The organism is Pectobacterium sp. CHL-2024 (genome assembly GCF_044751765.1).
In the GTDB taxonomy this organism is placed as follows: domain Bacteria; phylum Pseudomonadota; class Gammaproteobacteria; order Enterobacterales; family Enterobacteriaceae; genus Pectobacterium; species Pectobacterium brasiliense.
Window position 1 is genome coordinate 749,730 of record NZ_JBIXKO010000001.1, and the last position, 115,343, is coordinate 865,072.

General features: G+C 52.0%; 95 protein-coding genes and 1 other annotated feature (2 of these 96 cut by a window edge). Of the genes, 40 read left to right on the forward strand and 55 right to left on the reverse strand.

The window, feature by feature from the left end; all coding sequences use genetic code 11:
- Positions 1–1,093: the 5' end (the start) of an aminopeptidase N gene (pepN, locus tag ACIPUG_RS03375; protein WP_400337293.1), read on the reverse strand. The gene continues 1,523 nt to the left of window position 1, outside the view; only the first 1,093 of its 2,616 coding nucleotides appear in the window; its start codon is at positions 1,091–1,093; the stop codon falls past the left edge of the window.
- Between the two features lie 223 nt (positions 1,094–1,316).
- Here pepN and pncB point away from each other — a divergent pair, with 223 nt between their 5' ends.
- The 4 genes from pncB (at position 1,317) to ACIPUG_RS03395 (ending at position 7,235) form a co-directional block, all read left to right on the forward strand.
- A complete protein-coding gene (pncB, locus tag ACIPUG_RS03380; protein ID WP_400337295.1) occupies positions 1,317–2,522 on the forward strand; it encodes a nicotinate phosphoribosyltransferase in 1,206 nt (401 codons plus the stop codon).
- A 386-nt stretch (positions 2,523–2,908) separates the two neighbouring features.
- The gene (gene asnS, locus ACIPUG_RS03385; RefSeq protein WP_039276421.1) at positions 2,909–4,309 is read left to right on the forward strand and encodes an asparagine--tRNA ligase; all 1,401 of its coding nucleotides are present in this window, start codon (positions 2,909–2,911) and stop codon (positions 4,307–4,309) included.
- A gap of 295 nt (positions 4,310–4,604) precedes the next feature.
- Positions 4,605–5,726, forward strand: a complete 1,122-nt coding sequence (locus ACIPUG_RS03390; RefSeq protein ID WP_039509165.1) for a porin — start codon at positions 4,605–4,607, stop codon at positions 5,724–5,726.
- A 318-nt stretch (positions 5,727–6,044) separates the two neighbouring features.
- Positions 6,045–7,235: an amino acid aminotransferase gene (locus ACIPUG_RS03395; RefSeq protein WP_400337297.1), complete on the forward strand. Its 1,191-nt coding sequence runs from the start codon at positions 6,045–6,047 to the stop codon at positions 7,233–7,235.
- Between the two features lie 71 nt (positions 7,236–7,306).
- Here the strand turns inward: ACIPUG_RS03395 and ACIPUG_RS03400 are convergent, their stop codons facing one another.
- From ACIPUG_RS03400 to cmoM, 7 genes are all read right to left on the reverse strand, one after another.
- Positions 7,307–7,954 carry an MBL fold metallo-hydrolase gene (locus tag ACIPUG_RS03400; protein ID WP_400337299.1) on the reverse strand — a complete coding sequence of 216 codons (648 nt, stop codon included), beginning with the start codon at positions 7,952–7,954 and terminating at the stop codon, positions 7,307–7,309.
- An 81-nt stretch (positions 7,955–8,035) separates the two neighbouring features.
- Positions 8,036–8,584 carry a YcbK family protein gene (locus ACIPUG_RS03405; protein WP_010277035.1) on the reverse strand — a complete coding sequence of 183 codons (549 nt, stop codon included), beginning with the start codon at positions 8,582–8,584 and terminating at the stop codon, positions 8,036–8,038.
- A 178-nt stretch (positions 8,585–8,762) separates the two neighbouring features.
- Entirely contained in the window at positions 8,763–10,499 is a 1,737-nt protein-coding gene (ldtD, locus tag ACIPUG_RS03410; RefSeq protein WP_039514647.1) for a L,D-transpeptidase, read from the reverse strand.
- A 400-nt stretch (positions 10,500–10,899) separates the two neighbouring features.
- The gene (gene mukB, locus ACIPUG_RS03415; protein ID WP_400337301.1) at positions 10,900–15,339 is read right to left on the reverse strand and encodes a chromosome partition protein MukB; all 4,440 of its coding nucleotides are present in this window, start codon (positions 15,337–15,339) and stop codon (positions 10,900–10,902) included.
- Positions 15,340–15,358: 19 nt separating this feature from the next.
- Positions 15,359–16,081, reverse strand: a complete 723-nt coding sequence (gene mukE / locus ACIPUG_RS03420) for a chromosome partition protein MukE (RefSeq protein WP_400337303.1) — start codon at positions 16,079–16,081, stop codon at positions 15,359–15,361.
- On the reverse strand, positions 16,062–17,387 hold the full coding sequence (gene mukF / locus ACIPUG_RS03425; RefSeq protein ID WP_040043140.1) for a chromosome partition protein MukF: 1,326 nt from the start codon (positions 17,385–17,387) through the stop codon (positions 16,062–16,064). Before mukF ends, mukE begins: the two co-directional genes overlap by 20 nt.
- Positions 17,384–18,169 (reverse strand): tRNA uridine 5-oxyacetic acid(34) methyltransferase CmoM, encoded by a 786-nt coding sequence (gene cmoM, locus ACIPUG_RS03430; RefSeq protein WP_039286888.1) that lies wholly within the window; start codon positions 18,167–18,169, stop codon positions 17,384–17,386. Before cmoM ends, mukF begins: the two co-directional genes overlap by 4 nt.
- Positions 18,170–18,336: 167 nt before the next feature.
- Between cmoM and elyC the strand changes: the two genes are divergently transcribed.
- Positions 18,337–19,185 (forward strand): envelope biogenesis factor ElyC, encoded by an 849-nt coding sequence (gene elyC, locus ACIPUG_RS03435; RefSeq protein ID WP_400337306.1) that lies wholly within the window; start codon positions 18,337–18,339, stop codon positions 19,183–19,185.
- On the opposite strand, the gene ACIPUG_RS03440 is transcribed toward elyC, so the two are convergent.
- The 12 genes from ACIPUG_RS03440 to ACIPUG_RS03495 all read right to left on the reverse strand — a co-directional run bounded on the left by ACIPUG_RS03440 (position 19,137) and on the right by ACIPUG_RS03495 (position 32,438).
- A complete protein-coding gene (locus tag ACIPUG_RS03440) occupies positions 19,137–20,030 on the reverse strand; it encodes a YcbJ family phosphotransferase (RefSeq protein ID WP_040043138.1) in 894 nt (297 codons plus the stop codon). The genes elyC and ACIPUG_RS03440 overlap by 49 nt on opposite strands.
- A gap of 198 nt (positions 20,031–20,228) precedes the next feature.
- Positions 20,229–21,542, reverse strand: coding sequence for a pectate lyase PelN (gene pelN, locus ACIPUG_RS03445; protein ID WP_039509155.1), 1,314 nt, complete (start codon positions 21,540–21,542; stop codon positions 20,229–20,231).
- A 304-nt stretch (positions 21,543–21,846) separates the two neighbouring features.
- Complete coding sequence (gene kdsB / locus ACIPUG_RS03450; protein WP_039509153.1) at positions 21,847–22,599, reverse strand: 3-deoxy-manno-octulosonate cytidylyltransferase; 753 nt, start codon at positions 22,597–22,599, stop codon at positions 21,847–21,849.
- A complete protein-coding gene (locus tag ACIPUG_RS03455; protein ID WP_005967647.1) occupies positions 22,596–22,778 on the reverse strand; it encodes a Trm112 family protein in 183 nt (60 codons plus the stop codon). The genes kdsB and ACIPUG_RS03455 overlap by 4 nt, the downstream gene beginning before the upstream one ends.
- A gap of 111 nt (positions 22,779–22,889) precedes the next feature.
- Positions 22,890–23,891: a tetraacyldisaccharide 4'-kinase gene (gene lpxK / locus ACIPUG_RS03460; protein WP_039554865.1), complete on the reverse strand. Its 1,002-nt coding sequence runs from the start codon at positions 23,889–23,891 to the stop codon at positions 22,890–22,892.
- Positions 23,888–25,636 (reverse strand): lipid A ABC transporter ATP-binding protein/permease MsbA, encoded by a 1,749-nt coding sequence (gene msbA, locus ACIPUG_RS03465; RefSeq protein WP_039555079.1) that lies wholly within the window; start codon positions 25,634–25,636, stop codon positions 23,888–23,890. Before msbA ends, lpxK begins: the two co-directional genes overlap by 4 nt.
- Before the next feature lie 37 nt (positions 25,637–25,673).
- Positions 25,674–27,947, reverse strand: a complete 2,274-nt coding sequence (locus tag ACIPUG_RS03470) for a ComEC family protein (RefSeq protein WP_400337584.1) — start codon at positions 27,945–27,947, stop codon at positions 25,674–25,676.
- A 341-nt stretch (positions 27,948–28,288) separates the two neighbouring features.
- Entirely contained in the window at positions 28,289–28,606 is a 318-nt protein-coding gene (tmaR, locus tag ACIPUG_RS03475) for a PTS system regulator TmaR (RefSeq protein ID WP_039276381.1), read from the reverse strand.
- Positions 28,607–28,739: 133 nt separating this feature from the next.
- On the reverse strand, positions 28,740–29,498 hold the full coding sequence (locus ACIPUG_RS03480; protein ID WP_010277081.1) for an ABC transporter ATP-binding protein: 759 nt from the start codon (positions 29,496–29,498) through the stop codon (positions 28,740–28,742).
- A complete protein-coding gene (locus ACIPUG_RS03485; protein WP_110163020.1) occupies positions 29,495–30,502 on the reverse strand; it encodes an iron chelate uptake ABC transporter family permease subunit in 1,008 nt (335 codons plus the stop codon). Before ACIPUG_RS03485 ends, ACIPUG_RS03480 begins: the two co-directional genes overlap by 4 nt.
- Entirely contained in the window at positions 30,489–31,451 is a 963-nt protein-coding gene (locus ACIPUG_RS03490) for an ABC transporter permease (protein WP_010277087.1), read from the reverse strand. The genes ACIPUG_RS03485 and ACIPUG_RS03490 overlap by 14 nt, the downstream gene beginning before the upstream one ends.
- A gap of 21 nt (positions 31,452–31,472) precedes the next feature.
- On the reverse strand, positions 31,473–32,438 hold the full coding sequence (locus ACIPUG_RS03495) for a siderophore ABC transporter substrate-binding protein (RefSeq protein ID WP_400337309.1): 966 nt from the start codon (positions 32,436–32,438) through the stop codon (positions 31,473–31,475).
- 282 nt (positions 32,439–32,720) lie between these two features.
- Between ACIPUG_RS03495 and sbcB the strand changes: the two genes are divergently transcribed.
- Positions 32,721–34,148, forward strand: a complete 1,428-nt coding sequence (gene sbcB / locus ACIPUG_RS03500; protein ID WP_400337311.1) for an exodeoxyribonuclease I — start codon at positions 32,721–32,723, stop codon at positions 34,146–34,148.
- A 75-nt stretch (positions 34,149–34,223) separates the two neighbouring features.
- Here the strand turns inward: sbcB and ACIPUG_RS03505 are convergent, their stop codons facing one another.
- The 11 genes from ACIPUG_RS03505 to ACIPUG_RS03555 all read right to left on the reverse strand — a co-directional run bounded on the left by ACIPUG_RS03505 (position 34,224) and on the right by ACIPUG_RS03555 (position 45,069).
- On the reverse strand, positions 34,224–35,594 hold the full coding sequence (locus ACIPUG_RS03505; protein ID WP_014915105.1) for an APC family permease: 1,371 nt from the start codon (positions 35,592–35,594) through the stop codon (positions 34,224–34,226).
- Positions 35,584–35,790, reverse strand: a complete 207-nt coding sequence (locus tag ACIPUG_RS03510; RefSeq protein WP_014915104.1) for a hypothetical protein — start codon at positions 35,788–35,790, stop codon at positions 35,584–35,586. The genes ACIPUG_RS03505 and ACIPUG_RS03510 overlap by 11 nt, the downstream gene beginning before the upstream one ends.
- 412 nt (positions 35,791–36,202) lie before the next feature.
- Positions 36,203–36,958, reverse strand: a complete 756-nt coding sequence (locus ACIPUG_RS03515; protein WP_014915103.1) for a flagellar brake protein — start codon at positions 36,956–36,958, stop codon at positions 36,203–36,205.
- Positions 36,959–37,337: 379 nt separating this feature from the next.
- Entirely contained in the window at positions 37,338–38,243 is a 906-nt protein-coding gene (gene citG, locus ACIPUG_RS03520) for a triphosphoribosyl-dephospho-CoA synthase CitG (RefSeq protein ID WP_400337313.1), read from the reverse strand.
- A complete protein-coding gene (gene citX, locus ACIPUG_RS03525; protein WP_400337315.1) occupies positions 38,221–38,748 on the reverse strand; it encodes a citrate lyase holo-[acyl-carrier protein] synthase in 528 nt (175 codons plus the stop codon). The genes citG and citX overlap by 23 nt, the downstream gene beginning before the upstream one ends.
- A gap of 26 nt (positions 38,749–38,774) precedes the next feature.
- The gene (gene citF, locus ACIPUG_RS03530; RefSeq protein ID WP_039469014.1) at positions 38,775–40,304 is read right to left on the reverse strand and encodes a citrate lyase subunit alpha; all 1,530 of its coding nucleotides are present in this window, start codon (positions 40,302–40,304) and stop codon (positions 38,775–38,777) included.
- 53 nt (positions 40,305–40,357) lie between these two features.
- Positions 40,358–41,233: a citrate (pro-3S)-lyase subunit beta gene (citE, locus tag ACIPUG_RS03535; protein ID WP_205533000.1), complete on the reverse strand. Its 876-nt coding sequence runs from the start codon at positions 41,231–41,233 to the stop codon at positions 40,358–40,360.
- Positions 41,233–41,523, reverse strand: coding sequence for a citrate lyase acyl carrier protein (gene citD / locus ACIPUG_RS03540; RefSeq protein ID WP_010277114.1), 291 nt, complete (start codon positions 41,521–41,523; stop codon positions 41,233–41,235). The genes citE and citD overlap by 1 nt, the downstream gene beginning before the upstream one ends.
- Before the next feature lie 23 nt (positions 41,524–41,546).
- Positions 41,547–42,611, reverse strand: a complete 1,065-nt coding sequence (citC, locus tag ACIPUG_RS03545) for a [citrate (pro-3S)-lyase] ligase (RefSeq protein WP_400337317.1) — start codon at positions 42,609–42,611, stop codon at positions 41,547–41,549.
- A gap of 87 nt (positions 42,612–42,698) precedes the next feature.
- The gene (locus ACIPUG_RS03550; protein ID WP_203450376.1) at positions 42,699–43,583 is read right to left on the reverse strand and encodes a fumarylacetoacetate hydrolase family protein; all 885 of its coding nucleotides are present in this window, start codon (positions 43,581–43,583) and stop codon (positions 42,699–42,701) included.
- Between the two features lie 115 nt (positions 43,584–43,698).
- The gene (locus ACIPUG_RS03555) at positions 43,699–45,069 is read right to left on the reverse strand and encodes a 2-hydroxycarboxylate transporter family protein (RefSeq protein ID WP_400337320.1); all 1,371 of its coding nucleotides are present in this window, start codon (positions 45,067–45,069) and stop codon (positions 43,699–43,701) included.
- Positions 45,070–45,488: 419 nt separating this feature from the next.
- Between ACIPUG_RS03555 and ACIPUG_RS03560 the strand changes: the two genes are divergently transcribed.
- The 4 genes from ACIPUG_RS03560 to ACIPUG_RS03575 all read left to right on the forward strand — a co-directional run bounded on the left by ACIPUG_RS03560 (position 45,489) and on the right by ACIPUG_RS03575 (position 52,560).
- Positions 45,489–47,093, forward strand: coding sequence for a sensor histidine kinase (locus tag ACIPUG_RS03560; protein WP_039286932.1), 1,605 nt, complete (start codon positions 45,489–45,491; stop codon positions 47,091–47,093).
- A gap of 91 nt (positions 47,094–47,184) precedes the next feature.
- Positions 47,185–47,886 carry a response regulator gene (locus ACIPUG_RS03565; RefSeq protein WP_014915093.1) on the forward strand — a complete coding sequence of 234 codons (702 nt, stop codon included), beginning with the start codon at positions 47,185–47,187 and terminating at the stop codon, positions 47,884–47,886.
- Between the two features lie 452 nt (positions 47,887–48,338).
- Entirely contained in the window at positions 48,339–50,273 is a 1,935-nt protein-coding gene (locus ACIPUG_RS03570; RefSeq protein WP_400337322.1) for a methyl-accepting chemotaxis protein, read from the forward strand.
- Between the two features lie 334 nt (positions 50,274–50,607).
- Positions 50,608–52,560 (forward strand): methyl-accepting chemotaxis protein, encoded by a 1,953-nt coding sequence (locus tag ACIPUG_RS03575; RefSeq protein WP_400337324.1) that lies wholly within the window; start codon positions 50,608–50,610, stop codon positions 52,558–52,560.
- 102 nt (positions 52,561–52,662) lie between these two features.
- On the opposite strand, the gene ACIPUG_RS03580 is transcribed toward ACIPUG_RS03575, so the two are convergent.
- Complete coding sequence (locus ACIPUG_RS03580) at positions 52,663–53,499, reverse strand: SDR family oxidoreductase (protein ID WP_400337326.1); 837 nt, start codon at positions 53,497–53,499, stop codon at positions 52,663–52,665.
- Between the two features lie 280 nt (positions 53,500–53,779).
- Between ACIPUG_RS03580 and hisL the strand changes: the two genes are divergently transcribed.
- The 9 genes from hisL (at position 53,780) to hisIE (ending at position 61,078) form a co-directional block, all read left to right on the forward strand.
- Positions 53,780–53,827: a his operon leader peptide gene (hisL, locus tag ACIPUG_RS03585; protein WP_106389040.1), complete on the forward strand. Its 48-nt coding sequence runs from the start codon at positions 53,780–53,782 to the stop codon at positions 53,825–53,827.
- Positions 53,803–53,924, forward strand: a sequence feature (His leader region). Its footprint overlaps the gene before it by 25 nt.
- Before the next feature lie 49 nt (positions 53,925–53,973).
- Positions 53,974–54,873 (forward strand): ATP phosphoribosyltransferase, encoded by a 900-nt coding sequence (hisG, locus tag ACIPUG_RS03590; RefSeq protein ID WP_010277135.1) that lies wholly within the window; start codon positions 53,974–53,976, stop codon positions 54,871–54,873.
- Between the two features lie 5 nt (positions 54,874–54,878).
- Complete coding sequence (gene hisD, locus ACIPUG_RS03595) at positions 54,879–56,207, forward strand: histidinol dehydrogenase (protein ID WP_400337328.1); 1,329 nt, start codon at positions 54,879–54,881, stop codon at positions 56,205–56,207.
- Positions 56,204–57,277, forward strand: coding sequence for a histidinol-phosphate transaminase (hisC, locus tag ACIPUG_RS03600; RefSeq protein ID WP_039519201.1), 1,074 nt, complete (start codon positions 56,204–56,206; stop codon positions 57,275–57,277). The genes hisD and hisC overlap by 4 nt, the downstream gene beginning before the upstream one ends.
- 15 nt (positions 57,278–57,292) lie before the next feature.
- Positions 57,293–58,360 (forward strand): bifunctional histidinol-phosphatase/imidazoleglycerol-phosphate dehydratase HisB, encoded by a 1,068-nt coding sequence (gene hisB / locus ACIPUG_RS03605; protein WP_039286954.1) that lies wholly within the window; start codon positions 57,293–57,295, stop codon positions 58,358–58,360.
- Positions 58,360–58,950 carry an imidazole glycerol phosphate synthase subunit HisH gene (gene hisH, locus ACIPUG_RS03610; protein WP_014915086.1) on the forward strand — a complete coding sequence of 197 codons (591 nt, stop codon included), beginning with the start codon at positions 58,360–58,362 and terminating at the stop codon, positions 58,948–58,950. Before hisB ends, hisH begins: the two co-directional genes overlap by 1 nt.
- Positions 58,951–58,956: 6 nt before the next feature.
- Positions 58,957–59,694: a 1-(5-phosphoribosyl)-5-[(5-phosphoribosylamino)methylideneamino]imidazole-4-carboxamide isomerase gene (gene hisA, locus ACIPUG_RS03615; protein ID WP_039276326.1), complete on the forward strand. Its 738-nt coding sequence runs from the start codon at positions 58,957–58,959 to the stop codon at positions 59,692–59,694.
- Complete coding sequence (gene hisF, locus ACIPUG_RS03620; protein WP_010277156.1) at positions 59,676–60,452, forward strand: imidazole glycerol phosphate synthase subunit HisF; 777 nt, start codon at positions 59,676–59,678, stop codon at positions 60,450–60,452. Before hisA ends, hisF begins: the two co-directional genes overlap by 19 nt.
- Positions 60,446–61,078 carry a bifunctional phosphoribosyl-AMP cyclohydrolase/phosphoribosyl-ATP diphosphatase HisIE gene (gene hisIE / locus ACIPUG_RS03625; protein WP_400337330.1) on the forward strand — a complete coding sequence of 211 codons (633 nt, stop codon included), beginning with the start codon at positions 60,446–60,448 and terminating at the stop codon, positions 61,076–61,078. Before hisF ends, hisIE begins: the two co-directional genes overlap by 7 nt.
- Before the next feature lie 148 nt (positions 61,079–61,226).
- Here hisIE and ihfB read toward each other — a convergent pair whose 3' ends face one another.
- The 5 genes from ihfB to serC all read right to left on the reverse strand — a co-directional run bounded on the left by ihfB (position 61,227) and on the right by serC (position 66,747).
- A complete protein-coding gene (ihfB, locus tag ACIPUG_RS03630) occupies positions 61,227–61,511 on the reverse strand; it encodes an integration host factor subunit beta (protein ID WP_005967571.1) in 285 nt (94 codons plus the stop codon).
- Positions 61,512–61,600: 89 nt separating this feature from the next.
- Entirely contained in the window at positions 61,601–63,274 is a 1,674-nt protein-coding gene (gene rpsA / locus ACIPUG_RS03635) for a 30S ribosomal protein S1 (protein ID WP_010277167.1), read from the reverse strand.
- Between the two features lie 116 nt (positions 63,275–63,390).
- The gene (gene cmk, locus ACIPUG_RS03640) at positions 63,391–64,068 is read right to left on the reverse strand and encodes a (d)CMP kinase (RefSeq protein WP_010277170.1); all 678 of its coding nucleotides are present in this window, start codon (positions 64,066–64,068) and stop codon (positions 63,391–63,393) included.
- Between the two features lie 222 nt (positions 64,069–64,290).
- Positions 64,291–65,580 (reverse strand): 3-phosphoshikimate 1-carboxyvinyltransferase, encoded by a 1,290-nt coding sequence (gene aroA, locus ACIPUG_RS03645; protein WP_040043135.1) that lies wholly within the window; start codon positions 65,578–65,580, stop codon positions 64,291–64,293.
- An 81-nt stretch (positions 65,581–65,661) separates the two neighbouring features.
- Entirely contained in the window at positions 65,662–66,747 is a 1,086-nt protein-coding gene (gene serC / locus ACIPUG_RS03650; protein WP_039286967.1) for a 3-phosphoserine/phosphohydroxythreonine transaminase, read from the reverse strand.
- 329 nt (positions 66,748–67,076) lie between these two features.
- Here serC and ycaO point away from each other — a divergent pair, with 329 nt between their 5' ends.
- The 4 genes from ycaO to pflA all read left to right on the forward strand — a co-directional run bounded on the left by ycaO (position 67,077) and on the right by pflA (position 73,486).
- On the forward strand, positions 67,077–68,840 hold the full coding sequence (ycaO, locus tag ACIPUG_RS03655) for a 30S ribosomal protein S12 methylthiotransferase accessory factor YcaO (protein ID WP_400337333.1): 1,764 nt from the start codon (positions 67,077–67,079) through the stop codon (positions 68,838–68,840).
- A 438-nt stretch (positions 68,841–69,278) separates the two neighbouring features.
- A complete protein-coding gene (gene focA, locus ACIPUG_RS03660; protein WP_014915080.1) occupies positions 69,279–70,136 on the forward strand; it encodes a formate transporter FocA in 858 nt (285 codons plus the stop codon).
- Between the two features lie 57 nt (positions 70,137–70,193).
- Positions 70,194–72,476, forward strand: coding sequence for a formate C-acetyltransferase (gene pflB, locus ACIPUG_RS03665; RefSeq protein ID WP_039286973.1), 2,283 nt, complete (start codon positions 70,194–70,196; stop codon positions 72,474–72,476).
- A 269-nt stretch (positions 72,477–72,745) separates the two neighbouring features.
- On the forward strand, positions 72,746–73,486 hold the full coding sequence (gene pflA, locus ACIPUG_RS03670) for a pyruvate formate lyase 1-activating protein (RefSeq protein WP_014915078.1): 741 nt from the start codon (positions 72,746–72,748) through the stop codon (positions 73,484–73,486).
- An 88-nt stretch (positions 73,487–73,574) separates the two neighbouring features.
- Here pflA and ACIPUG_RS03675 read toward each other — a convergent pair whose 3' ends face one another.
- Genes ACIPUG_RS03675 through ACIPUG_RS03685 form a run of 3 tightly spaced genes read right to left on the reverse strand, consistent with a single transcriptional unit; the run spans position 73,575 to position 77,605 of the window.
- Entirely contained in the window at positions 73,575–75,143 is a 1,569-nt protein-coding gene (locus ACIPUG_RS03675) for a hydantoinase/oxoprolinase N-terminal domain-containing protein (RefSeq protein ID WP_400337335.1), read from the reverse strand.
- Positions 75,144–75,153: 10 nt separating this feature from the next.
- Positions 75,154–76,263, reverse strand: coding sequence for a DUF917 domain-containing protein (locus tag ACIPUG_RS03680; protein ID WP_039500692.1), 1,110 nt, complete (start codon positions 76,261–76,263; stop codon positions 75,154–75,156).
- 37 nt (positions 76,264–76,300) lie between these two features.
- Positions 76,301–77,605 carry a cytosine permease gene (locus ACIPUG_RS03685; protein WP_400337337.1) on the reverse strand — a complete coding sequence of 435 codons (1,305 nt, stop codon included), beginning with the start codon at positions 77,603–77,605 and terminating at the stop codon, positions 76,301–76,303.
- A 275-nt stretch (positions 77,606–77,880) separates the two neighbouring features.
- Between ACIPUG_RS03685 and ACIPUG_RS03690 the strand changes: the two genes are divergently transcribed.
- Entirely contained in the window at positions 77,881–78,822 is a 942-nt protein-coding gene (locus ACIPUG_RS03690) for a LysR family transcriptional regulator (protein WP_400337339.1), read from the forward strand.
- Here ACIPUG_RS03690 and ACIPUG_RS03695 read toward each other — a convergent pair.
- The 6 genes from ACIPUG_RS03695 to lrp all read right to left on the reverse strand — a co-directional run bounded on the left by ACIPUG_RS03695 (position 78,808) and on the right by lrp (position 87,977).
- A complete protein-coding gene (locus ACIPUG_RS03695; RefSeq protein ID WP_039286987.1) occupies positions 78,808–79,962 on the reverse strand; it encodes an MFS transporter in 1,155 nt (384 codons plus the stop codon). The genes ACIPUG_RS03690 and ACIPUG_RS03695 overlap by 15 nt on opposite strands.
- Before the next feature lie 321 nt (positions 79,963–80,283).
- Positions 80,284–81,579, reverse strand: a complete 1,296-nt coding sequence (gene serS / locus ACIPUG_RS03700) for a serine--tRNA ligase (protein ID WP_400337341.1) — start codon at positions 81,577–81,579, stop codon at positions 80,284–80,286.
- Between the two features lie 103 nt (positions 81,580–81,682).
- Complete coding sequence (locus ACIPUG_RS03705) at positions 81,683–83,026, reverse strand: replication-associated recombination protein A (RefSeq protein ID WP_039288077.1); 1,344 nt, start codon at positions 83,024–83,026, stop codon at positions 81,683–81,685.
- Between the two features lie 7 nt (positions 83,027–83,033).
- A complete protein-coding gene (lolA, locus tag ACIPUG_RS03710; RefSeq protein WP_010277204.1) occupies positions 83,034–83,645 on the reverse strand; it encodes an outer membrane lipoprotein chaperone LolA in 612 nt (203 codons plus the stop codon).
- Between the two features lie 249 nt (positions 83,646–83,894).
- Complete coding sequence (locus ACIPUG_RS03715) at positions 83,895–87,368, reverse strand: DNA translocase FtsK 4TM domain-containing protein (RefSeq protein WP_400337343.1); 3,474 nt, start codon at positions 87,366–87,368, stop codon at positions 83,895–83,897.
- Positions 87,369–87,482: 114 nt separating this feature from the next.
- The gene (gene lrp, locus ACIPUG_RS03720; RefSeq protein WP_010277211.1) at positions 87,483–87,977 is read right to left on the reverse strand and encodes a leucine-responsive transcriptional regulator Lrp; all 495 of its coding nucleotides are present in this window, start codon (positions 87,975–87,977) and stop codon (positions 87,483–87,485) included.
- Positions 87,978–88,561: 584 nt separating this feature from the next.
- Here lrp and trxB point away from each other — a divergent pair.
- The 6 genes from trxB (at position 88,562) to ACIPUG_RS03750 (ending at position 95,933) form a co-directional block, all read left to right on the forward strand.
- Positions 88,562–89,524, forward strand: coding sequence for a thioredoxin-disulfide reductase (gene trxB, locus ACIPUG_RS03725; protein ID WP_400337345.1), 963 nt, complete (start codon positions 88,562–88,564; stop codon positions 89,522–89,524).
- A gap of 237 nt (positions 89,525–89,761) precedes the next feature.
- Positions 89,762–91,528, forward strand: a complete 1,767-nt coding sequence (gene cydD / locus ACIPUG_RS03730; protein ID WP_400337347.1) for a cysteine/glutathione ABC transporter permease/ATP-binding protein CydD — start codon at positions 89,762–89,764, stop codon at positions 91,526–91,528.
- On the forward strand, positions 91,528–93,267 hold the full coding sequence (gene cydC, locus ACIPUG_RS03735; protein ID WP_400337349.1) for a cysteine/glutathione ABC transporter ATP-binding protein/permease CydC: 1,740 nt from the start codon (positions 91,528–91,530) through the stop codon (positions 93,265–93,267). The genes cydD and cydC overlap by 1 nt, the downstream gene beginning before the upstream one ends.
- A gap of 34 nt (positions 93,268–93,301) precedes the next feature.
- Positions 93,302–94,006, forward strand: coding sequence for a leucyl/phenylalanyl-tRNA--protein transferase (aat, locus tag ACIPUG_RS03740; protein ID WP_349896365.1), 705 nt, complete (start codon positions 93,302–93,304; stop codon positions 94,004–94,006).
- A 112-nt stretch (positions 94,007–94,118) separates the two neighbouring features.
- Positions 94,119–94,337, forward strand: coding sequence for a translation initiation factor IF-1 (gene infA, locus ACIPUG_RS03745; RefSeq protein WP_002211347.1), 219 nt, complete (start codon positions 94,119–94,121; stop codon positions 94,335–94,337).
- Positions 94,338–94,487: 150 nt separating this feature from the next.
- On the forward strand, positions 94,488–95,933 hold the full coding sequence (locus tag ACIPUG_RS03750) for a PLP-dependent aminotransferase family protein (protein ID WP_400337351.1): 1,446 nt from the start codon (positions 94,488–94,490) through the stop codon (positions 95,931–95,933).
- Here the strand turns inward: ACIPUG_RS03750 and ACIPUG_RS03755 are convergent, their stop codons facing one another.
- The 3 genes from ACIPUG_RS03755 to clpS all read right to left on the reverse strand — a co-directional run bounded on the left by ACIPUG_RS03755 (position 95,934) and on the right by clpS (position 99,273).
- A complete protein-coding gene (locus ACIPUG_RS03755; RefSeq protein WP_010306367.1) occupies positions 95,934–96,413 on the reverse strand; it encodes a carboxymuconolactone decarboxylase family protein in 480 nt (159 codons plus the stop codon).
- A gap of 236 nt (positions 96,414–96,649) precedes the next feature.
- Positions 96,650–98,923, reverse strand: a complete 2,274-nt coding sequence (gene clpA, locus ACIPUG_RS03760) for an ATP-dependent Clp protease ATP-binding subunit ClpA (RefSeq protein WP_010277232.1) — start codon at positions 98,921–98,923, stop codon at positions 96,650–96,652.
- Positions 98,924–98,952: 29 nt separating this feature from the next.
- On the reverse strand, positions 98,953–99,273 hold the full coding sequence (gene clpS / locus ACIPUG_RS03765; protein ID WP_005967385.1) for an ATP-dependent Clp protease adapter ClpS: 321 nt from the start codon (positions 99,271–99,273) through the stop codon (positions 98,953–98,955).
- A gap of 422 nt (positions 99,274–99,695) precedes the next feature.
- On the opposite strand from clpS, the gene cspD reads away from it, so the two are divergent.
- Positions 99,696–99,917: a cold shock-like protein CspD gene (cspD, locus tag ACIPUG_RS03770; protein ID WP_010277240.1), complete on the forward strand. Its 222-nt coding sequence runs from the start codon at positions 99,696–99,698 to the stop codon at positions 99,915–99,917.
- A gap of 113 nt (positions 99,918–100,030) precedes the next feature.
- On the opposite strand, the gene ACIPUG_RS03775 is transcribed toward cspD, so the two are convergent.
- Positions 100,031–101,695, reverse strand: a complete 1,665-nt coding sequence (locus tag ACIPUG_RS03775; protein WP_014915064.1) for an ATP-dependent endonuclease — start codon at positions 101,693–101,695, stop codon at positions 100,031–100,033.
- A gap of 313 nt (positions 101,696–102,008) precedes the next feature.
- On the opposite strand from ACIPUG_RS03775, the gene ACIPUG_RS03780 reads away from it, so the two are divergent.
- The 4 genes from ACIPUG_RS03780 (at position 102,009) to ACIPUG_RS03795 (ending at position 107,602) form a co-directional block, all read left to right on the forward strand.
- Positions 102,009–102,908, forward strand: coding sequence for a lysine exporter LysO family protein (locus tag ACIPUG_RS03780; protein ID WP_400337586.1), 900 nt, complete (start codon positions 102,009–102,011; stop codon positions 102,906–102,908).
- A gap of 188 nt (positions 102,909–103,096) precedes the next feature.
- Positions 103,097–104,749 carry a hydroxylamine reductase gene (gene hcp / locus ACIPUG_RS03785; RefSeq protein WP_039287019.1) on the forward strand — a complete coding sequence of 551 codons (1,653 nt, stop codon included), beginning with the start codon at positions 103,097–103,099 and terminating at the stop codon, positions 104,747–104,749.
- Positions 104,750–104,888: 139 nt separating this feature from the next.
- Positions 104,889–105,914, forward strand: coding sequence for an NADH oxidoreductase (gene hcr, locus ACIPUG_RS03790; RefSeq protein WP_094371378.1), 1,026 nt, complete (start codon positions 104,889–104,891; stop codon positions 105,912–105,914).
- 251 nt (positions 105,915–106,165) lie between these two features.
- Entirely contained in the window at positions 106,166–107,602 is a 1,437-nt protein-coding gene (locus tag ACIPUG_RS03795; protein ID WP_400337353.1) for a DUF2867 domain-containing protein, read from the forward strand.
- Here ACIPUG_RS03795 and ACIPUG_RS03800 read toward each other — a convergent pair.
- Positions 107,599–108,426, reverse strand: coding sequence for an N-acetylmuramoyl-L-alanine amidase (locus tag ACIPUG_RS03800; protein WP_400337355.1), 828 nt, complete (start codon positions 108,424–108,426; stop codon positions 107,599–107,601). The genes ACIPUG_RS03795 and ACIPUG_RS03800 overlap by 4 nt on opposite strands.
- 61 nt (positions 108,427–108,487) lie before the next feature.
- Positions 108,488–108,811 carry a heavy metal-binding domain-containing protein gene (locus ACIPUG_RS03805; RefSeq protein WP_014915058.1) on the reverse strand — a complete coding sequence of 108 codons (324 nt, stop codon included), beginning with the start codon at positions 108,809–108,811 and terminating at the stop codon, positions 108,488–108,490.
- A 206-nt stretch (positions 108,812–109,017) separates the two neighbouring features.
- Between ACIPUG_RS03805 and artP the strand changes: the two genes are divergently transcribed.
- The 5 genes from artP to artJ (ACIPUG_RS03830) all read left to right on the forward strand — a co-directional run bounded on the left by artP (position 109,018) and on the right by artJ (ACIPUG_RS03830) (position 112,857).
- Entirely contained in the window at positions 109,018–109,746 is a 729-nt protein-coding gene (gene artP, locus ACIPUG_RS03810; RefSeq protein ID WP_280927623.1) for an arginine ABC transporter ATP-binding protein ArtP, read from the forward strand.
- Between the two features lie 20 nt (positions 109,747–109,766).
- A complete protein-coding gene (gene artJ, locus ACIPUG_RS03815) occupies positions 109,767–110,498 on the forward strand; it encodes an arginine ABC transporter substrate-binding protein (RefSeq protein WP_203450360.1) in 732 nt (243 codons plus the stop codon).
- An 11-nt stretch (positions 110,499–110,509) separates the two neighbouring features.
- Positions 110,510–111,226, forward strand: a complete 717-nt coding sequence (artQ, locus tag ACIPUG_RS03820) for an arginine ABC transporter permease ArtQ (protein ID WP_010277263.1) — start codon at positions 110,510–110,512, stop codon at positions 111,224–111,226.
- Entirely contained in the window at positions 111,226–111,894 is a 669-nt protein-coding gene (gene artM / locus ACIPUG_RS03825; RefSeq protein ID WP_010277266.1) for an arginine ABC transporter permease ArtM, read from the forward strand. Before artQ ends, artM begins: the two co-directional genes overlap by 1 nt.
- Before the next feature lie 231 nt (positions 111,895–112,125).
- Positions 112,126–112,857 carry an arginine ABC transporter substrate-binding protein gene (gene artJ / locus ACIPUG_RS03830; protein WP_010277268.1) on the forward strand — a complete coding sequence of 244 codons (732 nt, stop codon included), beginning with the start codon at positions 112,126–112,128 and terminating at the stop codon, positions 112,855–112,857.
- 365 nt (positions 112,858–113,222) lie between these two features.
- Here the strand turns inward: artJ (ACIPUG_RS03830) and rlmC are convergent, their stop codons facing one another.
- The 3 genes from rlmC to potI all read right to left on the reverse strand — a co-directional run.
- Positions 113,223–114,356: a 23S rRNA (uracil(747)-C(5))-methyltransferase RlmC gene (rlmC, locus tag ACIPUG_RS03835; RefSeq protein ID WP_400337357.1), complete on the reverse strand. Its 1,134-nt coding sequence runs from the start codon at positions 114,354–114,356 to the stop codon at positions 113,223–113,225.
- Positions 114,357–114,481: 125 nt separating this feature from the next.
- Entirely contained in the window at positions 114,482–114,934 is a 453-nt protein-coding gene (locus ACIPUG_RS03840) for a YbjO family protein (RefSeq protein WP_039509103.1), read from the reverse strand.
- Positions 114,935–115,141: 207 nt separating this feature from the next.
- Positions 115,142–115,343: the final stretch of a putrescine ABC transporter permease PotI gene (potI, locus tag ACIPUG_RS03845; protein ID WP_010277277.1), read on the reverse strand. It continues 644 nt past the right edge of the window; the window shows 202 of its 846 coding nt (coding positions 645–846); its start codon lies beyond the right edge, outside the window; it ends in the stop codon at positions 115,142–115,144.

Consider the following 115,343-nt stretch of genomic DNA (forward strand, 5'->3'; position numbering starts at 1 on the left):
GAATCGGATGCGACATCGGGCTGGCATCTTCAGCAAACTGTGCGCCGCGCATCACACGCACGTTATCAATGCGGTTCACCGGACGCGAACCCAGATCGGAGCTAAACTCCTGATCGCGGAACACCGTCAGCCCTTCTTTCAGGCTAAGCTGGAACCAGTCGCGGCAGGTGACGCGGTTACCCGTCCAGTTGTGGAAATATTCATGTCCGATCACCGCTTCAATATTCAGATAGTCTTTATCCGTCGCGGTTTCCGCCTTGGCCAGTACGTATTTAGAGTTGAATACGTTCAGCCCTTTGTTTTCCATCGCCCCCATGTTGAAGAAATCAACGGCGACGATCATATAGATGTCGAGATCGTATTCCAGACCGAAGCGCTCTTCGTCCCACTTCATCGAATTCTTCAGCGAGGTCATCGCCCAGCCAGCGCGATCGAGGTTGCCACGGTCAACAAACAACTCTAATGCAACATCGCGACCAGAACGTGTCGTGAAGCGATCCTGAAGGACATCAAAGTCGCCAGCAACCAGTGCGAACAGATAAGCGGGTTTCGGGAAGGGATCCTGCCATTCAATCCAGTGGCGGCCGCCTTCCAGCTCCCCTTGCGCGATACGATTGCCGTTAGAGAGTAAATAAGGATAGCGGGCTTTATCCGCTGTGATGCGCGTCGTGAATTTCGCCAGCACATCTGGACGGTCGAGATAGTAGGTAATATGGCGGAACCCTTCGGCCTCACACTGCGTACAGAGCGCATCGCCAGAAAGATACAGCCCTTCCAGCGCGCTGTTAGCGGCGGGATTGATTTCCGTTTCGATGCTGAGCGTAAAACGTGCGGGTAATTGTGTCAGAATCAGGCCATCGTCCTGCTGCTGGTAATGTGTCCACGGCTGACCATCAACGCTCAGGCTAATCAGTTTCAGCCCTTCGCCATCCAGCTTCAACGGCGCGCCAGCGTCCCCCTGCAACACCACCTGACTAACGGCTTTTACGTGAGTTTTTTCAGCATGGAGATCGAAATCCAGTGCAATGTCGGTAATGGTGTAATCCGGCGCACGGTAGTCATGGCGATATTTTATTTGCGGCTGTTGATTCATATAAAGTTTCCACCTCGTCATAAACATCAAAGATCAAGTCTAAGCCTGTTATCTTAATGTTACCACGACAAAATAATGAGGATAATCATCGTACCGTGGTTCATTCCCGCACGTCTCGCTATGTTGTCGTAATGTAATAAACGGATAATCAAGGTATACTGACCGAACATTGCTGATTGTCCCAATGGTGGATAAGCATCTTACAAGGATGCTGTAACGCATTATGACTTTGCACACTTCCCCGATTCTGCACTCATTGCTGGATACCGATGCCTACAAGCTGCACATGCAACAGGCGGTGTATCATCACTATTATGATGTCGACGTTGCGGCTGAATTTCGCTGTCGCGGTGATGAGTTATTAGGCGTTTACGCCGACGAAATAGCCCATCAGGTCGATCTGATGCGTTTCTTGTCATTGAGTGACGATGAGTTCACCTATCTTTCTTCTCTGCCGTTCTTTAAGCCTGATTATCTCCACTGGCTGCGGGACTTCCGTTTTAATCCGCAGCAGGTTTCGATCAAGAATCATGCGGGAAAGCTGGATATCCGCATTACCGGGCCATGGCGTGAAGTGATTTTATGGGAAGTTCCCTTGCTGGCCGTGATCAGTGAAGTCGTGCATCGCGATCGTTCACCTCACATTACGACTGAGCAGGCGCTTGCCCAACTGTCAGCCTCACTAGAGAGCTTCCGCCAGAACAGCGCGGATGTGGATCTCAGTCGGTTCAAGTTAATGGATTTCGGCACGCGTCGGCGTTTCTCTCGTGATGTCCAGCAGACGATTGTTACAACGCTGCGGGCCGACTTCCCTTATCTTATCGGCACCAGCAATTACGATCTGGCACGCCGTTTGGATATCACGCCTGTCGGTACGCAGGCACACGAGTGGTTTCAGGCGCATCAGCAGATTAGTCCGACGCTAGCAAACAGCCAGCGTGCAGCGCTACAAATGTGGCTACGTGAATATCCGACACATTTGGGCATTGCGTTGACCGACTGCATCACGATGGATGCCTTCCTGCGCGATTTCGATTTGCCGTTTGCCGAAGCCTATCAGGGGTTGCGTCACGATTCCGGCGATCCGGTCGATTGGGGCGAAAAAGCCATTGCGCATTATCAGCGCCTGAACATCGATCCGATGAGCAAAACGCTGGTCTTCTCCGACAATCTGAATCTGGATAAAGCGCTGACGCTGTACCGTCATTTCGGGCAGCGCGTGAATCTGGTATTTGGTATCGGCACGCGCCTGACGTGTGATATCCCCGGCGTGAAACCGCTGAACATCGTGATCAAGCTGGTGGAATGCAACGGCAAGCCGGTGGCAAAGCTCTCCGATAGTCCGGGTAAAACCATCTGTCAGGATCAGAACTTCGTGTGTGAGTTGCGCAAAGCGTTTGACCTGCCCCGCGTGAAAAAGGCCAGTTAAGGCTCTCCCATATACCCTAAATAATTCGAGTTTCAGGCAGGCGGCAAGAGAAGGCATCCCGATGAGCTTACTCAGGTAAGTGATTCGGGTAACTGACAAATCTGCCTTTGGCAGATGTGAACGCTGCTTGCAGCGGCCCCAACGGGGCGAGGCCCACGTCAGTGTGCCGAGTAGCGCAGCCAACGCACATGCAACTTGAAGTATGACGGGTATTGACCAACTTTGCAGCAGATTCACCGTCATGAGCGAAAACTTCGCGCCATTCCGGTGATTTCTGCTTGTGTCCTGTTGCATCGCAAGTAACATAGCAAATGGCTCGGATTGGGCCATTTAGCGTTTTAACCACGATATTTTTCTTAAACACGATTAATTAAAGAGAGAATTTTATGAGCGTAGTGCCTGTAGTCGATGTACTGCAAGGCCGTGTCGCCGTTGACAGCGAAGTCACCGTGCGCGGCTGGGTACGTACCCGGAGAGATTCTAAAGCCGGTATCTCCTTTATCGCCGTTTATGACGGCTCCTGCTTTAATCCATTACAGGCTGTCGTTAATAATAATCTCTCCAATTATCAGGATGACGTGCTGCACCTGACCACTGGTTGCTCCGTTGAAATCACCGGTAACGTCGTCGCGTCTCCGGGTGAAGGCCAGAGCTTCGAGCTGCAAGCCACCAACGTCAATGTTGTCGGCTGGGTTGACGATCCCGATACCTACCCGATGGCGGCAAAGCGCCACAGTATCGAATACCTGCGTGAAGTCGCGCACTTGCGTCCACGCACCAATTTGATCGGTGCCGTTGCCCGCGTTCGTCATACGCTGGCGCAAGCGATTCACCGCTTCTTCCACGAGAACGGTTACTTCTGGGTATCAACCCCGCTAATTACTGCATCCGATACCGAAGGTGCGGGTGAAATGTTCCGCGTTTCTACTCTCGATCTGGAAAACCTGCCGCGTACCGAACAAGGTAAAGTGGATTTCAGCGAAGATTTCTTCGGTAAAGAAGCGTTCCTGACCGTATCCGGCCAGCTGAATGGCGAAACCTACGCCTGTGCGCTGTCCAACGTCTATACCTTTGGCCCAACGTTCCGTGCAGAAAACTCTAACACCAGCCGCCATCTGGCTGAGTTTTGGATGATCGAACCAGAAGTCGCTTTCGCCTCTTTGGATGACATCGCGGGTCTGGCTGAGAACCTGCTGAAATATGTTTTCCAGGCCGTGCTGAACGAGCGTGCCGATGATATGGCGTTCTTTGCCGAGCGCGTAGATAAAGAAGCCATCACCCGACTGGAAAAATTCGTCAGCTCCGACTTCGCACAGGTAGATTACACCGATGCCGTCGAGATCCTGTTGAACTGCGGACAGCAATTCGAGAACCCAGTTTACTGGGGCGTCGACCTCTCCTCCGAGCACGAGCGTTATCTGGCAGAGCAACACTTCAAAGCACCGGTTGTCGTTAAAAACTACCCGAAAGACATCAAAGCTTTCTATATGCGTATGAATGACGACGGTAAAACCGTTGCCGCGATGGATGTTCTGGCACCGGGAATCGGTGAAATCATCGGTGGTTCTCAGCGTGAAGAGCGTCTGGCGCAGTTGGATAGCCGTCTGGAAGAGATGGGACTGAATAAAGAAGACTACTGGTGGTATCGTGATTTACGTCGTTACGGCACCATTCCACATTCCGGTTTCGGTTTAGGTTTTGAACGATTGATTGCCTATGTTACCGGTGTACAAAATGTGCGCGATGTTATTCCTTTCCCACGCACACCACGGAACGCCAGTTTCTAAATAAAAATTTAATATAAGCAAAACAAATATGTAGAAAAGAAGAGTCGGGTTTCCCGGCTCTTTTTTTTTAATTTTTGTTATGCCTCACAAAGTTCCCTGATTTTTACATTTAGACACACATTATTTCTATTTGTTACTCGATTACGAAGTTTGTAGCATCTTTAGGGTGGATTAACTGGCGAGTGAATGGAAAACTGCGTTCAGACACAGGAAGACACCAAACTTTCAGGAATAGTTCCGTAAAGAATTATTTATGGCAGTGGCAGGTGTCTAAATAACACCAATGAGGGTAATAATGATGAAACGCAACATTCTTGCAGTAGTAATCCCAGCTCTGTTAGTCGCAGGCGCAGCAAACGCCGCTGAAGTTTATAACAAAGATGGCAACAAGCTGGATCTGACTGGTAAAATCACTGGTCTGCACTACTTCTCTGATAACAACGGTAATGATGGCGATAAAACCTATGCTCGTCTGGGCTTCAAAGGTGAAACTCAGATCGCTGATCAATTGACTGGTTTTGGCCGTTTTGAATATCAGTTCCAAGGCAACAGAGCTGAAAGCTCTGGCTCTTCTAACGCTGATAAAACTCGTTATGCTTTTGCTGGTCTGAAATTTGCTGATGCTGGTTCTTTCGACTATGGTCGTAACCTGGGTATTGCATATGACGGTATTGCTTATACCGACGTACTGCCAGAGTTTGGTGGCGATCAATCCAACTCCGATAACTTCCTGACCGGTCGTTCTACTGGCGTTGCAACTTACCGTAACAGCAACTTCTTCGGCCTGGTTGACGGCTGGAACTTTGCTGTTCAATACCAAGGTAAAAACAACAGCGACAGCACAAACCGTCGCGGCAACATTAATGAGCAGAATGGTGATGGTTGGGGCGTATCCTCTTCTTACGACTCAGATATCGGTCTGGGTGTTGTAGCATCTTATGCTGCAATTAACCGTACTGATAACCAAAACAACAATGCGACCACTGGTCGTGGCAAGAAAGCAGAAGCTTGGGCAACGGGCCTGAAATATGATGCCAACGCTGTCTATTTAGCTGCTACCTACGGTGAATATCGTAACCTGTCATATATCGGCCAAGCATCTGGCCCTAACAGCACTGTCGTAGCTGGTGACACTGATGGTTTTGCTGACAAAACTAAAATCTTTGAAGCTGTTGCACAATACAACTTCGATTTCGGTCTGACTCCATCTCTGGCATATGTTTCAGCTAAAGCTAAAGACGATGTAAACAATAAAAATGATTACATCACTAAATATGTTAGCGTTGGCGCTACTTATGCATTCAACAAAAACATGTCTACCTATGTTGACTACCAGATCAACCTGATCAAAGACACCAACGTATATGGCATCAACGATGACGATACCGTTGCTGTTGGCCTGACTTACCAGTTCTAAGTTGTCTCAGCATAACGTAACGAGCTAATCGTTCGTATTGCATGAAAAGACAGAGCCTCGGCTCTGTCTTTTTTTATTGTGTGCTGAACAGCGCCTTACGAGCCGTCGCCAGCAATGCTAAAAAACACTCCCTCACATTTTTTTGTTTCTGCTTTACGCCACGCTGCGCCAATTATTCTCGCCTAACCAGTCTTTTATTTCGTCTCTCTCCTTCTCCCTGTTATTTCCCTTTCTTTTTGACATCAACGGTTGGCAAAGCCTTTTACTGACGGTACTCTGAGAATTCTTATTTCATCTCAGTAATGGAACATTCTGGCAATGTTTGAAAATATCTCTGCCGCACCGGCCGATCCTATTCTCGGGCTGACCGATCTTTTCCGCGCCGATGACCGCGCGAATAAAATCAATCTGGGTATTGGTGTCTATAAAGATGAAACCGGTAAAACTCCGGTTCTGACCAGCGTAAAAAAAGCAGAACACTATCTGCTGGAAAATGAAACCACCAAAAACTATCTGGGCATTGACGGTCTGCCAGCATTCGGTCAGTGCACGCAGGAGCTGTTGTTTGGCAAGCAGAATGCCATCATTGCCGACAAACGTGCCCGCACGGCGCAAACGCCAGGCGGAACCGGTGCGTTGCGCGTAGCCGCTGATTTCATTGCAAATCAAACGTCAGCAAAACGTATTTGGATCAGCAACCCAACCTGGCCAAATCACAACAACGTCTTCTCTGCTGTCGGTTTGGAAGTGTGCCAGTATGACTACTATGATGCAGCGAACCACGCGCTGGATTTTGATGGCCTGCTGAATAGCCTGGACGCCGCACAAGCGGGTGATGTGGTGCTGTTCCACGGCTGTTGCCATAACCCAACCGGTATCGATCCTACCGCTGAGCAGTGGGCTACGCTGGCCGAGCTGTCAGTAGCCAAAGGCTGGCTGCCGCTGTTTGACTTCGCCTATCAGGGCTTTGCCCGTGGGCTCGAAGAAGATGCGGAAGGCCTGCGTCTCTTCGCTGCAAAACACGATGAACTGATCGTATGCAGCTCGTACTCTAAAAACTTCGGTTTGTACAATGAGCGCGTCGGTGCCTGTACGCTGGTTGCCGCTGATGCTGCAACGGCAGACAAAGCATTCAGCCAGGTGAAAGCTGCTATTCGCGCAAACTACTCCAACCCACCGTCACACGGCGCGACCGTTGTTGCGACCATTTTGGGCAACGACGCACTGAAGGCCATTTGGGAGCAGGAATTGACGGCGATGCGTGAGCGCATTCAGCGTATGCGTCAGTTGTTCGTTAATACCTTGCAGGAAAAAGGCGCGCAGCAGGATTTCTCCTTCATCATCGACCAGAATGGGATGTTCTCATTCAGCGGCTTGACCAAAGAGCAGGTTCTGCGTCTGCGTGACGAATTCGGCGTTTACGCGGTGAATTCCGGCCGTATCAACGTTGCAGGAATGACGCCAGAAAATATGGCTCCGCTCTGCGAAGCGATTGTTGCCGTACTCTGATTCTTCCGCGATCAAAAAAGCCGACATAGCATGTCGGCTTTTTTATTTCTGCGTTTCAAGTCTATAAAACACTACCAAATCGCAGCATCTTCACGCAGGAAAGGGTTGGTCTTGCGTTCATGTCCTAAGGTCGACATCGGGCCGTGTCCCGGAATAAACGTCACATCGTCACCCAGCGGCAGCAGCTTATTTTTGATGGATGCAATCAACGCCTGATGATCTCCCTGTGGGAAATCGGTACGCCCTACGCCGCCATTGAAAATCACATCGCCTACCTGTGCCAGCCGTGATTCCGCATCAAAGAAAACAATGTGGCCCGGTGTATGGCCTGGGCAATGGAAAACCGCCAGCGTCGTCTCACCCACGCTGACCTCATCACCTTCCTGTAGCCAACGTGATGGCGTCAGCGGCGCGCATTCTTCCAGACGAAACATCCGGCTCTGTGCCGGCAACCCTTCCAGCCAGAAAGCGTCTTCAATCTGCGGGCCAATAATGTCTACCTGATAGTGCTCGGCTAACTCCGCAGCCGCGCCAACATGATCCAGATGACCGTGCGTTAACAGAATCTGTTTAACCGAAATCCCTGCATCCACGACGGCACGTTTGATTTTTTCTGCATCACCACCGGGATCGACAATCGCAGCTTCATTGGTTTTTTCGCACCATAACAACGTGCAGTTCTGGCTAAATGCCGTCACCGGGACAATTTGATATTTCATATCACTCCATGTTGAATAAACTGAGCGGCTCGCGATGTCTCAGCGAGCCGAATCAAAAAAGTGTCGTGCTGCGGTAGCAGATTACCAGGTGCGGACGGGGCCGGTATCGATGTGAACGAAATCGCTGCGTGGGTAGTAGCCAACGCCGCCGGCACGCATTTTCATCGCTGCTTTACGAATGTTAGCGAGTTGAACGCCTTCAATATGGAAATCCATCGCCTGCCCTTTCGTATGGTAGCTCTGCTTTGCCACACCTCTGCTATGCGCGCGTAATTCATTATTCGTATCTATCGCGCGATAACCAGAAATCAGCTGTACGGGCTTGTTGGTGCCCAACATCACTTGTAAGCGATAGAGCTGATCGAAAAGTTGGGGATCAATCGTTTTGACTTTATTGGCGCGATAATCGCGGAAAAAGTGATTCAGGCGAGAAAGTTCTGACTTGTTATACCGTTTGCCATCAAAGAATTCCGTTTTCAGCCGCTCTCCGGTATTCAGATTGTTCAGCGTCAAAATTCGTGGTCGGGGTGTAGATAACGTCGCAAATGCCTGACCGGGAAGCAGTGCGATACCCAACGCGGCACCACCCAGTGCAAGCCACTTACGGCGATGATTGTCAATGTGATCCATAGAACAAGTACCCTGGCTAAAGAACGGTATAAAAGGAGGCACAAAACGTGCCGCCTTGAACCTTAACTGCCAGAGAAAAGTGAGTCAACCCGCTTTGCTTACGGGTTTGCGGGAGATCGCATCGATCCCCCGCAAAACGATAAAATACCGATACTGTTAATGCTCGTGTTTTCAATACCTACTGAAGCAACAGCCCTGCTCTGGACAGCACTTTCGTCCCGGCACGAGCGGTGTCATCATAATTGTAAATATCTGTTCGGAACTGCGGTCTACCATCTTCCGCCACCCACGCGGTCAGATAATAGAGGTTGACCGGAATCCGATGTTTCATTGACACAAAGGTGGTATTTCCCTGATCCAGCGTGGAAGAAATACGACTATTATTCCATCCTGCATCCTGCAATAACATGCTAGCCAGTTCCGATGCTTTATTAACCCGCACGCAGCCGGAGCTCAGCGCCCGGATATCACGCTGGAACAGATTGTGATTAGGCGTGTCGTGCAGATAAATCGCTTCTGAATTTGGCATATTAAATTTATAGCGTCCTAGCGAGTTATTCGCACCTGGGGCCTGACGCAGTCGATAAGGGAAACGCTCTGCTGAAACCATCGGCCAATCGATCATGGAAGGATCGATCGCTTCAGCATCCTGACTCCAGCCGGACAACACCGTGTAGCCATGACGCTGTAGATAGCCGGGGTCGCGTACGACCTTAGGAATGATGTCCTGCCGAGTCAGCGTCGTAGGAACATTCCACGGCGGATTGACCACCACGTTATACAGCGAGCTGCTCATCAATGGCGTTTTGCGTTTAGGCTGTCCAACAATGACGCGCGATGACAAGCGTTCAGCGCCATCCTGATAATAGATCAGTGAATAATTGGGGATGTTCACCATGATACCGGTGTGGACATTGTCCGGTAACAGACGCAGACGCTGGATATTCAGCGCCAGCAGCGTTGCGCGCATTTGCGGGGACACATTGAGCCAATCGCGCGTACGCTTACCAATAACGCCATCATCCTCCAGCCCTTGCCAGTGCTGGAAGCGTTTAACCGCGTCAACCAGTTCGCCAGTATAACGATCGTCGATAGCACTGCCCTCGACCAGCGGAGCCTGCCCGGTCGATACCGTCGTCGCGGCGGTATTTTCGTTAAATAGCGTAATGCTCTCCGTTGAAGACAGCATGCCAGTACGTTGCAGAATTTCACGCAGCACCGCCAGTTCCCGACTCTGCTGTTCCGGGCGCAGAGACTCCGCCAGATTCAGGCTCGGCCACGGACGATTGTCCGTCAGCATCGTCTTCAGCGCTTCATGCATTTTGGCGTATTGCGAATGCTGTGGTGCCAGCGAAACGACATAAGCCGCGCTGGTGCCGGATTTCACGGCCTGTTGCCATTGCGAAACGACATTGAGCGCCGGCGATTGCAGACGGTAAGGTACGCTGCTGTACAACCAGTCATTACCGCTACGCTCTACACCCGAGACGAACTGCAAATAGCCCAGCATCGCATCTGAGAGCACGGCATCGCGCGCAAATCCGGTCAATTGCGGATCGGTCAGCCAGGTTACCCACGTAGTGAACTGCGGCTGTACGCCCGCTATCGCTAATTCGGCCAGCTGTTGTTGAAACTGTTGAACCGCACGGTTATCTGCCCACATAGGTTGCATCTGATGTTGGGCATAAAGCGATGATAAATCAGAGAGATAATGTAACGTCATGCCGTGCGGCAGCGCGGCCAGAAGCCCTGCACGGCTATTTTCTACAGACACCACGCCCGAGCTTTGCGATAAGCCGGATACCACCGTCGGAGATGCTGCCAGCACCGAAAACGAAGGAGACAGGCTTCCGACCCAAATACAACCCACGCGTAACAGCAGCCTGACCATTTTTCGTTTATGTAACAACAACATCCATTTATCCCCTGTACTCATTAATCACTATGCTTTCACGACAATCCACGCTGGATATGGAAATAACAAACCGAATTCGCTCGTATACGGTCATACTCGCGTAAGCACATTCTTTCACTTTGCTCGTGTAGAAAACGAGAAAGAATGAAATGTGATCGTTTTTATATCGCGCCCGTTATTACGGTACGCCACCTTGCAACATAAAACCGCAAATCCTTCTACGGCCTGCAATCGTTTTATCGTCAGTATATAAAGAGAAAAATATTTTTGCTTCTTCTTCTGGGTATTATCTTAATATTTGATGAACCTATTCGCCGTCAGCATTCTCTTTACGAAAAAATAAAGCCGCTTAAAAAAGCGGCTTTATGATTATAGAAGAAAATAACAGCAAGGTTTATCGCTACGAGGCCTGCTCTTGCGTCTCTGGCGCTTCCGCTCCGAAACCGCGCAGCCCGACCACATGGACGTGCTCGTTGTTCTGGTAGACTTTACGCACCAGCTTATAGGTGGTTCCCTTCTCGGGACTGATATTTTCCGGAGCCGCGATAACCAGCTGCATTTCCAGACGATCGCAGAGCTCGAACAATGTCGCAATTGACTTGGCATCCAGACGTGCCGCTTCATCGAGGAAGAGCAGACGACATGGAATAATATCTTTGCCACGCAAGCGCTTAGACTCTTCTTCCCAGCTCTGCACCACCATGACCAAAATCGACATCCCGGTACCGATAGCTTCCCCGGTCGACAGCGCCCCACTTTCTGCGCGTAGCCAGCCATCCGCGCCACGGTTAACTTCAACTTCCATTTCAAGGTAGTTGCGGTAATCCAGCAACTCTTCACCGATGGTTTGCGGCGTGCGCTGTCCCATATCAATTTCAGGATTCAGGCGCTGATACAGTTTTGCCAACGCTTCCGAGAAGGTCAGACGGTTGCTGTTAAACAGATCCTGATGCATTTCCTGCTGTTCGGACAACACGTTGAGCAACGTAGTATGCGTTTCGCGCACGTTGACGTTGAGGCGAACGCTCTTTACCTGACCAAATGCGACCGCTTGCAGCCCCTGATTCAGCATCCGAATGCGGTTCTGCTCACGCTGGATCGTTTTACGAATGATGTTTGCCACGCTGCGTGAGCTGATGGCCAGCATCTGCTCACGTGCCGTCAGCTCTTCAGTCAGACGATTAAGCTCGATCTCCATCTGCTCAATCGCTTCTACCGGATCATCAGTACGGATAATATCCTGACGGATACGCTCGCGCAGATGCTGGTAAACGGCGATATAGAACTGAATCTTGCGCTCAGGCCGCTTCGGATCTTCGGAAAGTCGCAGTACATCGCGCAAATGTTCGTTATCCGCAACCGCCAGACGCAGCGCACCCAGCGCCTTATCCGACATGGAACGCAGTTCATCGCCTTCCATATAGGCGAGTTCACGACGGTGCAGGCGACGCTCGACGCCGTTGTCTTTCACCAAACGCATGACTGCACACCAGCCCGCTTTCGCCGTAACAACCTGCTCACGCATCTGGTGGTAATCACGCTCCAGTTTGCGCAACTTCTTCTGCAAACTGTCCATTTCCGCTTCACAGAACGTAATCTGTTTTTCCAACTGATTCCGGCGTGAACGGTTGGTACTTAATGCGGCATGCAGCTCATCACGACGCTGACGGGCGCGCGCTTCAGCATCAGCATCCGCACGTACGCCGATATCCTGAAGTTCTTGCGTCAGTTCCTTCAGCATGTCCTGCTTGGCATCGTAAGAACTTTTCAGCGATGCCTGAACCTGACTATATTGCGTCAGCTGTGCCTGATGCTGGCGTAGCTGCTCACGCGCTTTTGTCCGTTCTGCCTCAGCCTGTTCCAAACGATGGCGCAGTTTGTCATTCAAGCCAGCATTCTCACCCAGCATTCCAGCTGAGTCGGCATAGCTGAAGTGCGCGCGACGCTGCACAACTTCGGTCAACGCAAACGCCTGCTGTTTTGCCTGCCGCTGTGCGTTCTGCGCCTGCGTATAATCTTCCTGCAACTGCTCATGCTGCTGCGGGTCGCTTTGCAGGACAGAAACCAGCGGTTCCAGCTTAGCCAGCGTTGCACCGTGCTGCTGAATGAAGCGTGCAGACTCTTCGGTTTCATCCAGTTCCGCACGAATCTCTTCCACACGATCCTGCAATGTCTCATCGCAAAGCAGGCTAATGCGCGGAATCAGTTTATTCAGCTGTGCGCTGGCTTCTTTTGCCTGATCGTACTGCTGACGCTGCTGCTGGTTTTCGCCATCAAAGCTGGCCATCGCACGATCCAGCTCGCCACGACGGGAACTGAGCGTACGAATTTCCGCTTCGGGATCTTCATCAAAAACGACAGCCAGATGCGTACCGATAAAGCGGCTGAACGACTGGTGCAGACGCTGCGTTTTTTGCACGTCAAACGACATCGTCGCGTACTGTTCAGCCAGCGCTTCGCGCTCATCACGCAGGCTTTCCAGACGCATTTCCCGCGCGGCGCGGCCAAACAACGGCACTTCAGGGAAGCGCGAATAACGCCACTGGCGCTCCGCGACTTTAACTACGACAGCACGTTCTAGCTCTTCAACGGCAAACACGCTGTCATCAAACGACTGCGGATCTCCCTCGATCAGATACAGGTCTTCCGGGCAGTCTTCCAGACCGGCAAGCTGATCGCGCACCAGTGAAAGATCGGACACCACGATTGCATGGCGGGAGGGACCATAAAGCGCCGAGAAGTACGGCGCATCATCCAACGTCACGTCATCATAAATCTCAGACAGCAGCACGCCGCCAAAACGTTCCGCCAGCGCGTTCAGGCGTGGGTCTTCTGAACCACCGGGCTGACTCAGCCGCTCAATCTGCGTTTCGATTTGCCGCTTGCGGGCTGCGATGTCATCACGTTCAACCGTGGTTTCACGCTCGCGCTCCAGCAACTGCTGCATGAACTCCGTCACCTGACGGCTATCTTCAAACGTTTCGCCGCTCTGCTCGCTCAGCTGCGTCAACATTTCCTGTGCAGCCAGCCAGACTGGCGCACGCGCCGTCAGCTTCTGAATACGCTGTTGAGTCTGCTCCAGCTCCTGACGTAGCGCCATGCGACGCTCACCCGCTTCTGCCACCAGCGATGACAGCGTTTCGATGCGGGCATCAAGTTCTTGCTGGAGTGATTCCAGCTCTTCCGGTTGATAATCCTGGCCGCTGCGTTTGTTGAAATCCTGTAATAATCGCTCGGCATCCTGCTGTTCGCGCAGGCGCTGTTCCAACTCAGACAGACGCATCCGCAGCGGCTGTACCCGCTCCGCCTGATAGCGTTGTGAAGAGCTATCGCGCAACAGGTCGCGTGCAACCTGCCAGGCTTCGTTGCGATTCACCGCACCGGCAATCTTACTCACCAGTTGGTAGGCTTGTTCAAACTGGCCGTGCGCCGCATCGGCCACGCTCAGTTTCTGCTCCAGCATCAGCAGGATTTCTGTCGCTTCCTGCTCTTTCGCCTGATAGCTGTCCAGCCACTCATCCGCGTTGTCTGCCGTTAAATCTGGTAACTGGCACAGCGAGCGAGCGCGTTCCAGCGCCTGCTGAGCCTGCTGATACTGAATGGCGCGCGTCTGCTGCACGTCCAGTGCCTGCTGATAATCGGCAAGCTGGCTTTTCAGCTCATCCACTTCCAGCTCGGCAGCATCGGCGCGTTCTTCGTTTTCCGCCTGCTGCTCCCGCGCTTCTTCCACCACCTCATTCTGTTCTTCGAGGCGATAGCTCAATTCTTCCAGGTCCGCGTTATAGCGCTCGATCTTTTCCTGCTGACGCATCGCTGTCTGCACCAGATTCAGGTGGTCGCTAGCGGCCTGATAATCCGTTTCCAGATCGCCTTCGGCACCGCTCTGCTCCGCCAGCTCCCGCGCCATTTCTACATGACGATATTGCTCACTCGACAGTTGCTTACGGCTGGAGAACAGGTCACGACGCAGTTCCAGCGCCCCATCCAGATGAATACGACGCTCATTGGCGTGCCGCATGTAGTCGGCGGCAACATAGGAGGTCGCTTCAGAGATCAGGTGTTTAAACAGATCGCGATCGGACTGGGTGACGCGAATCGCCTCCAGCGTCATGCGGTTTTCACGCAGAGCGGCTTCCATATCCTGAAACGCTTTCCGCACGCCGCTGTTTTCCGGCAGCAGGTAGTCACGCAGCGAGCGAGTAATCGCGCTGGAGATACCGCCGTACAGCGAAGCTTCGATCAGACGATAGAACTTACTGCGATCGGAAGCAGAACGCAGGCGACGCGGCACCACGCCCAAATCAAACATCAACGAGTGATAATCGGTGATGGAGTTAAACTGCTTGAACTGAACGCCTTCCATCTCCTCGACACGCTCTTTCAGTTCCTGCAATGAGAGCACGCGCGCCTGACGATCGCCGACCACCTGCGTCAGAATTTGCGTCGGCTGTATTGCCGTCGGTAATCCCTGAATAGTGAAAGGCTTGATGTCGACTTTACGGTCGCGCCCTGCCACCTGCTGGAGACGAACCCCAACCAGCACGCGCTGATGACGCGAGTTAACGACATCCAGCGTGGAGTAGCAGACGCCGGCGCGCAATTTACCGTGCAGACCTTTATCGCGTGAGCCGCTGGTGGCACCGGCTTCGGTGGTGTTCCTGAAGTGCAACAGCGTCAGGTCAGGGATCAGCGCCGTAATAAAGGCGGCCATCGTAGTGGATTTCCCGGCACCGTTACCGCCGGATAGCGTGGTAACCAGTTCATCCAGATCGAAGGTGCGGGCGAAAAAGCCGTTCCAGTTGACCAGCGTTAGTGAGCGAAATTTACCGCGTTCAATCATTCCTGTTCATCCTCAACACTTATTCATCCTCGCCCGTTTCTGGCGCGGTATCATCGGTGCGATCGTTATCGTCGCTGTCATCTTTCAGCGACAAACTACCTTCAACAGGCATCGCTTCACCATCGCGGATCATGCGTAGCTGTGCTTCGCGGGCATCATCACCGCTGCGTACATCGGCCCCGAAGCGGAACACCGATTCAGTAATTCTGAATTTGCTGCTGTCATTGCCCATAAAGTAGATCATACCTAACCGACGTAAGCGGTTAAGCGAGGTTCTGACTTTTTCCTGTAATTTTTGGCGATCCAGATCAGAACCGGTAGAACGCTGGTTAACCAGTTTCAGCAGCTTACTTTCACCCGCCAGACTCAGCAGCTCTTCATACAGCTCCTGCTGGCTGAAAATGCCTTCGTGCGCCAAACGCTCCGGGCTCAGATAGAGATAGCAGAGAATTTTCCCTACCATCATATCCAGCTCAGACAATACCGAGCGCGGGATCAGCGTGGTAGAACGCGGACGCAGATAGAAAAATCCTTCCGGCGCGCGGATCAATTCCACGTTGTAACGACTGTAAAACTCTTCCAGCACCTCCTGAAAATCCATCAAAAATACGTGGTTTTCCAGTTCTTCAATACCAATATGGCGCCCGGCGCGCAATTGGCTGTCCAGCGCAGGAAAGAGGTTATTCGACAGCGCGGTTGCCAGCTTCACTGGCATAAATTGTTCAATATTTGTCGATGACATGGGCCTGCACCTTGGCTCCGTAATCATTGATCGCCTGCCACAATGCAGGCAATCCGGTGAAATCTGTTTCGGCTACGCCCAGACGTACTGCCTGGTCGACCACGATTCGGGCAACATCAAAATGCCGCGAGCGAGGATGCTGCGCGAGGTACTCACGCATCACTTCACTCAAATCCAGCGGAATCTGTTGCGCTTTATATTTATGCAGCGCCTGCTCGACCAGCGCGATCAGCTGCTCGCGCATTTCACTAAACTCTTCGTATTCCAGCTCCGGCGGCAGTTCACCGGTCACTTCTTCACTACGCAGCATCAGTTCTTCGTCACGCATATCCAGCAGACGATCCGCGTTGGCGAACGTCAGCGCCCAAGGGCTATCGAAATAGCTCTGCACCGACTGACGCAACCGTTGGGCAAAGACGCGGTTTTTATCCATATCAATCGCGGTACGAATAAACTTATGTACGTGGCGGTCATAACCAATCCACAGATCTATCGTCTGCTGTCCCCAGCTCACAATGCGATCGAGTTTGTTTTGCAGGTCAAACACCAGCTTGTCGACAAACTCCAGATTATGCGGATTATTCATAATCGCATCCTGAATGCTCAACAGGCTCGTCTGCAATTTGTCGCCTGCGGCTTCCAGCGTATCCTGCAACTCACGCAGCGTCGATGACGTTTCCGTCAGCAGTTGTTCACAGCTACTGATCGCGGCTCGCCAGTCCTGATTTAGCAGCGCGGCGATATCGTCTTTAACGCCCTGCTGCTGCTCATCCATCACGCGCTGTGACAGATCGATACTGTCAAAAATTTCTGCAACCGAGTATTTCAGCGGCGCAAAGACGTTGCGGTGCCAGTGAAACTCATCACCATCTTCCTCTGCCGCATCAGCAGCACGGTTGAGCTCTTGCGCCACGATAGAGAGCTGCATGGAAAGGCGCAGCGTCGAGAACTCACGCTGCCGGATGTAATAATCGGTAATGCCAATCCCCAGCGGCGTCAGACGGTAAATCGCATTACCTTCGGCCTGCTCGCTGGTAAAGCGGTTAAGCAAGCGCTGACGCACCAAATCGTTAATCGCGTTATTGGCGCGAAGGGTAATGGTTTCGTTCGTCTGATCAAATCCCTGACTCACATGACGGAAGGCATCAATCAGCTCACCTTCACTCATTTCACCATCCATGCGTTCGCCGTTAAGCGTGGCAATCGCCATCAAAAACGCCAGGCGTTCGGTGGGGAGGGAAATGGAGAAATCGTTTTTTCGTGCCCAGGCGACCAGTTCGGGTACAGTCTGGGAAAAATCACTCATAATGCATCCTTCAAATGGGGTTTATGCGCCATGACATGGATATAACGGCCCAAACTCACAAAAGGCTCTTGCCGACAATACCGCTGTTCAATCTCCAGAATGTCGTCAAATTTCTCAACTTGCTGCTGCTTATTTTTCAAGTAGTCATGAAACACGCGCACGCCAGTTTTCCCGCTAATGGTCAGCCCCATCTCATCAAGCCAGCCGTACACATCTTGCGGGTTCAGCGGGTGATCCGGCGAGAGCGAGCGCCGTTTGCCCTTAGGCATCCCGGCCTGAACATAATCAAAGTTACCCACCACCATGTTACGCATCAACAGCCCATGATGGTTATAGAACATCAGGGACAATGCGCCACCCGGCGACAGGCAATCGTACAGTATTTTCAGTACCTGCTGCGGTTGCGCGACCCACTCCAGCACCGCATGGAACAATATCAGATCGGCGGGGCTATCCATATATTGCGCGATATCCTGTGCAGCACACTGCACAAAACGCATATTATGGGTAACGCCCTGCGCCGCTGCCGCATGTTTGGCGCGCTGAATCATCTCACCGGAAACATCGCACAACAATACCTGATGTCCTAAAGCCGCCAGACGACAGGCTATCTGCCCTTCACCGCCCCCCGCATCAAGGATGCGCAAAGGCCGTGCCGGGAGCCGGGTCAAAAGATCGCTAAGATCCTGCCACAATACCGCCAGCCGAAGTCTCCCCTTCGTCGTGCCATAGATATTCTGAGCAAATTTTTCGGCGATATCGTTAAAATTGCGATCCTGCATCAGTCATTGTTCCGCATCATATAAACGGGGATCTCGTGCAGGACATGTCTGCGCGATGCGATTTTTTTCCAGCCTGCCATTTTGGCACAGGCTGGCTTAGAATAAATGGCCTTACCGCATGATATCTTCCCGGATGCGGGTTTTTCACTCAAAAGGAATGCAATTTTATGCTTTTCACACTCAAAAAGTTCGTCGGTGGCCTTCTTCAGCCCCTGCCATTGCTATTGCTTCTGATGGGTGTTGGCCTGTTGCTGCTTTGGTTTACCCAGCGGCAGCGCACGGGGAAAGCGATAATATTAGCCAGTTGGCTGATGCTTATTCTGCTCAGCTTGCAGCCTGTTGCCGATCGGTTGCTATTACCATTGGAATCACACTACCCAACCTGGCGACAAACGCCGCAGGCGAGCAAAGCCGAGTATATTGTCGTGCTAGGCGGGGGATATACCTATAACGCGGAATGGGCACCCAGTTCTAATCTCATCAGCAACAGCCTCCCGCGCGTCACGGAAGGTGTTCGCCTTTATCATGCCAATCCCGGCGCAAAGTTGATTTTTACCGGTGGAGCCGCACAGGGTAACCCTGTCAGCAGCGCGAAAACCGCGGCGCTGGTCGCCGAAAGTTTGGGCATTCCCCAGCAGGATATCATCATTCTGGATACGCCAAAGGACACGGAAGAGGAAGCGGCGGCAACCGCTAAGATTGTTGGCGAACGCCCTTTCTTGCTGGTGACCTCGGCCAATCATTTGCCTCGCGCCATGCGATTTTTCCAGGCTCAAGGGCTAGCACCGATGCCCGCGCCAGCCAATCAGATGGCAATTACCTCCGCGCTCAACCCGTGGGAAAAAGTATTCCCTTCCGCTTACTATCTATCGCACAGCGAGCGAGCCTGGTACGAAACGCTCGGTCGCCTCTGGCAGGCACTGAAGGGAACCACGGCAGCACCGCACGACGCGGAACAACCGCAGACTCACTCCAGCCAGGGAGATAGCTCTCGAGAAGCGACATCAAATAGCTGACGGTCTAGCTGTCCCGTGTGGATATAGCGGGATACGGCTTCCCAAATGACATAGAGCCAGCGCCGGTAGACAAAGGATTCAGATACCGGTGCCTGTTTCAGATAGTGATAAAGCAGCTGCTCCGGCATGCCGGATTCACAAAGCCGGAAGAGTTCATACTCTCTGGGGGCCCACAGCATCATTCCTGGATTGATCATTGCCAATAGCTGATCGCTACGCGCGTCCTTCAACATACTGCGCAGCGACAGGTTACCGTGTACCAACACACAGCCATCCTCAAAATCGTCAAACAGCATTTCTAAGCACTGGCGCGAACGATACAGCACGCTCCGATCCTGCTGCGTAAGCTGCGGCGCATTAACATTGAGCAACGTGGACCACAGGACTTCCAGACGCTGTTGATACCAGTTGAACCAGTCATTGTCCTGCGTGCTGTCCACGGAACCGACGCAGCCGTGACTATCAATTCGGTGCCAGGCCAATACGTTTTCAACAATTTGATCCATCAGCAGCGTCCAGCGCTGACCGTTTCGTGGCGGCGCTTCCACCGACACGCCGCGCAAACGCTCAATCAGCAGCAGTTCCCGATAAGGCTGCTGTTGCGTCAGTACCAATCCATAAACGGTTGGCAGGCGCACGTCGCCCTCACGCGCCAGCATCGACAGTTTGTAGGCTTCCTGCTGCGCCACGCCCTGACAAACATAACTTTTAGCCAACAAAGGAATGGCGTTGCCTTCTTTATCATACAAGGCATACAGATCCGCATACGGCTGCTCGCTTATGCGCTCAAGTCGGCTGAGGCTTTCCCCCAACACCGTACTGAGTTCCGATTTCAACTGTTCCATCAACGGCTATACCTCAGTTGAGCCAAATAGCTCCACTCACCATGATGCGGCGAGCGGATGACAAATACTTCAACGCAGATCAAATAAAAGGGGATCAATGGCGGCAGGGATAACGCCCTGCGAGATTGTTGCAGCGATATTCCCTACTCGTCAGCAGGGAATATCGGAGTGACAGGCTAGCGTGTTAACACGCTGCCATTATTCGCGTTCAAAGGCACCCAGATCTGGGGCAGATCCTTTGTAAGGTAGTTTGACATCCCCGCCCTTATTGATCAGCGCGCTGCCTGAAGCAAGACGCAGGCTTTTCAGTACTGGCAAGCTGCCGTCAGCCTGACGCGGTGCGTCCCATCCGGTCACGGAAACGCTCTCGAAATCAGAATCTGACACCGCAATTTTCAGATCCCACGAGTTATAGCGCATGTTCGCGCCATCGGAGAACGACAGGTCTTTACCGCCGTGAGAAACGTTGTTGCGTAACGTACCCAGCCCAATCGCTTTTCCGTTTGCATCAATGCCGCGGATATTAAAGTTCGGGTTATTTTTATAGCCAGTGTTGTTAAAGAAATCGTTCGCTACCGGATGGTGATTAGCATAAAAACCCGCTGCTTTATTTAAAAACGCAACCGAGTTACGCACGGTATGCTTCACCGCATTCGCCACATAAACACCACCGTAGCCACCGATTTTAAAACCGTTACCGTTACCCGCAGCCAGTGACTGTGTCGTCCCCGGCAAATAACCGTGCGACCAGGCCCAGGAATTTTCAATCAGCACCGGAGAATAAGCATTAATTAAATCGAAGCCATCATCCGAGTTTGACCACGCCCGGCAACCGCGGAAAATATTACCCGGTTGGTTAGCAGGGATATGCGCACCAAAGCCATCTCCACTTTGACCAGCACCATTAGAGGTCAGTGGATCGTAATTATGGTGAGAGTCACTATTCAATACCAGGTTATTCCCCCCACGCTGGATGAACAGCCCCGTCCCCATAATATGGTGAATATTCAACTGCTCGAATATATTATTGCTGCCCCTTATCCACACGCCCCAGGATTCATGGTTAAGGTTATTACGCTGTGGGACACCGGTTATTTCCAGTCCTTTTACGGAAACCCAATCTGCAACGACGTTGAATCCTTTAACCCGGCAATCATCCTGCATCTGGCTGAAATCAAAAATTGGCACTTCCCCGCTAGATGCCCAATACTCAATGCGCTTACCTTCAGTACCGCTCTTACTCAGCGTGATCGCATTCACCACATCAGTACGCGTCGCACAGACGTTTAGTCCTTTGGTAAACACGTATTTACCACCACGGATCCACAGACGGTCACCAGGGTTTAATGTTTTCTGTGCGCGGTCGATTGTTTTCCAGGGGGAGTTTTTACTGCCGTTATTCGCGTCGTTGCCGTTGGGAGCCATGTAATAAACCGCCGCGCTGCTGCCCGCGGCAGCCCCCATTAACATACCGCCGAGAAAAATTTTTGCGATATAATGTTTAGCATTCATATCATTACCATCCTTAGTTGAAATAACAAAAACGCCATGCGAAAACATGGCAAATTGATAGTAGCATTTAAATATAAAAATAAAAGTTCCACTCACGACAAATCAATTCATTATGGGAATAAGCCACCCGCATAAATAAAGCGGCACAGCGTAATTTGAGAGTTTTTAAGAATAGTTATCTAAATAAGTGCTAAATAATTTAAAAGATGAAATATCCTATTAAGAGAAACATCATGGGGAAAGCCTATTCCGGCAAGAATAGGTTCCCCCATGACGTGCTTATAACAGGCGGGTGTGGCAGGTGTTACTGACCGGCCATGACGTGCCGCACACGGGCCAGATCTTCTGGGGTATCCACGCCGACGCTAGGAATGGCTTTGGCGACCGCAACGTGAATTTTCTCGCCGTACCACAGCACGCGCAGTTGCTCCAGTAATTCGATTTGCTCCAGCTGGCTCGGTGCCCAACTGACATAACGACGCACAAAGCCCGCACGGTAAGCATAGATACCGATATGCCGCAGGAAGTGATCGCCAATGGTTTCCTTAGACTGAGCAAAACGCTCTCTGTCCCAGGGAATAGTCGCACGGGAAAAATACAACGCGTATCCTTCAGCGTCGGTAACGACTTTTACCGCATTCGGATTGAATGCTTCTTCGCTGGTTTCAATCGGCACCGCCAGTGTCGCCATTCCTGCTTTACTGGCAGCGAGGTTTTCCGCCACCTGACGAATGATAACCGAAGGAATGAGCGGTTCATCGCCCTGAACGTTCACGATGATGTCATCATCGGTAAAACCGTAACGTTCGATGACTTCAGCCAGGCGCTCTGTACCAGAATTATGATCGGCGCGGGTCAGGCACACTTCACCGCCCGCTTGCTGCACGGCCGCCTCGACGTCGGGATGATCGGTGGCCACAATAACGCGCTGCGCCCCCGATTCCAGCGCCCGTTCCATCACATGGACGACCATTGGTTTGCCGTTGATGTCCGCCAGCGGTTTACCCGGCAGTCGGCTTGACGCAAAACGCGCAGGAATGATCACAGTAAAGGTCATTGTGTTATCTCATCAGCCCCGAGTTTACGCGCTTCGTTTTCCAGCAGCACAGGGATACCATCACGAACCGGATAGGCCAAACCATCGACCTTGCATATCAGTTCCAGTTTCTCTTTATTAAAGTACAGCCGACCATTACAAACAGGACAGGCAACAATCTCAAGTAAACGGTGATCCATGCTTCCTCCATCTTTGGCCGATCGATGACCGGCATGTTCTTTCTCGCTACAGCAGCGATCTAATAAGGTGATATCCACAAGGGATATCTGAAACCGTGGTAGCAGACCAATTTATGCTCTGCTGTCCGCATTCCGATTAAGCACATGTTCCAGTTTGTCGAGCAATTGCGTGCCGTAGGGCTCAGCTAACACGGCATCGACGGGCAGATACCACCAGTTATCCTGAGCAAATGTCTTACATTTTACGGCATCTTTTTCCGTCATCAGCAGCGGCTGTGTCGCATCCTGAGTCAGCGAGTTGAGCTGTTCTGGCTGGTACGATTGATGGTCAGCAAAGGCAACTTCACGTGCAATGCTAACACCAGCATCGCGCAGCGTAGCAAAAAAACGCGGAGGATGTCCGATGCCTGCCATCGCAACGACATCATGCAACTGGTTCAGCAGTCGTGACTCACCAGAAAGCAAGTTAACCGCCATACCCGCCGTGAGTGTCATGCCTATCTCGTTTGTTCTCGGCGTCCCGCCGTTAACAATAACGGCATCCACCGAAGCCAGACGGCTTTCTCTTTCCCGCATTGGACCTGCGGGCAGCCACCATCCGTTGCCAAAACGCCGCATCCCGTCAATCACAACCAGTTCGATATCTCTTTCCAACGCATAGTGCTGCAATCCATCGTCGGTGATCACCACATCTAACGTGTGCTGTGCCAATAATGCACTCACGGCATCCCGACGACGGGGAGCGACCGCCACGGGCGCACCAGTACGCTGGAAAATCAGCACCGGTTCATCGCCAGCCTGCGCCGTCGTGACCGACTCATCCAGCAACAGCGGATAACGTTCAGCTTTCCCGCCGTAACCACGTGATACTACGCCGACACGATAGTCTCTTCGTTGCAGCTGTTCGACGAGCCAAATGACGACCGGTGTTTTCCCATTGCCACCTGCCGTCAAATTCCCCACAACCACGACGGGCACGGGAGATCGCCAGCTTTTTCGCCATCCCCATCGATAGCTCTGGCGAATCAGAAACGTAATGAGTCCGTATAGCCACGAAAGCGGCAGCAGCAGCCAATAGAGCGGCGACCGTCCAGACCAGATGCGCTCAATCATTCGCCAAACTGCATTTTATGCAACTGAGCATAAGCCCCGTTCGCCGTCAGTAACGCAGCATGGTTACCACGCTCAATGATTTTGCCGTCTTCCACCACCAGAATCTCATCGGCCTTTTCAATCGTGGAAAGACGGTGTGCAATCACAACCGCAGTACGATCTTTTTGCAGCTCGTCTAATGCAGCCTGAATCGCACGCTCAGATTCCGTGTCCAGCGCCGACGTAGCCTCATCCAATATCAGGATCGGGCTATCCCGCAACAGCGCACGGGCAATCGCGATACGCTGCCGCTGTCCACCGGAAAGCATCACACCATTTTCACCAATGACCGTATCCAGACCGTGATCCATCTTATTGATGAAATCCATCGCATACGCCATTGTCGCCGCACGTTCAATTTCCTCACGGCTATAGTGCTCATTGCGCGCATAAGCGATATTGTTCGCTATCGTATCGTTGAAAAGATGGACGTTTTGAGAAACCAGTGCGACCTGATTACGTAAGGAGGACAGGCGATACTCACGTAGATCGTGACCATCGAGCAGAATCTCACCTGACTGAATGTCGTAAAAACGCGTGATCAAACTGGCAATCGTTGATTTACCCGAACCAGACCGACCAACCAATGCCACCGTTTTTCCTGCTGGAATATGCAGGTTGATATTCTTCAGCGCCAGATTTTCTTTCCCCGGATAAGCAAAATTCACCTGACGGAATTCGAGTTCGCCTTGCGCACGCTCAATTTCCCGTTTACCGGTGTCACGCTCTTGCTCCATATCCAGAATCGCAAACAGCGTCTGGCACGCGGCCATACCACGCTGGAACTGTGCGTTAACGTTGGTCAGTGATTTTAACGGACGCATCAATGCGATCATGGAAGAGAATACGACCGTGATTGTCCCTGCCGTTAGCGTTTCCATCACGCTGGGGAAACTGGCGGCATACAGTACAAAGGCCAATGCCAACGAAGCGATTAACTGAATGATAGGATCAGAAATTGAAGAGGCGGAAACCAGCTTCATGCCCTGCTGACGCATCCGGTTGCTAACCTGATCGAAACGCTTAGTCTCAACGTCCTGGCCGCCAAACATCAGCACTTCTTTGTGGCCTTTTAGCATTTGTTCCGTGCTGGTGGTGACATGCCCCATCGTGTCCTGCATATTTTTACTAATACTGCGAAACCGCTTGGATACCACACGCATCGCGATCGATACGATCGGCGCAATCACAATCAGAATGATGGACAACTGCCAGCTATAATAGAACATCAGAATGAACAGGCCGATAATTGAGGCCCCTTCCCTGACGACCGTCACCAACGCGCCGGAAGCAGAAGCCGCAACCTGCTCTGAGTCATAAGTGATACGGGAGAGCAGCGTCCCGGTCGATTGCTGATCGAAGAACGACACCGGCATGCCCATAATATGGGAGAAGAGACGGCGGCGCATATTCATCACCACTTTGCCTGAAACCCAGGCGATGCAGTAGCTGGATATAAATCCTGACACGCCACGCAGTATCATAAGGCCGATGACAACCAGCGGCATCCAGATCAATACGGCCCGTTCCGCTTTGCCAAATCCGTCATCTAACAAGGGTTTAAGCAGAGAGAGCATGAGTGTATCGCTAGCTGCATTCATAATGAGCGCAATTGCAGCAACAGCAAGCCCTGCTTTAAAAGGAGAGATCATCGGCCAGAGGCGACGAAAGGTCTGCCAAGTGGAGAGATCTTTATCATTCAGCATGTAGTAAACCTGAATCGGGAAGAAATAGCCGACCATTTTACTCATTATACCGCCCTACGCCAAACCACTGATGATACCAACGAGGCGATATGTGATCCCTGAACCGCAGAATGTGCCATGAATCGCTGAAAAAACGCGCACTTAACTGCCCGGATGACGCGGTATCCAGCCATGAGTAGCCATAGTGCCGATATCGTTCGACAATCTTTACTGAAGGCAACCGCCACGGGTTATAACGCGCCGCAGAAGCCATAGCAAACTCGGCATTAACCGCACGAATAAAGGAAGGCGATGATGATGTCTTACTGCCATGGTGAGGGATTTGTAACAAATTCGCACGCAGGGCACTGCGATCTAACCTAATCAATGCCTTTTCCACATCTGACTCCAGATCGCCTGTCAGCAAGACGCTGTATTTTCCATCATCAACGCGAATAACACAGGAGTCGTTATTTTCCGCTCGTTCTACGAGCGCTAACGGCCACAGCACCGTAAACGTGAGATCCTGCCAGCGCCAACGCTCGCCGCGTAGGCAAGAACGATGATGCATCGCGCTGGTCGCGCTATATATCGTTGCTTCAGGGTAAGCCACCTGTAGCGTTCCCAGTCCCCCAATGTGATCCATATGGCTATGGCTCAGGATAATGTTTTCCACGTCAACGCCCCGCCACCGCAGGTAGGGTAGAATTTCTCGCGTCGCCATATCGCCTCCTTCCCAGCGGTTTCCAGTGTCGTATAGCACCGCTTTCCCACGCTGCTCGATCACAATCGCCAGACCATGCCCGACATCCAACATGTCCACGCGCCAGTCCGGCTCATCAGTCTTTATGCGAAAAACCAGCAAAACCACAATCAGAGCACTGACACTCATCGGATAGGCGCGCCACCAGCTAAAGCGCCATATCACCACCGCGCCCCAGCCCGCGACGCTCGCGAGCAGCAGCGATGCATCAAGATATACCCACCCCGTCTGTAGATACGTCAGCGGAGCGAATACCACACGCAGCGAAATATCCGCCAGCCACCAGAGCATTTCACTCAGCGGCGCGAATGCCAGCGTGCTCAATGCCAGCAAAATGAGCGGAGTAGTAACGAAGGACACCAAAGGCACAGCCCAAAGGTTTGCAGGCAGTGAGGTGATACTGAAACCGTGGAAAATATGAAGCTGCAAGGGCATCAATAGCAGCGTGATTCCCGTTTGCAGGTGGATCCAACGCAGCCAGAACCAACGCCGTCGGGTCTGTAACCGATGAGGAAGCGGTGCCCACTGAAACCAGAAAATGAGCGATGCAACAGCAAGGCAAGATAGCCAAAAACTGTCTGACAGTACGCTCAATGGATCGCTGACCAGAATCAGCGCGACACACCATAGCCAGACCTGCCAGGCTGAGCCGTTGACGCTCCACACTTTTAAGCAAACCCATACGCTAAGCGCCAGAGCAGATCGCACCGCAGGCGGATTTCCTCCTGCCAGCCAGACATATCCCCAGGCAACCACAGCGCTCGTCAGTAATGGGAAACGATAGCCCATCCACTGCACGGGAAAGCCATACTGTAACGCCCGTGCCATTCCCCAACCAACCAGACCTGCAAGTACGATATGGAGGCCAGAAATCGCCATCAGGTGCATCGTCCCGGTATTCTGAAGTAACGTCTTGAGTTCCGGGCTAACCGTTTTCATCTCACCAAACGTCAGCGCCAGTAAAATAGAACGCCACGCTAATCCCTGCACCTGTTGCTCCGCCTGTACAATCGTGCGCTGGCGAAAGTCACAATGGCTATCGACCGCCTTTGCCGTTATCACACGGCCTGACAACGGTTGCCGTTTGGCTATCGCCCAGCGTTGGCTATCAAAACCGCCTTCATTTAGTCGACTGTGAATAGGTCGTAAACTGGCGGTGATTGCCCAACGTTGACCACCACACCAGTTTTCCATAGCCGGTGATAAGGTCAGCTGGGCATATAACGGAGGGAAAATCCGGCGCTGATTGATCTCTTCCAGCCGAACCGTGATCCAATCATCATCCTGCTCATTGAATCGTATGCTGCCGATCGTCACGACAGCGTTAACCTGACCCTGCGTAACGCGCTCGATTTGTAACAGTAAAGTTTGAGCATTCAACGAGGCCCAGCAAAAACTCATGGCAACAAGCGCCACACAGCGTATCCCCGCGTGACGATATCCGACTAGCATCACACAGGTGGATAGCCCAATGCCCCACCACAGCAGCATTTGCGCGGGAATCTGCGGTAAGAAAAGCAGCGGCAGAATACCCAGCACGCTCGCCCAAGCCAGACTATTTACTGACATCATCCCTTTTACTGACATCGTCCTTTGCCATGACACATCCTTCCCTCTTCCCTGCGGTTCGTTCTGGCATGTTGCAGTAACTCAAGCTGATGCAATAGGACGAAAATTTCAGGTAGGGAAACGCTTCGCAAGAAAACGGCTAAATTGCAAACAATGGCATTCAGCGTGCGAGCTGGATTCCAGTTTTTCAGGCGTTTGGTACGGCCATAATTGACGGAAAAATTGATTACAAAGAAGGAGGTGGATAGTGAGGCGATTAAAAAGAAAAAGGACCGCAGAAGCGATCCTTTTACAGGCACTATTTACCGTAACGTTGGTTACAGTAAAAACGATGCATCAGGTTACTTAACTTCGCCCATCGCTTTCAGCTTTTTAGACAGCTCACGGCGCTCTTTCGACAGATCGGCGTTTTTGATGATGTAGTCATCAACGCGGTCTTCATAATCACTGCGCATGTTAGCGATGATATTCTGCACGTCCTCAATGGACATGCCAGGTTTAAGATATTCGCTCAGGTTGTCCAGCAGCAGGACGCGCTTCTGGTTATCACGAATTTTCTTTTCGTTATCGACGATTTCACGCTGAAGTTTGTTTTTACGACGAAACATGCGCACGAATTCCAGCACATCCTGGAAACACGGCTTAGTGTCCTTATCCATCTTTTACCCTTACCTTAAGTCATACATAAATTCTTTATGCATTCACCATACAGGTTATACCCAGCGTCTTTCAAGCAGTGCTTACGCCCTTTGCGCTAACACCTCGCTGAGCGGATAATCTGTCATCAAACCATCAACGATAATATACCGCGATACGCTGATTATGAACCTGCTCGATGGCCACTTCCGTATCGAAAATATCTTCCAACACCTCGGACACCATGATGTCTTCCGGTTTTCCCGTGTAGATGATCTGCCCTTTGCGCATCGCAATAATGTAATCCGAATAGGCGGAAGCAAAGTTGATATCGTGGATAACCAGCACGATAGTTTTGCCTAGCTCATCGGCCGCACGGCGAATCTGTTTCATCATCGCCACCGCGTGCTTCATATCCAGATTATTCAGCGGTTCATCCAGCAGTACATATTCCGTGTCCTGACACAACACCATCGCGACATAAGCACGCTGGCGCTGGCCACCGGAAAGCTCATCTAAAAAGCGATCTTTCAATTCGGTCAGGTTGAGGAACGCCAGCGCGGCGCTGATGCGTTCACGATCGTCAGCATTCAGTCGCCCTTTGGTATACGGATAGCGACCGAAACCTACCAGCTCCGCTACCGTTAAGCGGCTGGTAAACTGGTTTTCCTGCCGCAACACAGATAAACACGTCGCCAGCTTATCGCTTGGTGTGGTCATCACGTCCATGCCGTTAACTTTTACCTGTCCGCGATCCGCGTCCAGTAGGCGACTGATGATGGACAACAATGTCGACTTCCCTGCCCCATTCGGGCCGATAATCGACGTGACGCCACCACGAGGCACCGTCGCGGTGACATTATCTAATACCTTAACGTTGTTATACGCTTTGGTTACATTGCCGATCTCAATCACACGGAAACCTTTTTCAGTAGCAACACAATAAACAGCGATCCACCCACAAATTCGATCACGACCGACAGCGCCCCAGACATATCCAGCAGATGCTCAAGTACCAGTTGTCCGCCAACCAGTGAAATAACGCCCAGCAGGAAAGCGGCGGGCAGCAACAGGCGATGCTGGCTGGAACCAATCACTAAATAGGCAAGGTTCGCGACCATAAAGCCCAAAAAGGTAAGCGGACCGACCAGCGCCGTTGAAATAGCAACCAGCACGGAAACCAGCAGCAGAATGATCGTGACGCTGCGCTTGTAGTCGATACCCAGGTTAATCGCGTTATTACGCCCCAGCGCCAGTACATCAAACCGAAAGCGCATACGCCAGATCACTACCGCGACCACCAGCGTAATTCCAACCGACAACGCCACCAGTTCAGGCACAGTACGGGTGAAGGTGGCAAACATCCGCCCCTGTAAGATGGCGAACTCGCCGGGCGTCAGCAAACGCTGCATTAAACCCGCCATGCTGCGAAACAGCGTGCCGCAGATAATTCCGACCAGTAAAACCAGATGCAGGTTATTGCGGCTGCCGGTAAACAGCCAGCGATACAGCAGCGCGGAGAAGAGAATCAGCAGCAGCGTCTCAAGAACGAATTTGCCTTCAACCCCCAATCCCGGAATGCCGCTAATGCCGAAAACAAATACCAGCGACGTCTGAATCAGGATAAACAGGGCTTCAAACCCCATAATCGACGGCGTCAGCACCCGGTTATTCGTCACCGTTTGGAACAGCACGGTCGACGCACTTGCAGCAAACGCCACCAGCAGCATCGTCGTCAACATCAACCCGCGGTGCGTCAAAATGTAGCGCAGGTTACTGCCTAGATTGATGGTCATAAACAGCACGATCACCACGGCAGCCGCGACAGCCAGCCACATCAACCGCTGCGTCGGCGATAACCCCGCTCGTTTTTCGCTGATGGGTCCGGTCAGCACCGTATTACGTTCATTGACTGACATGGCGTTTCTGACTTAGCAATAAGAGAAGGAAAACGGCAGCGCCAATGACGCCAAGAATCACGCTCACCGGAATCTCGAAAGGATAGCGAATCACGCGGCTGATAATATCGCAGCACAGCACCAGACCGCCGCCGAGCAGGCACACCCACGGGATGGTTTTGCGCACATTGTCGCCCATCATCATGCTGATCAGGTTTGGCACGATCAGCCCGATAAACGGCAGGCTACCGACCACCACGACCACTACGCCGCTGACGATGGCGATAATGCTCAGCCCCATCATCATCACTTGCCGATAGTTAAGGCCGACATTAACGGAGAACTCGCGCCCCATGCCTGCGACCGTGAAGCGGTCAGCGATCCAACAGGCCACCAGCGTTAACGCACCAACCAGCCAGAGCAACTCGTAACGACCCTGTAAGACACCGGAGAAATCGCCCGACTCCCAACTGCCAAGCGCCTGTAGTAGATCAAAATACATCGCGCCAAACGTGGTGATTGAACTGATAACCGCGCCCAGCATAATGCCAACCAGCGGCACCACCAGCGCGGATTTCAGCACAATTCGCTGTAGCAGCATCATGAACAAGAAGGTACCGGCTAAAGCGAACAGGCTCGCTACCACCATCTTGGTGAAAATCGTCGCACCGGGCACGGCGATCATCACCACCAGCAAACCTAAGCTAGCCGACTGTGTGGTCCCCGCCAGAGACGGTTCGACAAAACGGTTTTGCGTCAGCAACTGCATGATGAGACCAGCCACGCTCATGGCACTGCCTGCCAGCAGCAAAGCCAGCGTGCGAGGAACGCGGCTGATAAAGAAAATATCGCGCATTTCCGGGTCGTTCCACACAGCCTGCATATTCAGTTGCCCTGCCCCAACAAACAGGCTGACAACGATCATGCAGGCCAGAAAAACAAGACCCAGCGAATAGTAAAAAGACTTCATTGATTCTGCCGTAACCTGCCGTTATTGCTTATCTAACGCGTCACTGACGGTACTCACGAGGTTTTTATAGCTTTGCAGCCCCCCAGCGATATACAGCGATGCAGAATCCAGATAGATCACACGATTATTTTTCCAGGCGTTGGTTTTGTGAATCAGCGGGTTATCCAGCACTTGCTGGGCCGATTCTCCACCCGGGCGACCAATCGCACTGTCACGATCGAGAATGAACAGCCATTCCGGGTTCACGCTCAGTAAGAATTCTGAGGTCACCACGTTGCCATGACGCCCAGACTCAGGGAACTCAGTCGCGGGTTTAAAGCCCAGCTCATCAAACACGAAGCCGAAACGCGATTTAGGACCGTAGGCAGACATTTTGCCGCCGCTGACCATCAGAACCAGCGCATTGCCCGCATTTTCCGTTTTAGCGCGCGTTTGGGCGATCTGCTGTTTGAAATCATCAATCTGTTTCTTCGCGTCATCTTCTTTACCGAAGATAGTGCCCAGTTGCTCGATGCGTTGGATAAAGCTCGTCATAAACTGGTGCTCATCCACGTCCATCGAGATCGTCGGTGCAATACCGCTCAACTTGTCGTAGGCGTCGCGCGTACGTCCACCAGCAATAATCATATCGGGCTTCGCGCTGCTAAGCGCTTCATAGGCAGGTTCAAACAGCGTCCCGGCGTTCAGGTAAGTATCGCTGTTATATTTTGATAAAAACGCGGGCAGCGGCGTGCTGCTTTTTGGTACACCGGCAATCCCTTCAACCTTCAACGCATCCAGCGTATCCAATGAGGCGGGATCAAACACAATCACTTTCTTCGGCGGCTGTGGAACCTGAGTGGTGCCCTGCGCATGCTCAATGCTGACCGAGTGGCTTCCTTCTGAAGACGATGCCTGCTGATCGCAGCCGGCCAGAACAAACATAGATGCCAATAACGTCGCCTTCACTGCAAACGCTGCATTCAATCGCACCGCATTTAACCGCATAAGTGTGTTCTCCATTTCGCTGTTTGTTGCCGAATGCCACCCCGCAGAGTGATCTACGGGGTAATAAAGAATTTAATTATCATTCGCATTAGAACGAAAATTGTAACCGAATGGACACAGTCATGCCTAGCGATTCTGTCTACCCTCCTATTGATGTAAGTCAGGGAAGTGGTGCAAATCAGGAAAGCGCCACAGAAAAGTTGATTCAATGGTATCCTTGCCGTTTTCCAGATTGTTTTGCCTGATTTCAGGCTCAGCGCGCACACGTAGCTAACTGCATATATGGCCGAGAAAACACAACCCACTTTTTTCATACATGACTACGAGACGTTCGGTAAACATCCAGCGCGCGATCGCCCTGCGCAGTTTGCGGGTGTCCGTACCGATATGGACTTCAATATTATCGGTGAGCCGCTAGTCATTTATTGTCGTCCGGCGGATGATTACCTGCCGGAACCGGAAGCGGTGATGATCACCGGAATTACGCCACAGGTCGCGCTGGCAAAAGGCGTCAATGAGGCGGAGTTCGCTCGTCAGATCCACGACGCGTTCAGCGTGCCCGGCACCTGTATTATGGGCTACAACAATATTCGCTTTGATGATGAAGTCAGCCGCAATATTTTCTATCGCAACTTCTACGATCCTTACGCCTACAGCTGGCAAAACGGCAATTCCCGCTGGGATTTGCTGGATGCGTTACGCGCCTGCTATGCCCTGCGACCGGAAGGCATCGTGTGGCCGGAAAACGATGACGGCCTGCCCAGTTTCCGCCTTGAGCATCTGACGAAAGCCAACGGTATTTCGCACGAGCAGGCGCATGATGCGATGTCCGACGTTTATGCCACCATCGCTATGGCGAAGCTGTTCAAGCAGGCGCAGCCTAAACTGTTTGAATATCTGTTCCCGCTACGTAACAAAAACAAAATTTCCGCGCTGATTGATATCCCGCAAATGAAGCCGCTCGTTCACGTGTCTGGCATGTTTGGCGCGGCGAGGAGCAATACCAGCTGGGTTGTTCCACTCGCCTGGCATCCGGACAACCGTAATGCGGTCATCATGTGCGATTTGGCGGGCGATATGACGCCGCTGCTGGAGCTGGACAGCGCAGCCTTGCGCGAACGGTTATACACCCGCCGGGATGCGCTGGAGGCGGATCAGAGTGCCGTTCCACTCAAGCTGGTGCACATCAATAAATGTCCGGTCTTAGCACCGGCCAATACCTTACGGCCGGAAGATGCGGAAAGATTAGGCATCGATCGTCAACGCTGTCTGGACAATCTCGCACTGCTGCGTAGCAACGCGAGCGTCAGGGAAAAAGTGGTAGAGCTGTTTGCTGAAGCCCCCGCGTTCGCCGCATCTGATGATGTCGATTTGCGGCTTTATGATGGCTTCTTTGGCGATGCTGACCGCATGGCGATGAAGATTATTCAGGAGACCGCTCCGCAGAACCTGCCCGCGCTGGATCTCACGTTTGCCGATAATCGTCTGGAACCGCTGCTCTTCCGCTATCGCGCCCGCAATTTCCCCGGCACGCTGGACGACCGCGAACAGCAGCGTTGGTTGCAGCATCGGCGTGCGGTCTTTACGCCGGAGCGCTTGCAGGGCTATCTGTCAGAACTCAGCAATCTGTATCAACTGCATGAAGATGATAAAGAGAAGATGGCACAGCTAAAAGCGCTGTACGCCTATGCACAGGAGCTGGTGGGCTAAGATAGCCGCTTAAAGCCATAAAAAAGCGGAGCACACTGGCTCCGCTTTTCTCTTTTAGGCGTGTCGTCGGTTTATTTAAACCGGTTCTTCGCTACATTGCGGTACTGGCTGACGGAAGCTACGCGTCACAAACGCCAGATAGAGCAGTCCAATCGTTGCCCACACCAGACCCAGCGTCATCGAGCTCGCTTCCAGGTTCACCCACAGCGCACCCACCGTCAACGCGCCCAGCACGGGCAGTACGAGGAAATTAATGGTGTCTTTCACGGTACGGTTACGGCGCTCGCGAATATAGAACTGTGAAATGACCGACAGGTTCACGAACGTAAACGCCACCAGCGCACCGAAGTTGATCAGCGCAGTGGCCGTCACCAGATCGAACGACACCGCAGACAGTGCAATAACGCCAACCAGCAAGACGTTCAAAGACGGCGTACGCCATTTCGGGTGGATATAGCCGAAGAAGCGCTCTGGGAATACGCCATCACGCCCCATGACATACATCAGGCGAGACACGCCTGCATGTGCCGCCATACCGGATGCCAGTACGGTGACGCAGGAGAACACCAGAATAACGGACTGGAAGAATTTACCCGCAACATACAGCATGATTTCCGGCTGAGACGCATCCGGCTCTTTAAAGCGCGAAATATCCGGGAAATACAATTGCAGGAAGTACGCCACGGCAACAAAGATCACACCGCCGATCAGCGCCGTCAGGAAGATGGCTTTTGGAATCACCCGACCTGCATCCTGCGTTTCTTCCGACAGCGAGCTGATACCGTCAAAACCGAGGAACGAGAAGCAGAGAATGGTTGCCCCGGTAATCATCGGCACCACATGGGCATTCTCAGACCAGAACGGACGCGTACTGGTCAGCGTACCGGCCCCTTCGCCCAGATAAACACCGTGAATCACCAGACCGAGGAATACCGCCATGATCGCAACCTGCACCACCACGATAATGGAGTTCAGGTTAGCAACCAGACTGATACCACGCAGGTTAAACAGCGTCATCAAGCCGACCAGCGCCGCCACAAAAATCCATGACGGTACGCCGGGGAAGATCGCTTCCAGATAGATTTTCGCCAGCAGGATGTTGATCATCGGCATGAACAGATAGTCCAGCAGTGACGACCACCCGACCATAAACCCAACGTGTGGGCTGATCGCTTTTTGCGCGTAAGTATAAGCAGAGCCCGCAGATGGGAAACGTTTTACCAGTTTGCCATAGCTCAGCGCCGTGAACAGAATGGCGACCAGCGCAAACGCATAGGCCGTTGCCACATGGCCGTCGGTCAGGCCAGACACGATACCGAAGGTATCAAAAATGGTCATCGGCTGCATGTACGCCAGCCCCATCATAACGACAGGCCACAGCGTGAGCGTTCTTTTTAACTGAGCACGTTTTGCGCCAGCATTAGGCAACTGAGAATCAAGCGACATGGCGCACACCTCCGTTCATCACGGCAGGAGCATACGCACCGAAAACAAATGAATGGATACAGGACTCGCCTGAATCACGATGAGAAGAGGTGGCTGTAACAGCACCAGAGATAACTTGCGACTGCGTCGCGCCATAACCAATACCATTGCAGCACAAACCGGCGGGCACCGGTGCGAAACGTGTTAATTGCCCCATCTTTCCTTTCCTCACTGTGCTCACAGGCACACACAAAATTATCTATCCGGATCGTTGTCCGGCCTCTTTGGTTGAAGACCCTATACCCAGCAAACCTGAGCCACAGAGAAAAGGTAAGAAACCACACCAATACCCCTGTAACCTGAAAGGTTGACGAGCATAAATGTAAAAAAATAACCGACGCTATTAGACGTCGGTTATTTGCAAGGCGCGTATTCTGCACCACTCGATCTCATCTGACAAGGCTCTGAGAACGTTGGAAACCATTTATTTATCCCTACCCTTCTTCGAGAAGCCTGTACGTTGGCTTTTCGCATGACTTCTGGGTAATAAGTAGGATAAATAAGCGAATACTCGTTATAAAAACGTTGCTGTTATGTGTGAAGCCCACACAAAAAGTTGTGCTTAAAAATTACAACTCCTGGAATCGCTTTTTCTTTTCGTTTTGTAATCTTTCCAACTCAAAAATCACCTGCTGAAGATCTCGTTCCTGCGACGCGTTCAGCGAAGGGAACTTGAAGCTCAAACGCTGCGTCAGTTTCAATTCACCTTTGTTATCAACGATCTTCACCATTGCCTGACCGACGAACTGCAAATCAACACAGAAAAAACCGTGGTCAGCCAGATCCATCTCCACGCTCTTAATGATGTCGCCTTCGGTCAACAGTCCCGTGGTATCACGGTCGGTATACAGGCTCAATCCGCCCAAAGAGAGATCTTTGATAGTGAACAGGAAAACGCTCTCATCCGGCAGTTCGCCACGGCACGTCAACGGCGGCCACAGCGGCGTGTTGATGCGGAAATAGGTTCTGCGTTGGATAAGATAAAGCAGCTCAGGAATCTGCGCGCTAAAGGCTGGCAACCCGTCGTAAGTCACCGTTTTCGCAATTTCAGCATTGAATTCAACTTTTGCACCGGCAGGTTCTGCCACAAAAGACAGCGCCCCCGCATACAGCGCGCGGTTATTCTCACGCTCAATGCCGCCTAAATCGAAGACAAACAGGTTGTTATCGGGTACAACGTCAAGAATTTTACTGATGAACTGTCCGTGAGAATGATGAACCATCAAAGACGTATCATTCTTCTTTAACTCGCGCAGTGTTGCACAGATGGCCAGTTTGTTGCGCTTAACAAACTGCTCTTTCAAATTTTCATTCACCGCTTTCATCCCCACCATTGTTTACACAGCGTATGTGTCAATGGCTTATATTGATGCACGCCTCTTCGTTATCTTTCAAGTCCCATGTGTGCCAACACGATGCACTGCACTGGCTGCATATTGAAAACGATTACTCGGAGTACCTGAAACAGCATGAAACCTACCCTAACTAACTCAAGTTACAGGGAGGCAAGCGAAGAACAAACTCGTGGAAAGGAATTTGAGCAGCCAGCACGTACGTAACTCGAAGTATGACGGGTAGAAGTTGGTGAAAACGATATCGGCAATTTTCTCAATAACTTTAGTGGAACAAGAGAAAAAGTGTTAAGGCGCGGTCAAATAATAAAACGCATCGCTGCCAGCGCCTTTTATCGCACCTGTTCGTTTGCTATTCGGCAGGATAGTGATGCAGCAGCCAGGTTAAGGCCAGTAAATCGGCGCTGCCGCCCGGGCTAAGGTTTCTGGCAATCAGCGCGTCGTCCATCTCTCTCAGCGTCTGACGATCCAGCGGCCCCGTCAGCAATCTCCGCGCGTAATCTTGCACAAACGCTAATCCGTCCATGCCGCCGCGTGAAACGACATTGGTGTCCGGATTGTGGGCCATCAACACCAGTAGCGTCCGTAACAGCGCGGTTTCGTCATCCGCTCCGGCAGCCATCGCCTGCTGCAAGGCAGGCAACGCGTACTGGCATACGGTACTGAAACCGCTGGCGGCTTCTCCCCTTGCCCCCGTCAGGCCATGACGCTGATAGAGATGTTCACCCGCCGTCGCTGCACCAGAACACGTCTCCAGCTCATTCCGCACCACATCGTGACACATTGCCGCCACGCTATCGCACAGGCTGTGCTGCGTCACACGCTCTCCCCGCCCTGCCAGCCAACCGGCAGCCGTACACAGCAGACCAAACGCGAAAATCCCACCTTTATGGGTATTCACACCTTTCGTCGCTGACAGCATCGCCTGTTCGCAGGCGATGCCGATAGGCCGAACCTGAGACAGCAACTGCGCTAGCGGTGTCTTAGCGTGCTGATACCCCGCGTCGGTAAAATACCGAAACCAGGGGGAGATCGCCTGAATGCTGGTCTGAAACAGCGCGACATCCATATCGCGGTGAGATCCGTTATTGGCGCGATCCACCAGTCCGGGCTTCGGCGTCAGCATCACTTCCATCGTCAGCGCGTGCGTTACCCACCGGTCGATATCCGGTAACGTGCCACGCTCCCAATCATCGCCGACTGCGGAACGGGATACCGCAGCCGACAGTACACCGTCAGGCTGGCGTAAAGTAGGCATTAACCTTTTCCTCAATGTGCTCAAGCAGCTCAGGCAGAGAATGGCGACGCGAACGGCTACAGGCGTGTGCCATCTGGTCGCACAATAGACACGTTCGCCCACCGTGCGCCAGCATCGACCGGCCAATCGATCCATCTTCCGGGCTGAAAATGTCGAAATCCCATAGCCGCCCCAGCTCATGGCTATCTTCCAGCGCAATGGTCGCGGCTTTAACGGACAGCGCATCTTTGGTGATCGCCCACAGTCCTTCCGCGCCCGTTGCCAGCCAGCATATCTGCTGCTCCAGCACCGTCCACCCTCTGGTCTGACATAGAAACGTGAATGCCTTGATCGCTTCGGTCATCACCTGCCGATAGCCTTCGCTATCTTTTACCGGCCCCGGCGTGACCAGCGTCAGCGACACCAGCGTCGCACCGTGGCGAGCAAGCCATTCTTGTTGGCGAACTGCGCGGCGTTCCTTCGCCGCGAGTAAGGTTTCCAGCGAGATGGAAACAGCATTTGTCATCGTCGATTCCCTCATGCGTTTACCGCTTATTCGTCGGCTTCTTTCACCTGACGAACGACGTCAATCACGCTGCCATCGCGGTAGCGAATAACGCCGACGATACGATCGTGAAACTCGATAGCGCGTGGTTCGCCTACCAGCGCAATCGCACGCTGATACAGCGCTTCAATCGTCATCACCGTCAGCCCCGCCTGTTTCAGGCGTTCAGCAACGTCAGGCCGCGCAGGGTTGACGGCAATACCGTGATCGGTCACCAGTACGTCAATGCTTTCTCCCGGCGTAACACGCGTCGTCACCTGACGCACCACGGTCGGGATGCGGCTACGAATCAGCGGCGCAACAACGATGGTCAGATTCGCTGCCGTCGCGACGTCACAGTGTCCGCCAGACGCACCGCGCATCACGCCGTCGGAACCGGTGATCACGTTGACATTAAAGTCAGTGTCAATTTCCAGCGCGCTGAGAATCACCATATCCAGCTGATCGCAGCAGGCCGCTTTAGAGCTGGGATTAGCGTAAACGTTAGTGGAGATCTCGACGTGATTCGGGTTCTTCGCCAGCGATGCGGCTGCATTGGCATCGAAACACTGGGTATCGATCAGTTTCTCAATCAGCCCTTTTTCGTGCAGATCGACGATACCACCCGTGATGCCGCCGAGGGCGAAGCGCGCCACGATGTTCTGCTGACGCATTTTATCTTCGAGGAAACGCGTGCAGGCCGTCGAGGCCGCGCCGGAACCGGTCTGGATCGAGAAACCATTTTTGAAATAACCGGCATGTTCAATCACGTCTGCCGCGGAACGGGCAATCAGCAGCTCACGCGGGTTGCTGGTAACACGCGCCGCACCTACGCTGATTTTGGCCGGATCGCCAACTTCATCGACCTGAACGATGTAGTCCACCTGATCCTGCACAATGCTGGCCGGCATGTTCGGAAACGGCACGAGCGCTTCGGTCAACAGCACCACTTTGCGGGCAAACTGCGCATCGACCATCGCATAGCCCAGCGAGCCACAGCTGGATTTCCCGACGGTACCGTTGGCATTGCCAAATTCATCGCTGCACGGCACCCCCAGGAAAGCGACGTCGATATTCAGTTCACCGCTTTGCAGCAGATGGACGCGACCACCGTGGGAATGAATCTGTACCGGCTCTTTCATTAATCCGTGAGAAATGGCATCGGCCAATTTGCCGCGCATCCCCGAGGTATAAATCCGGCTGACTACGCCCGCTTTAATATGATCGATCAGCGATGCGTTACAGCTCATCAGCGAGCTGGATGCCAGCGTCAGATCGCGAAAACCCATCCGTGCCAGCGTATCAATCACCCGGTTAATGACTTTATCGCCTTCGCGGAAATGGTGGTGGAAAGAGATCGTCATCCCGTCTTTCAGTCCGCTATGACGAATCGCCTCTTCCAGATCGGCGCACAGTTTGCGTTCATGTTTTTGTGCGACATCATTCAGCCACGGCGTATGTTGATTCGCGTTGACGAAGGGTTGCAGATGGCGTTTTTCCGGGTACTGCTTTTGCAGTGCTTCAATAAAATGACTCATTGTCTAATCCTGTGATTCCTGAGAGCGACAATTGCGGTGCAATCACGCAATGGCTATTTGCGAACGCCGGAGGCCTGAGCACGTTCCAGAACTCTTCTGGCGTGGTCGATAATCGGCCCGTCGATCATTTTTCCGTTTAGGGAAATAACGCCCAGACCGGCACGTTCGCCCTCTTCAGCGGCTTTGATCACCAGATGGGAATAGTCCACTTCATCCTGCGTAGGCGCATAGGCGTTGTGTAACAGCTCAATCTGACGCGGGTTAATCAGGGATTTACCGTTGAAGCCCAGCTTACGGATCAGATCGACCTCTTTCAGGAAGCCTGCATCGTCATTGACGTTGGGATAGACCACGTCGAAGGCGTCGATACCGGCAGCGCGAGCCGCGTGCAGCACCGCACAACGGGCATAAAACAGCTCCGTGCCGTCACCGCGTTCCGTCTGCATATCCATCACGTAGTCGAACGCCGCCAGCGCTATCCCGATCATGCGCTCGGAAGAGCGTGCAATCGCGACCGCGTTAATCACGCCGACCGCAGACTCGATCGCTGCCATAATGCGAGTGGAACCGACTTCACGGCCGCAGGCCTTTTCGATACGAACCAGATGCTGCTCCAGCTCATCGACATCGTCGGTGGAATCGGTTTTCGGCAGACGGATCACATCCGCACCGCCGCGCACGGCGGCTTCCAGATCCAACAGACCAAACGGCGTACTGAGCTGGTTGATACGCACGACGGTTTCAATATCACGGTACATCGGGTGTTGGAGCGCATGGAAAACCAGCAGGCGCGCGGTATCTTTCTCGCGCAGGGAAACGGCATCTTCCAGATCGAACATAATGGAGTCAGGCTTATAGATAAACGCATTGGACAGCATGGCGGCGTTCGCGCCCGGGAGGAACAACATACTGCGGCGAAGCTTATTCATTACAATTTCTCCCATTCAATCTGCTGTCCGTCTGCGGCGCGCAGTACCGCGCTTTGCACGCGAGCACGGATGACACAATCCAGCGCGCCTTTGTCATCCACAATGATCGTCCCTTCCTGTACGCCCAGTTCTTTCAGCGTGTCATTCACGACCTGTTTGATTTGGTGACCGAACTGTTTCATGACTTCGCTGTTAATGACCACGGTGAGTTTCCCGTCAGCCGGTGCCACTTTGACCAGCAAATCACTGGATTCAAAGGTGCCAGCAAGGGACTCCTTAACAATCTTCATAGACTTATCCTGATTAATTTTAATTACGCGTATTCGGGCTCGTAATAGCGCTGTAAATGCGCAAAGGTTGAGGCTGGCACGATGTCCTGAATACGGCTGTACTGCCGAAGCTTGAGTAATTTCCTGACTTCCGAAGCGGAAATAGCCAGTCCTGAGGTTTGCCGTTTACGTTCAATTTCAACCACGCTTAGCGCCGGGGAAGACACCGTCTGGTCTTTCTCCAGCCAGTAGTGCATGTCCTGGTTGTACTGATACGTCACCGGGCAAAAGGGTTCGGTGCCGACGAAGCGCTGGGTAATACCGAGCGCCGGCGCGATATATTTCCTGAAAATGAGTAAATCCAGCGCCGCATGAGCACGGGTGATGAGTTTCTCTTCCTTCAGGAAATAGCCGGGAAAGGTCGCCTTAGAGATCATGTAGTTCGAACCGACATGTACCGTCACATTGCGGATGTGTTCCACGCCGCGCTGCACCATCTCCAGACGCTCGCTGAACGGGAAAAAGGACACGTCTTCACGCACCACGAAGACGTGCAGCCAGTCACACGACTGTGCCGCATGCTCGGCCAGATAGCGGTGACCCAGCGTGAAAGGGTTCGCGTTCATCACAATCGCGCCGATCTTTTTATCTGTCCGCGTCGCAAGCGGTTTAGGGTATGCAAAGGCCGCCAAAGACTGGCAATACTGCTGGATGCCAATCGGCGTGTTTTCCATCAGTACCGCGCTGTCCTGATAACACACCAGCGGGTAGAAGCCACATCCGCGAAAGATGTCGACATTTTCAGGTCGGGTATAGAGAAACAAGTGGAAGTGGCCGCGCTGCGCCGCCTGCTGCATGACTTCATTCACCACCTGCACGCCCAGATTGAGGTGTCTGAATTCAGGATCGACCGCAACGCACTTTATGGTGTTGGCGGCCAGCCCTGCGCAGGCAATCAGCCGCCCGCCCCGTTTGCCCACCACAACAATGTCAATATCGTCATCCATGCCGAGCTGGCAGTGTGCGAGGAACTGGCGCACCGCGTTCCTCTCTTGCTCCCGAAGGCGCACATCCAGCGTGTCAAAAAAGACGGAATCATTGGCATACATCACGGTTCTTCCTGCAACTCGAATTATTTAGGCAATCTATTGCAGGCTGCCGGTTTAGCGCCGGCAGCCTGGTACTTACATTTGCACTCAGTGCGCGACGGCTTCAGCGGCAGCCGGAACCGATTTCACCGGCGCAGCGGCATCCACGATCGTGTTACGCAACTGGCCAATGTTTTCGATTTCAACTTCAATGCAGTCACCCGCTTTCATAAACAGCGGCGGATTGCGTTTTTTACCCACGCCGCCCGGTGAACCGGTAATGATCACATCGCCAGCACTCAGTTCGGTGAAGGTGCTGATGTATTCAATCAATTCCGCCACTTTGTGGATCATGCTGCTGGTATTGTCGTCCTGCACCATGCGGCCATTCAGATAGGTGCGGATTGCCAGCACATGCGGATCGGGAATTTCATCCGTGGTGGTCAGATAGGGACCGAACGCACCGGTTTTCTGCCAGTTCTTGCCTGCGGTAAACCAGCTATGCTGCCAGTCACGCGCAGAGCCATCCATGTAGCAGCTGTAGCCTGCAACATGAGAGAGAGCGACATCCTGAGCAATATTCTGTCCACCTTTACCGATAACGACCGCCAGCTCACCTTCATAATCAAACTCGCTGGAGTAATGCGGTTTGATCACCGGCGTCGCGTGTCCGGTTTGCGAATCCGCAAAGCGCACAAATAATGTTGGCGCGGGATTCTCTTCATTAAATTCCTGACGCTTAGCGGCGTAATTCATCCCCACGCACAGGATTTTCCCTGGTGCGGTAATAACCGGTAAGAACGTCACATCCGCGACCGGAATATCCGGAGTGCACATACTGAATTCGTGTGCCACCTGTAACGCATTCTGCGCCAGCAGTGTTTTCAGATCGGGATAGCGGTGGCCAATTTTACCGCCGAGATCGATTAATCCCGTTGGCGTATAAATGCCGTAACTGTCCTTACCGTTATAACGATAGCTTGCAAGTTTCATAATATTTCCTGTGCAAAATAAGCCCACGCGCATTGGCGGTTTTTATTTCGTTAACTCAACTTATTTTTAATACAATCTTTCTTTAGCCCAGCGCCTTCTTATTTTCTGCATGGCATCAGACTAAAAAGTTGGCGAGCACCAGTAGTGAAATCGACACGTTAATCGCACCGCCGATACGCGTGGCAATCTGCGCGAATGGCATCAGCACCATACGATTACCTGCCGTCAGAATGGCGACGTCACCGGTACCGCCCTGTCCGCTCTGGCAACAGGAAATAATGGCAACATCAATCGGGTGCATACCGATTTTTCTACCCACAAAGAAACCGGTCGCGACCAGCGTCACCACGGTAGAAATAATCACCAGCAGGTTTTGAATCGTAAAAGCGTTCACCAGTTCCTGCCACGGCGTAATCGCCACGCCAACGGCAAACAGAATCGGATACGTCACAGAGGTCTGGAAGAATTTGTAAACGACCTGAGAACCTTCCAGCATTTTCGGTGAAACACCGTGAGCCAGCTTCACCAGCACCGCCGCGAACAACATGCCAACCGGTGCAGGCAGGCCAATGACTTTGTGACCAAGCATACCCACCATGTACAGCAGGATTGCCAGCAGCGCGCCAGAGGCAATCGTCGTGACGTCTGCTTTGCCGCTAAAGGCAGAAGCCGGTGCGCTGCTTGCGCCGCCACTCAGGTTATTGTCTTTATTCGGCATCAGTTCGCCTTCACCTGTCAGGTGTGGATAGCGTTTACCCAACTGATTCAGAACACCGGCAAGGATGATCGCGGTCAGGCTGCCCAACATGACGATAGGCAAGACGCGTCCCAGCGCAACACCCTGTTCCATATGCAGAATCGTGGCATAGCCGATAGACAATGGGATAGCACCTTCACCCACCCCACCCGCCATAATCGGCAGAATCAGGAAGAAGAAGATTTGGAACGGATCCAGGCCGAGCGCAATACCTACGCCCATGCCCACCAGCATGCCGGCAACTTCACCGCACAGCATAGGAAAGAAAATACGCAGGAAGCCCTGAATCAGCGTCTGCCGATTCATACTCATGATGCTGCCGACAATAATGCAGCAGATATAGAGATACAGGATGTTGGTGCTTTTATAGAACTTGGTCGTGGATTCAACGACAACGTCCGGCAGCAGGCCATAATGCACCATCGCCGAGGGGATAAAGGTCGCGCAGATTGCCGCCGCCCCCATCTTGCCGATAATCGGCAGACGTTTACCAAATTCGCCGCAGGCAAACCCGAAGAACGCCAGCGTCGCCACCATCACGACGATGTCGCTCGGCAGCTTGCCACTCAGGCAGTCGATGCCGATTAATACCCCCGCCAGCACAAAGAGTGGCACAGGGATAATACCTACTTTATAGGTATCCAGAACGTGCCACCATTTTTCCTTTAATGAGGCCTTCCCAGCCGCCTCATTATTTACCACAATATATGAATCATCAGTTGTACTCATAACTCTGTCCCCGTTTTATTTTGTCCGCGAATGATAGGGGGCGGTTAGCTATTATTATGTGATTCCCTTCAAATTAAAAAATGAGTTTTAAAGGCGTTTATGGTTTTTATGGTTTATATTAAAAAATCGTTTATTACGCAGGCAGTTAGATGATTTTACGCGCAAAATAAACTTTACGGTTTCTATGGAGTTTATGGTTTTTATTTCCTAAAAATGACTATGTTGATAAAACGTAATTAAGTTGTTTATTAAAGAAAACAGATGCGTTTAATTTTATCTATTTATTACCCTCATCATATTGGTAACAACATATTTAAACGTGTTATTGCTCACAAGTTTTTTCCTCTCAGCCCATTCTTATTACCATTCGTGATAAATTCATCAGCTATTTTTCGTTCATCAGCAGGTTACCGCACATCATGAGAGTGGGACTTTCCTTTCATATCAAATTATTTATCTATTTGATCGTCTTCTTCTCTTCATTACTTCTGATGACGGGTATTTATTATTATCACGATATCGATAAGCAGCTGTATTCCGAGCTGGGTACGCGCGCGCAGGTACAGGCCAGAGAAATCGCCATCATCCCAACACTGGTTGAATCGGTAAAAAATAGAGATATCAAACAGATATACACCCTCGCGCAGCAATTAAAACAGCGCAGCGACGCCAGCTATATCGTGATCGGCGATAATCAGGCGCGTCATCTGTTTCATTCTGAATACGCGGAAAGCGACAAGCTCGTCGGCACGCAGATGGTCGGCGGCGATAACTTCGACGTATTAGCGGGAAAAAGCGTGATCACCGTGCGCCACGGCAGCATAGGCGTCTCGCTACGCAGCAAAGCGCCAATCGTCGCTGACGGTCAGGTTATTGGTATCGTCTCCGTCGGCTATCTAAAAACCCATATCGATAATCTGACGTTCAGTAAACTGGCGCATATCCTGCTAGCGATTCTGGCGATGTTTGTCGCGCTGTTTCTCTTTTCCTGGTGGTTCTCGCGTAATCTAAAGAAACAAATGTTTGGCCTCGAACCTCTTGAGATTCGTATGCTGGTCAGGCAGCAGAAGGCGCTGCTCGAATCGATCTACGAAGGGGTGATCGCCATCGATAAGCAGCACCGCATTGCCGCCATTAACCATGCCGCCAAAGAAATCCTCGGACTGAACGAACCGTCTTACCTGTTGCGCGGCAAGCCGATTGATACCGTCATTAAGCCTGTGCCCTTTTTCTCCGGCGAGGCCATGTGGAACAGTGACACCCACGATGAAATCTGTCGTTTTAACCACGCTACCGTGATTGCCAGCCGGGTGCGGATCATGCTGGAAGATGAGCTTCAGGGCTGGGTCATCAGCTTCCGCGGTAAAAACGATATTCATACACTTAGCATGCAACTCAGTCAGGTGAAGCGTTACGCGAATAGTCTGCGCATTTTGCGCCACGAGCAGCTGAACTGGACAGCGACGCTGGCTGGGCTACTGCACCTAAAACGCTATGACGAAGCCATCAAATATATTGAAGCGCAGTCCGAAAGCGCGCAGGTGGTGCTGGATTTTGTTTCGCGCCGATTCTGTTCACCCGCGCTGTGCGGACTGCTGCTGGGCAAGTACGCGACGGCACGGGAAAAAGGCATTGAGATTGTTTTCGACCCACGCTGCCAGCTCACCCACATTCCACCCACGCTGAGCGAAACGGAACTGATGTCCATCATTGGTAATTTGCTGGATAACGCGATGGAAGCCACATTAGCCACCACCGCGCCACATTATCCTGTCGAGGTGTATATCTATAACAGCGAACAAGAGCTGGTTATTGAAGTCGCCGATCAGGGAACAGGTATCGATCCGGCCATTGCCGACAGCCTGTTTGAAATGGGCGTGACCAGCAAAACACAGGGCGATCACGGGCTGGGGCTGCATCTGGTAGCAAGCTACGTCAATCAGGCTCAGGGAATGATCGAAGTCTCGGCCAACCAGCCGAATGGCAGCATATTTTCCCTATTTATTCCGATGTCCCCCCAATAAGTTGAGCGGCGCGTAGTGAACAACGCACAGGCCGCTTGAGGTATAGCGGACACACTATTTTATAATTCAGAGACTAACAGGGATTCACACCATGCAGCACACTGAACATTTCGATGTTTTAATCGTTGAAGATGAAAGTAAGCTGGCAACTATTCATGCTGAATTTATTGAGAAACATTTCAATCTGCGTGTCGTCGGGATTGCCGCTACGCTTTTTGAAGCCAAAAAGCTCCTTCAGCAGCACAGGCCGCGCCTGATCCTGCTGGATAATTATTTACCTGACGGCGAAGGGGTTTCGCTGATTGAAAGCCAACTGCTCAAAGGGATGGACTGTTCCGTCATCTTTATTACCGCCGCCAGCGATATGAATACCTGCGCTCAGGCGATTCGCTGCGGGGCCTTTGACTACATTATCAAACCGCTCTCCTACCCACGGCTGCGCTCTTCGCTGGAGCGATTTATTCAATTCGTGAAAACGCAGCACACCTACAAAATTGTCGATCAGCAGAACGTCGATATTCTCTATCAGCTGCAATCATCCGGCACAGCCACCTCCTCGTCAGCAAAAGGTATTGAAGAGAACACGCTGGGGCTGATCAAGCAGATTTTTGCCAACGATGACGGCGAGACACTCTATTCTGTCGATGATATCGTCGAAAAAACTGGGCTCAGCAAAACGACGGCGCGCCGCTATCTGGAGTTCTGCGTTGAAAACCAGTTCCTCGACATCGAAATGCGTTACGGCAAGATTGGCCACCCACGCCGGCTGTATCGCACAAAAAACACCCACTAGATCCCGTCCCCTATCCTATGGCGGCGAGGTTAGCCGTCATAGGGCATTCGCGACGGTGTGCGATAAAAATTATGATAAAGGTCAGATAAGGTAATAACGTCATTCACAACTTGGGTACGCTTCACCCGCATTAAGTCCAAACTTAACCATTCGTTATTTTTATCCTATTTATATTTCAATACATGTCTAAGTTAACCATTTTCTTCTCTATTTTTTAAAAATTAAAAAACAATGCCGATTTTCTGCGCTTATTCTTATAACGATTAACGTAATACAGATTGGTAATTCAACCGGTGCCTGCTGTGCAGTTGTCCAACAATAAGAGAGAAGCCTCACAAATTATTATTAGTTTCTTCACTCACACTAAAAAAAACCACTATAAATCCGATAAACACCATGGATCATATCGTTATTAACACCCGACACCAGTAATTCATCCCCGGAGAGACGTCATGTTCTTAGCCAAAAAAATCAGAAATCTTAAAATATCCCAAAAGCTGTATCTTGGGTTTGGGGTGATCCTGCTACTGGTCATCATTGCATCGCTACTGAGCGCAGGTCGCTTCAGAGAAATTCGTGATATTTATGAGAAAACCAACCTTATTTACAACATCAACATCGAAGTCTTTCAGGCCAAAATAAACCGCCTGAAGTATTTTTATTCGTATGAAGAGAAGTCGCGTGAAACCATGGCGGGCTTCGTTAAACATGCTTCAGAGTTAACCACTGAAGCGAAAACGCTCTCATGGAGTCCGGAAGGCGCTCCCCTCGTCAACGAGCTCGGTCAGAACCTGACCGAATTCCAGAACGCGATCACCGAGATGGGGAAAGCCACGCAACGCGTGGTAGAAAATCGCGACAAAATCAGCACCGCCAACGGGCAAAACATTACCGCGGATTTTTACGCCAAATTGCGCCAGCAGCCTGCTGATAGCGCAACGCAATATCAGGCTGAAGATTTGGCAACGCAGGTTTCAGAACTCAAGCAGTTATCCTATGAGTTGCAGCTTAAGCAAAATGCCGATGCGGCGAAGAAGCTCGATGAGGCTTTTGGTCGCTTTGACAGCAGCTACCAGGCCGCCACTGCGGCACTGACGCCTGAACAGCAGGTCGCCGCAGAGGGGCTGCGAAGCTATGTCACCAGCTATAAAAAGCTCAATGCTGACTACTTCCAGAGCGTCAACAATCTGAAAAAAGCCGAAGACGGCGTAAAGGTCGGCGGGGATAAAAGCAGCGCCTCTATTAAAGCACTTATCGCTATCGTCAAAGAGAAGAATGACGCACTGGCATACGGTTCCGCTACCATCACGATGATCATTGGCCTCATCGCCGTCGTGATCGGCATTATCATTTCGCTGCTGATTACCCGCCAAATCACCCGCCCCGTGATTCATAACCTTTCTCTGGCGGAAAAAATCGCCGCAGGCGATCTGACGTCAACGATCGTGGCTGACCGCGATGATGAGCTGGGTCAGCTAACGGCCGCTATGGGGAGAATGAACGAAAAACTGCGCCATATGATCAGCGATGTGCGTGACAGCGTGGATAGCGTGTCCACCTCTGCCGCCAAGATTGCCGCGGGTAACAGCGACCTCTCCTCACGCACCGAGCAGCAGTCTGCCGCCGTGGTAGAAACCGCCGCCAGCATGGAAGAACTGACGTCAACCGTGAAAAACAACGCCGAAAACGCCAAACAAGCGAGCCAAATCAGTACCGAAGCCTCGCAAAATGCGCACAAAGGCGGCGAAGTGGTACGGGATGTAGTGGATACAATGTCAGGCATTTCAGACAGCTCACGGAAGATTGCCGACATCACCGCCGTTATCAACAGTATTGCTTTCCAGACCAATATTCTGGCGCTGAACGCCGCGGTAGAGGCCGCACGCGCCGGTGAGCAAGGTCGCGGATTCGCCGTGGTTGCCAGCGAGGTGCGGACGCTTTCTCAACGCACATCGCAAGCGGCAAAAGAAATCGCCAGCCTGATATCTGAATCGGTGTCGCGTATTAATGTGGGAACACAACTGGTGGCCAATGCGGGAACGGCGATGGATCAGATTGTCTCCTCTGTCTCGCGGGTTAACGACATCATGGGGGAAATTGCCTCCGCCTCCGATGAGCAAAGCCGCGGCATTGAGCAAATTTCCCGCGCCATCAGCGAACTGGATACCACCACACAGCAGAATGCCGCGTTGGTGATGGAATCCTCGATCTCCGCTAACTCGCTGGAAGAACAGTCTGCGATACTGGAAAGTATGGTAGCGAACTTCCGCCTGTCCGATCATGAGGGGCGCAAACCCAAAGCCAATCTCTCCGGTTTGCCGCCACAGCAGAAACGCCTGCCGCCTGCATCAAAACAATCGCAGGATTCAGGCTGGACCACCTTCTAGCATTCGCTCCTTCAGCCCTGATATGAGGTCAGGGCTGAATTCAACGATAAATAAATCGTTAAATAATCAGTAAGCTACGTTATTTTGGATGTATTCCCATAAAACACTATGCATTTGCACAGCCCGCCTTGATAGCCATCACAAAATGTTATTATCCCCTACTTCGGCACTAACATCGCGATAAGAAAGCCCGATAACTCATAGTAGTTATAAATGAAACAGCAGTTAGAAATGAAATCGTGCTTAGAAACGGCATTGTCGTTAACAGTAAAATAATAGTTAGCAATAAAACCGTGGTCATTATTACTAAAATCGTCCTACATGGAGAGTTATAATGCAGAATCTTGCCAGTCGAATCCGTAACACAAAAATCGCACATAAACTGTATGCGGGATTTGGCATTATTTTATTACTCGTTATTGTTGCCTCATCGCTTAGTACCAAAAGATTTAAAGACATCAAAGATATCTATGAGAAAACCAATCTTATTTACAGCATCAATATTGAGGTGTTTCAGGCAAAAATAAATCGTGTTAAATATTTCTACGCCCCTGATGAGAAGACAAAAGATATTCTGGCGAAATTCGTTAAAAGCGCGACAGACTTAACAGACAGTGCAAAAACGCTGGCCTGGAGCGCCGATGAGTTAGGCCACATCAACAGCTTAAAAGAAAATTTAGAGGGCTTTCAGACATCGGTATCCGCAATGTCTGTTGCAACACAAAAAGCGGTTGCTATTCAGGAGAAAATGAATCAACTCCATGCACAAGCCACGCTGGAACCTGTTGCACAGACTATTCATAGCACCAGTTCATTCCCCGATAACGATGCTTATTACGCGATTAGCAGACTGGCATTCTTGTTAAGTGAAGTGCAAAAGCTGAGTTATGAGCTGCAAATAACAAAAGATGAGAAAACAGTCACTGCGCTGAATAACCGTTATGCGGAAATGGAATCCGCCTATCAGGCCTTACCGATTTTACCTGCCGACCTGAAAAATCAGGCTGACGCGTTACGCAATTACATCAAGCAATATCAACAGATTAATGCAGACTATTACACCGCTTTCGATGACGTGAAAAAAGCAGAGTATTTGGTCATGAGAGCTGGAACGAAAAGCAGCGCAGACATCAACGCGCTGACGGCCATTATCAAAGCGAAAAACGATGAACTGGCCTATCACTCCGCTACCGTTACCATGATTATCGGTCTCATCGCCGTGATTATCGGTATCATCATTTCGATCTACATCACCCGGATTATCACCAGACCCATCATCCATAACCTGTCGCTGGCGGAACGTATTGCCAGTGGCGATCTCACCACCTCGATTCAGACCGATCGCCATGATGAACTGGGGCGGCTTACCCACGCAATGGGGACGATGAATGAACAGCTGCGCCATGTTATCTCCGAAGTGCGGGACAGCGTCGGTAGCGTCAGCCAGTCGGCAAGCAAAATTGCCACAGGCAATAGCGATCTGTCATCACGCACCGAGCAACAGTCGGCAGCCGTAGTTGAAACCGCGGCGAGCATGGAAGAGTTGACGTCAACGGTGAAAAACAACGCCGACAACGCCAAACATGCCAGTCAGATCGCTGCCGATGCCTCCAAGAATGCGCTGAAAGGCGGCGAGGTCGTGAAACAGGTTGTGACGACCATGGACAATATCGCGGCCAGTTCCAAAAAAATCGCCGATATCACTACCGTCATCAATAGCATTGCTTTCCAGACCAACATTCTGGCGCTGAACGCTGCGGTAGAAGCCGCCCGTGCCGGTGAACAAGGGCGTGGTTTTGCCGTGGTCGCAGGCGAAGTACGCAGTTTATCGCAGCGCAGTTCTCAGGCCGCCAAAGACATCGAGTCCCTGATCGCAGAGTCCGTCGAGCGTACCAATGCGGGGAGTCATCTTGTGGCGGTTGCGGGAGAAACCATGGAGCAAATCGTCGATTCCGTTTCCCGCGTGAACGACATCATGGGGGAAATTTCCTCCGCCTCTGAAGAACAGAGCCGGGGAATTGGACAAATCGCACAGGCGATCAGTGAACTGGACACCACGACGCAGCAGAACGCCTCGCTGGTAATGGAATCCTCCATTTCCGCCAACTCACTGGAAGAACAGGCCGTGCTGTTAGAGAAGTTGCTTGAGCACTTCCGCGTGTCCCAATCTGACAACCGCGCTGGCTCACGTACGTCATCCTCTACGCCACGACACGCGCTGCAAAAACGCGTGTCAACGGCAGATAAGAAAGCCACATCGTCAGAAAGCGACTGGACGTCGTTTTAACGCTTCACGCCCGGATGGCCTCATGCGCATCCGGGCGTATCAGAAACCCTGCCGCGGTATCAAAAATCGTGGCAAACAAACCAGCACGCATTGCGGTTAGCGCTATACCCCTTCGTTCAACGGCATCGTTGAAGGATTAGGGTACTGATACTCAAACCCGAGTTCATGGCAGATACGCTGCCCATCAACAATCTTCCCCTGATCGCTGTCGGTTACAGGAGCAAACTGCGGCGGAGACAGATGCAATCTGCGCGCCTGTTCAGGATAAAAATCCTGTTTGGCCGGATGTTCTGGCGCACATAGATTATAGATATGCCCACCGTTCGGAAGCTTAAGCAGCAGCAGGATCGCCGCCAGCACATCTTCCTGATGCACCAGATTCACACCCTGGTTACCGCGCGGTAGATTGGTTTTACCGGCAAGGAAACGCCCGGGATGGCGTTCACCGCCGACCAGCCCCGCAAGACGCAAGATATCCACCGAAGTATCAGGTAGATGCTGCAACCATTGTTCGAGGGACACCAGCGTTTTCCCTGCGACCGTCGTCGGCTGTAGCGGCGAGTTTTCTCTTGCTGTACCGCTGCTATCGCCATAAACCGAGGTTGAACTGGTGAAGATAATACGCGGGACATGAAACACGCGCGCCATATTCACCAGTTGCTGTACCGCTTGCGCATACCCTTCGCCCCCTTCCGCCGTTCGACTGGCGGGCAATGTCACGATCAGCACGTCAACCTGTAATAGCGCGTTAAGCTCGTCTGCGTCACATTCCAGCTCCGGCGTCAGAGCCAGTTGATAGCACTCAATGCCGCTCATACGCGCTGCTTCCACGCCATCCTGAGTGGTTTTCGTCCCTGTCACGTGGTAACCGTGTCCATTCAGCGCCAGAGCCAGCGGCATACCCAGCCAGCCCAATCCAACAATCGATACTTTTTTCATCAGCCGTTCTCCCCTGCAAGGAGCCTGTTATCAACACGACACATGTTTACAGAGTAAACGGCTTTTACGCTCATCGCTACGGCTGCCTGTCCGATTTCAGCAGCGCTTTCTGTCTATCATGGGCTGATATCTCGTGCAATTAGGCAGACGCATCACGCAACCAAAACGAACTTCCCACATCTGCTAAAAAAATGTTGCACAACAACCCGAACATGGTTTAGGTTATTCGACAGAAATCATTATTAATTTAATAAATACTGACACAACAAAGAGACACTTTATGACACGCGTTCTGTTTAACCACCATCATCACCATCATCCTGATTAGTCTTTCGGGCAGTTGGTGCTGGAAGACGTTAAGATCTTCCAGTGGCGCAGAACACAAAGAGAGCCCTCGGAAGATCATCTTCCGAGGGTTTTTTTATGCTCGCTCTATTTCCAAAAATTTAAATTTGACAGGTTAATGAGGTTTCCATGCTGGATAAAACACGTTTACGGATAGCAATGCAGAAGTCAGGCCGCCTGAGCGACGATTCACGCGAACTGCTGGCACGTTGCGGGATCAAAATCAACTTACAGCAACAGCGCCTGATCGCGTTCGCAGAAAACATGCCGATTGATATCCTGCGCGTACGCGATGACGATATCCCCGGTCTGGTCATGGATGGTGTTGTCGATCTGGGCATCATCGGCGAAAACGTGCTGGAAGAAGAGCTGTTAAACCGTCGTGCACAGGGCGAAGATCCGCGTTATTTCACGCTGCGCCGTCTGGATTTCGGCGGCTGCCGCCTGTCGCTGGCGATGCCGCTGGATGAAGCCTACACCGGTCCTGAATGTCTGCAAAACAAACGTATCGCCACCTCTTATCCTCACCTGCTCAAACAATATCTCGACAGACAATCTGTCAATTTCAAATCCTGTCTGCTCAACGGTTCCGTCGAAGTGGCTCCGCGCGCCGGTTTGGCCGATGCAATCTGCGATCTGGTATCAACCGGTGCCACGCTGGAAGCCAATGGCCTGCGCGAAGTCGAAGTGATTTACCGTTCCAAAGCCTGCCTGATTCAACGCGACGGCGAGATGCCAGAAGAGAAACAGCTGCTGATCGATAAACTGCTGACCCGTATGCAAGGCGTGATTCAGGCGCGTGAATCGAAATACATCATGCTGCACGCGCCTAGCGAACGTCTGGAAGAAGTTATCGCCCTGTTGCCTGGTGCCGAACGCCCAACCATTCTGCCGCTGGCTGGCGATCAAAGCCGCGTTGCCATGCACATGGTCAGCAGCGAAACGCTGTTCTGGGAAACGATGGAAAAGCTGAAATCATTGGGTGCCAGCTCTATTCTGGTCCTGCCTATTGAAAAAATGATGGAGTGATGACGATGGCTGATAACACCAATAGCACTGGCAGCTTCAGCACGCTCGTTGACTGGCAGCGCTGTTCAGCAGAAGAGCAGCGTCAGTTACTCACTCGTCCGGCAATTTCTGCGTCAGACCGCATTACCGCCATCGTGAGCGGTATTCTGGCAAACGTGAAAAGCCGTGGTGATGGCGCGTTACGCGACTACAGCGCGCAGTTCGATAAAGTTCAGGTGAATGCGATTCGCGTCACCGAGGCTGAGATCGCCGCCGCCTCCGCTCGTCTGGGCGATGACGTCAAACAGGCGATGGCGATCGCCGTGCGTAATATCGAGACATTCCACAACGCGCAAAAACTGCCGATTGTCGATATTGAAACGCAGCCGGGCGTGCGTTGCCAGCAGCTCACTCGCCCTATCGCAACCGTCGGGCTGTATATTCCCGGGGGCTCTGCCCCGCTGCCGTCAACCGTGCTGATGCTGGGAACGCCTTCCCGCATCGCTGGCTGTGGTCACGTCGTGCTGTGTTCACCGCCGCCGATTGCCGATGAAATTCTGTATGCCGCACAGCTGTGTGGCATTAAAGAAGTCTTTCAGCTCGGTGGCGCGCAAGCGATTGCTGCGATGGCATTTGGCACCGAGAGCGTGCCGAAAGTGGATAAGATTTTTGGCCCCGGCAACGCCTATGTGACGGAAGCCAAGCGTCAGGTTAGCCAGCAGCTTGATGGCGCGGCCATTGATATGCCCGCTGGGCCATCCGAAGTTCTGGTGATCGCCGACAGCGGCGCGACGCCCGCGTTTGTCGCCTCCGACCTGTTATCACAGGCAGAGCACGGCCCCGACTCACAGGTCATTCTGCTCACGCCAGACGCAGCAATGGCCAAAGCCGTGGCAGACGCCGTTGAAGAGCAGCTCACGCAGCTGTCCCGTGCGGACATCGCGCGTCAGGCACTTGCCAGCAGCCGCGTCATCGTCGCGCGTGATTTAGCGCAGTGCGTTGAAATCAGCAATCAATATGGCCCAGAGCACCTGATCATTCAGACGCGTAACGCCGAGTCACTGGTTGATAGCATCACCAGCGCGGGTTCAGTCTTCCTTGGCGACTGGTCGCCGGAATCCGCTGGCGACTACGCCTCCGGTACTAATCACGTTCTGCCGACCTATGGCTATACCTCAACTTATTCGAGCCTGGGTCTGGCCGATTTCCAGAAGCGTATGACCGTACAGCAGCTCACGCCGCAGGGGTTACTGCAACTGGCACCGACCATAGAAATATTGGCACAGGCCGAACAGCTGACCGCCCACAAAAACGCCGTTACCCTGCGTGTTGCAGCACTGAAGGAGCAAGCATGAGCAGCATTGAAGAACTGGCACGTGCCAACGTCCGTGCGTTGACCCCCTACCAATCTGCCCGTCGTCTGGGCGGTAACGGCGATGTCTGGTTGAATGCCAATGAATATCCTGAAGCACCAGAGTTTCAGTTAACGCTGCAAACGCTGAACCGCTACCCCGAGTGTCAGCCGGTCACGGTGATCAACCGTTACGCTGAATATGCTGGCGTAACGCCGGAGCAGGTTCTGGTCAGCCGCGGTGCCGACGAAGGTATCGAGCTGCTGATCCGCGCGTTCTGCGAACCGGGGAAAGATGCCATCCTGTTCTGTCCGCCAACCTACGGCATGTACGCCGTCAGCGCTGAGACGTTTGGCGTCGAACGTCGCACCGTAGCCAGTAAATCAGACTGGCAGTTGGATCTCGATGCGATTGAAGCACAGTTGGACGGTACGAAGGTCATTTACGTGTGTAGCCCAAATAACCCAACCGGCAACCTGATTGCACGGGAGGATTTACGTCAGTTGCTCACGCTGGCACAGGGCAAAGCGTTGGTCGTTATCGATGAGGCCTACATCGAATTCTGTCCGCAGGCGTCCACCGCAGTCTGGCTAAGTGAGTTTCCTCATTTGGTGATTCTGCGTACTTTGTCCAAAGCCTTTTCACTCGCGGGACTGCGCTGTGGCTTCACGCTGGCGAACCCTGAAGTGATTCAGCTTCTGCTGAAAGTCATTGCCCCTTATCCGCTGTCTACCCCAGTGGCAGATATCGCCGCGCAGGCGCTGAGTCACGAAGGGATCGCAAGAATGAAGGCGAATGTTGAGGAAATTACCTCCGCTCGCCGCTGGCTGAGCGATGCCTTAAAAGACATTCCCTGCATTGAAGAAATCTTCCCCAGCGAGAGTAACTATTTGCTGGTGCGCTTTACCGCTTCCCCTTCTGTATTTAAAACGCTGTGGGATCAGGGCATTATTCTGCGTGACCAAAATAAGCAACCGAGCCTCGCAGGCTGTTTGCGCATTACTATCGGCAACCGCTACGAATGTGAACGCGTTGTTGCTGCATTACAATCATTGCCGGGCATCAACGCTTAATTTTAAGGAGCTCACGTGGGCCAGAAATACCTCTTTATCGACCGTGACGGAACATTGATTGCTGAACCGCCTGAGGATTTTCAGGTTGACCGTCTGGATAAACTGGCGCTGGAACCAGATGTCATCCCTTCGCTGCTGGCACTGCAAAAAGCGGGCTATACGCTGGTGATGATCACCAATCAGGATGGTTTGGGAACCGATAGTTTTCCGCAGGAAACCTTCGATCCACCGCATAACCTGATGATGCAGATTCTGACATCGCAGGGCATCCAGTTTGAGCAAGTGTTGATTTGCCCGCATCTGCCGGCGGATAACTGCACCTGCCGCAAGCCCAAGACTGAACTGGTCACTGCCTATTTGAATAGTGGCCTGATGGATGTGGCGAATAGCTACGTCATCGGCGATCGCCAGACCGATATTCAACTGGCACAGAATATGGGCATCACCGGCCTGCTCTACCAACGCGGTGGACTGAACTGGCAAGCCATTACCAACCAGCTGACCAAGCGTGACCGTCATGCACACGTCAACCGCGTCACGCGTGAAACCGCGATTGATGTGAACGTCTGGCTGGATCAGGAAGGCGGCAGCAAAATCAACACTGGCGTCGGCTTCTTCGATCACATGTTGGATCAAATCGCCACCCACGGCGGGTTCCGCATGAATATTGAAGTGAAAGGCGACCTGTACATTGACGATCACCACACGGTGGAAGATACCGGTCTGGCACTGGGCGAAGCCCTGAACAAAGCGCTGGGCGACAAACGCGGCATTGGCCGTTTTGGCTTCGTCCTACCGATGGATGAGTGTCTGGCACGCTGTGCGCTGGATATTTCAGGCCGTCCGCATCTGGAATACAAAGCGGAATTCAGCTACCAGCGCGTCGGCGATCTGAGTACGGAAATGGTCGAACACTTCTTCCGCTCGCTGTCTTATTCCATGGCCTGTACGCTGCATCTGAAAACCAAAGGGCGCAACGATCATCACCGTGTGGAAAGCCTGTTTAAAGTCTTCGGACGCACGCTGCGTCAGGCCATTCGCGTCGAGGGTGACACGCTGCCGAGCTCGAAAGGAGTGCTCTGATGAAGGTCGTCATTCTTGATACTGGCTGCGCTAACCTCTCTTCGGTGACCTACGCCGTGCAGCGGTTGGGGTATACGCCCGTTGTGAGCCGTGAGGCCGAGATTGTCCTGCAAGCGGACAAGCTGTTTCTGCCGGGTGTTGGCACCGCGCAGGCCGCGATGAATCAACTGGAAGAGCGCGACCTGATTGCGTTGATCAAGGCCTGTACCCAACCCGTTCTCGGTATTTGCCTCGGCATGCAGTTGCTGGGCACAAACAGCGACGAAAACGGTGGCATCCCCACGCTGGGGATTGTCGACACGCCAGTGAAAAAGATGGTTGACCACGGTTTACCGCTGCCGCATATGGGCTGGAATCAGGTCATTCCGAAGGCCGGACATCGTTTGTTCCGCGATATCGATGACGGTGCCTATTTCTATTTCGTTCACAGCTATGCCATGCCGGTCTGCGAAAACACGATTGCACAGGCCAACTATGGCGAAGCCTTCACCGCCGCGCTGGAAAAAGATAACTTCTTTGGCGTGCAGTTCCACCCTGAGCGTTCGGGTGCTGCGGGCGCGCAGCTGCTGAAAAACTTTCTGGAGATGTAGAACGTCATGATTATTCCCGCTTTAGATCTGATTGATGGACAGGTTGTCCGTCTGCATCAGGGTGATTATGGCCAACAGCGCCAGTATGGTAGCGATCCGCTTCCCCGCTTGCAGGATTACCAGCAACAAGGGGCTGGCGTGCTGCATTTGGTGGATTTGACCGGTGCAAAAGATCCTTCTGCCCGCCAAATCCCCTTGTTAACCACGCTGTTGGCAGGCGTTAGCGTACCGGTTCAAATCGGTGGCGGTATCCGCACCGAACAGGACGTGGAAGCGTTATTAAAAGCCGGTGCCAGCCGTGTCGTCATCGGCTCCACCGCGGTTAAGCAGCCGGAACTCGTTCAGCAATGGTTCACCCGTTACGGCGCAGAAGCACTGGTACTGGCACTGGACGTGCGTATCGACGCCAACGGCACGAAGTTCGTCGCCATCAGCGGCTGGCAGGAAAATTCAGACGCCACGCTTGAACAGGTCGTCGAACAATATCTGCCGTTCGGTCTGAAACATGTATTGTGCACCGACATTTCTCGTGACGGTACGCTGAGCGGTTCCAACGTCGAGCTCTATCGTGAAATCTGTCAGCGCTATCCACAGATTGCCTTTCAGGCATCCGGCGGCATCGGTAATCTGACGGATATCGCCAATTTACGCGGCAGCGGTGTGCAGGGCGTGATCGTGGGTCGTGCGCTGTTGGAAGGTAAATTCAACGTCGCGGAGGCTATTTCATGCTGGCAAAACGGATAATTCCCTGTCTGGACGTGCGTAACGGTCAGGTCGTCAAAGGCGTACAGTTCCGCAACCACGAAATCATCGGCGACATCGTCCCACTGGCGCAGCGCTACGCGCAGGAAGGGGCCGATGAGTTAGTCTTTTATGATATCACCGCCTCTTCCGATGGTCGTGTGGTCGATAAAAGTTGGGTATCCCGTGTCGCAGAAGTGATTGATATTCCTTTCTGCGTGGCGGGCGGCATTAAAAGCGTGGAAGAAGCGGGTCAAATCCTCTCTTTCGGCGCGGATAAAATCTCCATCAACTCACCGGCACTGGCCGACCCTGAGCTGATTACTCGCCTGGCCGATCGTTATGGCGTGCAGTGCATCGTCGTCGGGATTGATACTTGGCACGATGCTGCGACGGGCCGCTACCATGTCAATCAGTACACCGGCGATGAAGCGCGCACCAAAGTCACCACCTGGGAAACGCTGGATTGGGTAGAAGAAGTGCAAAAGCGCGGCGCGGGTGAGATTGTCCTGAACATGATGAATCAGGACGGCGTGCGCAACGGCTACGATTTACACCAGTTAAATCTGGTGCGTGATGTCTGTCATGTCCCGCTTATTGCTTCCGGCGGCGCAGGCACCATGGAACATTTTCTGGATGCATTCCAAACCGCCCACGTTGATGGCGCGCTGGCAGCATCGGTGTTTCACAAGCAAATTATTAATATTGGCGAACTGAAACAATATCTTAAGCAACAGGGTGTGGAGATTCGAGTGTGTTAAGCGAAGCAGTTTTTCTAAACGACGAACAACGAAACCAGCTCGATTGGGAAAAAACGGACGGTATGCTGCCAGTTGTCGTGCAACATGCCGTCTCCGGTGAAGTGTTGATGCTGGGCTACATGAATCAGGATGCCTTAACGGCCACGGAAGAAAGCGGAAAGGTCACGTTTTTCTCACGAACCAAGCAGCGGTTGTGGACGAAAGGCGAATCTTCCGGCCATTTCCTGAATGTTGTCTCTATCACACCAGACTGCGATAACGACACGCTGCTGATTCTGGTTAACCCAATCGGGCCAACCTGTCACCTTGGCACTAGCAGCTGTTTCTCACCTGCTGCCAGCGACTGGACGTTCCTCTATCAGTTAGAGCAACTGCTGGCCGAGCGTAAACATGCTGACCCGGATAGCTCTTACACGGCGCGTCTGTATGCCAGCGGCACCAAGCGCATTGCGCAGAAAGTCGGTGAGGAAGGATTGGAAGCCGCACTAGCCGCTACGGTACACGATCGCGAAGAACTGACCAACGAAGCCGCAGATTTAATGTACCATCTGCTGGTACTGTTGCAGGATCAGGATTTAGATCTGGCGACCATCATCAATCGCCTCAAAGCGCGTCACAATAAGTAAGCATTTCCCCGCGTTATCAGTCATTGATAACGCGGGATGATATATCCGATGCGTCATAACGACGGAAGTGCAGAGAAGATGATGGTTATAAATGTAAAAAAGCACCCGAGGTGGGTGCTTTTATAAGGCTGGTATTTAAGACTAACGATTAGCCGTAAATATTAGCGCGGTCGCGGAGTTCCTTGCCCGGTTTAAAGTGAGGGACGTACTTACCTTCCAGCTCAACTTTGTCACCCGTTTTCGGATTACGACCTACACGCGGTGCACGGTAGTGAAGTGAAAAACTGCCAAACCCACGGATTTCAATACGGTCGCCTTCGGCTAGCGTAGAAGCCATTTGTTCGAGCATTTCTTTCACTGCATCCTCAACCACTTTGGCTGGGATATGAGATTGCTGTCCAGCAAGCCTTTCAATAAGTTCAGACTTGGTCATAGCTCCTCCAAGTGCGGTTATCAATAACCAGGATAACTGACTACCGTTACAAGAATGAGCAACTTACGTTGCTCATTCCACCGTAGTGATTACTCGCCTTTAGCTGCTTTGAACGCTTCTGCCATCGCGCTGGAGAAATTGTTTTCTTCCGGCTTGTTGTTAACAGTTGCGATTGCATCTTTCTCGTCAGCTTCGTCTTTCGCACGAACAGACAGGCTAACAACGCGGTTTTTACGATCAACACCGGTGTATTTCGCTTCAACGCTGTCGCCAACGCTCAGTACCAGAGTTGCATCTTCAACACGGTCACGTGAAGCGTCAGAAGCACGCAGATAGCCTTCAACACCGTCTGCTAATTCAACTGTAGCACCTTTGGCGTCAACTGCTGTAACTTTACCAGTAACAATAGCACCTTTCTTGTTAACAGACAGGTAGTTATTGAACGGGTCTTCAGCCAGTTGTTTCACGCCCAGGGAGATACGCTCGCGCTCTGCGTCAACCTGCAGAACAACAGCGGCGATTTCATCGCCTTTCTTGAATTCGCGAACGGCTTCTTCGCCAGCCACGTTCCAGGAGATGTCGGACAGGTGCACCAGACCGTCGATGCCGCCATCCAGACCGATGAAGATACCAAAGTCAGTGATAGACTTGATTTTACCTTCAACGCGGTCGCCCTTGTTGTGGGTTTCTGCGAACAGCTGCCATGGGTTGGATTTACACTGTTTCAGGCCCAGAGAGATACGACGACGTTCTTCGTCGATATCCAGAACCATCACTTCCACTACATCACCAACGTTAACAACTTTGGATGGGTGGATGTTTTTGTTGGTCCAATCCATTTCAGAAACGTGTACCAGACCTTCAACGCCTTCTTCGATTTCAACGAAGCAGCCGTAGTCAGTCAGGTTGGTCACGCGGCCAGTCAGACGCGTGCTTTCTGGGTAACGCTTAGCGATAGCGACCCATGGATCTTCGCCCAGCTGTTTCAGACCCAGAGATACACGAGTACGCTCGCGGTCGAACTTCAGCACTTTAACAGTGATTTCGTCGCCCACATTGACGATTTCGCTTGGGTGTTTAACACGTTTCCAAGCCATATCAGTGATATGCAGCAGGCCATCAACGCCGCCCAGATCAACGAATGCACCGTAGTCAGTAAGGTTCTTAACGATACCTTTAACTTCCATGCCTTCCTGCAGGTTTTCCAGCAGTTGATCGCGCTCAGCGCTGTTTTCAGATTCGATAACTGCACGGCGGGAAACAACAACGTTGTTGCGTTTCTGATCCAGCTTGATAACTTTGAACTCAAGCTCTTTGCCTTCCAGATGCAGCGTATCGCGAACCGGACGAACGTCTACCAGAGAACCTGGCAGGAACGCACGAATGCCGTTCAGCTCAACAGTGAAACCGCCTTTAACTTTACCGTTGATAATACCGGTAACAGTTGCAGCTTCTTCGTAGGCTTTTTCCAGCGTCAGCCATGCTTCATGACGTTTAGCTTTTTCGCGAGAAAGCAGCGTTTCACCGAAGCCATCTTCGATAGCGTCCAGAGCAACGTCAACTTCATCACCAACCTGAATTTCCAGTTCGCCCTGTGCGTTCTTGAATTGCTCTACCGGAATGGCAGATTCAGATTTCAGACCGGCGTCAACCAGTACGACATCTTTATCAATAGCAACAACAACACCACGTACGATGGAACCAGGACGGGTTTCGATTTCTTTCAGGGATTCTTCAAAGAGTTGAGCAAAAGATTCAGTCATGTTTGATAATCTTAAGGGTTTCAATTTAACGTCCATCTGGCATCCTGCTCGATGGGGTTGTTTAACATGCCCCGCTGTGCATCCTTACAGCGAGGTAAAAATTCAGTTTTCTGTGATTACGCTAAAATTTCGCGGGCATAAGCCAACGCGCGCGCTATCACTTCATCGATTGTCATTTCCGTTGAATCCAGCACCAACGCATCGGCAGCAGGCACTAACGGCGCAACGGGGCGGCTGCGATCGCGCTCATCCCGTTCTTTTATCTCAGACAAAAGACGTTCAAAGTTAACATTAAAGCCCTTCCCCTGCAACTGTAGCATGCGACGTTGTGCACGTTCTTCCGCACTGGCATCCAAAAAAATCTTCACTGGAGCATCAGGAAAAACGACCGTTCCCATATCTCGGCCATCAGCAATCAACCCCGGAGCCTCGCGAAATGCGCGCTGCCGACGTAATAATGCTTCACGAACACGAGGAAAAGCCGCGGCCTGAGACGCCGTGTTGCCTACCGCTTCGGTACGAATTTCATGGCTAACGTCTTCACCTTCCAGGATGACTTTGAGTTGCCCGTCTTCTGCAACAAAGCGCACATCAAGATGAGAGGCTAGCGGAACCAGCGCGTCTTCCGAGCCGATATCCACATGGTGGTGCAATGCCGCCAGAGCCAAAACACGATAGATAGCCCCCGAGTCCAGCAGGTTCCATTGTAAAGCCTCAGCCAATGCCTTACACAAAGTACCTTTGCCTGCGCCGCTCGGTCCGTCAACCGTAATTACCGGTGCCATCACCGTCATTTCTCTCTCCTTTAATACTGGGAAGTTCCGCTTATGCCGTTTTATGGCATCACGGAACCTCATTATACGCATCAATACAGAGAAAGGTTACCCCTATGCCGGAATGGCAGGAAAAATAAGGCATTCTCTGAACGAGATACGCAATTTCAGAAGAAAATCTGAGCGTAGCTTGGGGAAAATCGATAGAGAAAAAAGGCACGGAATCCGTGCCTTAGAGAGGAATCAAGCCAGCTCGCTGAGACGTGCCAGTTGTTCAAAGTAGTCAGGGAAGGTTTTAGCCGTACATTTCGGATCCAGAATCGTAACTGGCGTATCCGATAGCGCCACCAGCGAGAAACACATCGCCATACGGTGATCGTTGTACGTGCCGATTTCTGCCACTTTCAGCTTGGTCGGCGGCGTAATGCGAATGTAGTCATTACCCTCTTCCACTTCCGCACCCACTTTGCGCAGTTCAATCGCCATTGCCGCCAGACGATCGGTTTCTTTCACACGCCAGTTGTAGATATTACGCAGCGTAGTGGTGCCACCTTGAGCGAAAAGCGCCGCCGTTGCGATAGTCATCGCAGCATCAGGAATGTGATTCATATCCATGTCGATCGCGTGCAGTTCACCGCGTTCGCATTCAATATAATCCTCCCCCCAGCGCACGGTTGCACCCATTTTTTCCAGCACATCGGCAAAGCGAATGTCGCCCTGTACGCTATTACGGCCTACGCCGGTCACGCGCACAACACCGCCTTTAATCGCCGCAGCGGCCAGGAAATAAGAAGCCGATGATGCATCGCCTTCCACCAGATAATCACCCGGTGAACGATACTGCTGGCGACCCGTCACGAAAAATCGTTGATAGTTCTCGTTACGCACTTCAATACCAAACGCTTTCATCATATGCAGCGTGATATCGATATACGGTTTGGAAACCAGATCACCCTGAATGCTGATTTGCGTATCCTGCGCGGCCAGAGGCGCCGTCATCAACAGTGCCGTCAGGAACTGGCTTGATACGCTACCATCTACGCTGATTTCGCCGCCCTGAAAACCACCGTGCAGACGAAGCGGTGGGTAATTTTCCTGTTCCAGATAGTCAATTTTCGCCCCGCCCTGACGCAGTGCATCGACCAAATGCCCGATTGGGCGCTCTTTCATCCGCGGTTCGCCTGTCAGCACAATATCGCCATCGGTCAGACACAGCGCGGCAGCCAGTGGACGCATCGCGGTACCGGCATTTCCTAAAAACAGCTCCAGCGGTTGCGATGCCGTAAACGCACCACCCAAACCGGTAATCTCACACACCGTCCGGTCAGACGACAGGTGGTAGTCCACTCCCAACGCCGTTAGAGCGGTAAGCATATGGCGGACATCGTCACTGTCTAACAGGTTAGTCAGTCGGGTCTTTCCTCCAGCCAAGGCTGCCAGCAACAGCGCACGGTTAGAGACGCTTTTTGAACCAGGAAGGTTAAGGGTACCGTTAATCAGTTTGATGGGTTGTAGCGTCAGGGATTCCTGCATGTAAAGCCTATTCTTTCAACGTGGACATAAAAACCCCGGAAGGTCCGGGGCTTAACAAAATGTATCGAGGGGCGGTCTTAATCAACCGTGGCGACGAGCGAAGTCAGCCATAAATTCCGTCAGCGCTTTCACGCCTTCCAACGGCATCGCATTGTAGATAGAGGCACGCATGCCGCCTACTACGCGATGGCCTTTCAGCGCGTGCAGACCTGCAGCGACTGATTCTTCCAGGAAGACTTTATCCAGCGCAGAATCCGCCAGCAGGAATGGCACATTCATGCGAGAACGGTTCGCTACCGCGACGTCATTACGATAGAAATCGTTACCGTCAATCGCGCTATACAGCAGGTCGGCCTTCTCCTGGTTACGTTTTTCCATTTCAGCCAGACCGCCGTACTCTTTCAGCCATTTGAAGACCATACCGGACAGGTACCAGGCAAAGGTCGGTGGCGTGTTAAACATGGAGTCATTGTCCGCCAGAACCTGGTAATCCAGAATCGATGGCAGCTCACGGCGCGCCTTGCCCAGCAAATCTTCACGCACGATAACCAGCGTCAGGCCGGCAGGGCCGATATTTTTCTGCGCACCGGCATAGATCACGCCGTAACGGCTGACATCAATACGGCGAGACAGGATGCTGGAAGAATAGTCGGCGACCACGATTTTATCGCCAAAGTCCGGCTCTTCTTCGATCGCAATACCGTCGATGGTTTCATTCGGGCAGTAATGCACAAACGCCGCGTCATCAGACAATTTCCATTCACGCATCGGCTTAATGCCGCGCAGTTCGCCCACGCGCGTTTTCACGTCAATCACGTTAGGCGTACAGTATTTTTCTGCTTCATTGATTGCGCTGTGCGCCCAATATCCGCCGTCGATGTAGTCGGCCGTTGAGCGTTCGCCCAGAAGATTTAATGGCACAGCGGCGAATTGCGCACGAGCACCGCCGTGGCAAAAGAGCACTTTGTAGTTGGAGGGGATTTTCAGCAAATCACGCAGATCCTGTTCGGATTCAGCGGCAACCTGCATAAACTCTTTACTGCGGTGGCTGATTTCCATAACCGATGTGCCCAGGCCATTCCAATTACACAATTCCTGTTCAGCACGACGCAGTACTTCAACCGGCAGCATTGCTGGACCGGCGCTAAAATTAAAAATCTGAGTCATTTCCCCTCACCACACCTGAAAAATAGCGGCTCTTTTTATCACCGTTGTTACAAATACCATTTTTATAAACCTGACGGTTATAAAAATACCGCTGTTACAAGATAGTAGTTATAACGGAACGACCGCTATAACCACACTACTTTTACCCTGCTATCGGTTTTATCACTCGTCCATCGCGGCTGCAACGCTTATTGCGCTTTCATTATGCAAAACGGCACGTTACGCAGTCTGTTCTTTTTCACTGTTGCCGATCGGTTATGAATAAATAGAGTCTGAACAGAAAAATCCGTATCATGCCGCTTCCGCTAATCTCGATAAGAGTGAACACCATGACTCAAACGTTTATCCCAGGCAAAGACGCCGCCCTGGAAGATTCCATCGCCCGTTTTCAACAACAGCTCCAGGACCTGGGGTTTAACATCGAAGAAGCGTCATGGCTGAACCCGGTGCCAAACGTCTGGTCTGTCCATATTCGAGACCGCGATTGCCCGCTCTGCTTCACTAACGGTAAAGGTGCCAGTAAGAAAGCGGCGCTGGCCTCTGCGTTAGGCGAGTATTTCGAACGTCTGTCCACCAACTATTTCTTTGCTGACTTCTATCTCGGCAAAAGCATCGCTAACGGCGATTTCGTTCACTACCCGAATGAAAAATGGTTCCCTATTCCAGAAGATGATGCGTTGCCAGAAGGTATTCTGGATGCCCGTCTGCACCAGTTTTACGATCCTGAGCAGGAACTGAGCGCCAGCGATCTGATCGATCTGCAATCCGGCAATGCCGACAGAGGCATTTGCGCGCTGCCATTTACGCGTCAGTCCGATCAGCAAACTGTCTATATTCCGATGAACATCATCGGTAACCTGTACGTTTCTAACGGGATGTCCGCAGGTAACACCGCCAACGAAGCCCGCGTTCAGGGGCTGTCTGAAGTGTTTGAGCGCAGTATCAAGAACCGCATCATTGCCGAATCCATCAGCCTGCCAGAAATTCCGCAAGAGGTGCTAAACCGCTACCCTGGCGTGGTCGAAGCGATTGCAACGCTGGAAAAAGAAGGTTTCCCGATTTTCTCTTACGATGCCTCACTGGGCGGGAAATATCCGGTCATCTGCGTGGTGCTGTTTAACCCAGCTAACGGCACCTGCTTTGCCTCCTTCGGCGCACACCCTGACTTCGGCGTGGCGCTGGAGCGTACCGTCACCGAACTGTTGCAAGGTCGCGGCCTGAAAGATCTGGACGTGTTCACGCCGCCGACGTTCGATGATGAGGAAGTGGCCGAGCACGCCAATCTGGAAACCCACTTTATCGATTCCAGCGGTCTGATCTCCTGGGATATGTTCAAGAAAGAAGCGGATTATGAATTTGCCGACTGGAGCTTTAAAGGGTCGACGGAAGAAGAATTCGCTACGTTGATGGCGATCTTCAAGCAGGAAGATAAAGAAGTCTACATTGCTGACTATGAGCATCTGTCTGTTTATGCCTGCCGCATCATTGTGCCGGGAATGTCAGACATCTACCCTGCCGACGATCTGTTGTTAGCCAATAACAGCATGGGCGCTCACCTGCGTGACACGCTGCTGGCGCTGCCTGACAGCAAATGGGAACAAGAAGACTATCTGGCGCTGTTGCAACAGTTGGATGACGAAGGGCTGGACGACTTCACCCGCGTACGCGAACTGCTCGGCATTGCTACTGGCAAAGATAATGGCTGGTTTACGCTGCGCGTTGGCGAACTAAAAGCCATGCTGGCACTGGCCGGTGGCGATCTGGATCAGGCATTAAGCTGGACAGAGTGGACACAGGACTTCAACGACTCCGTCTTTACGGCACAGCGCAGCAACTACTACCGTTGCCTGCAAACGCTGCTGTTACTGGCGCAAGAGCCTGAGCGCGATCCGGCAGAATATTACGATGCCTTTACCAAAATGTACGGCAGTGAGACCGTCGATGCCGCTAGCGCTGCTGTTGCTGGCGAAGCGTGCTTCTATGGCCTGTTTGCCGTCGATGACACCTTTACTTCTTTACCTGCGCACCAGTCGCTGCTGGCAGCCTATGAAAAACTGCAACAGGCGAAACGTCGTTATTGGCAAGAAAAATAATGCCAGAATGATGAAGTCAGCACGCGTCTTATATCGATGAGTGCGATCGAGTGCAAATAGCCACCGAGAATAGCCCTTTATTTTAAAGGGCTATTTTATTAGCCAAAGGGCAATATTTATTATTCGTAATGCATAATCAGAACATTGTTATTAAATGGTGAAGTTTTAATTAAATTACATCGACAAGGTGGTACTGAAATTCTACAAAACGTGATTTTTATTAACGCTAAATCGGTAGGTTTAACGTATGCCATTCAACTCTTTTTATAAAATTTAAAATATTTTTTTATTATAAAATTCAACACATTAAGTACTAAACCACCCTATCCCACCCTGCTTACTGACCTGTTAATTTCTTGCAATATGATCCACGTCAAATTTTACCGTATACTGCTTTGTTAGTATCTCAACGCTGATAATTTTTAAGAGAGAGTTAGTGTGAAAGCTGACAACCCCTTTACTCTATTACTCCCGGCTGCGATGGCAAAAGTTGCTGAAGATGCCGGAGTCTATAAAGCTACTAAACAACCGTGTACGACGTTTTATTTAGCGATCACAGCGGGTGTGTTTATTTCGATCGCCTTCGTCTTTTATATTACGGCCACCACTGGAACCGCGACGATGCCTTTCGGTATCGCGAAATTGATCGGTGGTATCTGTTTCTCCCTTGGCCTTATGTTGGTGGTCGTCTGCGGCGCAGACTTGTTTACCTCAACCGTTCTCATCGTGATTGCCAAAGCCAGTGGACGTATTACCTGGAAGCAACTAGCCTGTAACTGGGCAAATGTCTATGTCGGCAACCTGATTGGCGCGCTTTTCTTCGTTGGACTTATCTGGTTCTCGGGAGAGCATATGGTCGCAAAAGGTGCGTGGGGTCTTAACGTCCTGCAAACAGCTGAACACAAACTTGAACACACGTTTGTTGAAGCGCTGTGTCTGGGGATTCTGGCCAACTTGCTGGTTTGTCTGGCCGTGTGGATGAGCTATTCCGGCCGTACACTTACAGACAAAATGTTTGCCATGATTCTGCCTGTCGCCATGTTCGTTTCCAGCGGCTTTGAACACAGTATCGCCAACATGTTCATGATTCCTATGGGCATCGTTATCAAAAATTTTGCGGCCCCGGAATTCTGGAATGCCATTGGCATGGTGCCGTCTCAGTTTGAACATTTAACCGTTAGCCACTTCATTACCGATAATCTGATCCCTGTAACCCTGGGGAACATCATCGGCGGCGGCGTAATGGTCGGTTTGACATATTGGGTAATTTATTTGCGCGGTGGAGACAAGCACTAAGGTGCAATCGGCCGCAACGTCGGGTTTTAAGAAATCCATATCAAAGGTAGGTGTAAAATGACCGAGCTGAATGAAAAATTGGCCAATGCATGGCAAGGCTTTAGCAAAGGTGAATGGCAGGATAACGTCAACGTTCGTGACTTTATCCAGAAAAACTACACGCCGTATGAAGGTGATGAGTCTTTCCTGGCTGGCGCAACCAAAGCGACCTCAGCGCTGTGGGACAGCGTCATGGAAGGCATCAAACAGGAAAACCGTACTCACGCGCCTGTTGATTTTGATACCAATGTTGCTGCAACTATCACGTCTCACGACGCGGGATACATCAACAAAGGTCTGGAAAAAATCGTTGGTCTGCAAACTGACGCTCCGCTGAAACGTGCGTTAATTCCGTTCGGCGGCATCAAAATGGTTGAAGGTTCATGCAAAGTTTACGGTCGTGAACTGGATCCTCAACTGAAAAAAATCTTCACCGAATACCGTAAAACGCATAACCAAGGCGTGTTCGATGTTTACACCCCAGACATCCTGCGTTGTCGTAAATCAGGCGTTTTGACTGGTCTGCCAGATGCCTATGGCCGTGGCCGTATCATCGGTGACTACCGTCGCGTTGCGCTGTACGGTATCGACTACCTGATGAAAGACAAGTTTGCTCAGTTCACTTCTCTGCAATCCAAACTGGAAAACGGCGAAGATCTGGAAGCAACAATCCGTCTGCGTGAAGAAATTGCCGATCAGCATCATGCACTGAGCCAAATTAAAGAAATGGCCGCTAAATATGGCTGTGATATTTCTGGCCCAGCGACAACGGCTCAGGAAGCGGTTCAGTGGACTTACTTCGGCTACCTGGCTGCGGTGAAATCACAGAATGGTGCAGCCATGTCCTTCGGACGTGTGTCCACCTTCCTGGATATCTACCTTGAGCGCGATCTGAAAGCAGGCAAAATCACTGAGGAAGAAGCTCAGGAAATGATTGACCACCTGGTCATGAAACTGCGTATGGTGCGTTTCCTGCGTACGCCTGAGTATGATGAGCTGTTCTCTGGTGACCCAATCTGGGCAACCGAATCTCTGGCTGGTATGGGTCTGGATGGTCGTACACTGGTAAGTAAAACCAGCTTCCGCTTCCTGAACACCCTGTACACCATGGGGCCGTCTCCAGAGCCAAACATGACCATCCTGTGGTCTGAAAAACTGCCACAGAACTTCAAAAACTATGCGGCTAAAGTCTCCATCGATACCTCTTCTCTGCAATACGAGAATGACGATCTGATGCGCCCTGACTTTAACAACGATGACTACGCGATTGCTTGTTGCGTAAGCCCAATGATCGTTGGTAAGCAAATGCAGTTCTTCGGTGCTCGTGCAAACCTGGCGAAAACCATGCTGTACGCGATTAACGGCGGCGTGGACGAAAAACTGAAAATGCAGGTTGGTCCGAAATCAGAACCGATCAAAGGCGATGTTCTGGACTTCGACGAAGTGATGGATCGTATGGATCACTTCATGGATTGGCTGGCGAAACAATACGTCACCTCTCTGAACATCATTCACTACATGCACGACAAGTACAGCTACGAAGCGTCGCTGATGGCACTGCATGACCGTGACGTGTTCCGTACTATGGCATGTGGTATCGCGGGTCTGTCTGTTGCTGCTGACTCCCTGTCTGCCATCAAATATGCCAAAGTTAAACCGATTCGTGATGAAGATGGTCTGGCTATCGACTTTGATATCGAAGGCGAATATCCGCAGTTCGGTAACAACGATGCTCGCGTAGATGAACTGGCTTGTGACCTGGTTGAACGTTTCATGAAGAAAATTCAGAAACTGAATACCTACCGTGGTGCAACACCAACCCAGTCTGTTCTGACCATCACCTCTAACGTGGTATATGGTAAGAAAACGGGTAACACGCCAGACGGTCGCCGTGCAGGTGCGCCATTCGGACCAGGTGCTAACCCAATGCACGGTCGTGACCAGAAAGGTGCTGTGGCTTCTCTGACTTCCGTTGCTAAACTGCCGTTTGCTTACGCGAAAGATGGTATTTCTTATACCTTCTCCATCGTACCTAACGCGTTAGGTAAAGATGACAACGTGCGTAAAGCTAACCTTGCCGGCCTGATGGATGGTTACTTCCACCACGAAGCCAGCATCGAAGGCGGTCAGCACCTGAACGTCAACGTCATGAACCGTGAAATGCTGCTTGATGCGATGGAAAACCCGGAGAAATATCCGCAGTTGACCATCCGTGTATCTGGCTATGCAGTGCGTTTCAACTCACTGACGAAAGAACAGCAACAAGACGTCATCACTCGTACTTTCACCCAGTCAATGTAATTTCCATGACTGTCTGAAAAAGCGTAAAATAAAGGCTCCACGTCAGTGGGGCCTTTTTCTCACCCTCGCTTGTCGTTCAGGTTGTTAGCCTGTTTTGCCAGCCCGCTATGTTGCTCCTTTCATGTGGATGGCTCGCAAAACAGATTCGACGCAGCATCTGTCATACAGTGTTCTTCTGTCAGCAATCTCTGTCAGATCGATACTTGCTTTCTTATGACTGCGCTCATAAAGACCGCTATTGTTCGGTCAAATTTGGAGAAAACCTCGCAATGTCACTTATCGGTCGCATCCACTCCTTTGAATCCTGTGGCACCGTCGATGGCCCAGGCATCCGTTTCATTATCTTCTTTCAGGGCTGCCTGATGCGCTGCCTGTATTGCCATAACCGTGATACCTGGGATACGCACGGCGGTAAAGAAGTGACGGTTGAAGAACTCATGAAAGAAGTCGTGACCTACCGCCACTTTATGAATGCATCCGGCGGCGGCGTAACAGCATCCGGCGGCGAGGCTATTCTTCAGGCCGAATTTGTGCGCGACTGGTTCCGTGCCTGCAAGGCAGAAGGAATCAACACCTGTCTGGACACCAATGGGTTTGTGCGCCGTTACGACCCCGTCATTGACGAGCTATTGGACGTCAGCGATTTAGTGATGCTCGATCTGAAGCAAATGAACGACGACATACACCAGAATTTAGTTGGCGTATCTAATCACCGTACTCTGGATTTCGCTCGCTATCTGGCAAAGCGCAACCAACGTACCTGGATACGTTATGTGGTCGTGCCCGGCTGGTCTGACGATGATGCGTCCGCACACAAGCTGGGCGAATTCACCAAAGATATGACGAACATCGAGAAAATTGAGCTTCTCCCCTACCATGAGCTTGGGAAACACAAGTGGATCGCGATGGGTGAAGAGTACAAATTAGACGGCGTTAAACCGCCGAAGGCCGATACGATGGATCGCATTAAATCGATTCTTGAAAGCTACGGTCACAAGGTCATGTACTAACCTCTGACGTTTTCTGAAAAATAGCGCGCTCAGGGCGCGCTATTTGCATTTTAGCGGGTAGATATCACAGCAGTGTTAATACGCTGCGCTAAGCCAAAGTCCCTGCTGCCTTGATTTTCACCTGTACCGCATTCCCCGGCAGATACGCCAACGGGATTTCCTGATAATCGATGATTTCAACGCTACCTGCCCTAGCGCCCATCTCTTCGGCAAGCACAATGGTTTGCTGCTGCAATTCGCTTTTTATCGTTTCACGATCGTTATCCGGCATTTTAACCACACGTTCGATCTGTGCGCCCACCGCCCCTAACGCCACACCAACCGCATTGGCCGCATCAAAATTCTGCGGACGCATGACCTGGCTGATACCGGATAAAACGTCAGGCAGCAAAATACTGCCGCCGCCTACCAGCACTGCAGGAATAGCCGCGCTTGACGATTTAATACGGTCGATAGCACTTTCCACTTTATCAATCATCTGGCGATAAGCCTGCTGGCAAAATGCATTATCCAGTTCGGGCAGCGGATGAGGAAGAGCCGTCATCCATCGTTCACGATGAAGTTGCAACATGATATCGCTGAGCGTTAGCGTCTCACCGCCAAAGCTGACGCCCTGTTCAAGCAGGCGATAGCCGACACTATCCGGCCCAAGAGTAAGTTTTCCATCCTGAGACTGCCGTACGCAGGTTCCACCGCCAATACCGATAGAAATAATGTCTGGCATTCTGAAATTCGTCCGCACATCGCCGACTTCAACGGCGATTGCCGATTCACGCGGGAAGCCATTCACCAGGACGCCAATATCGGTCGTCGTGCCGCCGACATCGATAATCAGCGCATTATCCAATCCCGAAAGGTGGCATGCCCCACGAATCGAGTTCGTTGGTCCACAGGCCATCGTCAAAATGGGATATTGCTTCACCATGCTCTCGGACATCAATGTGCCATCGTTTTGCCCGAAGAACGGCGTAGCGTTGATACCGTGCCGAACCAGCGCTTGCGTAAAGCCGTTAACAAAGCGGTTCGCGGTACTTTGCAACGATGCATTCAGGATGGTCGCGTTTTCCCTTTCCAGTAATCCTGTGCTGCCTATCCGATGGGATAACGACAGAGAGACATCCGGTAATGCCGCATTCACCCATTGCGCAACCTGCAGTTCCTGCTCATTATTTACGGGAGAAAATACGCCACAGATAGCCACGCTATCGACATGCCCGCGCATCTTGTCACAAACCGCCAGTACTTCATCCTGCAGTACGGGATGGATCTCTCGGCCATCAAACTCATAGCCGCCATGAATCTGATAGAAATGCTCGCCTAACGCCCTTTGCCACTCGTCATCCCAGCCACACAGCGGTGGGACGCTATCGCTACTTGGCAGGCTCAGGCGAAGTAACCCGACGCGATCCAGCCCTTTCCGCTCAACAATCGCATTGGTACATTGGGTTGTACCCAACATCGCATAGCGAATATGCTGCGGTGCGATGCCAGACTGCGCCAATACCTCCGCAATCACCCGTTCGATGCCGCTGTAGATATCCAGGCTGGTAGGAAATTTGGCCGTCGCGACGCAGCGCAGGTTCGCATCTAAAATTGCCGCATCCGTGTTGGTGCCGCCGACATCAATCCCGAGTCGGTAATCATTTTTATGTAACATCGGGAAAGCCTCAGCGATTCGCAAGCAGTTCTATCGGTACATACTGCACCGGATAACCGAAATACTCCGGCCCCGCAACGTCAATCCCTTTTGGCGTTCGCCACTTGTCATTGCACGGATAGGCAATCACATCAACTCGCTGCCCATAACGTAAATGTTCCGTGATGATCGGACGTCCGGTTTCACTATCTACTATAGAGATTAAATCAGGCACAACGGCCAGCAGATTATCCTGCGTAGGTTCTGCCGTCTGTGAAGAACGATAAGCCAACAGGAGCTCATTCTGAAAAAGCACCGTAAACGATTCGCCTTTGTCGCTCCCCATACCATCCAGCACGACTTTGCCCCGAGCAAAACCGCCCGTTGTGCGCCGTGCTACATCAACAATTTTGCCAGATGCAACGATATGACCATTCAAGACCGTCAGTAGGGACTGTACCGGATGGCTGCCTGACTGATGAGCCTGACGCAGTGTTCTCCCGATATCCTGTGCCAGCGTCAGCGTGCCTTTGATAGCGCTACGCTTAAGTTGGCTACCAAGTAAGGGGTAATCGCACATCGCGCAGGCGGCTCCCATTTGTTCCGAAATCATTCTGGCTAAACGTTCAGACCACATACCGTCAATAGGATTTAAGGTAACGGTGTTTCCCTTTTCATCGGCTAACGTATTTGGTGCAGAGGGTAAACCATCGAGAAAAAAGGTCACCATCTGCGCCTCAGGGAAAGCTCTCCCCATCGCATCACAGTCGATAACAGGTAAACCTTTTGCAGCCGCAACGACAAACGGCATTAGCGAATTGATACCGCCGACTTCGATGGGAAAGGTCGCCGTAATAGGTCGCTCAAGCGCCTTTTCCATCGCGTCAAATGCTCGCACGAATTGGCTCGCTGACATGATCTTTTCTACAACGACCGTCGTTGCACCAATCATGCTGCAAGGAACAAATATATCGTCATCTTTAATTTCATCTAAACCGAATATAGGTACCTTATCCGCATTTTTTAATGCGTGTTTTGCCATTAAAGAACCTACATACGGATCGCCGCCGCCTCCTGTACCGAGAACAGCGGCTCCTAGTGCTATATCATCAATTGTTTGTGCATTAATATAACGAGACATACCTTACCCAAGATCTCGTGTTATCTGTGTAACACGTTCAATCTGCCAATTGAGGAAAAATTTTATGTATGCCGATATACATCGCCATACTGACAATTACGCCATCCAGGGCAGAGATCGAGCTTATCGTAAATAAATGGAAAAAATCGGGTGAGGTCAACAGGCTCACAATACTACCGAGTGACCAAGATATAGCCGCCGCCACATTCAAGAATGATGCCTCTGATACATTTTTCTGCAAACGAGAGGACTTAATAAAATAATATTCGACGAGATAGACACCTGCGATAGGAGAAATCAGTACACCGAGCAGTGATAAGAATTGAGTAAAATTATTAATCATACCGTTGTAGGCTAGCAGCAACCCAGCAATAGCCATTAACACAACCAATATTGGCCGTGAGAGTGCTCGAATAACAACGGACAGCCCCAGCGATGCAGAAACAAGGTTGGTACTGTTTGTGGTCCACTGAGCAAAAATAAGCACGATAATAGCAGACATGCCCAAACCAATACTGAAGAACACTTCTACCAAATCCTCTGTACCAACCAGATGAGTCAGAATGAGTGCAACGAGTATCGTTGAGCTATTGCCTAAAAAGAATCCTAAACCAGCGCCGAGAAGCGCGTCTTTGCGTGTTTTGGCATAGCGGGCAATGTCCGGTGACATCACAGCAGAGACTATCCAGATAGAAACAACGTAAGAGATAGCACTTCCCATACTAATTGGCGTTTTAATTATCGGGATCGGTATTTCGGGATGATTACTTGCGGCTAAAACTAAACCTGTAATTATCAATATCAGCATTAATGGCACGCTGAATATACTCAGTTTGCCCAATGCCCTGACACCCCAAATAGCGGTAGAGGTCATCAGCACCATACCGAAAACCAAAATAGGGAAGCGTCCGGGTTCTAATTCATAATGTAGCAATGCTTTTTGCAGCATTACGCCAAAAAAATCGAGTTGAAAAGCAAACCAGCCAATCAATGATACAGCAGAGAAAATGCCGATTATCTTTCCACCAAGACGCCCAAAAACGGAGATACTGAGTAGCGTTGTTGATAATCCGCATCCATAGCCGACATTAGCACATAATGCTGCCAACACACCTAAAAAAGCAGAGCCGATAAGCGTGGCACTAACTGCCTGAGAAAAAGGTAACCCGCCACTTAAGAAAGCACCAAGAAATAGGCCTGAAATGTCAATTCCCATTGCCAGCCATATTAAAGCGATAACATACCAGCTTTTTCTGGCTTCAGCAGGAACACGTTCGTATTCGTAATCATAAATTTGCCGCCCCTGTTGTTCTTTTTCAGGTACAGCATTCCCTTGAGACATAACCCCTCCATTAAATAAGCAGCAAATAATTATTGTATCAATGTGATATTTTATAGAGGTTGCCTGACGGCGTATAGAACAATGGTGCCGTCAGCAAGCTAACAACACCATTATGCTTTATGAGAGACCCTGATGTGACGCATAAAACCACGATTTTTTGTGGCGACCACATCAGTGATGTGGCGTGACAACAAGATAAATGGGTTTCATATCGATTAATACAGATATATTTTGATGTTAACATTCAGATATGTAATGTATGCGAAGGACATGCTATGCGTTTAGATAAACTGGAGATTCGCTGGTTAAAGCTTTTTTGTAAAATTGTTGAAAAACAAGGAATTACTAACGCACAAGCCGCAACAGGCTTAAGCCAGCCCGTGTTGAGTCACTATCTGTCTCGTCTGGAGGATACGCTCGGGCTAGTCTTGTGTGAACGAGGACGTGGAGGATTTGCTCTCACAACGGAAGGCGAAGTGGTCTATCAGGAAGCCAAATCGGTTATTGCCACGCTGGATGACTTTGCAAATCGATTAGCAAGGATCAAGCATCAGCTCATAGGTGAAGCTCGTATTGGCTGTTTGGATAACACTGTTACTCACCCTGCTAAAGTTATCTCCAACGCGATTGGGAAACTGTATGTCCAAAGCCCTGACGTTGCCGTTGAGCTGGAAATCGGTGATTACACTCCGCTGATGGAACGTTTGAAAAATGGGCATATCGACATTATTCTGAGCGTCTTACCGGACGATGTCCCACCAGACATCTATTTTCAGCCTGTTTTTGTTGAAAAAAGCTATTTTTATTCCACATCGGAAAATGCGGCAAGAATAGAAAAAGAATGGCGTGACGGAACGCTTAACCCGAACAGATTGCTCATTGGCGGTCATGCATTACACGAGATTAGTAAACAGTTAGGCCCGGTAGCAAAGAAAGGCTTGCAAAATACCGCCTGGAACGTAGAAGGCAGCTTACTGCTCTTATTGGCTGGCACCCATGTTGGTTTTCTTCCCGATCACTATGCCGCCAAATGGGTTGAGACTGGGCAACTCACAGCAATTTCACCGGAAAAACTCATGCTAACCAGCATATTTTATCTGGTGCGAAACGCGAAGCAGCGCCTTAGCCCGGTGGCCGAAGCGCTGTGGAATAACATGGTAGAAGCTGGACAAAGTTCGCTTGCCAGCCTCGATGCCGTTAGCTCAAGCAGCAGCTAATGGCGTTGGGTGGTGATCGGCCTTTCTGAGCAACATCATCAGGTAGATCATGGCAACAACCGCGATCAGCACAAACAGCAATCGATCGGAGTAGCTCTGCATCAATACCGCAGCAACGCTTGGTCCGCAAAGACTGCCAAGCGTATAGCTGAGGAGCAACGCCTGATTCATCGCGACCAGTTCGTCAGGGCGCACTTTTTCGCATGCCCAAGACATGGCAACGGGATACAGCGTAAACCCTGCACATCCCAGTAGGAACAGCGATGGTGCCATGGCATAGTGGCTAATGCTTAACATAGCAATACAGCCAATAATCACCACAAAGACTAATACCCGCAGAACCAGCAGTCGGCCATAACGATCGGCCATGCGCCCAACAGGCCATTGCCCGATAATCCCGGAGCTGATCAGCAGCGCCATCCAGTATCCAACCTGCGCATCATTCATTCCCTGATGGGAGAGATACAGCGGCATCAGACCATATAGCGATCCTAAAATTGCGCCGGAAATAATACAGCCGTGTACGCCCAAACGAGCACTGCGATAAGTCAGCATTTTCCACATGTTGACATGCTTTTCTTGCTGCTCTGGCGGCGTAGGGAGACGAGTAAACAGCAGCGGTAATACCGCCAAAATAACTAACGCGACCATCCACGGCAGCACGTTCAGCAACGCGCTCGGCAATATGCCAAGCAGGAGCTGTCCCACTACGCTACCGAGATAATAAGCAATCATATAGGCAGCCAGCAGTTGCCCTCTCTGCGTCGGTGTTCCGCTACATAATAAAGCGCTTTCAACCACGACCCAGATTAATGCACAGCCGATACCGGCAAGGAAGCGCCAGAACAGCCAACTACCGATATCTCCAGAAATACCGAGACCAACGATCGCGATACCAAATAATAAAGCCGCGAAATAATAGCTACGGTTAAATCCATAAAGTTTGATTAACTTACCGGCTAATAGCGTACCAACTAGATTGCCGCCGAAGTAGGATGACCCAACAAGGCCAACCTGCCAGACAGGAAGGGATTGATAACTCAGCCACAGTGGTACCAGGGTATTTAATACCGCAATACAAACCGTCAGCAGCAAAAGTCCGCAGAGCAATAACAGCACTGGGCGGGAATAAGCAGACATAGCGAAGTGGATAACCAAACAACCGGAGAAGAGTGAGCGCATCATGCCACTGCGTATATAAAAGTCAATCCGGGCAAAAAGTGCTAAAAGTCCTTTCCCAAATTATGGATTGAAAGAATTCATCAACGTCCATAAGAAGGCAGTCACGCTTAAAAGCAGTGTGCAGCTATTCTGCTGATTTCAAATCATTTTTAACTTAAAATTTAAGTCGAACGGGTTGTTTAAGATAGAGAAGCTATTTTTACGATGAAAAAATATTACCGAACAGGAGGCGTAAAAAAAGCGCCTTTAAACGGGCGCTTTTTTTCAGGTCATCGGCGATTAACCAATAAATTCCAGTCCGCCCATATACGGACGCAACACTTCTGGAACTTCAATACGGCCATCAGCCTGCTGGTAGTTTTCCAGAACAGCAACCAGTGTACGACCGACTGCCAGACCAGAACCGTTCAACGTATGAACCAGTCGAGTCTTCTTGTCGGACTTGCTACGGCAGCGGGCCTGCATACGGCGCGCCTGGAAATCCCAACAGTTTGAACAGGAAGAGATTTCGCGGTACGTATCCTGCGCTGGCAACCAGACTTCCAGATCGTAAGTTTTAGTCGCACCAAAGCCCATATCACCTGTACACAGCAAGACCTTACGATACGGTAATTTCAGCAGTTGCAGTACCGTTTCGGCATGGGTCGTCAATTCTTCCAGCGCCTGCATGGAATCTTCAGGGCGGACGATTTGTACCAGTTCAACCTTGTCAAACTGGTGCATACGAATCAACCCACGCGTATCACGACCATACGAGCCGGCTTCTGAACGGAAGCAAGGCGTATGTGCAGTCATCTTCAGCGGCAAAGATTCTTCATCAAGAATTTCGTCACGCACTAGATTGGTCAATGGAACTTCAGCGGTCGGAATCAGCGCATAATTGCTGCTTCCCGCTTCTTCACTCAACGGTCTGGTGTGGAACAGATCTTCTCCAAATTTAGGCAACTGACCCGTACCGTATAACGTGGCATGGTTGACCAGATAAGGCACATACGCTTCCTGATAGCCATGCTGCTGTGTATGCAAATCCAGCATGAACTGGGCAAGCGCACGGTGCAGACGGGCAATCTGCCCTTTCATCACGACAAAACGCGCACCGGTTAATTTCACCGCAGCGGCAAAATCCAGCCCGGCAGCCATCTCTCCGAGTTCAACATGATCGCGTACGGGGAAATCGTACTTACGTGGCTCACCCCAGCGAGCCACTTCCTGGTTCTGCGTATCGTCCTTTCCAAGCGGCACAGAGTCGTCCGGCAGGTTCGGGATCATTAACGCCAGATCGCGAATTTCATTCTGCAACTGATCCAGCTCGGCTTTCGCGGCATCCAGTTTTTCGCCTAATGTGTTAACTTCACGACGCAAAGGCTCGATATCTTCACCGCGTGCTTTCGCTGCACCAATCTCTTTCGATCGGGAGTTACGCTCTGCCTGCAGGTTTTCAGTTTCTACCTGCAATACTTTACGACGTTCTTCCTGCTTACGCAGGGTCTCAACATCCAGCTTAAAGCCTCTGCGAGCCAGTAACTTTTCGGCGACTGCGTCTAGCTCATTGCGCAGTAAATTGGGATCGAGCATGCTAATCCTGTGCTTATGATTATCAAATGAAATGGTGGCGTACACGGCGCGCTACGCGGCCGGTTTCAGAAAATACCGCAATAACCTTACCGCAACGCTTAGTTCAACGGTAGCGTTTTGTCGGGCTATTTTGATCCTGAGTGGCAAGCCAGGCGAGCTTTTCACCAATTTTGCCCTCAAGGCCGCGTGAGGTCGGCGCGTAATAGTGCGTATCGGCCATTTCCGGCGGAAAATAGCTCTCGCCAGCGGCATAGGCATTAGGTTCATTGTGTGCGTACCGATACTCTGCGCCGAGCCCCATTTCTTTCATCAATCGAGTAGGCGCATTGCGCAAGTGCTCGGGAACATCATAGTCTGGCTTCTCGCGCGCATCCTGCATCGCGGCTTTAAATGCGCTATACACGGCGTTACTTTTAGGGGCACAGGCCAGATAAACAATCGCCTGAGCAATGGCGCGCTCCCCTTCTGCGGGGCCGACACGAGTGAAGCAATCCCAGGCGGAGATAGCCACCTGCATCGCACGCGGGTCGGCGTTGCCAACATCTTCCGATGCAATCGCCAACAGCCGTCGGGCAACATACAGCGGGTCGCCGCCGGCGGTAATGATTCTGGCGTACCAATAAAGCGCCGCGTCCGGCGAGGAACCTCTTACCGATTTATGCAACGCCGAAATCAGGTCGTAATAGCGGTCGCCTTTGTTATCAAAGCGGGCACTACGCTCACCAGCGATTTCGTTGAGGAGTGCTGGCGTCAGAACACGCATGCCCTGCCCGTCGATTTCCGCCATGTCGGCCATCATTTCCAGACTATTCAGCGCACGTCTGGCATCGCCGTTAACCAATTCGGCCAGCATCCGCGCGGTTTCGGCAGGCAGAACAATATTCTGTCCACCATATCCTCGCTCGCTGTCGCTCATTGCCTGCTGCAAGACCTGCTCGATATCTTCTGCCGTCAGCGCTTTTAGCAAATAGACGCGGGCGCGAGATAACAACGCGGAATTGAGTTCGAAAGAGGGGTTTTCGGTTGTCGCACCAATGAAGGTGATCGTTCCATCTTCGATATGTGGCAGAAATGCATCCTGCTGACTTTTGTTGAAACGATGGACTTCATCGACAAACAGAATAGTGCGACGCCCCGCATTGCGATTTTGTCGGGCACGCTCAATCGCTTCGCGAATTTCTTTGATGCCGGACGTCACGGCAGAAATACGTTCAACATCAGCCTGCCCGTAATGCCCAATCAGTTCTGCCAGCGTGGTTTTTCCCGTTCCTGGCGGCCCCCAGAGAATCATTGAGTGCAGTTGCCCTGCCTCAATGGCTCGTGGCAGAGGCTTGCCGGCTCCTAACAGGTGCTGTTGGCCGATATACTGTGCCAACGTCGCAGGCCGCATACGCGCGGCCAGCGGTTGGAATTCATTATGGGAAAAATCAAGGGACAGGTTGCTCACTCTGGCCTCACTGACGCTGGTCATCCAGCGTGACGCCTTTCGGCGGTGTGAACGTGAATTGCGCGGCATCAACAGCGCCGTTTTGCTGGTTTTTCAGCACATAAGTGCTCCGCTGCCCGTCTTGTTCCGTCGCGGTAAACTGTTTGATTGTGCCGCTTGTCGTCACATTAATCGCAAACTGCTTCAGATTGCCGCTCGCTGACTTCGGTGTAAGCTCAAAATCATCGCCTTTCTGGCGCACATCGTATTTATTCCAGTCGCTGGCATCGTTACGCGTAATCAGAATGAACGGCGTATTCCCCGTCGCATCTTTCAGCCAGGTTGCCGTAACTTGCTCAACAAACGGATTATAGAACCAAAGCGTTTTGCCGTCAGAAATCAACGTACTTTCGTCAGGTGAGGTGGTTTTCCAGTTAAATAGGTTCGGGCGTTTCAACCACAACTCGCCTTCCCCTTCCTGCACCGCTGCGCCGTCAGCGCTGGTGACTTTCTGGCTAAAATTGGCGTGGAAACTGTTTACTTTATTGAGGCGACCCTGCAAATCTTTTGCCGCGTCCGCATAGACAGCGGTTGAGGTAACACCTGCAATCAGGCAACTGATAGCTAACCACTTTTTCATACGTATAATCCTTTGAATTTCTTAATATAACGAACCTTCATCTATCGAGGTCAGACGCGTTGTATAGCGCCTATGTTCTTTACAGATCGGTATTATTTGTCGAGCTACGTTATCTATAGATCTATGTTATCTGAACCCACTCGGACGGTGATAGGTGAATTATCTGCTTATTGCCGCTTTTACGCTTCTTTGCATAAGGGCTGCTCGCGCAGCCCTTATCGTGGAGTGACGTCAATCAGTACGGCGTGCTTATTCCATTGATGGCGGAGCCAATACTTCGCGGTTACCATTGTGCCCTGGAGAGCTGACGATACCCTGCGCCTCCATTTGCTCAACAATTCGCGCGGCACGGTTATAGCCGATTCGGAACTGACGCTGGACGCCCGAGATGGATGCACGACGTTTATCGACCACAAACTCTACCGCCTGATCGAACAGCGGATCGAGCTCTTCATCGCCATCAAGACCGAGGCTTCCGCCTTCAGCATCGTCGCCACCGCTGACAATATTATCGATATATTGAGGTCGACCGCGCGCTTTCCAGTCCTGAACGACGGCGTGAACTTCCTCATCACGCACAAAAGCGCCATGCACACGGACAGGTATCGAGGAGTTCGGTGCCATATACAGCATATCCCCCATCCCCAATAGTGACTCTGCGCCCCCTTGATCGAGGATTGTGCGTGAGTCGATCTTGCTGGAAACGGTAAACGCGATACGCGTCGGAATGTTCGCCTTGATCAATCCGGTGATGACATCAACCGAAGGACGCTGCGTCGCCAGCACCAAGTGAATCCCCGCAGCACGCGCTTTTTGCGCCAGTCGGGCAATCAGTTCTTCAACTTTCTTACCCACCGCCATCATCAGGTCAGCAAATTCATCGACCATAACAACAATATACGGCAGTTTTTCCAGCACTGGCGGCGTCATATCCATGCTGTCGCCCGGCTTCCAGAACGGATCGGGGATCGGACGCCCCATCGCATTTGCCGTCATCACCCGTTCGTTGTATCCCGCCAGATTACGCACGCCAAGCGCCGACATCAGCTTGTAGCGACGTTCCATTTCACCGACACACCAGCGCAGCGCATTGGCCGCATCCTTCATGTCAGTGACAACTTCCGTCAACAAATGCGGAATGCCTTCGTACACCGAGAGCTCCAGCATTTTCGGGTCGATCATGATAAAGCGTACGTCTTCCGGCGTGGCTTTATACAACATACTGATGATCATGGCGTTGACGCCGACCGATTTACCCGACCCCGTCGTACCAGCAACCAGCAGGTGTGGCATTTTCGCTAAATCGGCAACGACAGGTTCACCCGCAATATCTTTACCCAACACAATCGACAGCGGCGATGGATTATCACGGAACTGATCGCAATCCAGCACTTCTCGCAGATAAACCGTCTGGCGATGCGCATTAGGCAACTCCAGCCCGACGTACGGTCGGCCGGGGATAACCTCAACAATACGCACCGCGACAACTGACAGTGAACGTGCCAAATCGCGCGACAGATTCGAGATACGTGCCGCTTTAACACCCGGAGCCAGATCCAATTCGAACCGCGTGATCACAGGCCCTGGGGAGTGATCGACCACATCGGCTTTTACCCGGAAATCAGCCAGACGCGCCTCAATCAGTCGCGCCGTCTGTTCCAGTGCAAAATTATCAACAGGCGCTTCGCTAGCCGGCGGTGGCGTCAACAAATCCAAGGTTGGCAGCGGCGTAGTCGGTTTCTGCAGCGGTTGTTCATTACGCATCAGGAACGGGTGAATCAAGCCATCCATTGCCGGATGATGCGTTGGTGTTGCCACCGTTTCCTGTTTCGCGGCCTCAACAGGCGCTGACGTTGGTTGCGCTGGCTGACCAAACGTCAACGGGTTGTGCTCATCCTCGTCGTCCTCATGTTCACCAGCATGCATCGGCGGAAGCTCGGGTTCAGAACGGTAGGACGGCGGTGTATACGTGGACTCGCTGAACGTAGTCGGTTCAGGCTCGCGCTCACTCTCCGCGCTAAACGGCGAGAATGAAAAAGCGTTATGCGATGTGACAGGATTTGGCTGAACAGGCGCACTTACCACAGGCGGTGCTATCGGAGCAGGGATTTCCTCATCGCGCTGCAATGCGCTGGCATCATAACGTGACTGCTGCTGTGCCGCGAAATCTCTGGCTAGCTGTGCTTGCAGAAGCGCGTCTTCATCGTCTTCCTGTAGCGGGTATTCCTCTCCGTAACGCTGACGTTGCTGATCCAGATACGCTTGCTGCAATGCGGCTTCCTGCTGGGCGATATCATCCGGTGTCTCTTCCTGATACACGTCATTCGCCACTTCCGCTTCTTCGCTACCGTTCTGCGCCTGCAGCCTTGCTTGCTCTTCAGCCAGCCGCTGCGACGGCAGTTTTATTCCGTATGATGCCAGCTCGCGGCGAGTAGGGATACGAACAGGATTAGGACGTGGCAGTTCAGGCCCTACGCCGCGTTTAATCTGCGGGTTATCATCCCCATCGGCACTGAACGCCGGCATAAAGGTGTTATTCGCGTCGAAATCCGTATCGCGTGCCGGTTGTGGCGGCTCAGCAAACGGTTGAGCCACAGGTGCCGTAACAATCGGTGGGACGGTACTCTCTCCGTAACTATTTCCGTAAGGTGCATACACACTGCTATGGCGTTCAGGCGAGCTTGCGATTTCTGGCATTGCCGCTGGCGTTTCAGGGATTTCAAACGAATACAGCGGCGGATTTAGCGACGGCGTCGAATCAATCGCGGACGGGGTAACAGGCGGCATAATGCCAGCCGATGAAGCAGAGAATGCTGAATCAGACACTGCCACATCAGACAATGTTGACCCTGCCACCGGCGTTTCAGCGAAGAGAGCTGGCTGTGTCGCTGTCGGTGCGTTCTCAGCTAACGGTGATGACTCGTCTATCTTATTGTCTGCCGTCGTGTCGTTTACCGCATCAGCCACGGAAGGCGCAGAAAACAGAACATCATCGTCATCACGCTGTTGTGTGACTGCCTCACCCGACGCCTCATCGTGACGCAGATTAAGCGCATCGCGCTCATCCTCTTCACGATCGTGTTCTTCGCGATAGTCCTCGTCGCGGCGTGAACGGTTTGACATAAATGTCAGGCACCCCAAGACACCCGCGCCAATTTTTTCAGCGATCGTTAACCATGACCAGCCGGTAAACAGCGTTAACCCAGCCCCCCACACGCACAGCAGAATCAGCGTTGCGCCCATGCTGTTGAAACGCGGGATCATTGAGCTGCTCAACAGGCTTCCCAACACACCACCGGAAGCAAAATAGTAGAGATCGTCAATATTCAACGCAGCCAAACCGCAAGAGGTCAGGATCAGCGCCAATGTCCCAATCAGGCGAAGTGAAAAGGTAAAATAGTCAATAGTCTGGTTGTTATCACGCTGGCGGAAAGCGACCCAGCACAGGGATAACATAATCGGTGGAATGGCGTAGGCCAGCACACCAAAAATGAAGAACAGCGTATCCGCCAGCCATGCACCTGCTACACCACCGAGGTTGTGAATAGGTTCATGCCATGCAGTCTGTGACCAACTGGGGTCGGAGGGGCTGAAACTGAGTAGTGCGACACTAAGATAAACCGCAAAAAGTGCCACAACGATTAAAATCGCTTCAAGCAAACGACGTGTTCCACTGAGCTTTTTCAGGGTAACGTCTTTATCTTCTGTATATTCCTGGCTCAAGAGTCTCTCCAGGGGCCTGTAAGGTTTATGACAAAGCGCCGAGAAAACCCGGCGCTGGGACTGTATAAATTCACAGGAGTGTAGCTGAATTTATCGGGTTTTGCACCCACACGTTTATCGCGTCTTAATAACCAGACGGTTGCTTTGCTTCACTTCTTCCATCACCACGTAGGTACGGGTGTCGTTTACGCCCGGCAAACGCAGTAGCGTTTCACCCAGGAGCTTACGGTAAGCGGACATGTCTGGCACACGCGTTTTCAACAGGTAGTCAAAGTCACCGGAAACCAGATGACACTCCTGAATTTCTTCCAGCTTCTGCACAGCAGCATTGAACTGTTCAAACACATCAGGCGCGCCGCGGTTTAGCGTTATTTCAACAAAAACCAGCAGTGACGCATCCAGATAATGCGGGTTTAGCAGCGCTGTGTAGCCGTTAATGAAGCCCTGTCTTTCCAGACGACGTACACGTTCCAGACAAGGCGTTGGCGACAGCCCAACACGTTTGGAAAGCTCGACATTGGAAATACGTCCATCTTTTTGCAATTCGTTCAGGATGTTACGATCAATACGATCGAGATCTTTGCCTGGCCGTTTTTTAGTGTCTACCATTATTATTGTCTCTCTTCACTTTTCCCTGCACCCGCTTTACCCCGATAGACCTCATGTATCAGAGCTACCCTTAAAGAAGACACGCTGCCCATTTTGTATATCAACAGTCATTAACTTCTCGTTCTCGCCCCACGTATTGCTCACCCGGGAAAAGACCATCACGTCATATCCGTGGCCCAAAGGCCTACTACCTGCGCAAAAACGAATAAAAAGCCGAGCTTTTAACTGTTCACATACAAAAAATTTCCTCTTACCCAGATGTTTTCGCAAATGCACAGCCGATTGTCAAAGCAAAACAACGAAAATCAGAAGAAACTGCCAGATTGGATAAGCCAGAGCCATTCTCCGAGGTGACTTCAATCATTTTACTTATGAATGTGGCTGATTTTTCAGCGATTTGTCATCCTCATCGTCATTAACGATTAAACAAATAGCCAGCAACTTTTCTGCATACTTTTTTTACTCTTGTAATTTCCTTACAATCGTTCGCATTGTCCGTGGTAGAGACTGTTCGTAGTAAGGAAGCGGGTTTGTTGTAGAAACCGTTATATGAGCATTATCCGCCGTCATGAAATGAGGAAAGCATGGGTACTGTTAAACATCACAAGTTATTGATTCTGGGTTCAGGCCCCGCTGGCTACACTGCCGCTGTTTATGCTGCACGGGCGAATTTACAGCCAGTATTAATCACGGGTATGGAAAAAGGCGGTCAGCTGACGACCACGACCGAAGTAGAAAATTGGCCGGGTGATGCCGATGATTTAACTGGCCCGCTGTTAATGGAGCGTATGCATGCACACGCGACCAAATTTAATACCGAAGTGATCTTCGATCATATTGAACGTGTTGATTTACAGAACCGTCCCTTCCGTTTATTCGGCGATAGCGCCGAGTACACCTGTGACGCGCTGATCATTGCCACAGGGGCATCGGCTCGTTATCTCGGCCTGCCGTCTGAAGACGCGTTTAAAGGCAAAGGGGTTTCTGCCTGCGCAACCTGTGACGGGTTCTTCTACCGTAACCAGAAAGTCGCCGTAGTTGGCGGCGGGAATACCGCAGTAGAAGAAGCCTTGTATTTGTCTAACATCGCTGCGGAAGTGCATTTGATCCACCGTCGCGAGACGTTCCGTTCAGAGAAAATTCTGATCGACCGTCTGATGGACAAAGTTAAAAACGGCAACATCATCCTGCATACCAACCGTACGCTGGACGAAGTGCTGGGCGATGACATGGGTGTAACCGGTGTCCGTATCCGCGATACGCAGAGCGATGCCGCAGAAGAACTGGAGCTGGCTGGCGTGTTTATCGCTATCGGCCACAGTCCGAACACGGCCGTATTTGGCGGTCAGTTGGAACTGGAAAACGGTTATATCAAAGTGCAGTCCGGTATTCACGGCAACGCGACACAAACCAGCATTCCTGGCGTCTTTGCCGCAGGCGACGTCATGGATCACATCTACCGTCAGGCCATTACCTCCGCGGGTACCGGCTGTATGGCGGCACTGGATGCTGAACGTTACCTCGAAGGGCTGACCGTCAACAAGTAATTCGCTGCTGATAACGGAGCGGCAACAGCCGTTCCGTTTTCTTTATCTCTGGTTTGCCTTCCGCAACACAAAATTGATCGCCTCACCCATTTCCCCTCTCCTTTTCGTTTGCAGCGCGTCCCTGTCGCGGTAACATGGCGTCATTCTGCGTGATAGAAGATAATTTTGTTAACTAACAGTTACATGAGAGTTATTTTCTGTTAAGTCCATTTCTGCAATATAACGAACTGGTGCCTGATGAAAAAAACCAGACAGCAAGAACTGACCGCCTGGCTGAAACAACAGAGTAAGCTGGCGCAACGTTGGCTACGAATTTCACTACTGCTTGGGTTCCTAAGTGGTGCGTTAATCGTGGCACAAGCCTGGCTGTTAGCGACGCTGCTTCATGCCTTGATCATCGAGCATGCGACTCGCGAATCTTTGCTCTCTCCCTTCCTGCTGCTGATTGCCACATTTATTCTGCGCGCGCTCAACAGTGTGTTACGCGAGCGTGTTGGTTTTCTTTGCGGACAAGCCGTTCGACAGCAAATTCGTAAGCTGGTACTGGATCGATTGCAACAGCTCGGCCCTGCCTGGGTACAGGGCAAACCCGCCGGCAGTTGGGCAACGATGATCCTTGAGCAGGTTGATGATATGCAGGATTATTACGCCCGCTACCTGCCGCAGATGTATCTTGCCGCGCTGATTCCACTGCTTATCTTAATCACGATTTTCCCGCTCAACTGGGCTGCTGGCCTGATTCTGTTTCTAACCGCTCCGCTCATCCCGCTTTTTATGGCGCTGGTGGGCATGGGCGCGGCGGATGCCAACCGACGTAACTTTCTGGCGCTGGCACGCCTGAGTGGACACTTCCTCGATCGCCTGCGCGGGATGGAAACGCTACGCCTGTTCAATCGTGGCAAGGCTGAAACCGAACAAATCCGTCACGCTTCCGAAGATTTCCGTAGTCGTACGATGGAAGTGCTACGCATGGCGTTTCTCTCCTCGGGCGTACTGGAGTTTTTCGCCTCCATTTCAATTGCCGTGGTCGCCGTTTATTTCGGTTTCTCTTATCTCGGGGAGCTGGATTTTGGTCATTACGGCATGGGAGTGACGCTCTTCGCCGGCTTCCTCGTATTGATTCTGGCACCGGAATTCTTTCAGCCTTTACGCGATTTGGGCACCTTCTATCATGCCAAGGCCCAGGCTATCGGGGCAGCGGAATCACTGGTGACTTTTTTGTCAGAAGAAGGCGAAACCGTCGGCTTTGGCACACATGAATTCAGCAGCAATACCGCCATTGCTATCCGAGCGGAAGATCTGGTTGTCCTCGCGCCGAATGGCACACCGCTGACCCAACCGCTGACGTTCGGTATTCGCGCAGGTGAACGTATCGCGCTGGTCGGCCTCAGCGGAGCCGGGAAAAGCTCACTGCTTAATGTATTGCTGGGATTCCTGCCCTATCGCGGTTCACTCACCGTCAACGGTCAGGCCTTGAACACACTGACGCCTGAATCATGGCGTAAGCAGTTAAGCTGGGTCGGACAAAATCCTCACTTGCCGGAACAGACGCTGCGCAGCAATATTCTGCTAGGTAATCCGCAGGCCAGTCCTTTGGAATTGCAATATGCGATTGAGCACGCGTATGTACAGGAATTTTTACCGCAGCTCCCGCAAGGGCTGGAAACGACGATCGGTGACGGTGCAGCGCGCCTCTCCGTCGGACAGGCACAGCGCGTCGCCGTCGCCCGTGCGCTCATTCATCCTTGCAACTTACTGCTGCTGGATGAACCGTCAGCCAGCCTGGATGCCCATAGCGAGGAGCTGGTTATGACGGCGCTGAACGGCGCAGCACGCTCCCAGACCACGCTGCTGGTCACGCACCAGCTCACCGAGATCGCCGAGTATGACACGATCTGGGTCATGGACGGCGGTCAGTTAGTTCAACAGGGTGACTATCAAACACTCCGAGCCGAAGCAGGTCCCTTCGCGGCACTGCTGGCACAACGACAGGAGGCGCTGTAATGGCTCAGATGAAAACGATGCAGGTATTAAAACCGTTTCTCGCGCTTTATCGTCAGCATTTCTGGTATTTGAGTCTGGGCGTGGTATTGGCCATTGCAACGCTGCTGGCCAGCATTGGTCTACTCGCGCTATCCGGCTGGTTTCTGGCGGGAGCCGCGCTGGCAGGGATCGTCGGGCTGCTCACCTTTAACTATATGCTGCCTGCAGCTGGCGTGCGGGGCGCAGCGATTGCACGTACGGCCGGACGCTACGGGGAAAGAGTCGTCAGCCACGATGCCACCTTCCGCGTTTTGCTGCGCCTGCGTGTTTTCACCTTTTCTCGCATCCTGCCGCTCTCGCCGGGGGGGCTGGCGCAGTTTCGTCAGGCTGAACTGCTAAACCGGCTCGTAGCGGACGTCGATACGCTCGACCACCTCTATCTCCGCGTGATTTCACCCATCGTCAGCGCTTTTGCGGTCATTCTTATCGTTTGCTATGGCCTGAGTTTCATTGATGCTTCACTGGCTCTGACGCTGGGTGCCATCATGCTGGTACTGCTGCTGTGCCTGCCGGTTGTCTTTTATCGTGCGGGAAACGGCATCGGACAGGATTTGACCGCGCTGCGTGCACAATACCGCCTTCAGTTAACAACCTGGCTGCAAGGTCAGGCGGAACTCACCGTCTTCGGCGCACTCAGTCGCGTCCGTCAACAGCTGGCTCTGGTGGAAATTAACTGGCTACGCCGACAACGTCAGCAGGCCAACCTTACCGGTCTGTCTCAGGCGGTGATGATTTTATGCAGCGGGCTGACCGTTACCCTGATTCTGTGGCTGGCAGCGGATGGGGTTGGCGGTAATCCACAGCCCGGTGCGTTGATTGCGCTATTCGTGTTCGCCTCACTCGCTGCTTTTGAGGCACTGGCTCCCGTCACGGTGGCCTTCCAGCATATGGGGCAAGTGATTGCCTCCGCGGCTCGGGTCGATCAAATCATTCGCCAGCCCGTTGACGTCACGTTCCCTGATCACGGGCCAGAAACCTCACGCGAGGCGTCACTTGATGTCTCACATGTCGGTTTCACGTATCCCGGCCAGCCACAGCCCGTGTTGCAGAATATTACGCTTTCCATTCAACCGGGCGAGCATCTGGCGCTGCTGGGGCGTACCGGATGCGGGAAATCGACGCTATTGCAATTGCTGACCCGGGCATGGAATTGTGAATACGGAGAAATTACGCTGAATGGACATCCTCTTGCCGATTGGCGGGAAGACGATCTCCGCGCCATGATGAGCGTGGTGCCACAGCGCGTGCATATTTTCAGCGCAACACTGCGTGATAACCTGCTACTGGCCGCACCAGCCGCACGGGATGAAAAACTGGCTGAGGTATTACAGCAGGTTGGGTTAGAAAAACTGCTGGAAAACGAAGGTCTGAATGCCTGGCTGGGCGAAGGCGGTCGACAGCTGTCCGGTGGCGAGCAGCGCCGTATCGCATTAGCACGCGCCTTATTGCACGACGCACCGCTCGTGCTATTGGATGAACCGACAGAGGGGTTGGATGCAGAAACCGAAAAGCGTATTCTGCAACTGCTCCGCCAGCACTGTGCCGATAAAACGCTGATCGTCATCACTCACCGGCTATATGGTTTAGAATCGATGGATCGCATCTGTATTCTGGATGATGGCAAAGTGATCGAACAGGGGAGCCATCAGGACTTAATGGCACAACAAGGTCGTTATTGGCAGTTCCGCCAACACGTTTAGGGCAAACTCTGTTGAAACATAACGTTTGAAAAACATGCGTCTATACCAGCTTTCGCTTCAATCGCTTCAGTTCCCTGATCCGAATCATGCGCTAGATGACCCCAACGGCCTGCTGGCCGTTGGCGGCGACCTCTCCGTTGCCCGCCTAAAAGCCGCTTACCGACAGGGCATTTTCCCCTGGTTCTCTCCCGGTGAGCCGATCTTATGGTGGTCTCCAAATCCACGCGCGGTCCTGTTTCCTGGTGAACTCCATCTCAGCCGCAGCATGAAAAAATTTCTGAAGCGCCATACGTTTCACGCGACGCTGAATCAGGCCTTTGATGATGTCATTCACGCCTGCGCGCATGAGCACCATGACGGCACCTGGATTACGCCGGGCATTATCTCGGCTTATCGCCAGCTTCATCAGGCCGGAAAAGCGCACTCTGTCGAAGTGTGGCAGAATGGCGTACTGGTTGGTGGACTATATGGTATTGAGCAAGGACGGTTATTTTGCGGCGAGTCGATGTTCAGCCGCACGGATAATGCGTCAAAATACGCGCTGCTGGCATTTCAACAGCATTTTATTCGCCACGGTGGTGAACTGATCGATTGTCAGGTGTTAAACGCCCATACGGCTTCTCTGGGCGTGAGTGAAATATCCCGCGATCGCTTTCTGCAACAGCTTTCTCAGTTTCAGGATCTTGATGTCGATGACGGCTGTTGGCGACCACAACCGCTCGCCGAACCGGCATTTTGACAGAGAAATCGGGTAAATAACGCCCCAAACGTGAACGCTTCTTTACATAATGTCGGTTTTTCGGCATTATCTTGCGGTTAAAAAATAAAGGTAGTTAGACCTAGAGGATTCGATGGCCAAAGAAGACAATATTGAAATGCAAGGCACCGTGCTTGATACGCTGCCCAACACCATGTTCCGCGTTGAATTGGAAAACGGGCACGTGGTTACCGCTCATATCTCCGGTAAAATGCGTAAAAACTATATCCGCATCCTGACGGGTGACAAAGTCACTGTAGAGTTAACCCCGTACGACCTGAGTAAAGGCCGCATTGTCTTCCGCAGCCGCTAACCGGTTCGCTCATCGCTGATCACAGCGATATATGAGGATGTGACTCCCTCCCCAGCCCTTCCCTTCATGGCAAGGGCTTTTGTTTTTTAAAAACAGTTTTTTGGGCCAACCGTTTTAAGGTCAACAGCCCGCTTGTCATGGATTCCCTATATGAAACCTGACTCTTCCCTCTTTTCCCCTCTTTCCTTTCAGGAGAGTACGCCGCTCTATCGTCAGCTTTACGAACGCGTGCGTCGGGCTATCAGCACAGGCCTATTGTCACCGGGTGACCGTCTGCCTTCCGCACGTATGCTGGCAAAAGAGCTTGGCGTCGCACGCGGAACGATAGAACAGGCTTACTCGTTGCTGATTGCCGAAGGTTATTTGCAGGCACGTGGGCAAGCAGGCACGCTGGTGAATCCCGATTTACCCTTAGCGCCAACTTCCGTTACCGATGCGACGGTATCCCCCTCAGCGCCAGACGATGAACAAAACATACTGTGGCGTCCATCGCAACTGTTGCCTTTTCAAATGGGCGTTCCCGCTTTTGACGCCTTCCCGCGCAAGCTATGGGCTCGACTGGGCGCACGTTATCTTCGCAGCATGCAGTTATCGGATTGGGATTACCCCGCACCTTATGGCTTGCCAGCGCTAAGAAACGCCATCGCCTCTTATCTGCAAGTGGCGCGTGGCATTGACTGTACCGCTAGTCAGGTATTCATCACCTCAGGTTGGCGCACCAATTTACAACTCGCCGTTCTGGCCTTGCTGAAATCCGGGCAGCGCGTCTGGGTTGAGGATCCCGGCTATCCCCCGACTCGCCAGTTGCTATCACAATCTGGGTTATGTCCGGTTCCGGTCACCGTCGATCGTGAAGGATTCAACGTGGAGCGCGGTATCGCGCTGGCGAATGATGCCAGTATGGCCGTTGTCACGCCCGCGCATCAAAGCCCCTTGTCGATGTCGCTGTCACTTCCTCGGCGACAGGCATTATTGCAGTGGGCAACCGAGCAGAATGCCTGGATAGTAGAGGATGATTATGATGGGGAATATCGCTACGTCAGCCGCCCACTTCCCGCGCTCGCCAGTCTGGATCGTCATGGGCGGGTTCTGTATGCGGGCACCTTCAGCAAGGTGTTATTTCCGGGGATTCGGTTGGCTTATTTGGTTGTACCACAGGCGCAGATTGCCACCTTTGAACATATCAGCCGAATTTTCTTCGCTTCCGCATCGCCAACCATGACGCAGTCTATCGTTGCCAGCTTCATCGCTGAAGGCCATTTTGCCCGGCACATTCAGCGCACACGACGCCTTTATGCAGAACGTCGCACCGCCACCATCGCTGCGCTACAAGGGATTTTAGGCGATCGCATACATATTGACGCGCAGCCCGGCGGCATGCATTTAGTGTTACGCCTGCCGGATAACATAAGCGATCGACGACTTGCCGACCGCTTGCTGGCTCAAGGGATTGCCGTTCAGCCGCTATCACGTTGGGCTGTATCAGGAAACGGTGACAACGCACTACTCGCCAGTTTCACCAACTGCGCCACGATGTCAGAACCAGAGCGTCTGGCTACGTTGGTTCTGGCCGAGCTCGAACAGCACGAGCGTTAATTAGCTCAGATTGGCTTTTTCCAGACCGTACAGCTTATCTGCGGAGCCGGGAACAACCTGAAACGCGACGCCCAAACGATTCCAGCCATTAATCGCGATAATCATGAAAGATAAGTCAGCCAGATCTTCTTCTGACAGCTGTTCGCGAACGCGCGTAAACACCTCGTCCGGTACGCCGTGCGGCGGAAGATGGGTCAATACTTCTGTCCACTCAAGTGCAGCACGCTCGCGCGGGGAGAAAAGCGGTGATTCACGCCAGACAGCCACATGATGCAGACGTAGTTCGCGCTCTCCATTAATTTTGGCTTCTTTAACGTGCATATCAACGCAAAATGCACAGCCGTTAAGCTGAGAGGCACGCAGCGTAACCAGATGGCCTATTTCAGCCAGAAATGGTTTCTTGTGCAGAATGTTATTGAACTCTAGATACTTCTTGGCAGCATCGGGAGACTTGCTGTAGTAATCAAGACGTTGGCTCATCGTTCACTCCAAAATGAGAAAGGGTTAAGGCGAAGAGAGACAGCCATATATCGAGTAACGCATAACAGGGCTGGCAGCTCGGTAGCCATGATTGTGCAAAATCTTGGCCTATCCGAAAAGATCCAAGAATCGTGTTTTTAACTGGGCCATAATGCAAAATAGCGCACCAAGATCAGTCTGCGACCCAATAAAAAAGGGATGCCTCAGCATCCCTCTTAGATAACACACGATATCGATTAATTAACGCTTTCTGCTTTTCGTTTCTGTGCGCTCTGGAAGCCGTACGTCAGCTGTTGCGTCTCTTTATCCAGTTCCACCGTAACAGAGCCACCGTCCACCAGCGAACCAAACAGCAGCTCGTTGGCCAGCGGTTTCTTAAGGCTTTCCTGCATCACGCGTGCCATTGGTCGCGCACCCATTGCTTTGTCGTAGCCTTTTTCTGCCAGCCAGTCGCGCGCTTCATCGCTCACTTCCAGCGAGACGCCTTTCGCATCCAGTTGCGCCTGAAGCTCTACGATAAACTTATCGACAACCTGCTGAATGACGTCAGTCGACAGATGGTTGAACCAGATAATGCCATCCAGACGGTTGCGGAACTCCGGCGTAAAGACCTTTTTGATCTCTTCCATCGCATCAGTACTGTTGTCCTGATGGATGATACCAATGGATTTACGCTGTGTTTCCCGCACGCCTGCGTTGGTGGTCATGACGACAATGACATTGCGGAAATCTGCTTTACGCCCGTTGTTATCCGTCAGCGTACCGTTATCCATCACCTGCAACAGCAGGTTAAAGACGTCAGGATGCGCTTTTTCGATCTCATCCAACAGCAGCACCGCATGAGGATGCTTAATCACGGCATCCGTTAACAGACCGCCCTGATCGTAGCCCACATAGCCCGGAGGCGCGCCAATCAAGCGGCTGACCGTATGGCGTTCCATGTATTCGGACATATCAAAGCGCAGCAGTTCGATATCCAGCGCTTTGGCCAGCTGTAACGTCACTTCCGTCTTACCGACGCCGGTAGGACCAGCAAACAGGAAGGAACCAACCGGTTTACGCTCCTGACCCAGCCCTGCACGACTCATCTTGATAGATTCGGACAACGCTTCGATTGCCTTGTCCTGCCCAAACACCAGCATTTTCAGGCGATCGCTGAGGTTCTTCAGCACATCACGATCGCTGGCGGAGACGGTTTTTTCTGGAATACGGGCGATGCGGGCGACAACCGATTCGATGTCACTCACGTTGACCGTTTTCTTACGTTTGCTAACCGGCACCAGTCGGCTACGCGCGCCCGCTTCGTCGATCACATCAATCGCTTTATCCGGCAGGTGACGGTCATTAATGTATTTCACCGCCAGTTCTACCGCAGCACGAACCGCTTTCGACGTATAGCGAACATCATGGTGAGCCTCATACTTCGGCTTCAGACCATTAATGATTTGTATGGTTTCTTCCACGCTAGGTTCAGTGATATCGATTTTCTGGAAACGACGCGCCAGCGCCCGATCCTTTTCAAAGATATTGCTGAACTCCTGATAGGTGGTCGAGCCGATAACGCGAATCTTGCCGCTGGAAAGCAGCGGTTTAATCAGATTAGCCGCATCAACCTGACCGCCGGACGCTGCACCCGCGCCGATAATCGTGTGGATTTCATCAATGAACAGAATGCTGTTTTTATCCTGTTCCAACTGTTTCAGCAGCGCCTTGAAGCGTTTTTCAAAGTCACCACGGTATTTGGTACCCGCCAGCAGCGCGCCGATGTCCAGCGAGTACAGCGTACACTCCGCCATCACTTCCGGCACATCGCCCTGCACAATACGCCAGGCCAGCCCTTCAGCAATCGCCGTTTTACCGACGCCAGATTCGCCGACCAGCAGCGGGTTATTTTTACGGCGACGGCACAATACCTGAATCGTACGCTCCAGTTCCTTATCCCGGCCAATGAGCGGGTCGATACCGCCAACGCGAGCCAGTTGATTCAGATTGGTGGTGAAGTTTTCCATACGATCTTCCCCTCCTGCCTGTTCTTCATTGACGGGACTTTCAGGGTTCGGCGCCTGATCGGATTCTTCTTTACGCGTGCCGTGGGAAATAAAGTTCACCACATCCAGACGGCTGACGTCATGCTTGCGTAGCAGGTAGGCGGCCTGAGATTCCTGTTCGCTAAAAATAGCGACCAGGACGTTGGCACCGGACACTTCGCTGCGGCCAGAGGACTGCACGTGGAAAACGGCACGTTGGAGTACGCGCTGGAAGCTAAGCGTGGGCTGAGTTTCGCGCTCGTCGTCACTCTGCGGTAATGTTGGTGTGGTTTGCTCAATGAACGCTTCCAGTTCCTGACGCAGCGCGGCTAAATCTACCGTGCAGGCTTCCAATGCTTCACGGGCGGCTGGGTTACTGAGCAGAGCCAACAGCAGGTGCTCCACGGTCATAAACTCGTGTCGGTGCTCACGCGCTCTGGCGAAAGCCATGTTGAGACTGAGTTCCAGTTCTTGATTGAGCATAGGCACCTCTCCCAATAAATCGCCTGACTTCAGGCTTTTTCCAGCGTACAGAGCAGCGGGTGCTCATTTTCTCTGGCATAACGATTAACTTGTACGACCTTGGTCTCAGCCACTTCAGCGCTGAATACGCCACAAATCGCTTTACCCTGATAATGCACGGTTAACATAAGCTGTGTGGCACGTTCAATATCATAAGAAAAGAACTTTTGCAGAACGTCAATAACAAATTCCATCGGGGTGTAATCATCGTTATTCAACACCACGTTATACATGGAAGGCGGCTGCAATTTTTCTTTCTGTTTATCGGCGGTCAGGTTCTCAGATTGTGACCACGTACTGTTGTTTCCCATTCTCTATCCACATCATGTAACGAATATCGCGACTCACGACATTGGTCTGTTTATTCCTAATAGATTCGAGAAGCAGGAAGTAAGCGCCTGCGACTTGAAAGATGACGGGTATCTCTACATTTACAGTAGCACGTCTGCTTTTTATTTTACCACCTGAGGGATTAAATGGTTCCCGGAAAGCAAAATTCAAGGTCTGTAACCGATATCTTGATTACGCAACGCGATCGTGGGTTCATCAATAGCGTTATCTGCATCAAACTTTGACAAACTGCCTTCCTCACCACGCGGTGGATCGCTTGACGCCGGGATCGATTTCACTAAAGTGTACGGATGAATTGATGGGGTTTTAATCAATTCGTATTCGTAGTAACCAAATAACCACACCTTACTGAAAAGAATACTCTTGCGAAGGATGTCAATGCATGGAGACAGGTACTGTTAAATGGTTCAATAATGCCAAAGGGTTTGGTTTTATCTGTCCAGAAGGGGGCGGTGACGATATCTTCGCGCACTACTCAACCATTCAAATGGATGGGTACCGGACTCTGAAAGCCGGACAGGTTGTCAGGTTTGATGTTCATCAAGGGCCGAAAGGCAATCATGCCTGCCTGATCGTCCCGCAAGTCGCCGAGGCCGCATCCTGACCCCTGCTACACCCTACACGTTTACTCAGAATACCTACGCTAAACCGTAAAATGACTATAATGCGACAAATGCCGTTCGTTATATCGAACGGCATTTTTTTATATGTATCGCACTAATCCGCCCGCCCACGGGCCAGCCACAGCACGCGGGAAAACATGCTGCGGATAAGCGGTGGGATTGCCTCGCTGCCCATCGCTGCGGCTTCCATCGCGACTTCAATCGCCAGGTCTGGCTTGGACGACCGATGAATAGCCTTGATGATGATTTTATGCATCGAGAGCGGCACTTTTTCCGGCAACTGCGCGATGCGGTGATAAACGTGACTGAATCCCTCACGGTACATGTAGTGTTCCATGTCCGATGCGGGCAAGACGGTCAAATGATCGCGCTCGCTCTCGTCCTGTACGGTTAACATGCTTTTCGCCGTCGCGGCATACTTTTTCCCCGCATCATCGCCATCGACCAGCACGTGCCATTCAATCCCCATACGACGTGCGAACCTCAGCAATGGCCGGAGCCCGGACTGGGCAAATTCAATCACCTTCACCCCTTCCGCCTCAAAATGATGTCCACATTGGCGCGCCAGTTCATTCAGCATCCACACTTCGGTTTCCCCTTCCACCAGCAGCCAGCAGCGGGCAAAGAGTGACGCGGGTCGATTCATACGAATGTGAAACGCAATGCGTCGGCTATCTTCCGCACTCATACCCTGACGACCAATACGGTATGTCGCCACCCGTGAGGATTCCCGCACCAGGCGGCACACCTGCTCCATCGGCACCAGCGACAGCAGTTCGCCTGAATTCGTTGTTGTAACCTTTTGGAGTGGCAACTGCACCAAAAGCCCCCAGGCGACGGATAGCATAATCGGGTGCAGCCGGGTTTCCGGGTCTTCAATCAGCAAGAGCGGACGCGCATGGGGATCCAACGCCACCGACCCTTTCGCCTGTAATAGCGTAGAAAACAATTCCAGCAGGATAATCCGGCGACTGCGGCTATTGGGGTCGGCAATCAGGCGATTGATGTTATCCAGCGATCGCCACGATTTACCGTTATGCGTTCTCGCATGCCGATGATGGCGCCGGTCATTACCCGTGGCGTTCTGCTCGGAAAAATAGTGCTCCAGCAGTTGCCGCATCGCCACCAGACCCTGACGCAGCTCTTTATCCGTCAGCTTCTGCGGATTTTGCACCAGCTCGCGCATCAGTTGCTCAAACTGCTGAGCCAGCTTTTCATTGCTGTTATCTAATGTCGCGGCCAGCGTTCCAGAGCGCAAACGCCGCATAAAACGCGCATCACGCAGCCGCAGCACCGGATGCAGGCGGATAATTTCTCTGGCCAGTTCATCAATATCATCCAGCGGTATCGGATGCCCGTCAGCGTCCAGAAAGCTACGCCAGGTGAAGACCGACTGGCTTTCGTCCACCTCACCTTCTAACCGATAAAAAACGCGGTATAGCGACGCTTCGCCCTCCACCCACACAGGGCTAAGCGAACGGTAGCGAGGGGATAAATGATGGCCAGGTGCCGTCTCGCAAAACGTGAAAATAACCTGAAGATGCTTTTCCCGACTATTTTCATCTCCCGGCGTGAAGTGAAAATCCTGCATATCAAAATGGTAAAGCGGCAACGTCGGTGCCAGCAGCAGCGAGAGCGCATCCAGCAGGCTTGATTTCCCCCAGGCGTTCTCACCAATCAGTACGTTGTTCTCGTCCAGCGTCAGCGACAGACGATTGATTCCCCGAAATCCCAGGATTTCAATACTTTCCAGATGCATCTTTCTCTCCTGTAGCAGCTGCCTGCGAGTTTCTGCTGCAAAAATGCTCAATGTATAGAATATCCTGCCAGACAGCGCTTTACTCACTCCGATAATTTGTTTAATTTTAATAGATTATCGTTTTTCTTCCCGCCAAGTGTAGCCGATGAATCCTACGATGTTGTCAACGGACGCACGGTTTGTCTTTCCGCTGTGTCGATGCCTATCGGGGTAGAACTGAAGAAGAAAAGCCTCATGGTTTAACGACGGGCCCCTGCCAATCCTAAAATACGGGTTAGCGCCGTTTTTCTCGCGTAAGGACATCAATTCTGTGATGTATTCAGGATTATTAATTATTTTATTACCGCTCATCATTGGCTATCTGGTACCGCTGCGCGGCAAAAAAGGATTACAGCGGGTTAACCAACTGTTGAGTTGGATGGTGTACGTTATTCTGTTTTTGATGGGCATAAGCCTGGCCTTTCTGGAAAATCTCAGCAGCAATTTGTTACTGATCTTCCGCTACACCGCCGTCTTCGCCTTCTGTATTGTCGCGGCAAACGGCATTGCCTTGTGGCTGTGGGAAAAACCCAGCGCGTGGCGTAGCAAGTACAAAGACGCGGCTCCGCCGTCCAGACTGCGAATGATCCTTGAATCATTCAAACTCTGTGGCGTGGTATTCGGCGGTTTTTTGCTGGGCTTAACGCAATGGCCGGGATTCACCTACGCCAGTAAAGGCAGCGAATATGCCCTGATCTTCCTACTCTTTCTGGTGGGTGTTCAACTGCGTAACAGCGGGATGACGCTGCGCCAAATCGTATTAAATCGTCGCGGTCTGGTCATCGCGCTCATCGTCGGTATCAGTGCGCTCGGTGGTGGCCTGCTGGCTGCGTGGATTTTGGGTCTGCCGCTAAAAACCGGTCTGGCGATGGCATCCGGCTATGGATGGTATTCGCTGTCAGGCATTCTGCTCACCGACTCCCTCGGGCCCGTCATCGGCAGCACCGCGTTTTTCAACGATCTGACTCGTGAGCTACTGGCGATTATGCTGGTTCCCGTGCTAGCACAGCGTAATCGCTCCTGCGCATTAGGACTTTGCGGTGCAACCTCGATGGATTTCACGCTGCCCGTCTTGCAGCGCAGCGCGGGTATTGATGTGGTGCCTGCTGCCATCGTACATGGTTTCTTATTAAGCCTCGCGGCTCCCATATTGATGGCGTTATTTTCTTCATAAGCGCACACTGAACACCGTTTTCCCCCTCGTTTATGGGCTGTGATTGAGAGTGATTTTCATTGCCCATCACCAAACTTGCGCTAAATCAAATTTACCTAAAGTTGCAGTAAAAAAGCCTTTTTACCTGCCTCGGCTAACACTATGCTTTAAACAAGCATTTTAAATGCAACTTAAAAAAGGAAGTCATTATGTTTTGTGTGCAATGTGAACAAACGATTCGTACCCCTGTTGGAAACGGCTGCTCTTACGCGCAGGGCATGTGCGGCAAAACCGCAGAAACCTCCGACCTGCAAGACCTGCTGGTCGCTGTGCTGCAAGGGCTTTCTGCCTGGGCGCTGAAAGCCCGTGAGTTGGATATCATCGATCACGATGTCGACAGCTTTGCGCCACGCGCCTTCTTCTCTACGTTGACCAACGTTAACTTCGATTCTCAGCGCATTATTGGCTACGCACAGGAAGCCATTACACTGCGTGAGTCTTTGGCTGTTCGCTGCCGTCTGCACGATGCTACCGTGACCGTCGATCACCCAATGGCAGCCCTGCAACTGGCAGGTAACGATATTCCGACCTTACTGCAACAGGCGGCAGATTTTGCGCTGGACAGCGATAAAGCCAGCGTTGGTGACGACGTTCACGGCTTGCGCATGCTTAACCTTTACGGCCTGAAAGGTGCGGCAGCTTATATGGAGCACGCCCACGTTCTCGGTCAGTATGACAACGCGATCTATGCCGAATATCATGCTTTCATGGCATGGCTGGGCACACAGCCATCCGATGTTGACACCCTGCTGAACAACGCAATGGGCATCGGTAAAATGAACTTCAACGTTATGGCGATCCTTGACCATGGCGAGACCCATGCTTACGGCCATCCACAGCCGACCTCCGTTAACGTCCGCCCAATTGCGGGTAAAGCGATTCTGATTTCTGGTCATGACCTGAAAGATCTGCGCATGCTGCTGGAGCAAACCGAAGGCACCGGCGTGAATATTTATACCCACGGCGAAATGCTGCCTGCACACGGTTACCCAGAGCTGAAAAAATTCAAGCATCTGGCAGGCAACTACGGCAGCGGCTGGCAGAACCAGCAGACTGAGTTTGCCAAATTCCCTGGCGCAATCGTCATGACCTCCAACTGTATTATCGATCCAAACGTGGGCAACTACGGCGACCGCATCTGGACGCGTAGCATCGTAGGCTGGCCGGGCGTGAACCACCTGGAAGGCGACGATTTCAGCCCGGTTATCGAACAGGCACAGGGTCTGGCTGGTTTCCCATACAGCGAAATCGAGCACATGATCACCGTCGGGTTTGGTCGTGAAACGCTGTTGAGCGCCGCGGATACCGTCATCGATCTGGTTGCACAGAAAAAGCTGCGTCACGTCTTCCTGGTTGGCGGATGTGACGGTAGCCGTGAAGAACGTAGCTACTTCACGGACTTTACGCTGAACGTTCCGCAAGATTGCCTGATCATGACGCTGGCCTGTGGTAAATACCGTTTCAACAAACTGGACTTCGGTACGCTGGAAGGCCTGCCACGTCTGCTGGATGTCGGTCAATGTAATGATGCCTACGCGGCCATTATTCTGGCCGTTAAGCTGGCGGAGAAACTGGGCTGTGGCGTGAACGACCTGCCGCTGAGTCTGGTGCTGTCCTGGTTTGAACAGAAAGCGATTGTCATCCTTCTCACCCTGCTGTCCCTCGGCGTGAAGAATATCTACACCGGGCCAACGGCACCGGGCTTCCTGACGGACAACCTGCTTGCCATTCTGAACGACAAATTCGGTATGCGAGCGATTACCACCGTTGAGCAGGATATGAACACCATTCTGGCCGCTTGATGAATCAATGCGGACGGAGGAGCGCGTTCCTCGTCACGCAGCGTGAGGTGTCGGCATTGATGCCTCACGCTAAGCCCACTGTCTTATGGGCCGCCATTTTTACACGCTTCACCGTACCCGTTTGTTATGGAGATTGATTATGACCATGCCCGCACTACAGATTGGGCCGACACCGCTGTGTTCTAACCGCATGCAGGTACATTCGATTACTCAGGAAACGCCTGATGTCTGGACGATTTCACTGGTTAATCATGATTTTTATCCGTATCAGCCGGGTCAGTATGCGTTAGTCAGCATTGCCAACAGCGCGGAGACGCTACGGGCTTATACGATTTCTTCTTCACCGGGCCTCAGCCGTTTTATTACCTTGACGGTAAGAAGACTGGACGACGGTGTCGGTTCCCGCTGGCTGACCCAAGCGCTGAAAGTCGGTGATTATCTGTGGCTGTCTGATGCACAAGGCGAGTTTACCTGCGCCAACGCGGTCAGCGATCGCTACCTGATGGCGGCGGCAGGCTGTGGCGTCACGCCGATTATGTCGATGTGTCGTTGGCTGCTGGCAAACAAACCGCAAACCGATATCCACGTTATTTTCAACGTGCGCAATCCGCTGCAGGTGATCTTCGCCAAAGAATGGCAGGATCTGGTGCAGCGTTATCCGCAGCAGTTGCATCTGACGCTGATGGCAGAGTTTGACGCTGCGCCCGGTTTCCTTTCGGGACGTATCAGCGGCGACCTGCTGGTCGAACACGTGCCGGATATCGCCAGCCGCACCGTGATGACCTGCGGCCCGGCACCGTACATGAACCAGATTGAAACTCTGAGTCAGCAGCTTGGCGTTGCCTCAAACCGCATCTTCAAAGAACAGTTCCGCCCGGCAGATGAAGCACTGGATGACGATGCCGATCAGCTCACGCTGACCATCAGCCGTCCGCTGAAAAACCTGCGCGTTCCGGTAGGCATCAGTCTGCTGGCCGCACTGGAAGCCAATAAGGTGCCGGTTGTCGCCGCCTGCCGCGCCGGTGTTTGCGGGAGCTGTAAAACCCGCGTGCTATCCGGTAATTACACCACCAGCAGTACCATGACGCTAACACCAGCCGAGATCGAACAAGGCTATGTTTTGGCCTGTAGTTGCCAGCTGCAAGGCGACACCGTTCTGGCCTGATACGCCCGCGTTTTACCCCCTTCTGTCCGGTAGCCTCGGCTATCGGGCAGGTAGCCTCGGCTATCGGGCAGGTAGGTCATGTTAAATGACGCTGGGTTTCAGGCGAATATTAACGCCATAGTTTTCATCGCTTTTGCCCTTTCCCCATTCATCTTTTGCCGATTTATCTTTTCCTGATTTGTCTTTTCCCGATTTATCTTTTCCAGATTATAGTAAGCCATGGTTATATTTTGCTGTGGAGCCACTGGCACATGACATCCCCCTCAGCCCCGATCCTGATTCTGGGCGCAACTGGCTACATTGGCCGCCATTTAACCGAGCGCTTGAGCAAACAAGGCAACCGAGTCATCGCTGCCGGTCGGAATATCGAATCCCTCGCGTCACGGCATTGGCCGGGCGTCGACTGCCAACAGGTTGATCTCGCTAAGCCAGAAAGTTTGCCTGATGGCCTATGGGGCGCAGAAACACTCTATTATCTGGTGCACAGCATGGGCGACGGCGCGGACTTCGTCGCAAGAGAACGGATGACCGCCATGAACCTGCTGCTGGCACTGGCTTCCAGCAACGTAAAACAGATTATTTATCTGGGGTCGCTTCAGGCGAAAGACGATACCTCACCGCACATGCAGGCACGCCAGATCACGGGAGATGTTTTACGCAGCAGCGGTATTCCCGTCACAGAGCTGCGTGCGGGCATTATTATCGGGACCGGTTCAGCGGCGTTCGAGATCATGCGCGATATGGTCTATAACCTGCCGATACTGACGCCGCCGCGCTGGGTGCGCTCTAAATCATCCCCTATTGCGCTGGAAAACCTGCTGGTGTATCTGATCGGCATCGCACAGCACCCCGCGACAGAAAACCGCATCATGGATGCCGCAGGCCCCGAATACATCAGCTACCAGACCATGTTCGAGCGTTTCATTCAGATCAGCGGCAAGCGCCGGTTGCTGATCCCCGTTCCCATGCCGACGCATCTGGTGTCTGTCTGGTTCTTGCATCTGGTGACCTCGGTTCCCCCCTCCATCGCCCGCGCCCTAATTCAGGGGCTAAAACACGACTTACAGGCCGATGGCCGCGAATTGCAGGCATTAATCCCACAAACGCTGATGAGCTTTGATGACGCCGTGCACCTCACGTTGCAAAGCGAAATGGAGAGCGTACAGCAGGCCGACTGGGGCGATGACACCGAGGTGCGCGCGCGCTGGAAGCCGAATTATGGCTTTTACCCTAAACAGGCGGGCCATACGATGGAGACGCCCGCGTCCAGTCAGGCGCTCTGGCAGGTCATCCAGCAAGTCGGCGGGAAGGAAGGCTATTTTTACGCGAATACACTGTGGAACATCCGCGCCCGGCTGGACGATCTCTGCGGTAACGGCGTGACTTATGGACGCCCCGAGCGCCCGACGCTGGAAGTGGGCGACAAGATTGACGGCTGGAAGGTTATCTCGATCAAGCCACAGCGTCAGCTGGTGCTGCTATTCGGCATGAAAGCACCGGGGCTGGGGAAACTCAACTTTACTATCACGGACAAAGGCACTCACCGAACCGTGGACGTCCGCGCCCGCTGGCACCCTTCCGGGTTCAACGGGCTGGTCTACTGGTTCCTGATGATGCCGGCTCATCTGTTTATCTTCCGTGGCATGGCGGCGCGTATTGCGAAACTGGCAGAGAAGGAAGTGATTTAGCGGCTGCCGTATTTCTCCAGCAGCGCGTCGACAATCGCTTCACTCTGCGCATCGGGCTGGCCTTGATAGTTCTCAGGACGGAAATGCATCTGGAAAGCGGCAATCACCTGCCGCTTCTCACGCACAGTCATCGTGTCCTGCACCGAGTAGCCATAGCGCCCCAGTTTTTCCAGCAGAACCGCTTCATCCACTGGCTGCAACGGCTGACGTCCATTCAAATAGAGCGCTACCCGCTGCGCATCCGGCCAGGCACCCACTCCCGCTTGCGCAAGCGCTTTCCAGGGGAAGAGCGGCCCGGGGTCTTGTTTGCGCTGTGGGGCGATATCGCTGTGCGCCACCACGTTCTGCGGCGCAATCTGATAGCGATCAACGATATCCCGGGCGATCGCGGTCACGAGCTGAATTTGCGAAGCGGTAAACGGTTCCCACGTATAGCCGGTTAGCGTGCGCTGATAGCCCGCGTTTTCGATCTCAATGCCAATCGACGAATTATTCAGTCGACTAAATCCACGCCAGCTACTGGCTCCCGCATGCCAGGCAGCCTGAGATTCCGGCACCAGTTGCCAGGCAAGTGGCTTACCGTGCTGCAAAGGTGGATGTGCTGGAACCAGATAATGCGCGCTGACGTGATCATCCGTCAGAATATTCAGCGAGGTGGCAAAGTCTTCCGCCGTATAATGAATCACTAAAAAGCGGATGCGAGACTCCTGAGCCCGCGACTGCAATGCGGTCTCCAGCACATAATTATTCTGTTCTTTCAACGAAGAGGCTGATTGGCAACCTGCCAACAGCCCCAGCGCTATGCAGAGCATCCATTTCAACATCGTTGTTCCACCGCTTTTTCACACCGTCTCTGGCAACTTGAAGTATGACGAGTATAAGCCACTAGCGGCGAACCTTTACTGCGGTGCCGCTAACGGTCACCATCAGCATGCTGCCGTCCTTCCCGACGGTTTCATAGTCAAGATCGATGCCTACCACGGCATTCGCCCCTAAATCTTCGGCTTGCTCCTGTAACTCTTTAAACGCAATCTGTCGCGCCTTACGCAGCTCTTTCTCATAGGCACCGGAACGGCCGCCGACGACATCGCGGATACTGGCAAAAAAGTCACGGAAGATGTTCGCACCCAGAATGGCTTCGCCGGTCACGACGCCACAATATTCAGTAATGGTGAAGCCTTCCAGATTCGGCGTAGTGGATAATTGCATGTCGTCTCCTTTCACTGCTATTGGCTATATAAGGCGCAGCTCTGCTGGCCTCGCGATGAGAAAGCACGTGCTCAGCCGTAAGTCACTATTTTGTGCTATTATTTAACCAACAAATCGCTTATTGGCAAATTTTAACCCACGGTGATTGCATAACTATTCTGCCGACGTTAACATTCGCCGCATCAATGTCTATTCAATTCTTACGCATGAGTATTCAACTAAACGGCATTAACTGTTTCTACGGCACATACCAGGCGCTATTTGATATCACCCTCGATTGTCCTGCGGGTGAAACGCTGGTGCTTCTTGGTCCCAGCGGTGCGGGAAAGAGTTCGCTGATACGCGTTCTTAATCTGTTGGAAATGCCACGTTCTGGCAAGCTTTCCATCGCCGGTAATCAGTTTGATTTTCAGCGCACGCCATCCGACAGCGCGATCCGTGAATTGCGTCAGAATGTCGGGATGGTGTTCCAGCAATATAATTTGTGGCCGCATCTGACCGTAGTGCAGAACCTGATCGAAGCGCCCTGCCGCGTGCTGGGGCTGAGTAAAGAAGAAGCGAAAGCGCGAGCAGACAAGCTGCTGACGCGCCTGCGCCTCAATGACTTTGCCGATCGCTTCCCTCTTCATCTTTCTGGCGGACAGCAACAGCGTGTCGCGATTGCCCGTGCGCTGATGATGGAACCTCAGGTTCTCCTGTTTGATGAACCGACTGCCGCGCTGGATCCAGAAATTACCGCTCAGGTCGTCAACATCATCCGTGAATTGGCAGAAACTGGCATTACGCAGGTGATTGTGACCCACGAAGTTGAATTTGCCCGTAAAACGGCAAGCCGTGTGGTGTATATGGAAAACGGCCGCATCGTTGAACAAGGGGATGCGACGCACTTTACCCAGCCGCAGACGCCTGAATTCGCTGGTTATTTGTCACATTGATTACTATCAGGAAAATGATAATGAAAAAATTGATTGTTGCAGCCTTATTCGCCGTTGGTGCCGTCTCTGCTAACGCCGCAGATACCATCCGTTTCGCAACCGAAGCCTCCTACCCTCCGTTCGAATTTGTCGATGCCAATAACCAAATCCAAGGTTTTGATATCGATCTGGCCAATGCGCTGTGCAAAGAAATGCAGGCGACCTGTACGTTCAGCAATCAGGCCTTCGACAGCCTGATCCCCGGCCTGAAATTCCGCCGTTTCGAAGCCGTCATCGCGGGAATGGACATTACCCCTGAGCGTCAGCAGCAGGTGTCGTTCACCCAGCCTTACTATGACAACTCAGCTCAGTTTATTGCCCAGAAAGGGAAAGTGGCCGATATCGCCGCGCTGACGGGCAAACGCGTTGGCGTACAGAATGGTACCACCCACCAGAAATACCTGATGGAAAAGCATAACGATATCAAAACCGTGCCTTACGACAGCTACCAGAATGCCGTGCTGGACCTGAAAAATGGTCGTCTGGATGCCGTGTTCGGTGACACCGCCGTGGTTAACGAATGGCTGAAACAGAACGATACGCTGGCAACCGTGGGTCAGAAAGTGACGGATAAAGGTTACTTCGGTATCGGTCTGGGCATCGCCGTGCGCCAGAACAACGATGAGCTGCTGAAAAAATTCGACACTGCGCTCAACAAAATCAAGCAGGATGGCACTTACGAGACCATCTACAAAAAATGGTTCCAGCAGTAATCTGACGCTCAATGATTGAATTTCAACCTCTTGCAAGCGCCGCCGGGATGACCGTCGGCCTTGCCGTTTGTGCACTGGTGCTCGGCCTCGTGCTGGCGATGCTGTTTGCCGTTTGGGAAACTGTCCGCTGGAAAGCCGTTAGCTGGACGGGAACCGCAGTCGTGACGCTGTTGCGCGGCCTGCCAGAAATTCTGGTCGTGCTGTTCATCTATTTCGGCTCTTCTCAGTTGCTGATGATGCTGGCAGACGGATTTACCCTGAATCTCTTCATCGTGCAGATTCCGGTAAAACTGGATATCGGCATGTTTGAAATCAGCCCATTCCTGTGCGGCGTGATTGCGCTGGCGCTGCTGTATGCCGCCTACGCATCCCAAACGCTGCGCGGCGCGCTGAAAGCCGTCCCGCAAGGGCAATGGGAATCAGGTCAGGCGCTGGGACTCAGTAAAGCCGCGATCTTTTTCCGTCTGATCATGCCGCAGATGTGGCGTCACGCCCTGCCAGGATTAGGCAATCAGTGGCTGGTATTGCTGAAAGATACCGCGCTGGTGTCGCTGATCAGCGTGAACGATTTGATGCTGCAAACCAAAAGCATTGCGACACGGACGCAGGAGCCATTCACCTGGTACGTTGTCGCGGCGGCGATCTATTTGATTATTACGTTGTTAAGTCAGTACGTGCTGAAACGCATTGAACTGCGCACCACGCGTTTTGAGCGGAGGCCTTCCTGATGCTCGCTTATTTACCTGAGCTTGTAAAAGGCCTGCACACCAGCCTGACCTTGACGGCGGTCTCCATCGTCGTGGCGCTGGTGTTATCGCTGCTGCTGACTGTGGTACTGACGCTCAAAACGCCGGTCATCTCGCTGTTGGCGAAAGGCTACATTACGCTGTTTACCGGTACGCCGCTGCTGGTGCAAATCTTCCTGATTTACTACGGCCCTGGGCAATTTACCTCTATCCAGCAAATCCCCTGGCTGTGGAATCTGCTTTCACAACCGTGGCTGTGTGCGATGGTGGCACTGGCGCTCAATAGCGCGGCTTATACTACGCAGCTTTTCTATGGTGCGGTAAAAGCGATTCCTGCCGGACAGTGGCAATCCTGTGCCGCGTTGGGCATGGATCAGAAGCAGACATTACGTATTTTGCTGCCATTTGCGTTTAAACGTGCGCTGTCTTCTTATTCAAATGAAGTGGTGCTGGTGTTTAAGAGTACCTCACTGGCTTACACCATCACGCTGATGGAAGTGATGGGCTACAGCCAGCTGATGTACGGCCGGACGTATGATGTGATGGTGTTTGGTGCCGCTGGGATTATCTACCTGTGCGTCAACGGGTTACTGACACTACTGATGCGCTGGGTTGAGCGTCGTTCGCTGGCATTCGAACGCCGCAATTAATGCTTATTGCATGTATCCACTTAGAAAGCAGGCTTTGATAGCCTGCTTTTTTTATGGCGTGCCATCCCTGACCGTCCTCCTTACGGGCCGTTGTTGACGTAAAAACATGCAATAAATCGACTTATTAATCATTTTAATTGCATATAAATTCAATTAATGGCATGGTAATCGCCATGACGTCGGAACCCTTCCGCACAGTTATCCTATAAGAAAAACAGACAGGAGTAGGTAATGAAAAAATTAGTGCTCGCCACGTTACTGGCAGGAATCGCCTTCAGCGCCACCGCCGCAGACACCATACGTTTTGCATCATCAGCTACCTACCCGCCATTTGAGTCACTGGATGCCAGCAACGAAATCGTCGGTTTCGATATGGATCTGGCGAAAGCGCTGTGTAAGCAAATGCAGGCGACCTGTACATTCACCAATCAGGCGTTTGACAGCCTGATCCCTGCGCTGAAATTCCGTCGCTATGACGCCGTGATTTCCGGTATGGACATCACGCCAGAGCGCAGCAAGCAGGTCGCGTTCACGCAGCCTTACTATGCCAACTCCGCCGTGGTTATCGCGCAAAAAGGGAAATTCAGCGACTTTGCCGCGATGAAGGGCAAACGCATTGGTATGGAAAACGGCACGACGCACCAGAAGTACATGCATGATAAGCACCCGGAAGTGCAAACTGTTTCTTATGACAGCTACCAGAACGCGGTACTGGATCTGAAAAATGGCCGTATTGATGGTGTATTCGGTGATACCGCTGTCGTCAACGAGTGGATCAAGGCGAGCCCTGAACTGGCAACGGTTGGCGAACATGTGACTGACGCGGAATACTTCGGCACTGGGCTGGGCATCGCCGTTCGCCCCGATGACAAAGCGCTGTTGGAGAAACTGAATAAAGCGCTGGACGCCATCAAAGCGGACGGCACTTATAAAACCATCAACGACAAGTGGTTCCCGCAATAAGGTTTGATCTGCGCGGTGTGAATGCACCGCGTTATAAAACGCCTCTACATTCCATGTCAGATAGTTCAAAGATTTCGTGCGTATTGATTACCGCATTTCTATGTCATTTCATCACACGCCCGACAAGGCGCGCTCAAACGCCGCAGCGCCTTGACCACTGGCTTTGATGGCGTGAATTGCGCCGCTGCGCGGTACCTTCGGCGTTCGTATCCGCTGTTCGGACCGTCTGCGACGCGTTCCTTACGCGGCGCAGACTTTCGCGGCGTCCATGCCGCTCATCCGGCGGCCACGCCCACCTCAGCGCAATTTTTTACGCCAACTGTGGCAACACCGTAAATAAAGTATTCAGATGTCCTGACTTTGCCTTAGCCATCCTCACGCTTCAATAACGTCAGCACTTCGTAATGTGCCGTGTGCGGGAACATGTCGAATAGCTGTACGCGTAGCGCGCGATAATTCGCCAATTCCGTCATGTCTTTCGCCATGCTTTCAGCGTTACAGCTGGAATAGAGAATATAGTCCGGTGCCATGCGGCTCAGGTAGGCGCACAGTTCGCTGCCGATACCGCGGCGTGGCGGGTTGACTAATACCAGATCTGGAATTTCCGCTTTAGCGGTCGCAAACTGCGTTGAATCCAGTGCCTGAAACTCTACCTGCTTCAACCCTAACTGTTCCGCAGAGCGACGCGCGCAGGCTATCGCCTCGGCGCTGATTTCAATCCCCGTCAGACGCATCTCCGATGATGCACAGTGCAGGCCAAAACCCCCTACCCCGCAAAACAGATCCCACATACTGGTAATATTCAGCTCTGCCACCCAATCGCGAGCCGTCGCATACAGCGCGGCTGCCACCTGCGGGTTCGTCTGGAAAAAACTTTGCGGACGGATATACAACGGCACCTGATTAAACTGTTCAGCCAGCGCGGCAGCGTCACTCAGGATAATCTCCGTTTTCCCTTCCATAATCGCCTGATGCACGGGCTGAATATTGACGGATATCACCTCAAGCTGTGGCAACTGCTGCTGTAGCCAAGGCAATGCGGCACGCAGCTGTGGCAGCTTGGTTTCCGAGCGTAAGACAAAGCGCAGCATGAATGTACCGTGCTGCGTACTTTCCGTCAGCAGTAGGTATTTCAGCTCCCCACGGCGTCGAGCCACGTTATAAGGCGTCAGTCCCGCCCGAGCGATGAAGACTTTAAGTATGTCGAAAATCGGTGCGAAACTGGACGGATAAAGCGGGCAATCGCAGAGATCCACCGCCGTTCCATCACGATGTAGCATTCCCAGCAGCGGGCGTTCCACGCTGCCGCTCACCACCATTTTGGCTTTATTACGAAAGGCAGACTGGGCAGAAGGCTGCACGGGCAACCAGCACTGCACGGCATGCGGTTGCAGCAAACCTTCAAGATGTTGCTGCTTATCAGACAATTGCTGCGGGTAGGCTTTTTCCAACCATTGGCAGGAACGACAGGTTCCCGTGCTGTAGCGGGCACAATGCATAAAAATCTAACTATTAAAATAATACGGAATGCGAGGATTATATCACCCTGACGGCGTCACCCTGCGACCTTTTGCCGATTTATGGGCGACGCCTTCAGCCAGAGTGGCCCATAAGAGAGAAATGTCTATTTCTGACGCAGAAAAAAACGCTTACTGCGTCGTGGCAGAAACAGTAAAACAATCACCAGAAGATCTGGGATCTTTTGCAACAGAAGTTGATGCAGCACGGCAGCGTTGTTTTCTCCTGAGATATGGAATATCGCTGGCATAAATTCACTCAGCGATGCCAGCAGCAGGTAACACACCACGACGGCCTGACAGACCACATACCCCCATCGTCCCCAGTTCACTCCGGCCAAAACGGCAAAACCACAGCGAATTTCAACACCGACGACAACCAGTGACAGCAGTAGCACCAGTGTTGAATCCCAGGCTTCTGCATTGCTGCCAATCCAGCCGCTCAAATCGCTGAACCCTAGCTCCCAGACAAGCAGCAAAATCCCCAAAACGCGGGTAGCAATAATCGCAATCCCCGCCACCATCACAGGCACCGGGGCATAAACTTTGCGTTGTGTTATTTCCTTCTTCATATACAGAATTTCAACGCTCTCCCTTCATGCGGTATTTACCCGCCAAAAATACAGCATCAATATAACGTCTGATGCCAATATAAAACTTGATAGTCATACAAAACTTGATTGCCATACAAAACAGCAACGCCCCCATACTCTGGCGGCGTTGCTGGTCATCTTCGCTAGGCTAACAAATTACGGTGAGAGATCGAATCAGCCGCGTCTCGCTTTTTGCATATCGCGATAGCGCTGCTTTTCTGCCCTCGCCATAAACCACCAGGCGATAAACCCAATAATACCAACGACTAACAATATCAGGGAAGCCAATGCGTTAATTTGTGGATTAACGCCCATTCTGACACTGGAGAACACCAGCATTGGCAACGTTGTCGAGCCGGGCCCTGCCACGAAGCTG

What these genes read in the sequence shown, in the direction of transcription:
- ACIPUG_RS03695 (WP_039286987.1), bottom strand. Translation starts at nt 79,962, where the DNA reads ATGTCTGCTTATTCCCGCCCAGTGCTGTTATTGCTCTGCGGACTTTTG.
- citG (WP_400337313.1), bottom strand. Translation starts at nt 38,243, where the DNA reads ATGCCTACTTTACGCCAGCCTGACGGTGTACTGTCGGCTGCGGTATCC.
- ACIPUG_RS03800 (WP_400337355.1), bottom strand. Translation starts at nt 108,426, where the DNA reads ATGTTGAAATGGATGCTCTGCATAGCGCTGGGGCTGTTGGCAGGTTGC.
- ACIPUG_RS03675 (WP_400337335.1), bottom strand. Translation starts at nt 75,143, where the DNA reads ATGTTACATAAAAATGATTACCGACTCGGGATTGATGTCGGCGGCACC.
- pflA (WP_014915078.1), top strand. Translation starts at nt 72,746, where the DNA reads ATGTCACTTATCGGTCGCATCCACTCCTTTGAATCCTGTGGCACCGTC.
- ACIPUG_RS03490 (WP_010277087.1), bottom strand. Translation starts at nt 31,451, where the DNA reads ATGAAGTCTTTTTACTATTCGCTGGGTCTTGTTTTTCTGGCCTGCATG.
- artQ (WP_010277263.1), top strand. Translation starts at nt 110,510, where the DNA reads ATGATTGAATTTCAACCTCTTGCAAGCGCCGCCGGGATGACCGTCGGC.
- ihfB (WP_005967571.1), bottom strand. Translation starts at nt 61,511, where the DNA reads ATGACCAAGTCTGAACTTATTGAAAGGCTTGCTGGACAGCAATCTCAT.
- elyC (WP_400337306.1), top strand. Translation starts at nt 18,337, where the DNA reads ATGCTTTTCACACTCAAAAAGTTCGTCGGTGGCCTTCTTCAGCCCCTG.
- ACIPUG_RS03580 (WP_400337326.1), bottom strand. Translation starts at nt 53,499, where the DNA reads ATGAAAAAAGTATCGATTGTTGGATTGGGCTGGCTGGGTATGCCGCTG.
- artM (WP_010277266.1), top strand. Translation starts at nt 111,226, where the DNA reads ATGCTCGCTTATTTACCTGAGCTTGTAAAAGGCCTGCACACCAGCCTG.
- ACIPUG_RS03440 (WP_040043138.1), bottom strand. Translation starts at nt 20,030, where the DNA reads ATGGAACAGTTGAAATCGGAACTCAGTACGGTGTTGGGGGAAAGCCTC.
- cydC (WP_400337349.1), top strand. Translation starts at nt 91,528, where the DNA reads ATGGCTCAGATGAAAACGATGCAGGTATTAAAACCGTTTCTCGCGCTT.
- artJ (WP_010277268.1), top strand. Translation starts at nt 112,126, where the DNA reads ATGAAAAAATTAGTGCTCGCCACGTTACTGGCAGGAATCGCCTTCAGC.
- hisG (WP_010277135.1), top strand. Translation starts at nt 53,974, where the DNA reads ATGCTGGATAAAACACGTTTACGGATAGCAATGCAGAAGTCAGGCCGC.
- asnS (WP_039276421.1), top strand. Translation starts at nt 2,909, where the DNA reads ATGAGCGTAGTGCCTGTAGTCGATGTACTGCAAGGCCGTGTCGCCGTT.
- citE (WP_205533000.1), bottom strand. Translation starts at nt 41,233, where the DNA reads ATGAATAAGCTTCGCCGCAGTATGTTGTTCCTCCCGGGCGCGAACGCC.
- hcp (WP_039287019.1), top strand. Translation starts at nt 103,097, where the DNA reads ATGTTTTGTGTGCAATGTGAACAAACGATTCGTACCCCTGTTGGAAAC.
- rlmC (WP_400337357.1), bottom strand. Translation starts at nt 114,356, where the DNA reads ATGCATTGTGCCCGCTACAGCACGGGAACCTGTCGTTCCTGCCAATGG.
- aat (WP_349896365.1), top strand. Translation starts at nt 93,302, where the DNA reads ATGCGTCTATACCAGCTTTCGCTTCAATCGCTTCAGTTCCCTGATCCG.
- clpS (WP_005967385.1), bottom strand. Translation starts at nt 99,273, where the DNA reads ATGGGAAACAACAGTACGTGGTCACAATCTGAGAACCTGACCGCCGAT.
- ACIPUG_RS03750 (WP_400337351.1), top strand. Translation starts at nt 94,488, where the DNA reads ATGAAACCTGACTCTTCCCTCTTTTCCCCTCTTTCCTTTCAGGAGAGT.
- ACIPUG_RS03685 (WP_400337337.1), bottom strand. Translation starts at nt 77,605, where the DNA reads ATGTCTCAAGGGAATGCTGTACCTGAAAAAGAACAACAGGGGCGGCAA.
- hisD (WP_400337328.1), top strand. Translation starts at nt 54,879, where the DNA reads ATGGCTGATAACACCAATAGCACTGGCAGCTTCAGCACGCTCGTTGAC.
- ACIPUG_RS03680 (WP_039500692.1), bottom strand. Translation starts at nt 76,263, where the DNA reads ATGTCTCGTTATATTAATGCACAAACAATTGATGATATAGCACTAGGA.
- ACIPUG_RS03775 (WP_014915064.1), bottom strand. Translation starts at nt 101,695, where the DNA reads ATGCATCTGGAAAGTATTGAAATCCTGGGATTTCGGGGAATCAATCGT.
- serC (WP_039286967.1), bottom strand. Translation starts at nt 66,747, where the DNA reads ATGACTCAGATTTTTAATTTTAGCGCCGGTCCAGCAATGCTGCCGGTT.
- rpsA (WP_010277167.1), bottom strand. Translation starts at nt 63,274, where the DNA reads ATGACTGAATCTTTTGCTCAACTCTTTGAAGAATCCCTGAAAGAAATC.
- cmoM (WP_039286888.1), bottom strand. Translation starts at nt 18,169, where the DNA reads ATGCAGGATCGCAATTTTAACGATATCGCCGAAAAATTTGCTCAGAAT.
- ACIPUG_RS03780 (WP_400337586.1), top strand. Translation starts at nt 102,009, where the DNA reads ATGTATTCAGGATTATTAATTATTTTATTACCGCTCATCATTGGCTAT.
- artJ (WP_203450360.1), top strand. Translation starts at nt 109,767, where the DNA reads ATGAAAAAATTGATTGTTGCAGCCTTATTCGCCGTTGGTGCCGTCTCT.
- msbA (WP_039555079.1), bottom strand. Translation starts at nt 25,636, where the DNA reads ATGCTGAATGATAAAGATCTCTCCACTTGGCAGACCTTTCGTCGCCTC.
- hisC (WP_039519201.1), top strand. Translation starts at nt 56,204, where the DNA reads ATGAGCAGCATTGAAGAACTGGCACGTGCCAACGTCCGTGCGTTGACC.
- ACIPUG_RS03565 (WP_014915093.1), top strand. Translation starts at nt 47,185, where the DNA reads ATGCAGCACACTGAACATTTCGATGTTTTAATCGTTGAAGATGAAAGT.
- ACIPUG_RS03400 (WP_400337299.1), bottom strand. Translation starts at nt 7,954, where the DNA reads ATGAAATATCAAATTGTCCCGGTGACGGCATTTAGCCAGAACTGCACG.
- aroA (WP_040043135.1), bottom strand. Translation starts at nt 65,580, where the DNA reads ATGCAGGAATCCCTGACGCTACAACCCATCAAACTGATTAACGGTACC.
- ACIPUG_RS03805 (WP_014915058.1), bottom strand. Translation starts at nt 108,811, where the DNA reads ATGCAATTATCCACTACGCCGAATCTGGAAGGCTTCACCATTACTGAA.
- ACIPUG_RS03570 (WP_400337322.1), top strand. Translation starts at nt 48,339, where the DNA reads ATGTTCTTAGCCAAAAAAATCAGAAATCTTAAAATATCCCAAAAGCTG.
- ldtD (WP_039514647.1), bottom strand. Translation starts at nt 10,499, where the DNA reads ATGTTGTTGTTACATAAACGAAAAATGGTCAGGCTGCTGTTACGCGTG.
- ACIPUG_RS03575 (WP_400337324.1), top strand. Translation starts at nt 50,608, where the DNA reads ATGCAGAATCTTGCCAGTCGAATCCGTAACACAAAAATCGCACATAAA.
- ACIPUG_RS03560 (WP_039286932.1), top strand. Translation starts at nt 45,489, where the DNA reads ATGAGAGTGGGACTTTCCTTTCATATCAAATTATTTATCTATTTGATC.
- ACIPUG_RS03455 (WP_005967647.1), bottom strand. Translation starts at nt 22,778, where the DNA reads ATGGATCACCGTTTACTTGAGATTGTTGCCTGTCCTGTTTGTAATGGT.
- citX (WP_400337315.1), bottom strand. Translation starts at nt 38,748, where the DNA reads ATGACAAATGCTGTTTCCATCTCGCTGGAAACCTTACTCGCGGCGAAG.
- artP (WP_280927623.1), top strand. Translation starts at nt 109,018, where the DNA reads ATGAGTATTCAACTAAACGGCATTAACTGTTTCTACGGCACATACCAG.
- ACIPUG_RS03550 (WP_203450376.1), bottom strand. Translation starts at nt 43,583, where the DNA reads ATGAAACTTGCAAGCTATCGTTATAACGGTAAGGACAGTTACGGCATT.
- ycaO (WP_400337333.1), top strand. Translation starts at nt 67,077, where the DNA reads ATGACTCAAACGTTTATCCCAGGCAAAGACGCCGCCCTGGAAGATTCC.
- kdsB (WP_039509153.1), bottom strand. Translation starts at nt 22,599, where the DNA reads ATGACCTTTACTGTGATCATTCCTGCGCGTTTTGCGTCAAGCCGACTG.
- hisF (WP_010277156.1), top strand. Translation starts at nt 59,676, where the DNA reads ATGCTGGCAAAACGGATAATTCCCTGTCTGGACGTGCGTAACGGTCAG.
- ACIPUG_RS03690 (WP_400337339.1), top strand. Translation starts at nt 77,881, where the DNA reads ATGCGTTTAGATAAACTGGAGATTCGCTGGTTAAAGCTTTTTTGTAAA.
- ACIPUG_RS03510 (WP_014915104.1), bottom strand. Translation starts at nt 35,790, where the DNA reads ATGGGGCAATTAACACGTTTCGCACCGGTGCCCGCCGGTTTGTGCTGC.
- ACIPUG_RS03795 (WP_400337353.1), top strand. Translation starts at nt 106,166, where the DNA reads ATGACATCCCCCTCAGCCCCGATCCTGATTCTGGGCGCAACTGGCTAC.
- cydD (WP_400337347.1), top strand. Translation starts at nt 89,762, where the DNA reads ATGAAAAAAACCAGACAGCAAGAACTGACCGCCTGGCTGAAACAACAG.
- pelN (WP_039509155.1), bottom strand. Translation starts at nt 21,542, where the DNA reads ATGAATGCTAAACATTATATCGCAAAAATTTTTCTCGGCGGTATGTTA.
- tmaR (WP_039276381.1), bottom strand. Translation starts at nt 28,606, where the DNA reads ATGGATAAGGACACTAAGCCGTGTTTCCAGGATGTGCTGGAATTCGTG.
- mukF (WP_040043140.1), bottom strand. Translation starts at nt 17,387, where the DNA reads ATGAGTGATTTTTCCCAGACTGTACCCGAACTGGTCGCCTGGGCACGA.
- ACIPUG_RS03470 (WP_400337584.1), bottom strand. Translation starts at nt 27,947, where the DNA reads ATGTCAGTAAATAGTCTGGCTTGGGCGAGCGTGCTGGGTATTCTGCCG.
- lpxK (WP_039554865.1), bottom strand. Translation starts at nt 23,891, where the DNA reads ATGATTGAGCGCATCTGGTCTGGACGGTCGCCGCTCTATTGGCTGCTG.
- pncB (WP_400337295.1), top strand. Translation starts at nt 1,317, where the DNA reads ATGACTTTGCACACTTCCCCGATTCTGCACTCATTGCTGGATACCGAT.
- pflB (WP_039286973.1), top strand. Translation starts at nt 70,194, where the DNA reads ATGACCGAGCTGAATGAAAAATTGGCCAATGCATGGCAAGGCTTTAGC.
- mukE (WP_400337303.1), bottom strand. Translation starts at nt 16,081, where the DNA reads ATGTCATCGACAAATATTGAACAATTTATGCCAGTGAAGCTGGCAACC.
- hisA (WP_039276326.1), top strand. Translation starts at nt 58,957, where the DNA reads ATGATTATTCCCGCTTTAGATCTGATTGATGGACAGGTTGTCCGTCTG.
- ACIPUG_RS03390 (WP_039509165.1), top strand. Translation starts at nt 4,605, where the DNA reads ATGATGAAACGCAACATTCTTGCAGTAGTAATCCCAGCTCTGTTAGTC.
- citD (WP_010277114.1), bottom strand. Translation starts at nt 41,523, where the DNA reads ATGAAGATTGTTAAGGAGTCCCTTGCTGGCACCTTTGAATCCAGTGAT.
- ACIPUG_RS03515 (WP_014915103.1), bottom strand. Translation starts at nt 36,958, where the DNA reads ATGAAAGCGGTGAATGAAAATTTGAAAGAGCAGTTTGTTAAGCGCAAC.
- ACIPUG_RS03555 (WP_400337320.1), bottom strand. Translation starts at nt 45,069, where the DNA reads ATGAGTACAACTGATGATTCATATATTGTGGTAAATAATGAGGCGGCT.
- cmk (WP_010277170.1), bottom strand. Translation starts at nt 64,068, where the DNA reads ATGACGGTGATGGCACCGGTAATTACGGTTGACGGACCGAGCGGCGCA.
- citF (WP_039469014.1), bottom strand. Translation starts at nt 40,304, where the DNA reads ATGAGTCATTTTATTGAAGCACTGCAAAAGCAGTACCCGGAAAAACGC.
- trxB (WP_400337345.1), top strand. Translation starts at nt 88,562, where the DNA reads ATGGGTACTGTTAAACATCACAAGTTATTGATTCTGGGTTCAGGCCCC.
- cspD (WP_010277240.1), top strand. Translation starts at nt 99,696, where the DNA reads ATGGAGACAGGTACTGTTAAATGGTTCAATAATGCCAAAGGGTTTGGT.
- ACIPUG_RS03495 (WP_400337309.1), bottom strand. Translation starts at nt 32,438, where the DNA reads ATGCGGTTAAATGCGGTGCGATTGAATGCAGCGTTTGCAGTGAAGGCG.
- hisH (WP_014915086.1), top strand. Translation starts at nt 58,360, where the DNA reads ATGAAGGTCGTCATTCTTGATACTGGCTGCGCTAACCTCTCTTCGGTG.
- ACIPUG_RS03755 (WP_010306367.1), bottom strand. Translation starts at nt 96,413, where the DNA reads ATGAGCCAACGTCTTGATTACTACAGCAAGTCTCCCGATGCTGCCAAG.
- clpA (WP_010277232.1), bottom strand. Translation starts at nt 98,923, where the DNA reads ATGCTCAATCAAGAACTGGAACTCAGTCTCAACATGGCTTTCGCCAGA.
- ACIPUG_RS03395 (WP_400337297.1), top strand. Translation starts at nt 6,045, where the DNA reads ATGTTTGAAAATATCTCTGCCGCACCGGCCGATCCTATTCTCGGGCTG.
- infA (WP_002211347.1), top strand. Translation starts at nt 94,119, where the DNA reads ATGGCCAAAGAAGACAATATTGAAATGCAAGGCACCGTGCTTGATACG.
- sbcB (WP_400337311.1), top strand. Translation starts at nt 32,721, where the DNA reads ATGGCCGAGAAAACACAACCCACTTTTTTCATACATGACTACGAGACG.
- lrp (WP_010277211.1), bottom strand. Translation starts at nt 87,977, where the DNA reads ATGGTAGACACTAAAAAACGGCCAGGCAAAGATCTCGATCGTATTGAT.
- hcr (WP_094371378.1), top strand. Translation starts at nt 104,889, where the DNA reads ATGACCATGCCCGCACTACAGATTGGGCCGACACCGCTGTGTTCTAAC.
- mukB (WP_400337301.1), bottom strand. Translation starts at nt 15,339, where the DNA reads ATGATTGAACGCGGTAAATTTCGCTCACTAACGCTGGTCAACTGGAAC.
- ACIPUG_RS03505 (WP_014915105.1), bottom strand. Translation starts at nt 35,594, where the DNA reads ATGTCGCTTGATTCTCAGTTGCCTAATGCTGGCGCAAAACGTGCTCAG.
- citC (WP_400337317.1), bottom strand. Translation starts at nt 42,611, where the DNA reads ATGTATGCCAATGATTCCGTCTTTTTTGACACGCTGGATGTGCGCCTT.
- lolA (WP_010277204.1), bottom strand. Translation starts at nt 83,645, where the DNA reads ATGAAAAAGTGGTTAGCTATCAGTTGCCTGATTGCAGGTGTTACCTCA.
- ACIPUG_RS03405 (WP_010277035.1), bottom strand. Translation starts at nt 8,584, where the DNA reads ATGGATCACATTGACAATCATCGCCGTAAGTGGCTTGCACTGGGTGGT.
- ACIPUG_RS03485 (WP_110163020.1), bottom strand. Translation starts at nt 30,502, where the DNA reads ATGTCAGTCAATGAACGTAATACGGTGCTGACCGGACCCATCAGCGAA.
- serS (WP_400337341.1), bottom strand. Translation starts at nt 81,579, where the DNA reads ATGCTCGATCCCAATTTACTGCGCAATGAGCTAGACGCAGTCGCCGAA.